This is a genomic window from Sphingobium sp. SCG-1, from assembly GCF_002953135.1.
Taxonomy (GTDB): Bacteria; Pseudomonadota; Alphaproteobacteria; order Sphingomonadales; family Sphingomonadaceae; genus Sphingobium.
In genome coordinates, this window is sequence record NZ_CP026372.1 from 4,107,644 (window position 1) to 4,222,126 (window position 114,483).

A 114,483-nucleotide genomic window follows, 5' to 3' on the forward strand; every position below is an offset into this window, starting at 1 on the left:
TCCGACATGCAGAGCGGCCTGTGATGCCCGCTGTCGAATCCGCAGGCTGAACATGAAGCTGTTCACAAACGATCAGACCGCGCCCGAAACGCGCATGTCCGCTCCGGTTCGGCGTGGCCCGATGCTGCTGGCATGGGTGATCCTTGTGATCTTCTGCCTGCTCGGCCCGTTCATGTCCTACAGCGGCCTGCCCGGCACCGGCGAAGGAAGTCCGGTACGGCAAGCGGGCTATCTCACCGTTTTCCTGCTCGCCCTCTACAGCAGCCGCCCCATAGCCGATCCCAAGGGTCTGCTGGTGGTGCCGGTGGCTATCGCCGTCGCACTTGGCTGGGTGTGGCTCAGCATTGCATGGGCGCTCGATCCGGGGATCGCGTTGCGCCGTGCGTTCCTGACGACCACGATCATCTGGAGCATCTTCGCTATCGTCCGCAGGATCGGCGTCGATCAACCGCTGATGATCGCGCGCGTGCTGCTGGTGGCGCTGCTGCTGATAAACATCGCGGTATCGATCCTGTTTCCCGACATCGGCGTCCATTCCGTCAATGAGCCAGCGGACAAGGGGCTTATCGGCGACTGGCGCGGGATCATGACCCACAAGAATTTCGCAGGCCCGACCGTGGCGCTGCTGATCCTGATGTTCGTGTTCGATGCGCGCCGGATACCGATGGCACTGCGAGTCATCGTCATCGCCGCTGCGAGCTACTTCCTCTATCGATCCGGCTCCAAGACATCGGCGGGCATGGTGGTGAGCGCGCTCGCGATCGGATCGCTGTTCCTGTACTACAAGGGCAAGGGCCGCAACTTCATCATCATCCTGACCTGCCTTGCCGGGATGGGCGCGGCCATCGCCGCCTATCTCTACAAAGACCCCCTGGCAGGCAACTTCACGGACGAGCGCTCCTTCACCGGGCGGCCGCTGATCTGGAAAGCGCTGACGAGTTACTGGAGCGATCATCCATGGCTCGGGTCCGGTTTCGGTTCCTTCTGGAACATCGGGCCGCAGGGGCCGATCTATCGCTATGCGACCGGTTGGGTGACCGAAGTCGCGACTGGGCATAACGGGTTTCTCGATTTGCTGGCGACGGTGGGCGTGCCGGGACTGATCCTGATCCTTGCCGCGACCGTCGTGATCCCGGTGTTCACATTGCTGTCCCGCGCGGACGTCAATGCGCAGCGCAATGCGCTGATGGCGTCTATCCTGTTCTTCTGCATCGGCCACAACGCGACCGAGAGCACATTGTTCGACCGAGATGCCATTCCCGAGGTGTTCCTGATGTTCGCTATCGCCGCGATCATGAACATGGAAAGCAGCCGCTTCACCCGATCGCGACGCGCCGCCGTTCCGCGCACGCCCTGATCGGCGGCAAGGGGGTGGAGCAGATCAGGCGATATGCGCTGGCGTCGGCAGGCCCGGTGGCCTCGGCAGGCGCGCAGTTCCTGCTCTCGCTGCTGCTGCTCCGGATGCTCGGGGCGAGAGACTTCGGCAGTTTTTCCTTCCTGCTGGTCACCGCGCAATTGATGCAAGGGATTTGGGGCGCGTTGTTTTGTGCGCCATTGCTTATCGTGATGACCCATGGAACGGGCGAGGTTGCCGCCCGGAAGGCCGCGATATTGGGGCTGAGCCTTGTACTCGCGGTTCTGGCGGCGGTGCCGCTGGCCGCCATCGGCTGGGTCATGAAACTGCCATCAGGCGTCAACTTCACCTTCAGTTTCTATACCGCCGCAACGCTGGTGCGGTGGGTCGGGCGCACGCACGCTTATGCTAGCGGGAAGCCCGTCAGAGCCATGGCGTCGGATATGATCTACGCGCTCGCGCTTGTCGCATCGCTGGGGATCGTGATGGGGACGGGCCAGGTGTCGATGACGATGAGCTTCGCGATCCTGCTGCTCGCCATCCTGATCGGCTTCCTGCCGCTGGGGCGTGATTTTCTCCACGCGCAGTTCTTCGGCTGGCGCTTGTCAGACCTGCGCCATTATGCCGGCACATGGCGGCAACACGCCTCCTGGTCCCTGCTTGGCGTCGTGACGACCGAAGTGACCGCGAACAGCCAAGTGTATCTGGTGACGGCGCTGTTCGGCCCCGCTGCCTTCGCGCCGATCGCGGCCACGGCGCTGCTCATCCGCCCGTGCAATGTCGCGGTGAACGCGCTGTCGGAATTTGAACGGGCGCAGATGGCGCGGTCCGTTGGCGCAGGTGACGTGGCCGCGGCGCGGCGCATGATCGGCGGGTTCCGAGGGATGCTGGCCTTCGTCTGGGCAGGCACCGGAATAGCGACGGCCGCGCTGCTGCTGTTCGCCCCGCGCCTGCTGTTCCCGGCCCATTATCCGCTGGAGTCACTGATAACGGGCGCATGTCTGTGGCTACTGGTCATCGCGGTGCGATTCGCCCGCGCGCCGGAAAGCAGCCTGTTGCAGGCGGGCGGTGCGTTCCGTCCACTGGCGTTCGCTTCGGTCATATCCTGTGCCTTCTCCCTGCTGGGCGTGCTGATCCTACTGCTGGCCTTTGGTCCTCTCTGGTCGATCATGGGCACCTTCATCGGCGAGGTCGTCTTTGCGGCGTGGACGTGGCGTGAGGCGCGGCGGTGGCAACCCGCAGGGGCGAAGCCCTGATGCGCGCGCAATCCGACGTAGCCGCAGCCATCCCCAAGCAAAGGCGCGAAGACATACAGGGACTGCGCGCCGTCGCGATCCTGCTGGTCCTCGTCCATCATGCGCGGCTCCCCGGATTTCCCGGCGGATTCCTGGGTGTCGACTTGTTCTTCGTGATTTCCGGCTTCCTGATGGCGGGCCTGATCGACGGACGCCTGACCGCCAGCAGCTTCACCCTGCGCGATTTCTACGCGCGCCGCATCCGGCGTCTGTTCCCTGCCGCTTACGCCACGCTGACCGCGACCGCGTTGGCTGCGCCATGGCTGCTCGACAGCGTGGAATATGGGGCGTTCGTCAAGCAACTCGCCGGAGCGTTCGGCTTTGTCGTCAATGTCGTGCTGTGGCGGCAGTCCGATTATTTCTCGACCGGCGCGGAATTGAAGCCGCTCCTCCACATGTGGTCGCTCGCCGTGGAAGAGCAATATTATCTGGGGCTGCCGCTGATGCTGCTGCTCACGCCGAAGCGACTGCGGCTAGTGGCTATGATCGGATTGACGGCGCTGAGCGGTGCCGCCTGCGTCTATCTGCTCCAGCGCGCGCCGTCCGCCACCTTCTACATGCTGCCGACCCGAGCATGGGAGCTGGGATTGGGCGGTATCGTCGCGATCCTCATCAATCGCCGGATCGTCACCGCCGCACCATTGACGGTTCTGCGCATCCTTGGCGTGGCCGCTATATTCGTGGTCGCGATGGTGTTTGACGAGAGCGGCCATCCCGGACTGCCCGCAGCCATTGTCTGCGTGGCGACCGGCTTGTTGATGATACCCGGCGCGCAATGGCAGGGGCGAGGGATCGGCCATGTCGCGTCACTGATCGGCGATCGTTCCTATTCGCTCTATCTGGTCCACTGGCCGCTGTTCGCCTTTGCCAATAATGTGTTCATCGGGCCGGTGCCCCTGCCCGTCCGGCTCGGTCTGCTGGCGCTGTGCTTCGTTCTGGCGGAATTGCAATATCGGATGGTGGAACAGCCGCTCCGCCACATGGCGATCAACCGGCGGAGCATCGCCTTAATGCTTGCGGTTCCGCTGATCGTGATCTCAGCCAGTGTCCTCTGGCACAGGGCCGCGCCTCAGGCCGGTGCGCAGGATCATGCGCCGAACTTCGGCCTGTCCGAACAATGCGTGTTTCGCGGCCCCTTCGATCCGACGCCCGCCTGCGTCAGTGCCGCCACGGCAGACACATTGGTATGGGGCGACTCCTTCGCCATGCACCTCGTCGATGGCGTGCGCGAAGCCGCGCCCGCGGGCGTGGTGCAGTCGACGATGAGTATGTGCGGGCCATTTCTCGGCCTCTCGCCTGTGGATAATGGCATCGCCCCGCCGCTATGGGCGAAAGGCTGCATTGGCTTCAATGACAGCGTGGCCGCCTATCTGAGAGGCAACCCCCAGGTTAAGACCGTGGTGCTGTCCTCCATTCTGATACCCTACCTCGCGCCCGAACCGGGCAAGAAATGGAGAATGCTGGAGCGACGCGGCGAACAATTTGCCGAACTGCCGCAAGGGCCGGGGCCAGTGCTGGCGGCGCTTGGGCGAACTGTGGAGATGATCCGCGGCCTCGGCCGGAAGGTCGTGCTCATCGCACCGCCACCGTCGATCGATGTCGACTTCAGCCGCTGCCAGTTGCGCCACATGCAGGGCAAGCCGGTAGTGGCCTCCAGCCGCGACTGCACCTTCTCGACTGCGAACTATGCGCGTCGTCGTGCCGAAGTGAACGGCTTTCTCCGGGCCGTGCAGGCACGTGGCATCGTGCCGGTCATCTCTCTCGACGGCACCCTTTGCCATGAGGGCATATGCGACACGCGGTGGGGGAATACGATCCTCTACGCCGACCATGGCCATCTCAGCCGAGGCGGCGTCGTGGCGATCGCCAAGCGTATGGACTGGCGCAACCTGATTGCCGAACGCACGCGTTAAGCGCCAACTGGTCCAGAACCATAGTTAGTGCCCGGTTAAGCCTGTTGCTTCACCGAATGATGGAAGCCGTCGTGCCATCACCTTCGCGGGAACGCGGAGTATTGCATGACGAGCACGTGTCGAATTGCCATAACCACATTCATCGCCTCCATGGCGTTCGCGCAGGCTGTGCCCGCCAGCGCCCGCGACGCCGCGCCTGCCTTTATCCCGGCCGGCGACGTGGCCGATGCGCCTTCAGGTTTTGTGGAAATGTGCGCGCGAGATGCGGCGCTTTGCCGTGGCGGATGGGATGAGCGCGCTTCGGGCCGCACACTCGCCGCAGCAGTTGTTGTGTCGGAGCCGAATGCCGAACTGACGCTCGTCAAAGCGATCAATTCGCAAGTCAATCGCGCCATCAGTCCAGTGGACGACTATCGCGCCAAAGGCACCAGTGAATTCTGGAGCCGGCCTGGTCGTGGGTCCGATCTCGTCGGCGATTGCGAGGATTATGCGATCGAGAAGCGGATGCGGCTGGTCGAGGCCGGGTTCGCGGCGGACAGGCTATTCTATGCCGCCGCCTACCTCAAAGGCTATGGGATGCATGTCGTGCTGGTGGCGCGCCTCTCTTCCGGAGACATGGTGCTCGACAGCATCTCACCGCATGTGCTGCCCTGGTCGAAGGTGCGTTATAACTGGCTGCGCGTGCAATCGACGCGAGACCCGCTGGTGTGGAACCGAGTCGGCGCGCCCTCATCGAACAGAATCGCCGCCGCAATCGGGGCTGACGTACAGTCGTAAGCGATCAGCGCAGGTTCAGTCCGCGCGTCGCAGCGCGCGCGCCACTAACCGTGAGATGCTGGCCATCCGAGTAAAACAGCTCCCGATCAGTAGCGAACCGGCATGTTGCACCCGTGCACAAGGCGCGGTGAGGATCCCAAAGCGTGACGCCCGTAGTGGCTAAACCGGCGATGACCGCACGGCTTGAGTCCGGATCGGGGGCGGCATTGCCATATTGGCTTACCTCTCCCGCCATCAGCTTCGTCAGCACGACTCGCACCGGCAAGTGGGAACCGATCGTCAGCGCATAGGGGTCGCTGCCGAAGCTGGGGACGTCCTGTAGCAGCACCACCTTTTTCCCCTTCGCCTGTAGATGGGCGACGGTCTGGTGAAGCGCCTTTTCCAATGTCGTTGTCTCGCCTCGCAAACCAGTCAGCGGCACGTTCTGCAACTGCTGCCAGTATCCGGCCAGCACCACCGTCCGGATATCGGCGCGGCGCGCCACGGTATCGAAAGCGCGTGCCTGGTAGGCGATGCATTCACGGTGATGTTCGGGTCGTCCGTCGATGCTGAAGGCATAGCCTAGTAGCGGAGCGCAGGAGGACTTGGTGAGGACGGCGGTTTTCTGGCCGAACCCAGCCGCTTGTTCCCTGATCCCCGCCGCGATCGCGTCTGCATGGCTGTCGCCGAGAACGGCGACCATCGTGCGCCCATCGGCCGAGGACATGCAGGTTTCGATATTGCGAAGCTCCGCCGATCCATAGCGCGCCAGGCAGACGCCTTCCTGCGCTGTTCGCGCGTCGAGCGCCATAGCGCCTGCAGGTTCGGGCAAGCGTCCGATCCAGCCGCCGCTGCTGTAGAGCAGCCATCCCGGCACAGCGACCGCGATCACGACACATGCGTAGCGCCAAAGAACGGTGGACTGCGGCAGGACGCGGCGGCGCAGGGGCGTCTCGACAAAGCGCCAAGAGAGTACCGCCATGACGAAAGTGACCGCGAGGAGAATCAGGCCATGCAGGCCCCCTTCCGGTCCGCCTACGATCCGGTTGAGATAGAAGACCGGCCAGTGCCAGAGATACCAGCTATAGGAAATCTTGCCGACGAACTGCATGGCCGGATGGCCGAGTATGCGCCGGTTGATGACCGTGCTTGGAGTGGCGATCAGGGCGGTCGTGGCAAGAGTAGGGAGCAGGACGTACCAGCCCGGAAAGGCGATCGAAGGCTGATAGGCCGCTATGGCCAAAACCAGCACAGCCAAGCACGCAACGGCCAGCCCAGCACCCACACGGCCCGCCACATCGACTGCCTGCCCGCGCGCAATTCCCGCAATCGCCAGTACCGCGCCGATGCCGAGTTCCCACGCGCGCGTCGGCAAGAGATAGAAGGCGGCAGTCGGCTTAACCTCCATCAGCACCAGCGATCCGGCGAACGACAGTACCGACAGGATCACGATGGCGCGCAGCGGCGAAAGCCATCGCTGTTTCAGCAGAAGCAGCAATATGATGGGAAAGAGGATGTAGAACTGCTCCTCCACCCCAAGCGACCATGTCATCAGCAGCGGGTTGCGGTCGGCGTCCGGCGCGAAATAGCCGCCGCCGAGGTAGAACAGGACATTCGATGCCGCGAAGATCGACGCAAGCGATTCCTTCCCAAGCTCCTTCAGTTCCAGCGGCGTGAGCGCGAGCAAGCCGACGACGTAGAATATCGCGATCAGCGTAAGGAACGCTGGCAGGATGCGCCGGGCACGACGCGCATAGAAAGAGGCGTAGCTGAACGCGCCCGCCATGCCTTCGCGATAGATCTGGCCGCCGATCAGGAAGCCGGAGATGACGAAGAATATGTCGACGCCGACGAATCCGCCGGGCATCCCGGGAAGCGCTGCATGATAGAATACGACGGCCGCCACCGCGATGGCCCGCAATCCGTCGATGTCCGGCCGGTACGTCATGCCATGGCCTGCCGCGGCACCTCCGCCAGGCGTCATAGTGATCGATACACGTCGGCGAAGCGGCGGGCGCAGGCGGCGACGGAGAAATCGCGAGCGAAACGGGCCTGCCCCGCAGACCCCATGCTTTGGCGTTCGTCCGGTGACACGATCAGACGTTCGAGAGCATCCGCAAGCGGTGCGACTTTGCCCGGATCGACCAGCAAGCCGCTTATCCCATCGTCTATCTGTTCGGGAATCGCGCCTACACGCGTGGCAATGACGGGCACGCCCCGCGCCATGGCTTCCAGGATCGACACCGGCTGATTCTCCGCCCGCGAGGGCAGCACGAAGATGTCCGCGCCATTCAACACGGCATCGGCTTCCGATTCGCCGATCCAGCCGGGGAAGTCGAGGCGATCAGCTATGCCCAAAGCTTTCGCCTGCGCCACTGCTTCCTCCACTGCGCCATTGCCCGCGATGATAGCGCGGAACGAAATCCCGCGCTGAGCAAGCATCGCCAGTGCCTCGATCAAGACGTCCGTACCTTTGCGCTGGCCGATCAGGCCAAGGAAGGCGATGACGGGCGCTTCTCCTGCCTTCAGAGTACGGGGATTGACCGGGTTGGGCACGCCATTGGGAATCTCGACGATCTTGCTTGGCGCGATGCCCATCTGCTCGGTCAGGAAGCGCGTCCAATAGGGGCTGAGCGCCACCACGCGGTCTGCCGAGGCAAAGAAGTTGCGGATTCGATCCTGCTTGGCGCTATCCTGCGCAGCGTAGAACTCGTCATAGCCACTGCCGTGCAGATGGAGGACGACGCGCTGCCCAAGCAAGCGGGCGAGCCGCGCGAACAGCCGCTTGCGCCACGTCGATCCACGCGGAGCGACGTTGATGTGCGCTATCTCCACGCGACCGAGCACGGCGCGAGTAGCGAAAAGCGCGAGTGCAAAGGGAACTGTGGCATGTTTGAGGACAGGCCGGTCAGTCAGGCGCGCCGGATGGACGGTCAGGGCGATGTCCGGCACATGGGCATCGATCTCCCGTTTGAGGTACGTCATGACGCGGCCGATGCCGCCCTGAACGGATAGCCCGTCGGACAGGACAATAGCCACGCGCCGCCTCGGACGATCTGGTGATGTGGCTGTCATGTCGCTGCGGCTGGAGAGTTGCCAAGAACGATGGATTGCGGTGCTGAAATATCATGACACGCAAACGATGGAATGGGGCGGCTATCCGCAAGAATTGCCACGTCCCCGCCTTGCATGTCCGTCAGAACCCCTCCGATTTGTGCCCTAGTGCATACTGCATTGCGGCAAGTCAAACTGCTATCGTTAACGCTGAAGCGGAAACAAAAGGGCGTGCATCAGGCGTTCTTCAGCAGAAATCCACATCACGCCGATCAGCGATGCTCGCCGGACCCAGCAAGCCCCGGCCTATGATGCGACGACTCGCGCTTTTTACTCTTGCCGCCAATGAAGGAGGAAATTTTGTCGAGCAACTGCACCTTGCCGTAATCAGTGGAACTCGGCAACGGCGGCACCAAAGTCTGCCCGAGGAGGCGCACCACATCCTCCGCCGTCCACGCAACATAGATGCCCTGCCGCGTTTCGAGCGCCTTGACGGTCGCGAGCTGATGTTCGTTGCGATGCTCGCCCAAGGAAGCGCGCCGCGGGAAAACGATGATCGGCTTCTGATGCTTCTGCGCCATCAGCAAAGTACCGATTCCGGCATGTGCGACGATCAGGCTGACGCGAGCGAGAATATCGGAGAACTCGACCGGGTCGATCATCTGCCGCCATTCGATATTGCGCGGCACATATTGGCCACGGCCCGTCTGCGCGAGAATCGGCTGCCCGATACCCGGCGCCGCCTCGTCGACGATCTCGATCAGCCTGTCGAACGGTAGCTGGGTTCCGACCGTGACGAGGATCAAAACAGCCCGCCATAATAATGCGGACCTTTGGGACGGGCGAGGTTTTCCCACTGCGTCAGCCACAGCGTTGAGAAGTAACGCGCGAACTGGCCGCTCATAGAGGGCTTTTCAAAGTTGGCGAGGCTGTCGATCCAGACCGTTCGGGCGCCATTCACCCGTCCGATGACCAGACAGAACAGGCCCGGCAGAGCGCCGGTCGTGATGACGACGTTCGGCCTGGTCTTACGCACCAGACGCCAGCATTCGATAAGGCACTTTATCGCCTGGTTGATCGAACTGCGGTTGCAATCGGGAAGGTACACAACGTCGCCAAGGCCATCACGCTCGGCGAGTCCCACGGTGGTGGTGCCGTAGATGACGTCGAATTTGTCTAGTGCGGAGCGAAGAAGCATAAGTTGCTCCCAATGGCCGCCGCCCGAAGCAACGGCCAACACCTTCACGCTCTGGTCAAGTAAACCGTCCATTGATCCAGTCAATTCAACATCTTCCGGGTCGCGGCAGATCGATAATCGAAAACGCCGTCTGGTCCTGAGGCTTCGATAAGGATTGCATTTGAGCCAGTGAAAACTCTTATTAGGCTTGGGGGATACATGAGACGCTGACGTGCGGCAAGAGCACGCGAACCTATGCCACGCACTATTATCGTTTCGTCGACTTCAGAGATTATCATGACCGTTTTACTATGCGAAAGAAATGAAAATACAGTATCTTTCCAGCGGCATCGCTAAAAACACATCACAATATCGAAGCGCCCCCACTGGCTAAGAACTCCTGCTTTCACGTTGCCACGATCCGGGAAAGCCACTATCCAGCCTCCGACTATCACAGGTTCCGGCCGGTCCTGACCGGTGTGGCGCCGAAGAGTCGGGCAATCGCGAATGAGGGTCTGAATGTATCAGCTGACTTATTATGTTGTAGTTGCTGGTACGACCCTGCTTTTCCTGTTCAACGCACCGCTGCTCAACCTCATCGGATGGCCCTACACGACCGGGGGCGGGTCGATCGTCACCAAGATCCATCCTTCCTTCTACCTGTTCCTGATCGGCGCAGGGGTTTCGTTGTTCTTCGGTCAGAGGCGCTCCTGGAGCGTCGTCCGGACACCGCGGTTCCTGATCTTTCTGCTGGCGACATTCATACTGCTTGGCAGAGCCATATTCATTACCATGGCGGGCAAGAACGAAGGCGAGCTGTCCGCCATTCTGGACACGTTCCTGACGCCAGCGCTGTTGATCGTCTGCTTCTCCGTCATCAGCGCGCCTGATCTTGGGAAGATCGGACTGGCGCTTCGGGTTTTCTTTGTCTTCAACTCGCTAATGGGCCTCGTCGAGCGCGTCGTCGGCTTCCGCTTTATCCCAAGCTTCCTCGACAAATTCACAAGTCAGGATCGCGCCGCAGCCATGCTGGGCCACCCGCTCAATGCGGCGCTGCTTACGGGAACGCTCATCGTCTATCTCGCCACCGGTACGCAGACGAAAACGCGGCCGGGCATTCGCGTAGCCGAGATACTTCTGCATGCCCTTGCCATGTTCGCCTATGGTGGCCGCTCGGCATTGGTGTTCACAGCGGCCGTGGTCCTGCTCAGCAGCGTCATCACTCGCCAGAGCGCAGGCGGACCGAGGATCGGAATGGCGCAACGCCTGATGCCTCTCCTCATCATAGCGGCCGGCGTGTTCCTGGTCTTCCTGCCAATACCATTCATCGACGCGACCCTTGACCGGTTCACGAATGACAAGGGCAGTTCGCAAACACGCGACGGCGCGATGCAGGTGCTCAGCATGTTGGATATGGACCAGCTTCTGACCGGCATCAACGTGACGCAGCGAACGACATTCCTGACCTTCGTCAATTCTCCGGCAGGCTTCGAAGTGTCGTGGATCGCGCTAACCGTGACATACGGACTGCTGGCAACGATCCCGATGATGCTCGCGCTTCCGACCCTGCTGTTCGGAACCGCGCGCAATCTCGACCGCTCTGCCTTCTATATAGCCGTGCTTTTCATGATCGTGACGGTCGGGTCCCTTTCTCTAGGATCCAAGTCGCTGCTCCTCAGCCAAGCGCTGGTGATGATGTTCGCCTTGACGCAGCGCGGGGATACCCTCGAGAGACGAACAGCTTTCAGGCGAGGTCCGGAAGTGCGTGAACCCATGCTACCGCCTTCAACTTCCTGATGTGAATTATATAGTTAACGCGTATTGTTGCGTCATAGCGTGCGGTATCTGCGTTTTGCCGCCACCCTAACTTAAGTTGTGTCTTGTGCGATGCACAATATGAAGGCAACGTCTCCGCACGGATTAGCGTTGCGCGGCGGAAATCGCCCGCAAGGACAAGATGCCAACAGCACGGAACGGGTAGGCCTACTACATGAATTCAGCGATCATGGACCGTGATACGTTCGACAAGTCGCGTGCCGATCAACTCAACGTCGCGCTCATTCATCCTTTCGATCCTCGTGGCGGCAAGGTGGGCGGCATTGAGACTTTCGTGAGGGATTACATCACCTATCATCCCGACGACATGAACCTGCTGCTGATCGGGGTCGACGGCTTCGGCGATCTGGAACTTGGCAAGGTCACGCAAATTTCATTCCGTGGGCGGACCATCTCCTTCTTCCCGGTGATGAAACTGCCTGAAACGGAGACGAACGTTTACGCCCGAAAGCTGTCGGACGCCGTGACGATGCGGTTCACCCTGGCGTGCCTACGCAATTATTTCGCACTCCGCAGCATTCTGCGCAAAGGGGGCTATTCCATTGACCTGCGTCGGATCGAGCTTGCGCCGCTTGGTGCGGCCTTCGGCGTTCCGAGCGTACAGATGCTCCACGACGGTATGGTCAAGGGCAAGCAGATGAGTTCGCTCCTCAAGCGTTTTTGGTGGATCAAGGATTTGTCGGAGCGTTTCTCGCTGTCGCGCGCCTACAGCTTCTATTGCGTGAATGACGATCTGTCGGCGCGATTGAAGACGACCTATCCCCAACATGCCGAGAAGATCGGGACGTTGCCGACCTGGGCCAATCCACAGATATTCAAGACCACGCCGATACCGCCGCTGATCGATGATGCGCTGCATGTCGGCTACACTGGCCGGATGGATGACTTCAAGCGTCCCGACATCATGTTTCAGGTGATCGCGCAGGCGCGCCGGATGTGCCCTGGCCTTGTCTTTCATTATGTAGGTGACGGCGATGTCGAGCGGTTTTCGGAGTTCGATGCAATCCGCGACTGCACCGTTTTGCATGGGCGGCAGGACACGGAAGGTTTGGCGGCGATCCTCGCAAAGTTGCACGTCGGGTTGTTGACATCGGATTTCGAGGGGATGCCGCGATCGGTGATGGAGTTCCTCGCTTCCGGACGCCCGGTGGTGGCGCTACATCTTCCGCAACTCGAAGCGGTCATTCATGACGAGCGTAGCGGCTATCTGGTGCCGCGCGGCCCCGATCAGATCGTCCGGATGGCGGAACGGCTGTGCGACATGCGCGAACGTATCGCACAAGGCGCGGTGACGACCGAGCAGGTTGCGGATGCGGTAGCCGATTACAGTCCGGCGCGATTGCTTGGACGGCTCTACAGCGACCATCGCAAATTGCAGGCGGCGCGCAGGCAACTCGCCCGCGCCTGATCCGCCGGATTGCAGAACGTTGCGGCTCGCAACACATCAGGGTAGGATCCGAGTTGCCTGCGAAGCGGTGGATGTCACCCCGAATCAGTCCTGGCCATCCCATCGATAGCCGCCACGGCCATCTCGCACTGGATGCTCGGCAAGATTGAACGTCACTTGATAGAACCGCGTGTTGCTATGGCTGACATATCATGTCAGGCACCCGTATCGACAGGTGTCCCGGTAGCCCATGGGCGGTATGTCGGTCTAGTTGCCCGCAAGCTGATCCCGCAGCGCACGCGCGCGGGAAGATGCTGCCAAGAACAGCAACACGCAGGCGGGATAAGGTCATCCCGCGTTACACAGGGTGCGTTATCGTCCCTGCCAACGCGATAGCGGGGCGAGCATCCGCCGCCCCGCCCGCTTGTCTTACACCGCTCCGTGCGCCAATGCCGCAAGCAACAGCAGCGCGACGATGTTGGTGATCTTTATCATCGGATTGACAGCCGGACCCGCCGTATCCTTATACGGATCGCCCACCGTATCGCCCGTCACTGCGGCCTTGTGCGCTTCGCTACCCTTGCCACCGTGATTGCCATCCTCGATGAACTTCTTGGCATTGTCCCACGCGCCGCCGCCGCTCGTCATCGAAATCGCGACGAACAGCCCCGACACGATCACGCCTAACAACAACGCGCCCAACGCCGCAAAGCCATTGGAGACGCCCGCCACCGTCGCAATCACGAAATAGACGACGATCGGCGCCAGCACGGGCAGCAGGCTTGGCACGATCATCTCTTTGATCGCGGCCTTGGTCACCAGATCTACCGTGCGGGCATAGTCGGGCTTACTTGTGCCCTCCATAATGCCCTTGTTCTCGGCAAATTGCGCGCGGACGTCCTTCACCACGTCGCCCGCGGCACGGCCCACCGCCGTCATCCCCATTGCCCCGAAGAGATAGGGCAACAACGCGCCGAGCAACAGCCCGACAATGACATACGGATTGGAGAGGCTGAAATCGACGGCATCGGTCAGCCCAAGCGCCGAGTTGTAGAACTTCAAGTCCTCCGTATAGGCGCCGAACAGCACCAACGCCGCCAGCCCCGCCGACCCGATGGCATAGCCCTTCGTCACTGCTTTGGTCGTGTTGCCCACGGCGTCCAGCGCGTCGGTGCGTTGGCGCACGTCATGCTCCATGCCCGCCATTTCAGCGATACCGCCCGCATTGTCCGTCACCGGACCATAGGCATCGAGTGCCACGACCATGCCCGCCAGCGCCAGCATCGCCGTCGCCGCAAAGGCAATGCCCATCAGGCCCGCCAGTTGATGCGAGATGATGATGCCGACAACGATCACCAGCGTCGGCAGCGCGGTCGATTCAAGGCTGATCGCCAGCCCCTGAATGACGTTGGTGCCATGGCCCGTCTCCGAAGCCTTGGCGATGGAGCGTACCGGACGATAGTTGGTGCCGGTGTAATATTCGGTGATCACCACCAGCAATCCGGTCACGCCCAGACCGACCATCATCGACCAGAACAGCGCCATGCCGGTGTAGCCGCCCGTCCCGTCGAGGTCCGCGCCGAACACTGCATTCAGGTCACCCAGCACCTGACGACACACATAATAGATCGCGCCGATCGACAGGATCGCCGTGCACCAGAAGCCCTTGTAGAGCGCGCCCATGATCGACTGGCTGGACCCCAGCCGCACGAAATAGGTGCCGATGATCGACGTGATGATGCAGATGCCACCCACTGCCAGCGGCAGCGACATCAATTGCATCAGTTGCGCATTGTCGACGCCGGTAATCAGCAGCGCGATCAACACCATCGTCGCGCCGACCGTCACCACATAAGTCTCGAACAAGTCCGCCGCCATGCCCGCACAATCGCCGACATTGTCGCCCACATTGTCTGCGATCACGGCGGGGTTGCGTGGATCATCCTCCGGGATTCCCGCCTCCACTTTACCGACCAGATCCGCACCCACGTCCGCCGCCTTGGTAAAAATACCGCCGCCCAGTCGCGCAAAGATCGAAATCAGGGACGCACCGAAGGCCAATGCGACAAGGCTGTCGATGACGAGCCGGTCATCAGGCGCATGGCCTGCAGGTCCGGTCAGATACCAGAAGAAGACCGAGATCGCGAGCAGCGCCAGCCCCGCGACCAGCATCCCTGTGATCGCGCCCGCGCGGAACGCCACCGTGAGGCCGCTCTGCAACGAATTACGCGCGGCTTCCGCCGTTCGCACATTCGCGCGCACCGAAATGTTCATGCCGATATAGCCGGCGAGACCAGACAGGACCGCCCCGATCAGAAAGCCGATGGCCGACGTAACGCCCAGAAATGCGAAGACCAGCACCGCGACGACCACGCCCACAATCGCGATCGTCGTATATTGCCGCGCCAGATAGGCCTGCGCCCCTTCCTGAATCGCGGCGGCGATTTCCTGCATCTTGGCGTTGCCCGGCGAGGCGCTTAGCACCTGCCTGGCAGTGATGATGCCGTACAGCACGGCCAGCAGGCCGCACCCTATGGCGATGTAAACTATTGTCATTATTGATCCTCTCCCTTGTCTATTTTCCGATCATGCACGCTCCGCAGGGAAATGGGCGACATGACTGGGGGAGCAGGCCGGGGATGGACGCATCCGGTCGCTGGGTCAGGGCTGGCAATCGGCGGCGCAACGGCATGGCGCTAATCCTGATCGGCAACATGTATTCTGGGGGCGAGACTATCGCGGAAGCGCGCGAGGTCAAGCGTGCTGAAGTGGCGTTAACCTACCTATGATGTTGATAGCCGATCCGATCGGGCAACGGCACCGTCCGGCCATCGAGGATAAGGCACAATCCTTGCCCCTGCGAAAGCCGCCCTACTGCGATAGCGGGGGCAGGCAGAACCGCATCCTCTGGCGCGGCGAACAGCAGTTCGTAATCATCGCCGCTCGTCGCCGCATCGATCTGCGCAGTGCGCCCGTGAAGCGCAAGGAAAGCATGGGACAATGGAATGGCCTCGATCGTAACGGCCAAGCCACTCGCCGCCGCCAGCCGCGACGCATCGATCAGCAGCCCGTCCGAGATATCCATCATGGCGGTGACGTGCGCCGCCAGGGCCTGCCCCTCTGCGACGCGCGGTTGCGGGCGTCGATAGGCTTCGATCAGGAACGCAGGCTGCTCTTCGCGCGCCTGCAGCAGCTTCAACCCCGCACCGCTGTCACCCACCGGGCCGGTGACATACAGAATGTCGCCTGCCTTTGCGCCAACACGCGATGGCACCACCGTAGTCGTCGCCTCGCCAATTGCGGTCAGCGTGAAACTACGCGGCGCACCGTCCGGCATCGCCACCGTATCGCCCCCGATGAGCGGCATCCCGAACCGCTCCAGCGCCGCGCCCAACCCTTCAAGAAACGCCGCATCCCATCGGGCATCCCCCGACAGCGCATAGTTCATCAGGCAACCCACCGGCCGCGCGCCTTTCGACGCAAGGTCGGACAGGTTCACCGCCGCAAGTTTCCACCCGACGCTGTCCGCAGGATCGCTGCTCAGGAAATGCACGCCCTCGACCAGCGTATCGCTCGTCAGCACCAGCCGCGTACCGCCAATCGCCAGCACTGCCGCATCGTCCTGCAATCCCCGCGCCGCCGGATCGGTCGCCAGCGCCCTCAGCAAATCGATGAACGCCGCCTCGCCGCTCACATCAAGGGCGCGCCACCTTGGCGACGGCATCCAGCAGGCCGTTCACAAAGCCCGATTCGCGTTTGTCGTAAAACGCATGTGCCACATCGACATATTCGCTGATGACGGTACCGGTGCCGACATCGATCCGCGCCAGCAGTTCGTACGTGCCCGCGCGCAATATCTGCCGCATCGGCTTGTCCAACCGATCAAGGCTCCACCCGGACGACAACTTACCCGCAATCAGCCCGTCGATCTCATCGCGCCGCGCATCGACGCCCGTCACGATATCGTCGAAGAACGTCTGCTCGGCGGCGGCATATTCCACCTCTTCGATGGTCTTGCCCAGCCGGTGCTCATGAAATTCATGCAGCAGCAGCGGCAACGGCTTGGGTTCCATCTCAAGCTGATACAGCGCCTGCACAGCGGCAAGCCGCGCAGCGGACCGGGATTGCGCGCGCTCGTTCATGCCGCCGGCTTCAATCGCAGAGCGCCGATGAAATCGCGTTTGCCGATGGCCATGCCCTTGCTCCGCAAAATGTCATAGGCGGTCGTCGCGTGAAAATAGAAATTAGGTTGCGAGAAGGACAGGAGGAAGTTCTCCGCGGTAAATTCCAGGCGACGCTCCCCCAATGCGAACACCATGTCGCGCCCGACCACGGCGTCAATATCCGCAGGCGCAATCGCCTGCAACGCCGCTAGTGTTGCCTCCAACTGCGCCTTCAATCCTTCGAAGCTGCTTGGCGGCGGCGTCATATCGGGGCCGAAGCTGCCAGTGTAGACCGCATTGATCGCGTTGATCGAATGCACCGTCACTGACTTCACCTGATAGGCGAAAGGCAGCATGTCTTCCGCAAGGCATGCATTCAGAATATCGTCGGCAGGCAGGCCCTTTTCCGCACAAAATTCCTCCGCTTTGCCGACTAGACGCAGCATCGAACCCACGATCTGAATGTAGGACGGAACCGTCGCCTGATAGAGAGAAAGGGGCATGGTCGTGTTCCTTCAAATATGCCGGGATGTGTTAAGCCGGAGCGCCACGGATGCGGCATGGGCAGGCAGACCCTCCGCATTCGCCAGCGCGACCGCCGCCGGACCGATGGCGCCGATCGCCGCATGATCCAGCGCAATGAAGCTGGTTCGCTTCATGAAATCGAGTACCGACAGCCCAGATGAGAACCGCGCGCGGCGTCCGGTTGGAAGCACATGGTTCGGCCCGGCGACATAATCACCCACCGCTTCGGGCGTCATGCGGCCAAGGAACACCGACCCGGCATGGTGCACCTGCGCGAACAGGGCATCGGGATCATCGACCGCCAATTCCAGATGCTCGGCTGCCAGCGCATTTACGAGCGGGATCGACGCGGCAAGGTCGGGCAGCAGGATGATCGCGCCATTGGCGTCCCAACTCGCCCGCGCCACGGCGGAGGTGGCGAGCGCCGGTATCTGCCGCTCCACAGCCGCCGCGACGGCATCGGCAAACGCCGCATCGTCAGTCAGCAGGATCGACTGGCTGGTCGGATCATGCTCCGATTGGCTGAGCAGATCGGCGGCGATCCATTCCGGATCGTTCTTGCCATCAGCGACCACCAAAATCTCCGATGGCCCCGCCACCATATCGATGCCGACGACGCCATACAGCTGCCGCTTGGCCTCTGCGACCCAGGCATTGCCGGGGCCGACGATCACATCCACCGGCGCGATCCGCTCCGTGCCATAGGCGAGCGCCGCAACCGCCTGCGCCCCGCCGACGCGCCATATCTCGCCGATCCCGGCAATCTCCGCCGCCGCTAGCACCATCGGGTTGATGATCCCGTCAGGCGTCGGCGTCACCATCGCGATCCGCTCTACGCCCGCGACTTTGGCAGGGATCACGTTCATCAGCAGCGAACTGGGATAGGCCGCACGCCCACCGGGCACATATAGCCCCGCCGCATCCACAGGCCGCCACCGCGCGCCCAGACGCACGCCCGCCGCGTCCACGCCATCGCTATCCTGCGGCTTCTGCGTGGCGTGATAAGTCGCAATCCGGTCCGCCGCGAGTTCCAGCGCGTCGCGCAACTCGCTCGAAATTCCCGCCAGCGCCGCTTTCCGCTCCGCCGCCGTCACGGCCCAGCCGCTCGCCTCCAGGTCGTGCCGGTCGAACCGCTGCGTGTAGTCCGCCAGCGCGACATCACCCTCGCCCCGAACGCGCTTCAGGATCGCGGAGACATCGCGCGACACATCCTCGTCGGCCTCCCGGCGCGCATTCACCAGCGCCTTGAAAGCCTCCGCGAAACCAGGCGCGCGGCTGTCCAGTCTAAGCGGCATCGCGCACGCCCACGGCACGGCGGAACGCTTCCACCAGCGGCACCAGTTCGCTCGAGCGCATCTTGAACGCCGCGCGATTGACGATCAGCCGCGCGGAAATCTGCATGATGATGCTGGTCTCGACCAGTCCATTGGCCCGCAATGTGTCACCCGACGACACGAGATCGACGATCCGTCGCGACAGCCCAAGCGACGGTGCCAATTCCATCGCGCCGTTCAGCTTCACGCACTCCGCCTGAATACCCTGCGCCTCATAATGTTTGCGCGTCAGGTGCGGATATTTGGTCGCGACGCGGACATGGCTCAGCGCCGCCTCATTCTCCGCCGCCAGTCCTGCAGGCTCCGCTACCGACAAACGGCAATGTCCGATATCCAGGTCTACCGGCGCATAGAGTTCGGAATAGTTGAATTCCTCGACCACGTCGGACCCCACGATCCCGATCTGCGCCGCACCATGCGCCACGAAGGTCGCTACGTCGAACGCGCGCACCCGGATAATCGAGACATTCGCCTGATTGGTCGCGAACCGCAGCGCGCGGCTCTTGCCATTATGGAAGTCCGCCTCCGGCTCGATCCCCACGCGCGCCAGCAACGGCAGCGCCTCTTCGAGGATGCGGCCCTTGGGAATAGCGATGATCAGCGGCTGGCTCATGCGGCGGGCTTTACTTGCGGGCGCGGCAATGGGCAAGCGGGGCGGGAAACTTCCACCCCGAAGGTCCGTTCGCCCTGAGCTTGTCGAAGGGCTCTGCTGAACGAAGTGAAGCAAGCTTCGCCTGCGGCTCAGCATGACCCTTCGACTTCGCTCAGGGCGAACGGCTACTAAGGATAGCTCACCGTCTTCGGCCGCCCCTGCGGAATGGGGATGAACTCCTCGTCATCGCCGGGGATCAGCGGAAAGCGCATTGCCTCCCAGTCGTCGCGCGCCTGCATCAGCCGGTCCTTGGTGGAGGACACGAAATTCCACCACACATGGCGCGGCGTCTTGAAGGCTTCTCCGCCGCACAGCATCACGCGCCCGCCATCGACGCTGTAGAGCGTCGCGCGCGTGCCGGGCCGCAGCACATACAGCGCTTGCGGCTTCAGCGGCACGCCATCAAGCGCCGCGTCTCCGCCCGATACATAGATCGCGCGCTCGTCGGCCTCCGGCTCGATGGGGATGGCCCCGCCCGGACGCAGCATGATGTCGGCGTAGATCGTCTGCGCGTAGGTCGTGACCGGCGCCCGCTGCCCCCAAAGCGATCCCATGATGACGCGCGCCCGCGCGCCACCATAGTCAATCACCGGCAGGCTGTCCTCCGGCACATGCTCGAACGCCGGATCGATTTCCTCGCGCCCGTCCGGCAACGCGATCCACGTCTGAATCGCTGACAGCTTCGAGGCGCGATGCCGCTCCTCCTCGGGAGAGCGCTCCGAATGGACGATGCCCGTGCCTGCCGTCATCAGATTCACTGCGCCCGGCTCAATCAACTGATTGGACCCCAGCGAATCGCGATGCTGGAACGCGCCTTCGTACATATAGGTGACGGTCGCGAGATTGATGTGCGGATGCGGGCGCACGTCGATCCCCTCGCCAGGGCCGAACTTCGCCGGCCCCGCCTGATCGAAGAAGATGAACGGCCCCACCATCGTCCGCTCCTTGGCGGGCAGGCTGCGATAGACCTTGAAGTCGCCAAGGTCATGGGTCGTAGGTTCGATGGTCTGGATGATGATGTCGTCGTTCATGCGGCGTCCAGTTCGGGATAATGACGGAATATGCCGTCCTGATTGAAGGGTATGCGCCGGTCGCTATTCAGATAATCCTGCAACTCCGGCAAAGCCGCCACGCGCGCATGCAACCCCATGACCTTCGGATAATCGTCCTTCACCTGCGCCATCCGAAGAGGAAAGGCGTAGGACAAGCCCGCTACAAGTTGAAACAGAGACAAATCGGCATAGCTCCACCGTGCGCCTGCCAGCCACTCGCCGGACTGCGCCGCTAACGCCTTTTCGAACCAACCGAGATATTTGGGAATGCGCTCTTCCCGAAACTGCTTGGCGGCCCGCGCCGCCTCCGCCTTCTGGTCCTCATAATAGAGCATCACGGCAACCGGATGGTGAACGTCATGCGCCTCCGCCACGACATCCATGATGGTGAGTTGCACTTGATTGAGCCAGTAGCGGGACTTGATAGATGACGGCCCAAGATCATGCCGTTCAGACAGGAACGACAGGATATTGGCGGTCTGCGACACCGCCTGCCCGTCTATCGAGATATAAGGCGGCGCAAAGGCAGGCCCAATGTCATGATCGGCCATGTCCTCCATCAAAGCCTGCGCCCCATCTGTTCGCGCGCGATCGCGGTAAGGGATACCCGCGGCCTCCAGCGTCAACCGGACGAACTCACCGCGCCCCTGAATGCCCGGCCAGTACCAGAAATCATAGGCGCCCGCGTCACTCATAAGGATTCGCCCGGTGCCTTCGCCTTGATCGCCAGCGCATGTACCTTCTCGCGCAGCAGGTCCGCGAGCGCCCGATTCACCAGCCTTTGCCGCGCGACCCGGTTTTGCCCTGCAAAGGCTCCAGATACGATCTCCACCGTGAAATGGCTCTCGCCCGTGCCGTCGTCGCCTGTATGTCCGCGATGCTTGGCGCTGTCGTTGAGTACGGCAAGCTGTTGCGGTTGCAGGGCGGCGCGCAGTCGCGCCTCTATTTCAGTGGCCACAGGGCCTTTCGAATCTTGGGTCATGGTCCCTATATAGTCCGATCACATCTGTTTGCATCTGGACTGATCTTGGCTTCCGATCCTTTTTCCACCCGCCGCTTCAACCGTTTTCACGGGAGAGTGGAAGGCGACGGACGTCCCTGCGCCGTGGACGGCTGCGCAGAGGCGGGCGAATTCCGCGCGCCCCCACCCGAAGGACCGGCTTCCCATGCCGAGGGGCCACGCTGGCGCTGGCTGTGCCTCGATCATGTGCGTGAGTTCAATTCAGGCTACAATTTCTTCACCGGCATGTCCCCCGACGAGATCGAAGCGGCGCAGCGTCCCTTTGCCGGCTGGGAACGCGAAACGCGGGCCTTCGCGGCGAACGGCACGACCCCGCCGCCCAAGTGGCAGGATTTCAGCGATCCCATCGACGCCATCGGCGCGCGCTTCAAGGAACGGATGCGCGAGGCACAGGCCCGCGCCGACGCCAAGCCGCTTTCGACCGACGATCGCAAGGCGCTAAAGACGCTCGGCCTTACCATCGACGCGGACCGAAAAGCGCTCCGGCAGCGTTATACCGAACTCGCGCGCCGCTATCACCCTGATCATAATGGTGGGGATCGCACGCACGAGAAAGCGTTGCAGGAGGTGATTTCCGCCTATACGCACTTGCGAAAGGCTCCGGCCTTTGCATGATTCCGGCGCATCCGCGCGCAACCCGACCGGCCTTCGGGCCATGATCCGATCGACAGGCAGAGCATGACCGACATACCCAATACCCAGCCCGACAGCCGCAGCGAAACCGTGATGGAGCGCCCCGACAGCGAGATCAGCGCGCGTGACGTGTTCGGCGTCGACGTCGACATGATGGTCCCGGCCTTCTCCGAAGCCGACGAGCGCGTGCCCGACACGGACCCCGCCTATGTGTTCGATCCGGACACGACTCTCGCGATCCTGGCGGGCTTTGCGCACAACCGCCGCGTGATGGTTCAGGGCTATCACGGCACCGGCAAGTCGACGCACATCGAACAGGTCGCGGCGCGCCTCAATTGGCCGTGCATCCGCATCAACCTCGACGCGCATATCAGCCGCATCGATCTCGTCGGTCGCGACGCCATCGTCCTGAAAGAGGGACAGCAAGTCACCGAATTCAAGGAAGGCCTGCTCCCCTGGGCCTTGCAGCGCCCCGTCGCGCTCGTATTCGACGAATATGACGCGGGCCGCCCGGACGTGATGTTCGTGATTCAGCGCGTCTTGGAAACCGACGGCAAGATGACGCTGCTCGACCAGAATCGCGTGATCCGTCCCTCGCCCTATTTCCGCCTGTTCGCGACGTCGAACACGGTGGGCCTTGGCGACACGACCGGTCTCTATCACGGCACGCAGCAGATTAACCAGGGCCAGATGGATCGCTGGAACATCGTCGTTACCTTGAACTACCTGCCTGCCGCGACCGAAGCGCAGATCGTCCTCGCCAAGTCCGGCGAGTACGATCACGAAGGCGGTCGCAAGGAAGTCGAGAATATGATCAAGGTCGCGGACCTCACACGCCAGGGCTTCGTCAACGGCGACATCTCCACCGTCATGTCGCCACGCACTGTGATTAGCTGGGCGCAGAACGCGCTCATCTTCAAGAATGTCGGCTTCGCCTTCCGCCTGTCCTTCCTCAACAAATGCGACGAAGCGGAACGCAGCCTGGTCGCCGAATATTACCAGCGCGTGTTCGGCAAGGACTTGCCCGAAAGCGTGGTGGGCAAGGCAAACTGATCCGATGATAGTTGTCGAGCGGATTGCGCCGGATGGCACTGCGCACCGCGTCAGCATCGGCGTGCATGAAGTCGTCGCGGACATGACGCCGCCCGCTGGCGAGAACGCCGGGCCGGACCCGCACGACCTGTACGATTCCGCCCTCGGCGCCTGCAAGGCGCTGACGATGCTCTGGTATGCGCAGCACAACGGCATTCCGCTGGATGATATCCACGTAGGCGTGACCCGGGACGCCAGCGCCGAACGCGCAGGCACTTACAAGCTGACGACCCGGATCGCCATCAGCGGCAATCTCACCGATGCGCAGCGGGAAAAGCTTCACGATGTCGCCCGCAAATGCCCGATCCACAAATTGATGACGGAGGTAACGACGCAAATCGATACCATCTTCATCGACGAACGAACCGGCCGCAGCGAACCATGACCGAACGCTCCCCCCTCGATGCTTTCAAAGCAGTGCTGTCCGGCACGGCGCGCGCAATGGCGCGCGATCCGGAGCTGGAAGTGTCCTTCACAGCCGATGCCCCGCATGTCGCAGGCAAGCAGATCAAGGTTCCCTCACCCAGCCGCGCGCTTCCTGCGGATCAGGTCGCGCTCGCCCGCGGCTTTGCGGACGGCAACGCGTTGCGCGCACGCCATCACGACATCAAGGTGCATGCCGTCTCCGCCCCGGCCGAAGCCGTCGCCCGCGCCGTCTACGATGCCGTCGAGCAAGCCCGGATCGAAGCGATCGGATCGCGCCAGATGGCGGGCGTCCGCGCCAACCTGACGGACGCGCTCGCCATGCGCCTCAAGTCCGATCCCATCGCCCGCGCCAAGGGCCGCGACGAAGTGCCATTAAGCACCGCCGTCGCCCTGATGGTCCGCGAGCGCCTCACCGGACAGGCGGCCCCGCGCAGCGCCGTCGCGGGCCTCGATTTCGTCCGCGAATGGATCGAGGACAAGGCGGGTTCGGATCTCGACGCTCTCGGCCTCGCACTGGACGATCAGCGCGCGTTCCAGAAGCTCACTACTTCGCTGCTCGAACATCTCGAACTGATCGAAAGCGACGCCCCACCCGACGCCAGCGATGACGACGCCGACGATGAAGGCGAAGATCAGGAGCAGGAACAGGACGAGGGCGACGAAGGCGAGGAAAACGCCGGGGACAGCGACGCCCAGACCGAAGCCCGCTCCGAAGAGAAGGGCGGCGAGAGCGAAGACGGCGACCCCGATTACAGCGACGAATTCGACAGCGACAGCGAAAGCGGCGCGGACGACATGGGCGAGGAAGGCATGATGCCCGTCCGCCCCAATCGCCCGATGTCCGACCTGCCGCCCGGCTTCGACTATAAGGTCTACAGCACGCGCCATGACGAAACGACCGGCGCGGAAGATCTGTGCGATGAGGATGAACTCATTCGCCTGCGCGGCTTCCTCGACCAGCAACTGACGTCGCTGCAGGGGGCCGTGACCAAGCTTGCCAATCGCCTGCAACGTCGCCTTATGGCGCAGCAGTCGCGCAGTTGGGACTTCGATCAGGAGGAAGGCATGCTCGACGCCGCCCGCCTCGCCCGCATCGTTATCGATCCCACGCATTCGCTCTCCTACAAGGTCGAGCGCGACACGGAGTTTCGCGACACCGTCGTCACTCTCCTGATCGACAATAGCGGCTCGATGCGCGGCCGCCCGATCAGCATCGCCGCGATCAGCGCCGATATCATGGCGCGCACGCTCGAACGTTGCGGCGTCAAGACCGAGATACTGGGCTTCACCACCCGCGCCTGGAAGGGGGGACAGAGCCGCGAGGAGTGGCTCGCCGCCGGACGCCCGCCGCTCCCCGGTCGCCTCAACGACTTGCGCCACATCGTCTACAAGCGCGCCGACGATCCGTGGCGCCGCGCCCGCAAGAATCTTGGCTTGATGATGCGCGAGGGGTTGCTGAAAGAAAATATCGACGGCGAGGCGTTGCTCTGGGCGCACAGCCGCCTGCTCGCCCGGCACGAGGAACGCCGCATCCTGATGGTGATCTCCGATGGCGCGCCGGTCGACGATTCGACGCTCTCCGTCAACAGCGGCACCTATCTCGAACGGCATCTGCGGCAAGTGATCGACTGGATCGAAAACCGCTCGCCCGTACAACTCGTCGCCATCGGCATCGGCCATGACGTTACCCGCTACTACAAACGCGCCGTGACGATCATGGACGCCGAGCAACTAGGCGGCACGATGGTCGAGCAATTGGCAGGCCTGTTCGATGAGGATTAGTACTTGCCCGGCCTTCAAAACCCCGTTCGCCCTGAGCCTGTCGAAGGGATCTGCTGAGCCTGCCGAAACACCTTCACTCCGTTCAGGCGAAGGCTTCACTCCCCGCGGCCTCGCCATGATCGAAGCGCGCCTGCGAGAGGTCGAAGCCACCCTCGCCGCCACGACCGATGCCGACGCCCGCAAGAAAGTTCTGCGCGAAGCCCGCTACTGGCGCACTCGCCAGGCCACCGCCCAACTCGCGCCCATGCCGCCGCAGGACAGCGTAGCCTTCGGCTCCCGCGTCCGCTTCCGCCTGAACGGCCAGGACCGCACCCTCGACCTGGTAGGCGACGACGAAGCCAACCCCGCTGAAAACCGCATAGCCTTCTCCGCCCCCCTGGCCCGCGCCATGATGGAGGCAGGCGTCGGCGAACTGCTAGACTTCGGCGGCAAGACGGAAGCTGTCGAGGTACTGGAGATCGAGGTGTCGGCGTCGATGTTGGGTGAGTCTTAAAGCGACCAGTTGCGGAAGTGATTGGCCATCGGCATCATACCCCAATGCGGACGTTGCAGTCAGTCTGGGGTATGTTGCTCATTGCACTTACCGTTTTGGCCCCAACAATATGGGGGCTGTCTGCTAATGTCATCTCGCGGGAGATGGGGTTGCCACTGGCTTTTGGGGGCTTATTCCTCCTCTTTGATTGGCAATTCGGCATTTGGATGCTCCCGAGGTTGCTGTCTCTAACGCAAATCGGGAATGAGGAACGGTATGCGGAGCGCATCATGTATTCGTTCCGTTTCTCCGCACCACGCTATGGCGCGGTTCTATTCCTCATGGTCGCGATGTGGGTCGGTTTCGCGGTCTTCGGGGATGGAGACTGGCAGATTTGGCCGTTGATAATCGGCTTCATAGTTTATGGCATTGGGATGTTCGTGCAGTCATTTCGCGCCGTTGAAATGGCTGTCGAACAGTCATTGGCGGACTTCCGCTAAGGCAGATTGATACTCTAGTAGCCGACAGTCCGCAATCCACCCACCCCACACATTCCCCTGTCCTACATCCCCACCCATCCGCTACACCCGCCCGTGCCTCAAGCCTCACGCCCTGCACGCAGTCCATGCCGCACCCCTCCAGCCCGAGCCGCTTGCATGCGGCAGGGCCGGACAGCCGGCGGCAGATCGATTGCACACTGCATTGGCAACCAAAGCGGTGGGCACGACGGCAGGCAGCGCCATGAAGCTGCGCGCGATACTTCAGGCGGGGTGCTTCGGCTGGCCTGAACTTTGTGGTGAACAAGAGGGTGGATCATGCTCAGAGTGTTACATCTCCCGCTCTCCGGTTCAGACCGGGACTCTACCTGCCTCCCAGAATTAGATTCCAAACCTGCGGGGCAACGGCAGAATACGGCTGGCATGACTCGCGCCGCCAAACCGGAAAACCCCTCCACTGGGGGGTGACGTAGCGTGACTTTCGTGACTTTCCGATCCTGCAAAGCCCCTCGACCACCCCCATCGGCGCACCCTGCAACGCCCAAAGGTTGACCTCTCCCGCCAACCGCATCATGCACGCCGCATGACCGATGCCGCCCCGCCGTCCGCCCCGCTGCGCCTGTTCAACAGCCTCACTCGCGCCGCTGAGAACTTCGCGCCGATCACACCCGGCATCGTGCGCGTCTATAGCTGTGGCCCGACCGTCTATAACTACGCCCACCTCGGCAACCTGCGCGCCTATGTCTTCACCGACACCTTGACGCGCGTGTTGCGGTGGAAAGGCTACGACGTCACTCACGTCATCAACATCACAGATGTCGGCCACCTCACCAGTGACGCGGACGCGGGCGATGACAAGATGGAAGCCGCCGCCCGCGCGCAGGCCAAGAGCATCTGGGACATAGCGGCCCATTATACCGAGGCGTTCAAGAGCAACATCGCCGCGCTTAACATCGTCGAGCCCAGCCGCTGGTCGGTCGCCACCGACCACATTGCCGAGATGATCGCCTTTGCGACACGGATCGCGCCGGAGCATTGCTACGAACTCGACACCGGCCTCTATTTCGACAGCACGACCGTCCCAGACTATGGCGCTTTGGCGGGCGGGCATGACGATGCCGCGCACGCTCGCATCGACCCGGTTGCAGGCAAACGCCACGCGTCCGACTTCGCAATCTGGCGCAAGTCCCCGCCCGGTGAGCAGCGCCAGATGGAATGGGACTCCCCTTGGGGCAAAGGCGCGCCGGGCTGGCACCTGGAATGCTCGGTGATGAGCCTCAAGTACCTTGGCGGAACCGAGCATCAGTTCGACATCCACACCGGCGGCATCGACCATCGCGAGATCCACCACCCCAACGAAATCGCCCAGAACCAGGCATTCAACTGCACATCCCACACCGGCGCGAACTGGTGGATGCACAACAACTTCTTGGTAGATCGCGGCGGCAAAATGTCGAAGAGCAAGGGCGGCTTCACCACGCTCTTCTCGCTGATCGACCGCGGCGTGCACCCCCTCGCCTATCGCCTGCTGTGCCTCAGCGCGCACTACCGCAGCGAGTTGGAATTCAGCGGCGAGACATTGGGCGCAGCACTGACGCGGCTCAAGCGGCTGGTGATGGCAATGGAAGGTCTGAAGGCACGCGCCGAAGACGTGACTTGGCAATCGCCAGACCGCGATTTCCTGCTCTCCAACCTCCACCCGAAGCTCCAGCCCATCGCCGACGCCTTCGATGCGGCGCTCTCCGACGACCTAATGGTCCCCCGCGCCATCCCGCTGCTGGAAGAAGCCGCCAGCATCAAGAAGGTGCCGGTGGACGAAAAGCTGTGCCTGATCGCGGGCATGGACATGGCACTCGGCCTCGACCTGCTGAACCTCACGCGCGCAGACCTCCGCCTGACGCCCAAGGACGCAACACTCACGCCGAGCGAAATCGAAGCCGAACTCGACCGCCGCAAAGCCGCCCGTGCCGACAAGGACTTTGCAACGTCCGACGCGATCCGCGACGCCCTCGCCGCGCAGGGTGTAGAGGTGATGGACGGCGATCCGCTGGGCTGGGAATGGAGGCTGAACCTTGACTGACATATCACCTCTTAAAGTCGTCGCTCCTGCGCGAGTACGGGCAATTGTGGAGCCACGCCTGCCCGATGGCGTCGATGTTCAATGGTTCTCGGACTCGGCGCAAGCGATCGCCATGGCTCGCGACGCTGAAGTCGCATGGCTCGATCAATTCTCTCTCTCCGATCGCGTCGAAGCTATTCTTGCGGCGGAGAAACTCAAATGGCTGAGCACGATCATTGCCGGACTCGACGCATTACCTTTGGAGGCGCTGGCTGAGCGTAAGGTACGCCTCACCAATGGCTCCGGCCTCAATAGCGAGACTGTTGCAGATTATGCGGTAATGGGCGCCCTCACCCTTGCAAAAGGCTTCCCCGACGTCGTTCGCGCGCAGGACCGTCGCGAATGGCTTGAAGTCGCGCCGGGTCGGTTGGAAATGGACGGTACGAGGGCGCTTATCATCGGGTTCGGCACGATCGGTCGTATGATCGCTGCACGCCTGACCCCATTTGGTGTGGAGGTGACCGGAGTGCGCCGTACGGCCGATCCGACTTCGGGCATTCTTGGTCCGGACGACTGGCGGCCGCGTCTGGCGGATTATGACTGGATCGTCCTCGCTGCGCCCGCTACCGGAGATACCCGAGCCGTTCTGAGCGAAGCGGAATTCGCCGCGATGAAACCGGGTGCGCGTGTCATCAACATCGCGCGCGGGGATTTGATCGATCAACCTGCATTGATCCGCGCTCTGAACGGTAACCGCATTGCAGGCGCGTTCCTTGACGTCACCACACCCGAGCCGCTGCATATCAACGATCCTCTCTGGACCGCTCCTAACTGCATCATCACCATGCATCTTGCAGGCCGCAGCCAGACGACAATGCTCACCAAGGGAGCCGCCCGTTTCGTTGACAACCTTCATCGCTATACGAAAGAAGAGCCGCTTCTGCACGAAGTCGATCCTGCCAAGGGGTACTGACGCAGTATAATTACGTTACGTCTAGCCGTTACGAAAGCAACCGATGCTGTCGCTCCCCCGCCCTTGCCTTTGGCCGCTACCACGCGCATAGGGCGACGCTGGTTTTATCGTCTTTGGACAGGAGAATTACAGTGGCTGCGCAGTGGACGCCCGATAGCTGGCGGACCCGGAAGGGGCTCCAGATGCCCCATTACAACGATGTGGCCGCCTTGGCTGCAGCGGAGTCGCAGCTCAGCACCTATCCTCCTCTCGTTTTTGCAGGTGAAGCACGCCATCTGAAGGCGGATCTCGCCAAGGTGAGTACGGGCGAAGCATTCCTGCTCCAGGGGGGAGATTGCGCCGAGAGCTTTGCCGAGTTCCACCCAAACAACATCCGCGACACCTTCCGCGTGTTGCTCCAGATGGCAGTGGTGATGACCTTTGCATCCAAGCTGCCAGTGGTGAAGGTCGGCCGCATGGCGGGCCAGTTCGCAAAACCGCGTTCTGCCGATACTGAGACGATCGGCGGAATAGAACTGCCGAGCTATCGCGGCGACAATATCAATGACATCGCCTTCACCGCGGAAGGTCGCGAGCCTGATCCGCAGCGGATGGTGCGCGCCTATAATCAGTCTGCGGCAACGCTGAACCTTCTACGCGCTTTCTCGACCGGCGGTTATGCCAGCCTGGATCGCGTGCACGGCTGGATGCTCGACTTCATGGGCCGCAGCCCTTGGGCGAAGAAGTTCAGCGAAATGGCCGACCGCATCGGCGAAGCGCTGGACTTCATGAAGGCGTGCGGACTCAGCCCGGACACCGTGCCGCAACTTGGCGGCACGAGCTTCTACACGAGTCATGAGGCGTTGTTGCTGCCCTATGAGCAGGCGTTGACGCGGCAGGACTCGCTGACGGGTGACTGGTACGATACCAGCGCACACATGCTCTGGATCGGCGACCGCACACGCTTTGAAGGCAGCGCGCATGTCGAATATTTGCGCGGGATCGGCAATCCGATCGGCATGAAATGCGGCCCGAGTCTTGAGCCGGATGCGCTGCTGCGCCTTCTGGACGTACTGAACCCAGGCCGCGAAGCCGGACGGATCACGCTTATTACCCGTTATGGTCACGACAAGATTGAGACGGGTCTGCCCAAGCTGGTGCGCGCGGTTCTGCGCGAGGGGCATCCCGTCATCTGGTCCTGCGACCCGATGCACGGGAACGTCGTGAAAGCGGCTAATGGCTACAAGACGCGACCTTTCGAGCGCATATTGGCCGAGGTCCGTGGCTTCTTCGCGGTGCATCGCGCCGAGGGTAGCTTCGGCGGCGGCATACATGCCGAAATGACGGGGCAAAATGTAACGGAGTGCACTGGCGGCGCAATCGCGATCACTGATGAGGGTCTTGCCGACCGCTATCACACGCACTGCGATCCGCGCCTGAATGCAGCACAAAGTCTGGAACTGGCATTTCTGCTCGCTGAAATGCTTAACGATGAGTTGGCAGAGCGTCGCCGAGTCGCAGCCTGAGGGTTAATGAGGTGACGCAATATTTGCGTTACCTCGTCATGAAATACCCTGGCCAGTTTTAGTGTTCTAAGTAGGCCGATGAGATATCGGCATTAGCTAAATACGACTTATTCTTTTGATCGCGTATAATAGAAAAGCCCCGAAATTCGGGGCTTTTCCTCGATTTGTCTATATCAGACTAATTAGGCGTAGTTACCGCCCAAGATCCAGCCCCAGAAACCACGAGTTGGCTGCTGACGACGGTCGCGTACATTGTTCTTCATATTGATCCCCATCAAAGAAGACAGCGCACAGCGCTGCCTTCACGGGGCAATATAGTAAATGCAGATCGTTTACAACTAATTAACCATGCGCAATGACCCTGGCTGTGGATGGATCATCGCGAGAACGGTTTGCCAATCAGTAGGTCGGCAAATGTGATAACCCTGTCCAATCTCACATCCCATTTGCGTAAGAAGATATTGCGTTTCCGCAGTTTCGATCCCCTCCGCGACCACTTTCATGCCTAGCGCATGCGCGAGTTCGATAGTCGATTGCATGACGGCTTGATCCTCGACACTGCTGTTGAGAGCCTGCGAAAACTGTTTATCGATCTTTAGTTCGGTAGCTGGGATGCTGCGAAGATACTCCAATGTCGACATCCCGGTGCCGTAATCGTCGATGGAAATCTGAACGCCCATATCGCGCAGTTCTTCCAGTAGCGCGATTGCCACCCGTCCTTCGGCCATCGCAGCCGTTTCCGTGACTTCCAACACAAGATTGATGGCTGGAAAATTGTTCGCCGACAGAGCTTGGCGCACCATGTCGATAATGTTGCGCGATGCTAGCAGAATCGAGGATATGTTAACGGAAACGCTAAAGCTCGGATCGATCTTGATGGCTTGCGCCCCCACAGAGGTCGCGTCGTTAAGCACAAAGGCGGTAAGTTTCTCAATTCGGCCATGCCGCTCGGCAACAGTGATGAATTCATCCGGTCCGATAGGTCCCCGTGTGGCATGGGTCCAGCGAACCAGCGCTTCCGCTCCTATTATCCCCCGAGTCGCAAGTTCCATCTTGGGCTGGTAAGCTACCCAGATATGGCCATTATCCAGCGCTTGATCCAATTCACCCAAAAGCGATAGCGCCCACTGCTGCGCGCCAGCAGCTGCAGGATCATGAATTTTCCAGCATGTGCCCTGATCGGCTGCGGATTTGGCCGCCGCAAGCGCGCTGGAGAGGCGATGGGACAATGGGCGGCTAACCTCTTGGTCTACGCCGAACGCCACATCTACCGTGAAACTCTTCTGCGCGACCATGATCGGATTGCGGAATATCAGTTGCAGCGCCTTGAACTGGTCGACGGCGGAGCCAAGCTGCTCTGGCGGCATCAGCCAGAAAAAATTACCGTCATCGCCGTGTAGCAGTTGCAGCCGTCCGACGCCCAGTGAGAGGCGAGAGACGACCTGCTCAAGCAAATCGCGCTCATTGTCGGGTGGCAGCGTGCTTACAATTTCTGTGAAGCGGCTTACGCGTGCGGCAACCAAGATATTTAGGTCGCTCTGATCGCGCTGCAGGATCGCATTGACCGTGGGTAAGCCCGACACCGGATTCATGGCACCCTGACTCTGTTTGCGCGCACCAAAGCGTTGCCAAACAAAAGAAACGCCGGACGCCACAATCAGGATCAATGACGGAGCAACTTCAACGAAGACCCCGATGCTCTGGAGAATGAATGCGGCGACAATTATCAGGAAAACACCAGATGCGCTTACTACCACAGCAAACCGGGGCCACTTTCCCAACAGACAAAATGCTGCCACGGCGAAAGCTAACAGCCAAGTAGGTATCCACCCCGCAGATCGCGTCCCGCCATGCATTAGTGTTTCAGCGCCGATAGCGGTTACGAACATTTCCGCAGATTGGCCTTGGGACAAAACAGGCATGACGCTGCCAACAACATTCGAGCTGTTGCCTACAATGATGGTTTTGCCTTTGATATTAGGCAAAGCTCCTTTGTGCCCGACAAAGTCAGCGATACTGTGGTAGGGAATGGAAGAAATCTGAAAAGAGTAATCTACCGGGAATGTTCCGTCCTGGCTATGTTCAACGTTAGCAATCGACGCCCACATCGTTGCGTACTGCTTTCCGTCAATTGTTTGCCGGAACGACATGCGGGAAACGCCGTCCAGATAGTTGACCCACTTCGTATTACTCACGATCCCTGCATGCTTGGCGAGCATGGCCATTGGAAGAACAGCATCGGCCGACTTCTGGCCCGGTCGAAAATTCCTATTGGCAGCTAGAAATATGCGTCCGGGATAGCGGGATAACGCTTCTGCGAATGCCCTATCTCCCTTGGCCTCCAAGGGTTGAAACGGAACATTGTAAAATATGCGGCTTGCGCCTGCCGCCATCAGACGATCCGTGAGTTCAGCAAATCGGTCCCGTTTCCAAGGCCATGGGCCTAGCGCGGCAAGCGCTTTGTCATCGATTCCAACAGTTATGATCTTCCCACTTACCGGCCGTGCGCGGACGGTAAACTGAGCAGCGCGTAGAGCGACATCCAGCGGCTCGCCCAGTTCGGCGACGCCGATTAGCAGCGTGAGGCAAACCAGCCACGCGAGAAGCTTGCGCTTGCCGCGGGGTGCTGCGGCACCGTGCTGGACCTTTTGATTCGGCATTAAGCTGACCCTTCTCGCCACCGGGGTAGCGAAAAGTGGTTACGGAAATGCAAACTAGCTTAACTTGGGATAGGCACCTGACTTAGCACCTGGTCACGCTCTTGGCGAACCGAAGCGGACCATAAGGAACCGGGTCGATGTCCGAAACGCTGTCATGAGCGGCAGCGTTCATCAAGAGGCTTGCGCCGAGACGCGCCGCGGCAGGCGCCGTCTGAATGCCGAATCCGCCTTGACCGGCGAACCAGAAGAATGGTGCCTTTCCACCATCATATCCATATACCGGCAGGCGATCTGGCGAAAAGCTCCGCAGCCCTGCCCACTTCCGTTCTACCGCTCGGACACGCCAGTCCACGGCCTGATGAAGCCGGTCTATGGCTGTCGCGATGGCCATCTCATCGGGCGCTGCATCGCACGGTGCACTTGGCTCTTCATCATGCGGGGAGAGCCAGATCCTGCCAGCGCCTGCGGGTTTGAAATAAAATTTCCCGGCGAGATCCAGCACCAGAGGTAAGTCTGGTTCTGCTTCCGGATCAATTCGCAGTTGGACCACCGTACGTCGTAAAGGACGAATACCAATAGGCGCGATGCCGCACAGCCGCGCGATGTCATCAGCCCATGCCCCTGCGGCGTTGACGAGGATGTTGCAGCTAAAAGTGCCGTGCGATGTATCGATCTGCCATCTGCCCGCTTCATGGCTCGCTGCCATCAGCCGGCTACCGGTGTGAAGCGTACCGCCACGTCGGTTGAACTGGCGCAAACAGGCCGAATGTAGCGCCGCGACATCGATATCGGCGGTGCTGGGTTCCGATATCCCGACGGTCCACTCCGCTCGCAAGCCCGGTATGCGCTGGGCCAGAGCTACGGCGTCCAACCTGTCCAGCGCAACATCCGTGCCCTCGAACCTGAGCATGAAGTTGTCGGTTAAATCCGCATCTTTGGACCGGCCGATGTGGATTGCGCCTCGGGGGGCAAGGAAGCTCGTGTTGGAAAATTCGGTGTCCGGATTCTCCAACAACGGTCCCGACGCCGAGGTCAAAGGCTGCACCCCCGGTCCGCCATAGCTCTCGGTCCAGAATGCCACGGACCGGCCTGTCGCGTGATAACCCGCGACATCTTCCATTTCGAGGATCAGGACGCGCGCGTCGGCGGCTACTTCCGCGCCGAGACTGGCCCCGGCCATGCCTCCGCCGATGATGATGATGTCATAGTCGGTCATGCTGCTGGCGCATGCGCATTCCAGAAAGCATCGATGCGGGCAAGAGCGTCCAACCGCACGGGATCGGATTCCCGCAGGATTTCATGCGCTGCCTCCGCCCCATACATATGCAGCGTTGCATTCGGTAGCCGCGCTGCGACCTCACGGATTGCTTGTGAAGACACGAGCTGGTCCGCCGATGTCGCCAGAATGAGTGTAGGAATTCTCAGTTCTGCCAGCGCACCGCTCCGGGCCAATGCCGCAGTACTGCGATACGCCTGCCGGAGCCAGCCCCAGCTTGGCGGACCCAGGTCGATAGCTGGCGTAGAGCGCCTCCAGTATAGTTCATCCTCATAGCGGGAGACACAGTGCGTGAGCCGCCGCTGGCGCGCATGCAATGCTGCCTCCGATGCTTCATTCTGGGTCCACGCGGCCGCGCCGGGTCCAGCGAGGCGCACCATCACCGCCACGACAATGCGCGCGAGCCAATTGGGAATTGCGCCGCTGTTCAGCCCCAGCATGGGAGCAGTCAGTACGGCGGCATCCGGACGCAGCACATTCTCCACCAGGGCGCGCAACGCCAGAAAGCCGCCCATGCTGTGCGCAAGAACGACATGCGGCCCCGAACCACCCGACTGCCAGTGTTCCGCAAAGGCACGCAAATCCTCGATCCATATCGAAAAGTCCGCGACATGGCCGATCAGATCGTCCGAGCCGAGCCGCCCCGATCCTCCCTGTCCGCGCCAGTCGAACGCCGTGACGGCCCAGCCCTGCGCGGCGTAGTAGGCTATCACCTCAAGATATTTCTCGATCATGTCGGCCCGCCCGGCCAGCATCAGCATGTGACCCCGGCTGCCATCTCCCATGCGATAGATTCGATGCGGCCAGCCGTCTGGGGCGGACCATTGGTCCAGCGTCCCGCCTTTGGGCCAGCTACGGAATGTCGGAGGCTGCTGCTGCATCAGCGCATGGTTACGGTTTGGTAAGGCATACGGTCTACATATCTTTTACTATGACCGGGGAATTTGTGAAATTCGCGCTTTTGGGCGTGTTGGCCTGCCTGCTCGTCGTGGCTGCAGTGACCGACCTGCGCTCGCGCATCATATCGAACTGGCTCAACCTTGCGATAGCCCTGTTGGCTCCGCTGTACTGGTCGGCATCCGGCATCGAACTGTGGCCGAACGTCGCACTGCAACTGGCGCTCGGCCTGGGTGTCTTCGCGGTGTTCGCGGGGCTGTTCGTCATTGGCATGATGGGCGGCGGCGACGTCAAGATGCTGGCCGCATTGGCCCTATGGTTCCCGTGGCAGGCGTTGATCGTGCTACTTACGATTATGGCGCTTGCGGGCGGCGTAGTCACGCTCATCACGATAGTTCATCACAAGCTGGCGCGCCGCGAAGGGCCGCCGGAGATACCCTATGGGGTCGCCATTTCCATCGCCGCGCTTTGGCTGGTTGGCGAACGATATATTAACCAATTTGCTTGAAGACGAAGGCTGGGACCGGTGGTTCCAGCTTCAGGGAGGCGCGTTTCGTCATGGATGCCAAGAAAATAGTGCTGCTGGTAGGCGCGCTTATCATTGCAGTAGCGGCGGCGCTGGTGGCGCGTAACATGCTGTCCCCTGCGGGTGCACCGCAGGCGAGCGCGTCGAGTATGCCCGTCGAGGTGGACGGAACGCAGGTGCTGGTCGCGACCAAGGCTCTGCCGGTTGGCACCATAGTGGATGCAGAGAGCTTCCGCTTCCAGCCCTGGCCCAAGGATCTGATCGAACAAGCGTACTTCGTGAAAGGGCAGATGGAGCCGACGCAGCTCGCAGGTAGCGTCGTGCGCAATGCGATCACGGCCGGGCAGCCGCTGACGCAGGGCGCAGTCATCAAGCCGGGTGATCGCGGCTTCCTCGCGGCCGCTCTTGGCCCCGGCATGCGCGCCGTCACGGTGCCAGTGCAGATGGTCAATTCCGTTGCGGGCTTCGTGTTTCCCGGAGACCGCGTCGACATGATGCTTACGCAATCGGTAGCGGGTGGCGGCGATGGTGAGCCATTGAAAGTCTCCGAAACGATCCTGCGTAACCTCCGCGTGCTGGCCACCGATCAGCGTACCGATGCTCTAGGCCCTGATGGCAAGCCGGTCGTGCAGCCTTATTCGAACGTGACTCTGGAGGTTACGCCCCGGATTGCCGAGAAGATCGCGGTATCGCAGACGCTCGGCTCACTCTCGCTATCGTTGCGGTCCATCGCCGACAATACGTCGGAACTTGATGCGGCGATCGCAGCAGGCGACGTGGACCTGCCCGATGGCAGCGATCCGAAGGCGGAAAAGCGCGTGCTCGCAAAAATTGCGGCCAGCCCGGTCGACAAGGGTTCGACCTTCGCCACGGGTGCCGACGTGTCGCGTTTTCAACGCCGCAGCGTGCCACCCAAGCCAAGCACCGTCGGTCCTCAAGGCACGCTCGTCGCCGCCGGAGGCGTTCCTGTCGGCCCAACAGTCCGCGTCGCACGTGGAACAGATGTGACCGTAGTGCCGGTCGGGGGAAGTAAGATGACTTTGACCAAGTTCCTCGCGCGGAAAAGTGCGGCCTCCGCCCTGGCCCTTGGGCTGGCGCTGAGTGCGGGCATGGCGCCGACCACCGCGTTGAACGCGGCGTCCGCTGGCAGCAGCACGGACGGCGCAATGACGCTCTCCGTCGGCGCAAGCCGCGTCATCAATCTGTCCAGCAAGATTTCAGACGTGATCGTCGTCAATCCGGCCGTGGCCGACGTCTACGTCCGTTCGGGTACGCAGATTTATATCCTTGCGAAGAACCCCGGCGAGACAACCATCTCCGCTGTCAGCAAAAGCGGGCAGACGCTGTTCTCGACCATCGTGCGCGTGGGCAACAATCTGACCAGCGTGGATGACATGCTCAAGCTGGCCATGCCCGATGCCGATATCAGAGTGTCGACAATGAATGGCATGATCCTGCTCACCGGCACCATCAAGGCTCCCGAAGACGCCGCCGAGGCCGAGCGCCTGACGCAGGCGTTCGTTGGCAAGGAAGTGACAGTCGTCAGCCGCTTGCGCACCGCCACGCCAATCCAGGTGAATTTGCAGGTGCGCATCGCTGAGGTGAGTCGGAATCTGCTTCATCAGGTCGGAACCAATGTCGCGGGATTGGGCACGGGATCGGGGAGCTTCAGTGGCTTCATAGGCAGGTCCAATCGCGGCTTTGGGACGTTGGGCAATTATGTGCCGGGCCAACCATCCGGCGATATCTCACGCCAGTTCACCTTCAATCAGCCAACGGCGGGGTCCGGAACCAGCATAGGTTTTCTGGCCAAAATATTTGGAATGGATGTTGCAGGAGCGCTCGATCTTGCGGAGACCTCCGGCCTCGCTACATCACTGGCTCAACCGAACCTTACCTCCCTTTCCGGCGAAACCGCTAGCTTCCTTGCAGGCGGCGAGTATCCTTATCAGGTCAGCAATGGCCTGCAGGGCAATAGCATTGAGTTCAAACAATATGGTGTGCAACTCGCCTTTACACCCACTGTTTTAGCAGATGGCCGAATCTCGTTGCGTGTGCGCCCGACAGTGTCGAGCTTAGATTTCTCCATCAACTCCAACGTGCCTGCGTTGAAGAGCCGTTCGGTTGAAACGACAGTCGAACTCGGCTCAGGTCAAGCCTTCATGATCGCGGGGTTGTTGAGTAATGACACCTCAAACAACGTCGACAAGGTTCCTGGTATTGGGGACATTCCGATTCTCGGTAGTTTGTTCAAGTCGCGTAAGTTCCAGCGTAACGAAACTGAACTGGTGGTCGTCATAACGCCGTATCTGGTGAAGCCCGTCAACGCGAGCGATATCCGGTTGCCGACCGACGGGTTCCGTAGCGCGACCGAAGCGCAAGGACTGTTCCTGCAACAGGGATCGGATGGCGTCAGCGGCGCGCAGCGTCCTCAGCCAACCGTTGCGCCAAATGGGACGCCCAATGCGGCACCGGTAGCCCGCGCCAATTCGACCAAGCAACCCACACCCGGCAAGTCGAGTGGCGGCGCTGCTCCCGGCTTCAGCTTCTGACACGAAGGACCGTAAACATGGCACGGAATTTCAAACAGCCTACGGTTTCCAGAGGCGCAATCGTTGCAGGTCTTTGCATTGCGCTTACAAGCGCCGCAGTGCTTCCCGGAAGCGCGATGGCACGGCCACGCAGCGCCTTCAACCGCGGCATGGAGTCAGTCCGTCAGCCCGTGGTGAGCTACACGAGCTTTACTTATGACGTTCAGGTCGGCGGCGGCGCAGCGCTTTCGCCTGCCGAAAAGGGCCGACTGGAAGGCTGGCTCGCGTCTATCAATGTCGGCTACGGCGATCGCCTATTCCTCGGCTCGGGCAACTATTATGGCGACGCCGTGATGGACATCGCCAACGTCGTTGCCCGCCACGGCCTGCTTATCGAACAGGAAGCCGGGCTAGCCGCGGACACTGCGCCGGAAGGGTCACTTCGCCTCGTCGTCCGCCGCGCTACTGCGCGGGTTCCCGGTTGCCCCGATTGGAGCGACACGCAGGAAACCAACGGCATGGGCAACATCTCGCGCAACTTCGGTTGCGGCGTAAACGGCAGTCTGGCCGCGATGATCGCCAATCCCGAGGATTTGGTGCGTGGACAGACCGGCACGAGCGATCTGCAAGGTGCGACCTCCAACCGCGCCATCCAGGTGTATCGCGACAAGACACCGACCGGATCGGGCGATCTGAAAACCATGACCGCAGGGGGCAACTGACCATGAACGCACCGTGGAAAGGCGCAGGCGCCGCCGCGCGCGATCCGTTCCAGGCATTCGTCTGCGACGACCACAGCTTCGATGTGATCCGCAGCGTCGCCATCGAATTGGGCTGGCCACCGGAGAAGGTCAACAAGGGTGGTCTGCGCAATGCAGTCCAGGCGCTGTCGATCAGCGCAAGCCCGCAGATACTGTTCGTCGACTTGTCCGAGAGCGGCGATCCGCTGAACGACATCAATGGCCTTGCCGAAGTGTGTGAGCCGGGGACGGTCGTCATCGCTGCCGGGCAGGTCAACGACGTCCGGTTGTATCGCGATCTCGTCGCCAGCGGCATACAGGATTATCTGCTCAAGCCGCTCAATGCCGATCATCTGCGTGATACGATCGCGCAGGCGCAGGCCGTGTTCATGGCCCCGCGCACGGATGCTTCGACTGAGCGCCCGCACCTTTCGGCCGCGATCGTCGGCACACGCGGCGGCGCTGGGGCTTCGACCGTGGCAACCTCGCTTGCGTGGCTGCTGAGCGAAAAGAGCAAGCGCACGACGGCGCTGCTTGATCTCGATGTGCATTTCGGCACCGGGGCGCTTGCGATGGACCTCGAACCGGGCCGCGGACTCACCGATGCCATAGAGAATCCCGGCCGTATCGATGGGCTGTTTATTGAGCGTGCGATGGTGCGTGCGAGCGACCGGCTGGCGATCCTGTCCGCCGAAGCGCCGATCAGCCAGCCGATGATAACGGATGGTGGCGCATTTTATCAGCTTCTGGACGAATTCCGGACGGCGTTCGAATGCAGCGTAATCGATTTGCCGCGCTCCATGCTGATCGCGCATCCGCATCTCATCAACGATGCCAACGTCACCGTCGTCGTTACCGAAATGACGCTGGCGGCTGCACGTGACTCGATCCGCATTCTGTCGTGGCTGAAGAGCAATGCGCCCCAGACGCGCGTGATCGTGGCCGCCAATCGCGTGCACCCCAGTGCGCTGGAAATCAGCCGCAAGGATTTCGAGCAATCGATCGAGCGCAAGGTCGACGTCATCGTACCCTTCGACGCGCGGCTCGCGGCGCAGGCCGCCAAGCTTGGGAAGACACTCGCCGAAGTGGCGAAGGGCAGCAAGACCGGCAACGGCCTCATGCAATTGATGGATGAAGCACTCGGCGTACTGGATGGCGCAGCAGGCGACGGCAAGTCAAAGGCGAAAGCCAAGGGCGGCTCCCTGATGGGCAAGTTCACCGAGTTCAAGTCGATCATGCCGAGTAAGAAAGACAAGAAAGTCGCGCTGAACGGCTGATTGTCGAAGGATCGGTTTGGCTGCGACATGGCAGGCGCAGGCGATGGGCCAAGCAAGGACGGACGAACGTAGATGGATAGCCAACTGATCCTGTTGATCGTACTGGCGCTGAGCGTTGTGGGACTTGTCGCCTTTGCGTTCGCCGGTCCTTCCGCCGCTAAGGCGCAACAGCGCCGCATGGCCCTGATCCGCGGCCGCCATAGCGATTCCGCCGATGCGATGATGGAAGCGCGGATGCGCAAGGCGATCTCCAATCGCACGACCGAAGACATGAAACTGCTCGTGTCGCTGATCCCGAACCCTGAGAACCTTAGCAAACGCATTCGCCGCACAGGCAAGAAATGGACGCTCGGCCAGTATATGACCGGCTGCGCGGGCATATTTCTGGTGATGGCCGCCGTAATGGTATTGCGCGGCTACCCGCCGCTGATGGCGCTGTTCGTCAGCCTAGCTGCGGGCCTCGGCCTGCCGCACTGGTATATCGGGCGGCTGATCGGCAAGAGGATCGACAAGTTTACCAAGCATTTCCCTGACGCGCTGGATTTACTGGTGCGCGGCTTGCGCTCCGGTCTGCCCATTAGTGAGACGCTTGGCATCGTCGCGAGTGAAATTCCGGGGCCGACGGGCGAAGAATTCAAGCTTATCAGCGAGCGCATGAAGATCGGTCAAACGATGGAGCAGGCGTTGCAGGAAACCGCCGATCGTCTGGGTACGGCCGAATTCCAGTTCTTCGTCATTACTCTCGCCATTCAGCGCGAGACGGGCGGCAACCTTGCCGAAACGCTCTCCAACTTGTCGACTGTGCTGCGTCAACGCGCGCAGATGAAGTTGAAGATCAGGGCGATGTCTTCAGAATCGAAGGCTTCGGCCTACATCATTGGATCGTTGCCGTTCCTTGTATTCGCCATGATTTCCTACATCAACTTCCAGTATATGTCGCCGTTCTTCAATGGCGACCCTGAGGGGATGATGGGGCTGAGCCTGATGCAGATGATCGGCATTGGCGGCATGGGATGGATGGGCATCGGCGTGTTCATCATGGCCCAGATGATAAACTTCGAAATCTAAGGGAGGCACAAGCACATGCAACCTGCAACGCCGCCCGGAGCCACCATGCTGGGTATGACCGCCACCGACCTTGGCACGTTGTTCGCCGCGCTGGCGACCATGGCCGTCCTATTCGCGCTGTACACGGTGATGACCGTACGCGATCCGATGAGCAAGCGCGTCAAGGCGCTGAACGAGCGCCGCGAACAATTGAAAGCAGGCATCACGGCCTCGACCGCAAAGCGCCGTGCGAAACTAGTCCAGAAGAACCAGACTACCGACCGCATGCGATCGCTGCTGTCGAACCTGAAGGTTCTACAGGACGATCAGTTGAAGGACGCGCAAGTGAAACTGGCGCAAGCGGGTATCCGGTCCAAGGACTGGGCCGTTGCCGTCATCTTCGGACGCATGATTATGCCGATCGTCATCGGCGTTATAGTCGCGCTGTGGTTGTATGTCCTTGGCGGCCAGCCCGAGTGGGGTCCTATGAAGCGCTTCGGCTGCTTCGCCGTGCTGCTGCTCCTGGCCTATAAATCGCCCGATCTCTACATTGATAACAAGATCAACAAGCGCTCTACGGAAATCCGCAAGGGGCTGCCCGATGCGCTCGATCTGCTGGTGATTTGCGCGGAGGCCGGGCTCACCGTCGACGCGGCATTCAACCGTGTCTCAAAGGAACTTGGCAAGGCTTATCCCGAACTGGGTGACGAGTTTCAGCTTACGGCCATTGAACTGAGCTTCCTGACTGAGCGCCGCATGGCGTTCGAGAACCTGGCCAACCGCGTGAAACTGGATGCGGTCAAGGGCGTGGTTACGACCATGATCCAGACCGAGAAATACGGTACGCCGCTGGCGTCCGCCCTACGAGTATTGTCGGCCGAATTCCGCAACGAGCGCATGATGCGCGCAGAGGAGAAGGCGGCGCGCTTACCCGCGATCATGACTGTGCCGCTGATCCTTTTCATCCTGCCGACGCTGTTCGTCGTGATCCTGGGTCCGGCGGCGTGCTCAATATCGAAGGCATTCTGACTTAGGCCGCGCAAAACAGTGACGCGTCGGCATCTGCGTATCGAATGAACGCCTTCACGCTCGGTCCGCTCCGCAACGCAAACCGGACAATATGTGCAGAGAGTAACTGAGTACCGGAGGAAGGAACAACTGGCAGCTCAAGGCATTAGCGATCCAGAAATGGATGATGGTCCAGGTGTGTGAAGAAAGGGACGGCATTCCAACCGATTGCGGCCCGCTCGGCGCTGACCGGAAGGACGCTGAATAGCGTCGCCTTCACCGGGGCTATCCCATCAGCACGAAATCACCTCAGCAAGAAGGAGCATCTCGTGAAAGTTCAAAAATTCGCGATCTCTGACGCAGCGCTCGAACGCTCACCCGGGCAGGACGGCGACGTGTTTGTGGGCAATCTTGTAGACCAACGCCATGGCGCTCCGATCACCATAGGTTATGGGCGATATGGACCCGATCAGAGTCTGGAGGAGATCATGGCCGTCGATGACGTGATGGTCGTCCTTGAAGGACAAATCTCCGTATCTAGCGAAGCGGGAACTGTCACCGCAGGACCAGGCGAGATCATACATATGCCGAAGGACCAGAGGGTGACGATCCGTTCCCATGAGCACGGGGCACTCACTGCCTACGTGACGTATCCTCATTGGCAAGAAGCACGAAAGTAAGATCCTTAGGGTGGCGCCCGGCTACTCGTCGGCGTCACCGCTTTTACCTTAGGCCGTCGGCTACAATGCCGTTGATGCAACCTGTGTGTGGGTCAACCCTCGACTCGATTTCAATTAGCATGGCCAGGCAATCGAAGGTTGCGCAACAACAACGATTGAAATATGCGAATAATTCGCATTATCGAATCATTGTTAGGGGGTTGTTTTGCGTATTGGTCGTTTGGCGTTTCTTGTGGCCGTTTCTTTTCATTCATCGATGGCATTGGCGCAGGGTGCATCCGAAGCTGCGGATGCTGCGATGTCCGACAGCGATCAGATAATCGTCACCGGGCGAGCACAACGTCTCTATCGCACCGAAACCACGACCGTCGGCAAAACCTCCGAAGATCCACTCAACATCCCGCAGGCCGTGCAGGTCATCAATTCGGATTTGTTTGCCGATCAAGGCGCACGCGACGCAACCGACATCTACCGCAACATCTCCGGCGTCAGCTTCTTCAGCTATGCCGGTGTCACCTTTCGCGGCTTCCGTCAGGACCAATCCTTTTACGATGGCATGCGTGGAAACCCGTTCATCGGTTTCTCCGTACCGCAACTTTTTAATATCGATCGCGTCGAGGTGCTGAAAGGCCCAGCGGGCTTGTTCTTCGGCCCCGGTTCACCGGGCGGTATCATCAACTATGTGTCTAAAACGCCGGAAGAAGAAGGCTCCCTCCGTACGGTTCTCACGGCGGGCAACTACGACCGAATTGGCATTTCATCCGAAGCGAGCGGCCCGATCGACGAGGATGGCATCGTCACATATCGCGTCGGCGGCTTCTATGAGTCCATGGACCCCTATCGGGTCAATACGCAAAATAAGTCGCTGATCGGGGACGGCGCGATAGCCATCAAGACGAACGAAGGTGGCAAGCTGACGCTGCAAGCGACTATTTACGACAACCGGCTGGCGGCCAATCGCTTGCGCGGCGTGCTGACCGACAACGCTGGCAATTTCCGGACGGACATTCGCTGGAATGCCAATGAGCCGACCGATTTCCTCAACTTGAAGTCGAAAGCCTATCAAGCGCGTTACGCCACCGCGATCGGCGATGCGGTCACGTTCGATTTAGGCGTGCGCTACTTCAAAGCGACAGAGACGCAGCAATATCACGAACCCCGCGGTTTCGAGGCGGGGAGTACCGATCTCGTCGCCCGCGAGTTTCGCGACCAGATCCGTGACGTCGATGGGCTGTCGTTCTCCACCAACCTTACTGCACGTGTAGCCCTGTTGGGCATGGACCATAAATTTCAGGCAGGCGCGGACTGGTATGACGAAACCAGCGTCCTCAGCTCCCGCATCTTGCGGGCGGGTGTGACATCGCTCAGCCTCAGCAACCCCGTCTACACAACGTCGGCGCGTGACGTGGCGCGCGCGGCGCTGCTCCCCTTCATCGTCACTGATACGCGCACCAAAAGACAGGGCGCGTATCTCCAGGACCAGATCAGTGTGACCGACGCCTTTCTTCTGGTTGGCGGCCTACGCTACGACAAGTTCACGGATCGAGTGGTGAATAGCGCATCCTATAAGGACAACGACATCACTTTCCGCACCGGCGCAATTTACAAGCCGCGCAGGGACGTTTCCCTTTATCTAAGCTGGTCGCAGAGCTTCGAACCACAGACTGCCGCCAGCCAGAACGGCGATGCGGGTGGCCCATTCGCGCCTGTGACCGGCGATCAGTTCGAGGGCGGCGTTAAGACCGACCTGTTCGACGGACGCATTCAGGCCAATGTTGCGGCCTATCGCATAGTACGCAAGAACATCCTGCAGGCCGATGCCAACCTGCCGCCAGTAAACGGGCAAGATCAGTTACGCCCCATCGGCGAAGTCACGTCAAAAGGGTTCGAAATCGACCTGTCGACGGACCTTACGCCCAACTGGGTGCTGCTCGTCAACTATGGCTATAATGACACCAAGATCACCGGCACTATCGCGGGTCAGGCGATCACCAATGCCGTGGGCGACCGCTTCGCCAATGCGCCCAAGCACAAGCTGGGCTTTTGGACCCGATACCAGGTCGCTCCGATCGATGCGGCCTTTGCCTTTGGCGGCGAATATGTCTCGAAGCGTATCAGCCTGTCAGGACAGGATGTGAAGCCCTACACGATCTTCGATGCCTCGATCACCAAGGGGCTGGGCTTTGCCGAGTTGCTCCTGAGAGCCGACAACATCTTCGACAAGGTCTACGCCGCCTCCGGCTTTTCCGCCCAGAGCGGCCATTTCCCCGGCGAACCTCGGACATTCCTTGCCGAACTCCGGTTCAAATTCTGACCATGGCCTCCGTGCGTTCGGCCAAGTCGGGGGCGAAGAAACGCCGGTCGCTCTGGTGGGTGGTGCATAGCTGGATTGGCCTTAAGCTGTCGATCTTCCTCACCTTCATCCTGGCGACCGGAACCTTCGCGGTGTTCGCGCACGAGATCGACTGGATGGTGACGCCTGCCATGCGGGTGTCACCACAAGCTGCGCCACCGGCATCGTGGGGTTCGCTTGCTGCGGCCGCCGCCCGCGCCGAACCGTCCGGTCGATTGCAGACGATCTATGCACCGATCGACCCGTGGTTCGCGGTAGAGGCGTGGATAGACCTCGGCAAAGGTGCGCCGCGCCGGGTATATATCAACCCATGGACGGCGCAAGTTACCGGCACCCATGGTTGGGCAAATGTCCACCGCTTCCTGCGGCAGGTGCATCGCCATTTGATGCTACCGACGAAGATCGGCATCCCGATCGTCTGTTCTCTCGCACTCCTTCTCATGATCTCCCTGATCTCGGGTATCGTTACCTACAAGAAGTGGTGGCGCGGCTTCTTCCGTCGACCGCGCAGTGGGGATGGACGACGGCTGACAGGCGACCTTCACCGACTGGCGGGCCTATGGAGCCTGTGGTTCGTAGCGTTGATAGCATTGACGGGCATATGGTATCTGGTCGAGACATTGGGAGGTCATGCACCTGTGCCAAAGCTTCCCAAGGTGGACGCCCGCAGCGCGCTGCCGACCGGCGCAGCACTCGACAAGTTGGTGGCTGTGGCAAAGCAGGCTGACGCAAACCTCGAAATTCGCGAAATCCGTTTCACCGAAGACAGCGGCGTCATATTCCTCGGCCAATCGCGGGCCTGGCTGGTGCGTGACAGGGCCAATGCTGTTGTCCTTGATCCGGCGGACGGTCGGGTTGTGGCGCAACTGGATGGCCGGATGCTTGGCACTCACCAGCGTATTTCGGAAATGGCGGACCCACTGCATTTCGGCACATTCGGAGGATTGACCACGAAAATCATCTGGTTCCTGTTCGGCCTCGCCCTGACCGCGATGGCCATTACAGGCACCATGATCTACAGCTTGCGTCTGGCAAAAGCTCACGAGACGAACGATGGCGCGATGCGCTTGGCTTGGCGCGGCATGGGGGTTTGGGCCTATGTCGGAATGGCGCTGATACTACTGGCGCTCGCACTTACGCCCGGTGCGATCAGTGGGGCAAGTTGACTTTCCTCTGCCCTGAATCCCGCATCGTAAAAAGCGAGGACAACGAAGCTTTGAGAGGGACTCATGCGCGTCGGATCAACAGCCGCTAGGCGCACGGCTCGGATTCCTAAAAGGGAATTTCCTCCCCTTGGAAGTCGAAGAACTTCCCGCTGTCCGGCACCTTCAATCCTTCCACTACATCAAGCAGCTGAAGTGCGGCGCGCTCCGGATCAAACAGCCGTCCGGCCTGAACATTGCCCTGGAATGGGCGAGAGAGTGTCGTGTCGACTGTGCCGGGGTGCAGGGTCACCACGATGGTGCGATCGTTGCGACGGCGTTCCTCGATGGCGAGGTTTCGAACCAGCATGTTGAGCGCCGCCTTCGACGCACGATAGCCATGCCACCCGCCTAATCGATTGTCATTGATCGATCCCACCCGCGCCGACAGCGCTGCGAAGACCGTGCGTCCCGTTTTGGGCATGATCGGCAGGAAATGCTTCGCCACAAGCGCAGGCCCGATGGCATTTACGGCATAGAGCCGCGCCAACCACTCCGGCTCCAAATCGCGCAACGCCTTTTCGGGGCCGCGTTCTCCCGAATGGAGCAGGCCGGTCGCGATGATGATGCAGGTTGGTGCCGGACCTCTCGCGACATGTGCGGCGGCGGCGGCGATGCTCGCCTCATCGAGCAAGTCGAGATGCTGCGATCCGGGCCGCGATCGCGCGAAGCCATGAACGACATCGAACGCGCCCTCCTCGATCAGGGCCGCTTCCAATGCGCGCCCGATCCCACCAGAAGCGCCGACGACGACGGCAGAAGCGCTGCCTGCACCGCTCATACGCGGGTGAAACGCCAGCGATCGCCGTCGCTCTCTTGTCCGTCGAACCGGTATCCGTCGTAATCGAAACCGCGCATCGCCTCTACATCAGTAATGCGATGCTCACATAGCCAGCGTGCCATCATGCCCCGCGCTCGCTTGGCATTGAAGCTCACGAAACGTGGGCCATTCGGGCCGGGTTCACGGAACTCGACCTCGATCACACGCACGCCCGCCAGCCTGCCTTTGACGGCAGCAAAATACTCCTGGCTGGCGAGGTTGAGGATGACGCCCGATCCCTCTTCTGCGAGTTGCTCCAGTAGCAGTTGCGCAATACGATTGCCCCACCAGTCAGTCAGGGATGTGCGGCGCGGTGCCCAGCGCGTGCCCATCTCAAGCCGATAGGGACGAATTGCGTCCAGCGGCCGCAGCAGGCCGTAAAGGCCCGAAAGCATTCGCACGTGATCCTGTGCAAAGCTGACGGCGACCTCATCCAGCGTGTCCACCTCGAAGCCTGTATAAACGTCACCGGCAAAAGCGAACAGCGCTGGTCGTTCAGGCAGATTGTCGAAGTCGCGAAAACGATCGGCATTTAGCTTGGCGAGGCGCGGGGAGATATGCATCAATTCGGACAGCCGCTTCTGCGTGAGATTCGCAGCCGATCGCGCAAGGCTGTGCGCTTCCGCGGAGAAATATGGCTTTGACACTTGGAGCGGCGGTAACGGACGCTCAAAGTCGAGCGTTTTCGCAGGGGACAGTAGTGCAATCATCAAGGCGGCGGTAGCGTCCGCAGGCACATGCGTCAAACTACTGCCTTGGCTCGTAACCCATACGAGCTAGTGACCACAATCGCGGTAGGTTGCCTTCATTTGGCTATACTTACTCGCAACCCCGAAAGCATCCCGCTACATTTACCTTTGGCTTGCCAGCTCCCGGTTGATGCTTAACGCACCGAGCGTGCCTACGGCGCCGGAAAGAAGGTAGCCGCCCGCCGCCAAAAGGCCCCATTCACTCGCCAGCCATAAGGCTGCAAGTGGCGCAAAGCCCGCACCCACAAGCCATGCAAGGTCCGACGTAATCGCAGCGCCCGTATAGCGTTGAGCCGCGGGGAAATTGCCGTTCAATGCGCCTGACGACTGTCCGAACGCGACGCCCAGCAGGGCAAAGCCAAGAACCATGAAGATGACTTCGCCAAGGTCGCCACCGTCGAGCAGTTGTGGAGCGAAGCCGCTGAACGCTGCGATGGCTGCCGCTGATACGCCCAGAACATATCTCCGCCCAAACCGGTCGGCCAGCGAGCCGGACGCGAGCACCGCGAGAACACCGACTAACCCACCGATGATCTCGATCACCAAGAACCGCGCCGGATTTTCGCGCGTGAACAGGAACACCCAGCTTAGCGGAAACACCGTGACCATGTGGAACAGCGCAAAACTGGCGAGGGGCGCGAACGCACCAATCACCATGTTGCGCCAATGCGACCGCACCGTCTGGATCACCGGTGAAGGCTGCAACTCGCGCGTTTCGAACAGATCGCCATATTGCGGCGTCGATACGATACGCAGCCGCGCGAAGAGCGCCACCACGTTGATCGCGAACGCGACGAAAAAAGGATAGCGCCAGCCCCATTCGAGAAAATCGGTAGCCGAGAGGCTGGCGACTAGAAACGCGAACAGCGCACTGGCGACGATCATGCCGAGCGGCGCGCCAAGCTGCGGGATCATCGCGTAGAAGCCGCGCTTGTTCTGGGGTGCGTTGAGGGCAAGCAGCGAAGCGAGGCCGTCCCACGCACCACCCAGCGCAATGCCCTGTCCGATACGGAAGGCGGCAAGAAGCAGCGGGGACGCGATGCCAAGATCGGCATAGGCAGGCAGGAACGCCACCGCTGCGGTCGATCCGCCGAGCAGGAACAGAGCAATGGTAAGCCGCATGCCGCGCCCCAGCGCCTTGTCAATCTCCATGAAGATCAGCGTACCGAACGGCCGCGCCACGAACGCGAGCGCAAAGACGGCAAAGCTGTAGATCGTGCCCGTCAGCGGATCGACCCACGGAAAGATCAGCTTGGGGAAAACCAGCACGGATGCGATCGCGTACACGAAGAAGTCGAAGAATTCCGACGTTCGCCCGATCACCACGCCGATCGCGATTTCCGCCGGCGCTATGTCGCCATGGTCCTTCCCCTCGCTACGCGCGTGCAGGGCGCGTGCGTCCCGCTCTGCCGTTTCGGAATTGGATAGCGTATCGCTGGTCATTGGTAGTGATCTTCCTCGATCATGGCCGGGGCCACGGCCTGTCGCATAGGTTCAAGGTCTGCCTTATGCACGAGCGGCGCTGGATCCGGCATTGGACAAAATGTCCAATGTTGCACTGCACGATATCGGGCTACTTCCGCGCCATGCAGTTCCTTCCGTCCCGCCAGACGCTTCGGCGTGCACTCTCCATCGCACCAGTCGCCATGCTGCTGAGCGGCTGCAACATGGTGGTGATGCATCCGTCCGGTGACGTGGCTATGCAGCAGCGCGATCTGGTCCTCATAGCGACGGCTTTGATGCTGCTCATCATCGTGCCTGTCGTCGCGCTGATCGTGCTGTTCGCCTGGCGCTATCGGCACGCGAACAAGGATGCGCGGTACGAGCCGGACTGGGACCATTCGACACAACTGGAACTCATTATCTGGGCAGCGCCGTTGCTCATCATCATCTGCCTTGGCGCCGTCACCTGGGTGGGCACGCATCTGCTTGACCCCTACCGGCCGTTGGACCGGGTCGCAGCGGGAAAGCCGATTGCGGCGGACGTCGCACCGCTGGAAGTTCAGGTGGTGGCGCTCGACTGGAAATGGCTGTTCATCTACCCCGAGCAGGGCATCGCGACCGTCAATGAACTCGCCGCGCCCGTAAACCGGCCGATCCATTTCAAGATCATCGCCTCGTCCGTGATGAACAGCTTCTATATTCCCGCGCTCGCCGGACAGATTTACGCGATGCCGGGCATGGAAACCAAACTTAACGCGGTCATCAACAAGCCCGGCAATTACGCTGGCTTTTCGGCGAATTACAGCGGCGCGGGCTTTTCAGGTATGCGCTTCCGCTTTCATGGCATGAGCAACGATGACTTTGCGGGCTGGGTGGCCAATGCGAAGAAGGGCGGCGGCATGCTGGATCGCGCCGTGTATCTAAAGCTTGCGGAGCCGAGCGAGAAGGAGCCGGTACGCCGCTTCGCCAGCATCGATCCCGCGCTCTACAACGCCGCGCTTAACCAATGCGTCGTGCCCGGTACGCCGTGCATGGCGGATGTGATGAAGGCCGACGCAGCGCGTGACGGAGAAGCGGGCCACGGATCTCATGGCGCGCCCACGCCCTCCGATGTCACGCCCCAGCAAGGACCGCACATGGATCATGGCAACATGACCATGAACATGACGCCGAAAACTGGCCCAACCGGTCGCGGCGAGGGTCTCGTCGGCGCCGGCCTGACGCCGCCATCCAGTCCTTTCCGCAAGCCCGAGGCTGTCGCGCTCGACGCGCCTGCCCATCAGCACTCGCTTTAAGAAGCATCGCCATGACACAGGATTTCGTACCCATCAGCCCGATCTTCGGCCGCTTCACGCTGGAGTCGCTGCCGCTGCACGAACCGATCGTCGTGGTGACGTTCGGCGCAGTGGCGCTGGGCGGGATCGCGCTGATCGGCGCGCTGAGCTACTTCAAGGTGTGGGGCTATCTCTGGAAGGAGTGGTTCACGAGCGTCGATCACAAGAAGATCGGCATCATGTACATGATCCTGGGTCTCATCATGCTGCTGCGCGGCTTTGCCGACGCGATCATGATGCGGCTGCAGCAGGCAATGGCGTTCAATGGTTCGGAAGGCTATCTGAACGCCCATCATTACGACCAGATCTTCACCGCGCATGGCGTGATCATGATCTTCTTCGTGGCGATGCCGCTCGTCACGGGCCTGATGAACTATGTCGTGCCGCTACAGATCGGCGCGCGCGACGTGTCCTTCCCATTCCTCAACAATTTCAGCTTCTGGATGACGGCGGCCGGTGCCATCGTCGTCATGATGTCGCTGTTCGTGGGCGAGTTCGCACAGACTGGCTGGCTCGCCTATCCGCCGCTGTCGGGAAAAGCCTATAGTCCGGGCGTCGGCGTCGATTACTACATATGGGCGTTGCAGGTGGCGGGTGTCGGCACGACACTGTCGGGCATCAACCTTATCGCGACCATCGTGAAGATGCGCGCACCTGGCATGGGCATGATGAAGATGCCGGTGTTCACCTGGACCTCGCTCTGCACCAACATCCTGATCGTCGCGGCGTTTCCGGTGCTGACGGCGGTGCTCTCGCTGCTGACGCTGGATCGCTATGTCGGCACGCACTTCTTCACGAACGACTTCGGCGGCAATCCGATGATGTACGTGAACCTCATCTGGATCTGGGGCCATCCGGAAGTCTACATCCTGATCCTGCCGCTGTTCGGCGTGTTCTCCGAAGTCACCTCCACATTCTCGGGCAAGCGCCTCTTCGGCTATACGTCGATGGTGTACGCGACGCTGGTCATCACGATCCTGTCGTACCTCGTCTGGCTGCATCACTTCTTCACGATGGGATCGGGCGCGAGCGTCAACAGCTTCTTCGGCATTACGACGATGGTGATCTCAATCCCTACGGGGGCTAAGCTCTTCAACTGGCTGTTCACCATGTATCGTGGACGCATCCGGTTCGAATTGCCGATGATGTGGACCATCGCCTTCATGATTACCTTCGTGTTCGGCGGTATGACCGGCGTGCTGCTGGCAGTGCCGCCTGCCGACTTCGTGCTGCACAACTCGCTGTTCCTGGTCGCGCATTTCCATAATGTCATCATCGGCGGCGTGCTGTTTGGTCTGTTCGCGGCGATCAACTACTGGGCGCCAAAGGCTTTGGGCGTCAGGCTCGATCCGTTCTGGGGGAAAGTCAGTTTCTGGTTCTGGGTCGTGGGCTTCTGGGTCGCGTTCATGCCGCTCTATGTGCTGGGCCTCATGGGCGTGACGCGCCGCCTGCGTCAGTTCGACGACCCGTCGCTGCAGATATGGTTTCAGGTCGCGGCGTTCGGCGCGGTTCTCATCGCCATCGGCATCGGCGCGATGCTGATCCAGTTCTATGTGACCTGGCGCAACCGGGAAGCGCTGCGCGACCATAGCGGCGATCCGTGGGACGGACGCACGCTGGAGTGGTCGACCTCCTCGCCGCCGCCCGACTACAACTTCGCCTTCACACCGATCATCCACGACAATGACGCATGGTCCGACATGAAGCAGCGCGGCCACAGCCGCCCGCTGGAAGGGTTCAAGGATATCCATATGCCCCGCAACACTGGCACAGGCGTCATCCTGGCGGGTCTCAGCACGGCGTTCGCCGTCGGCATGATCTGGTACGTGTGGTGGCTGGCGGGCCTCAGCTTCATAGGCATCCTCGCCGTCGCGATCGGTCACACGTTCAACTACAAGCGCGACTTCCATATCCCGGCCAAGGATGTGATCCGCACCGAAGACGCGCGCACCACGCTGCTCGCAGCGGGAGCCTGAGCCATGAGCGCACAAGCCCTCAACGCCGACGCAGGCTTCTACCAACTGGACGAGCACGATCACCCGGAGGGTGGCAGCACGCTGCTGGGTTTCTGGCTCTACCTGATGAGCGATTGCCTAATCTTCGCCATGCTCTTCGCGACCTATGGCGTGCTCGGCCATAGCTATGCCGGGGGACCGGGGCCGAAGGATCTGTTCGACCTGCCGCTGGTCGCGCTCAACACCGCGATGCTGCTGTTCTCCTCGATCACCTACGGTTTTGCGATGATCGCGATGGACCGGGGCCGCGTGGGGCAGACACAGGCGTGGCTGGCGGCCACGCTGTTGTTCGGACTGACGTTCCTCGGCATCGAACTGTACGAATTCGCCCATCTGATCCACGAAGGCGCAGGCCCGCAGCGAAGCGCATTCCTCTCCTCTTTCTTCACGCTTGTAGGCACGCACGGGCTGCACGTCACCTTCGGCAGCATCTGGCTGGTGACGCTGATGGTGCAGGTCGCAAGGAAGGGCCTGATCCCTGCCAATCAGCGCCGCCTGCTGTGCCTCAGCCTCTTCTGGCACTTCCTCGACGTCATCTGGATCGGCGTCTTTACCTTCGTCTACCTGATCGGAATGGTGTGATGAGCGCAGAAACACATGGAGCTACGGCAGGGCATGGGTCGAGCAAGGGCTATCTGACCGGGTTTTTCCTCTCGATCGTCCTGACCGCAATTCCCTTCTGGCTGGTGATGAGCGGCGTCCTGCCGCCGCAAGCCACAACACTGACGATCATGGCGTTCGCGCTGGTGCAGATCGTGGTGCACATGATCTTCTTCCTGCACATGAACACCAAGTCGGAGGGCGGGTGGAACATGATGGCGCTGATCTTCACGGTCGTCATTGTGGTGATCGCGCTCAGCGGCTCGCTGTGGGTCATGTATCATATGAACGCCAACATGATGCCGATGACGGCGCAGGACATGAGCCAGATGCCCTGACTGTGCAGCCATGGCACTTGAAAGCCGGACAGGCTAAGCTTCGATGATGAATGCGGCCCGCGCCTATCTGCCGACTGCCGATGCGGCGGGGCACAAGAACATGGTGCAACTCGTGCAGTTGCGCTGGCTTGCCGTGGCGGGGCAGTTGGTGACGATCCTGTTCGTGCATCTGGTGATGCATGTGCGCTTACCGATCGTGCCGATGCTGGCAGTGATCGCGGCGCTGATGATCCTCAACATCTTCAGCGTCAGTGCGCTGAACCGGCGGCGGGGGATTGCGAACGCCGAATTGTTTTTTGCGCTGCTGATGGATGTCGCCGCGCTGACGGCGCTGCTGTACCTGAGTGGAGGCGCGACCAATCCGTTCGTATCGCTGTTTCTGTTGCAGGTGGTGCTCGGTTCCGTCCTCCTCGAGCGGTGGTCGAGTTGGCTTGTCGTCATCGCAACCAGCCTGTGCTTCGCGCTGCTGATCGTCGCTCACCGGCCACTCCAACTGCCGCCGCAATTCGGGGTTTCGCTGTTCGATTTGTATATCGCCGGCGCGTGGATCTGCTTCGCCCTGATCGCGGTGTTACTGGTCCTGTTCGTCACCCGGATCAGCGAGAACCTTAGAGCGCGCGATGCTCACTTGGCGGATATGCGGCAGCAGGCGGCTGAGCAGGACCATATCATGCGTATGGGGCTATTGGCGTCGGGAGCTGCGCACGAACTCGGCACGCCGCTGGGATCGTTGGCCGTCATCATTGGCGATTGGCGACGTATGCCGCAGCTTAGCAGTGACCCGGGCATGGCGCAGGACATGGCCGAGATGCAGGCGGAGGTCGAACGCTGCAAGGCGATCGTGACACGCATCCTGCTGTCGGCGGGCGAAGCGCGTGGTGAGGCTCCAGCAGTGACAAGCGTCCACCAGTTCTTCGATGAGCTGGTGGAGGATTGGCGCGCGACGCGCGGCTCGGACGCACTCGTATATCACAACCGGTTCGGCGAGGACGTACAGATCGTCTCCGATGCCGCGCTACAGCAGGTGATCGGAACAGTTCTGGACAATGCCGCCGAAGTCTCTCCGGCTTGGGTCGGCATGTATGTGGAACGGCAAGATAATACTGTCCTGCTGTCCATTCGCGATGCCGGACCCGGCTTCGCGCCTGAGATGCTTGCCAATCTCGGTAAGCCCTATCAGTCGACCAAGCAGCGACCGGGAGGCGGACTCGGGTTGTTTTTGGTCGTCAACGTCATGCGAAAATTGGGCGGCGAAGTACGGGCGCGCAATCTGGAAGGCGGGGTCGGAGCGGAAGTTGTTTTGGTCCTACCGCTGTCCGCAGTCGCGCTGACGGTGTACGGAGCCTCGCATGATCGATGAGCCACGGCTGCTGATCGTCGAGGATGACGAGACCTTTGCCCGCACGCTGCGGCGATCCTTCGAACGGCGCGGTTATCTCGTTGAAACAGCCGCCGAAATCGAAGCGGTGGAACGGCTAATACGCGCCGCGCCATTCGATTATGCGGTGGTCGATCTGAAGCTGGGACAACAATCCGGTCTTGCCTGCGTGCGGACGTTGCACGCGCATGATCCTTTCATGGTCATCGTAGTGCTGACCGGTTACGCCAGCATTGCGACGGCGGTGGAAGCAATCAAATTGGGTGCCGCGCAATATCTCGCCAAACCATCAAATACGGATGATATCGAAGCCGCTTTTCACAAGGCTGAGGGGAATGCCGATGCTCCTATCGATGCGCGACCCACATCGATCAAGACGCTGGAGTGGGAACATATTCATGCGGTCCTGGCGCAAAGCGACTTCAATATTTCGGAGGCGGCCCGAAGGCTGGGAATGCATCGTCGTACGCTCGCCCGGAAGCTGGAGAAGCGGCAAATCCGTTGAAAGCTAATCTGCCTACATGTTCCAAACCGTTCCGGAGGCTATTGCGAAGAGTTCTTATTAGCATTGACTCTGATAACGAGTCGCAATAACAGCACCTCGAACCAAATGGGGGGTCTGTTCAATGTCCAAAGCTACAACTGTTCCAAACTTCCTGGCGCTGAGCTGCGTCGGCGCCATCGCCTTTGCTACCGCTGCTCACGCACAGGACGCGGCCCAAAGTCCCAAGCTCGGGGGGATGACCGTTACCGATACGGCGATCGATGAATCTGAGGTCAAGGTGGACCGGGCGGAGTCGCCGAAATATACGCGCCCGCTTCTTGATACGCCCCAGACCATCACGGTCATCGGCAAGGAAACGATCCAGCAGCAGAACCTCCTTACATTACGCGACGTCCTTTCAACGGTTCCCGGCATCACCTTCGGCGCAGGCGAAGGTGGCTTCGGCTATGGTGATCGTATCATCCTGCGCGGTCAGGACGCCAAGAACGATGTGACGGTCGACGGCGTGCGGTCCGGCGCGTTCCTCAACCGCAACGAGGTTTACAACATCGAGCAGGTCGAAGTCACGAACGGCGCCAATTCCGTGATGAACGGCGGCGGCTCTGTGGCAGGCACGATCAACCTCGTCACCAAGCGCCCGCTGGCCGATGACAAGACCATCTTGAGCGCGGGTGTCGGGACCGACAACTACTACCGCGCGACCGTGGATGCCAATAAACGGATCAATGATTTAGTCGCCATCCGGTTGAATGCCGTTTATCATGAAAATGACGTACCAGGCCGCGACGTGGAGGATTACAAGCGTTGGGGTATCGCTCCGGCAGTCACCATTGGCATTGATGGGCCGACAAGTCTTACCATTCAGGGAGAGTATCTGGATGATAAGGCCATGCCGCAATATGGCATCCGCTACTTTCCGTCACTTGGCGGCATAATCGACGGGTTTGACCGTTCGGGCTATTACGGCTTCGCTAATCTCGACAAGCAGAACAGCAAAACCAAGTCGCTTCAGACCATCTTCAACCATGCCTTCAGCGACACCGTGAAGGTGCGCAACCTCACGCGCTATGAGAAGATCAATCAGGATACTGTAACGAGCCAGCCCAACGGCGTGTTCTGCCTCGATAATGGCACAGCGGGCGGCTTCAATCCGGATACTGGCGGCGCGTGTACGCAGCGCATCGGCACGACGGCTGCGGGCCAAACCCTCACCATTCCAGTCGGCTATTACCTTCCAACCGGCGGGCGCGGCAACCAGCGCTATATTTCCAATGAAACGGCTTACACGCAGTTCGATCTTAGCGCCGACTTCGATACGGGTGGCATCGGCCACACGCTTGTCGTCGGCGGTTCTGCTCTGTGGGAAAGATATGTTCAGCGGCAGGGCAGCTTGGGACGGACAGCTAATGGCTTTGATCCTTATGCGGCGGCTTTCTCTGCACCCACGACGGGCAGTAGCACGGCGAACGTACTGTATGATGCCGGCAGCAGCCTCGGGTCCTATCTTCCGCTCGTGAACATCGCGAACCCCGGCGCCCTCATTGCTGGTCCGCCCGCGACATCCGGTTTGGCACGTGTGTACGGCAACAATAACTACGTCGGCCCCGTCAATTTCATATTGGGCACGCGAAACGTCGGAGAGCAGACGAGCTATGCCGCTTACCTGTTTGACACGATAAAGTTCACCGACTGGTTCGAGATCAATGGCGGCATCCGCTATGAGAAGGTGAAGGGCTTCAACCGCACCTTCAGTTATCAAACCAGCGGTCCGGCCATCGGCCAATTGTCGGTCCCGACCGCACCCGCCACTAATCCCGCCTACTTCGATTTGGAGGACGATCTGTTCTCCTATCGCATCGGGGCCGTGGTGAAGCCTACGCCCGACACTAGTCTCTATGTAGCCTATGGCAATTCGAAGCTACCGTCCAAATCGTCAGTCGACGGAGCCTGTTCTGCGCTGACCTGCAACGTCAAACCTGAGACGACCGAAACCTACGAGATCGGCGCCAAAGCGGATCTGTTCGACAAGAAGTTGCTGTTGACCGCCGCGCTGTTTCGCAACGACCGTAACCAGATCAAGGTTATTTCCGGTGATCCAACTCTGCCCGACCAGGCTACTGACGGCTTTCAACGCGTAGAGGGCTTCTCGTTCGGCGCGTCGGGCAACATCACGAGCAACTGGACGATCTCAGCCAACTACATGTACCTAAAGAGTGATATCAAGCAGGGGGTGTCGGACTTCTGTCTTGCGAATCCCGGCGCTACGGATGCGACCGCCGGCACGTGCGCCAACAACGCGACCTTCCTCGATCCCACGCGTGGCTACTCGCTCACCAACACGCCCAAGCATTCCGGCAGCCTGTTCACAACCTATCGCTTCGGCTTTGGTCTGGAATTGGGTTATGGTCTCACCTACCAGGGCAAGTTCCTGCTCAATCAGCCCACGCTCGCACAGTTGGTCGCCAACAACTATGTAGGCTATCATGTGCCGAGCTACACCATACACCGCTTCATGGCGTCTTACCCGATCACGCCCGCGCTGAAGGCGCAGGTCAACATGCAGAACTTCACAAACGAAAAGTATGTGACCACTGTGCGTAACTCGATCGGCAACAGCTGGGCACAGCCTGCGCCGACCCGCTCCGCTATGTTCAGCCTGAACTATAGCTTCTGAGTTTTCTCCCGGCGCACGTCAGCGCTGGCGGATGGACGGACAGTCGCACTCCCTTCTTCGCTACTGTCCGTCCAACATATTAAGCGTTAATCTGCAATTGATTTGCATAGGGATAGCGATATGCCCTTCAGGTGGATGGAAGCGGGAGTGCGTGATGCTGCTCACAGCAGATAGAGAGATCATGTCGGGTGACGCCGCTTCGGGAATTATGTCTCCACTTCACTCTACACTTTCAAACAATCTACCTACATCGTCCACTACCCGCTGGACTACCAGTCGTTATGGTGCGCGACGATCTTCCCGCCTGCCGGTGATTACTTCTGTGGTGCTAATCCATGCCTTCCTGATCGGTGCGCTGATGCAGATGCGCCATAACTACATTAGGCATCAGGAAGCGCGGATGGAGGTGGTAAACCTGATGCCGCCCGCCGCCCCTCCTCCCGCAGAGAAGATCCCGCCACCACCCTCGCCTCCGCAAGTCGTCGCGCCGCCGCCTGTCGTGCAAACACCAGCGCCCCTCGTGCAGGTGATGACTACGCCGGACGCTGTGCCTGTACCAAGCGTTATCGCGGCAGCACCGACGCCTGCCTTCTCTTCATCGCCGCCGGTCGTCTCTCCAGGGCCTAGCGCTGTTCAGCTTGGCGATTTGGCGACACGGATGCTGTCGGGTAAGCCGCCGCGATATCCGGTTGAAAGCCGCAAGCTACGGGAGCAGGGTACTGTAGTACTTGCGCTGACATTGGACGTGGACGGCTGCGTTGCGAAGGTAGCTATTGCACAGAGCAGCGGCTTCAGTCGGCTCGACAACGCGGCACGCGACGCGGTAAAGCGGTGGCGATGGGAGCCGACGATCCGCGGCGGTCAACCTGTATCGGTGAAAGGGATCGTAGAAATTCCCTTCGTGCTGAAAGCCTGAGCGTACTCTCATCATGCTGATTGCCATTCCCGATCTGCTCGACGCTACGCGTGTCGAGAATATTCGCTCATTGATGGATTCCGCCGCCTGGATAGATGGCAACGCTACGTCCGGGCATCAGTCGGCTTTGGCGAAACGCAACCTGCAACTGCCGGAGACTGCGCCCGAAGCGAAGGCTGCGGGCGACATCATTCTCGACGCCCTCGCGCAGTGCCCTCTGTTCATCGCGGCGGCACTGCCGCTCAAGATATTCCCTCCGCTGTTCAACAGCTACGCTGGAGGGCAAGCATTTGGCACGCACGTGGATAATGGCGTGCGCGTCCAATCGGGCACTGGCTTTCGCGTCCGTGCCGACCTGTCGATCACTGTTTTTCTGGAGCCACCGGAAGAGTATGACGGCGGTGAACTGACAATCGAGACCGCATTTGGCGTGCAACAGGTGAAGCTGCCCGCAGGCCACGCAGTGCTGTACCCATCCTCTTCGCTACACCGGGTAGAGCCAGTGACGCAAGGACGCCGGGTAGCGAGCTTCTTCTGGATGCAGTCGATGATCCGCGAAGATGCCGAGCGGCAGATCCTGTTCGACCTCGACAGCAGCATTCAAGCGCTGGCGGCAAACGCAGGGCATGGCGATCCGCAAGTCATTCGCCTGACGGGCGTATACCACAATCTTCTGCGACGATGGGCGGACGCCTAGCTCGAGGTCATTAGAGCAAATGATTTAGTAGAGGTGCGGGCGCGAAGAATCCTGCCTGTGAAGTAGCATTGGCCGAAGAGCGATCAGCCGGTCAGTCATGACTCGATCTTCTAAATGCAATCAACATCGAACGAGTATGCCTCACGCGAACTGGTTCAAGGGAGGAGCGCAGAAAAGCTGCATGCAGAGGCCTACCGTCGAAGCTCAGTACTTAAACGAGGCGCTTTGCGACGATAAAGTAAGGTCAATGCCTATAGAACGGGTCAAGTGTCTCCACGGCGCGCTCGCTCTATCATTGCAACGTCGATTTTGCGCATCGTCATCATTGCGTCGAATACTCGCTTGGCGACCGCCGGGTCCGGATCGTTGACCCCTTCGTTAAGAATGCGAGGCGTAATCTGCCACGAGAAACCCCATCGATCCTTGCACCAGCCGCAAGCGCTCTCGGAACCTCCGTTCTCTACGATGGCGTTCCAATACCGATCGGTTTCGGCCTGATCCTCCGTCTCTACCATGAAGGATACAGCTTCGTTGGGCTTGAAGTCAGGACCACCAGCCAACCCCATGAAAGGTGAACCCAGGACCGAGAACTCAACGGTAAGCTCATCGCCTTTCTCGCCCGAGGGATAGTCTCCGGGCGCCTCCATGACTGCTCCGACGTAACTGTCGGGAAAGACACTTGCATAGAATTCCGCCGCTTTTCGCGCCTCACCGTGGTCGAACCACAAGACGTTCCTGATTTTGCCTGTCACAATTCGTCTCCCTTCATGCCGGCGTTGGCGAGCGGCTTCCTAGTAACAGGCTGCCGGTTTTCCGATCTCCAATCAAGCTGGTATATCGTGAGTTCCATTGCCGCCGCAGTAAGGTCGGTTCGCAAGTTCAAGGCCACTTCTGACCACTCCATCAGCGACGTGGAAAGCATTGATGCTTCAACGATCAGCGCGACCGCTGTGCTCCAACTTGCGCCATTCGGCCCGAGCGCCGGTGGTTTGAGCGAGTGCCAAGCCGACCCCTCGTAACCATTCAGCCGACGGTTCTCGCTTCTCAAGTGAGGTCAGGCGGCTTTCCAATCTTCGGGGCTGCATCAGGTTGCGTGCTGAACGTCCGGTCTGGAGTCGCAAGAAAGCCTGCGTTACCGCAGGACATGCGTATCTGACAGCCAGGGCGTAGGGCGCTGGAATTAGCGGACGTCTCAATCGCAGCCATGATCGGGCACAAATGCGTGGAATGGCTCTTTGCAGGCAGCCACCGCTTCCGTTCAAATTTCCTGCATGTTTCAAAGCGCAAATACTGCCCGGAGACGACCATCCTCCTTGTGCTTGAACATGTGGTCCAGTCGGCTTCTCGAAACTGTCAACGCCGACGAAGTTGCGCAGTTTGAACATAGGATCATCCCGCCAGCGGACGGGGCCATCCGTTCGCTGGGCGATACAAGCTTCCCCATAAGCGACGAGCATGGCGCGGCTGTCCAAATCGGCGGGATCACCGAGGATATAATGCAGGACGATACGCGCTAGGCCCATGTTGTGTGCAGCAGGGCCGCTGACGCGCCGGCTATGCGGCATCGTCAGAACATGGGGTGTAGTGCGCGGGCCTTTGCAAGTGGCTCCGCTTTTCTCAATGTAGCCCCGGTTCTCGCGCCGAGCTGCGTTCTCGTCGACCTGCGCAAAGCGCGGGAGGAGGAACTTTCCGCCGCGCGGGTTTAGATAGCAGCAAAATTCAGGCGCCAGCCAGCGGTATGTCTCAACGCCCGCGCGAACGTCCAATACTAGTCCAATTATGAGGCCTCAAGCTTGGTATCTCAATTCCGAGTACGGCTTCAAGTCAGGCGATAGCCATACCCGGTTCGTTGCGGATCAGCGTGGGTCGTGACGGGTCTTGCTCGATCTTGAGCCGCAGCGATCGCACGGCGACACGAAGATATTCGACGTCGTTGCGACGGCCTTTCCCCAGACGCGTTCGAGTAGCGCGACGTGGGTCAATATACGTCCGTCGGCCTCTACAAGAGCCTGCAACACGTCATATTCTTTCGGCGTCAACCCGATAGAGCGCCCGGTGACTTCGACGGCGTGATGGAGTGGTGGTGGTGGAAAAAGTGAAGCCTTTCGTTTTAATTACCACGAGGTAGGTCAGTGCTACACGATCACCTAGTGCAGGTCTTCCGCGGCCACCACTGTATGGATCCGATCAGGAATGCGCATGGGGGTTGGGAAGTCGAGCGGCTGGCCACTGTTTTCCACCTGCGCCAGCGCTTGCCGCGCGGACCTTCTATCTGTCATACCCGCCAGGCGAAGATCGCCTGTACTGGTCGCCAACGGCAGAAATGTGCAAAACAAGCCAGTCGGCTACCCTCCCCGCGTCCGCTGCATCAGGATCAGGGGCGTTTCGCCATCCACGAGCTGCGCCGTTTCGTGGAAGCCGCAGTTCAGCGCGACCTTGATCGACGGGATGTTGCCGGGATCAATGATGCAGCGCGTGGCGGGGGCGTCCAGATGCGCATCGGCCCAGGCGAGCGTAGCGTGGACGCCTTCGGTGGCAAGGCCCTGCCCCGCCCGGTCTGAACGGATGGCCCAACCGACTTCCGGCACGCCCTCCAACTCGGCTATGCCCCGCTTGGCTTCCAGAAGCCCGCCACTGCCGACATATTCGCCGGTCTGCCGATCGGCGAATACCCACGAGCCATAGCCCGCCAGCGCCCAGAGACCCGCGTGGCGCAGAATGCGGAACCATGCCGCCTGTGCATCCTGCGGCTTGCCTCCAGCGATGAACCGAACGGTCACGGGATCGGACCACAGCGCGTAAACATCGTCAAAGTCCGACAGGAGATGCGGGCGCAGGGTAAGGCGGTCTGTGTGGAGCGTAGGAGGCGTCGTCATCCGGGAGAACATGGGCTGATGGCGGCGCCAGCGTCAATCGAAACTAGGCAAGAGCCGTTTCCGGCAGCGCCGCGTCCGCATAATCGCTGGACGCAAGGGCGATCAGCGCGCGATCGTCATGGTTCCACGGATGGAAACCGGGCAGGAAATAACCGACCCACGCGCCGACGATCTTGCGCACCATGCCCGGATTGCCGAACGCGAACCACGCCATGCGCGCCCAGGTGCCGGGGCCGGTAAGCCCGTCCTGCCGCAACAGTTCCAGAACCCCGCGCGTGCGGTGATGGAAGAAGCGCTTGGTGACGAGCAGCATCACCACCGACTTCACTTTCCAGCGCTTGAAGCGCGTCCAGTGGCGTGTCGCATATGTCCAGGTGTCGTAGGCGACCCCCTTATGCTCAATTTCTTCTATGGCGTGCCAGCGCCACAATTCCCGCGACTCCGCGTCGGCCTGTTCCAGATGACTCGGGTTCGCCAGCAACTGATGCGCCAGAATGGCGGTAAAATGTTCGAGCGCCATGGTGGCGGCAAGGTCCGCAATCCTGGGCCGGCCTTTGATCTCCTCCAGTGAATCGATCACGTCCTGCTCAAGGAACGACACGTCATAGCCTGCATCGGTCACGCGGCGATTGAATGCCACATGCTCCCGGCTGTGAATGACTTCCTGTTTGATGAAGGCATTGATTTCCTTCTGCAAACGCGGCGGCATGTCCTCTCGGAAAGCGCGGACGCTATCGACGAAGAATGCCTCCCCACGCGGAAATGTCACAGACAACGCATTGTAGAATGCCGTCGCCACAGGATCGCCGCCCAGCCACCAGCGCTTCTGGACGCCCTCCCCCGTCTGACCACGACCAAAGCGGCGATCACGCGGCGCGATGGACAAGTCCGCCGGTGTGCGCGAAGAGATAGGCGAGGACATTCAAACTCCACTTCCCATATAACTGACATCACTGTTAATAAGGCTACTTACATTAATGTCAATAGTGCGCCGACGCCTCAACCCCATGGAGAGCCGCGCCGCCGCGCTGGAGGCGGCTCGTGCGCTGCTCCTCGAAGCGGGACCGCAGGCGGTGACGCTGAAAGCGGTTGCGGCGCGCATTGGCCGCACGCACGCCAATCTGTTGCATCATTTCGGATCGGCGTCAGGATTGCAGAAGGCACTGGCGGGCTATTTGGCGGACGTGATTACCGCGACCATTGGCGAGGCGGTGAAGAAGGCAAGGCGCGGCGAAGTCGAACCGCGCGCCATCGTCGACCTGACGTTCGACGCATTCGACAAGGAAGGCGCGGGCGCGCTGGCATCTTGGATGATGGCGTCGGGCAATGAGGATGCGCTGGACCCTGTGGTGGAGGCTATTCACCGCCTGGTGGACGAATTGTCGGCGAACGAACCCGATCGCCCGCAGATTGCGGAACATACGCTGGCCCTGGTGCTGAGCGCGCTGGGCGATTCGATGATGGGCGCGCCGATGGCCAAAGCGCTGGGCCTCCCCCGCACGATGGCGCGCGATCTGGCGACGCGGACGCTGTTCACGTCGATGGCGCTCGCCGAATCACCGGAGGTCGACGCGGCGCTGACCCACTGGATGAAAGCCAACACGCTTGGGACTGAGACAAGCTGAGTCCCGCCCCTAGCGCAAAGGTTTAATTTGCGGCGGAATGCCGCTAAGGGCCGGCCATGCATTTTCTAGACCAGGCAAAAATCTATCTCCGCTCCGGCAGCGGCGGCCCCGGCGCCGTCAGCTTTCGCCGAGAGATGTATGTGGAATATGGCGGCCCCGACGGTGGCAACGGCGGCAAGGGCGGCGACATCATCTTCGAGGCAGTCGAAGGGCTGAACACCCTGATCGATTTCCGCTACACGCAACACTTCAAGGCCCAGCGCGGTACGCCCGGCATGGGCAAGAACCGCTACGGCGCAGGTGGCGACGATCTGATTATCAAGGTGCCGATCGGCACGCAGGTGATCGCCGACGACGGCGAAGGCACCGTGCTGGCCGATTTCACCGTGGCGGGCGAGCGAGTCGTGTTCCTGCGCGGCGGCGATGGCGGGCGCGGCAACATGTCGTACAAGACCAGCACAAATCGCGCGCCGCGCCAGCACGGCACCGGATGGCCGGGCGAGGAAATGTGGGTGTGGCTGCGGCTGAAGCTGCTCGCCGACGTCGGACTGGTCGGCCTGCCCAATGCGGGCAAGTCCACCTTCATCAATCAGGTGAGCAACGCCAAGGCGAAGGTCGGCGACTATCCCTTCACTACCACTAAGCCGCAACTGGGTGTCGTGAGCCACAAGGGGCGTGAGTTCGTGCTGGCCGACATTCCCGGCCTGATCGAAGGCGCGGCGGAAGGCGCGGGGATAGGGGACCGCTTCCTTGGGCATATCGAGAGATGCCGCGTGCTGCTGCATCTGGTCGATGCGACGCAGGACGATCCGGTACAGGCGTGGAACATCGTGCAGGACGAACTGGCGGCCTATGGCGCGGGACTGGACGAGAAGCCGCAGTTGCTGGCGCTGAACAAGGGCGACTTGCTCGGACCGGAATTGATGGAGGACATTGCGAGCCAGATGCGGGAGGCCGGCGCGGAGGAAATCTTCATCATTTCGGGCGGCACTGGCGCTGGCGTATCCGAACTGCTGGACAGGGTGATCCCGGAACTGGGACCGGAGCAGCGCAACGCCAGCACGTATCGCATGGACATCGATCCCGAGGAGGAACAGGGGGAACCGGAACCGTGGTCGCCGCTGTAACGTCTTTACCTGTTCAGTGCCCACATCCGTTCGGGCTGAGCCTGTCGAAGCCTTCTGCTGAGTGTGAGCGAAGCGTGCTTCGCCTGCGGCTCAGCTTGCCCCTTCGACAAGCTCAGGGCGAACGGATTTCAGAGCCCAAATGACGCTCGCCGGGTTCCCCCCTGCCCTCTGCCGCAGGATCGTCATCAAGATCGGCTCGGCTCTCTTGGTCGATCCGCAGGGAAACCCGCGCGAGGTTTGGCTCCGCACGCTCGTCGGCGAAGTCGCGGCACGGCGGGATGCAGGGCAGCAGGTCATCATCGTGTCGTCCGGCGCCATAGCGCTTGGCGCACGGCGGCTTGGCCTTGCCAAAGGTGGACGCGGCAGCCTGGAGGATGCACAAGCCGCCGCCGCCGTGGGCCAGATCGCGCTGTCACAGGCGTGGGCGATGCTGCTCGGCGAACGCGGCATCACCGCCGCACAGATGTTGGTGACGCTGGACGACCTTGAAAACCGGCGGCGTTATCTCAATGCCTCCGCCACGCTGGAGCGGCTGCTGTCGCTGGGTGCGGTGCCGGTAGTGAACGAGAATGACAGCGTGGCGACGGCGGAAATCCGCTTCGGCGACAATGACCGGCTGGCGGCACGGATCGGGCAGGCCGCTCGGGCTGACGCGGTTGTGCTGCTGTCTGACGTGGACGGGCTTTACACGGCCAATCCGCACGTCGATGCGAGCGCGATGCTGGTGGAAAATGTGGACAGAATTGACGCGAGTGTCATGGCGATGGCCGATGGTGAATCTGGGTCCGGCATGGGATCGGGCGGTATGCGCTCCAAGATCGAGGCCGCGAAAATCGCGACCGGCGCGGGCGCGCATCTGGCCATCATATCCGGCCACGTCGATGCGCCGCTGGGCTGCTGGACTGATGGTGGACGCGGCACCATCTTCCATGCGGCGGAGAGCCGCCGGGCCCGCAAAACCTGGTTGGCCGGGCGATTGACGACGCGCGGGCACATCACGGTCGACGCCGGCGCAGAGCGCGCACTGGCCAACGGCAACAGTCTGCTCCCTATAGGCGTGCGCAAAGTGACAGGCACGTTCGCACGCGGCGATGTGGTCGATATCGTCACGGAAGATGGCCGTGTGCTGGCGCGCGGGCTGTCCGAATATGACAGCAGCGACGCTGTGCAGATCGCGGGCAAGCGCAGCGAGGATATCGCCGCGATATTGAGCGACGTTCCCCGCTCGGTCCTCATCCACCGCGATCACATGGTGCTGCTGGCCCAATGACGCCGTTTCGATTGGCCGTGACCGGCGCGACGGGCTTCGTCGGCGCCGCTACTCTCGACCTTGCGATCGGCGTAGGGATCAAGATCAACGCCCTGACGCGCAAGCCGCAATTTCCGCGCCGGGGCGTCACATGGACGCCGGGCGAACTGGGCGACCGCGCAAGCCTTGAGCGGCTGATGGAAGATGCCGACGCCGTGTTGCACATAGCCGGAGTGGTGAACGCGGCGGACCGCAAGGGCTTTGCCGCAGGCAATGTCACCGGCACGATCAATGTCGTTGACGCCGCCCGGCGCAGCGGTGTGCGACGCATCGTCCATGTCTCCTCTCTGGCGGCGCGAGAACCGCAGCTTTCGGACTATGGCTGGTCGAAGGAACTGGCCGAGCGGCATGTGATGGCGAGTGCGCTCGACTGGACCATCGTGCGGCCACCCGCCATCTATGGTCCGGGCGACCGGGAGATGCTCGACCTGTTCAGGATGGCGACCAAGGGCTTCGTGATGCTGCCACCCGGCGGGCGTCTATCGGTCATTGAAGTCGGCGATCTGGCGCGGCTGTTGCTGGCGCTGACCGAGGATCGGGGCGAGAGCATCGCGCAGATCTACGAAGTGGACGACGGCACGCGCGGCGGACTCAGCCATGCCGACTTTGGGCGCGCCATCGGCAAGGCGCTGCATCGCGAGGTGCGACCCGTCGCCACGCCACGCTGGTTGCTGAACGTCGCCGCCGTCACCGACCGCATGCTGCGCGGACGCAAGGCAAAGCTGACGCAGGACCGTGTCGCCTATTTCTGTCATCCCGACTGGGTGTCACGCGCGGAGATGGCGCCGCCCGCCGCGATCTGGAGGCCAAAGGTGACGCTCGAAGCAGGATTGAAGGCGACCGTGGCGGGGTATCGCGCGAAGAACTGGATCAAGTAGCGCCTCAGACGAGACGACCCGACACGGCCTCGATCGCGAAGGCAATGAAGCTCAGCACGAGCCCGGTCAGGAAGATGCGGTAGGCATAACCCAGATATTTATACTTCTTGTGCTGGAGCACCTGCCCGTTCTGGTAGATGTCGCGCAGCATCACGCGATACAGCGCTTCGTCATCGTCCAGACTGGCGATGATGCGGTCCGCCCATTCCTGTTCCGACAGGCTGGTGAAGATGCCGAAAAACAGGATGTTGGCCTCCGCGCCCACTGGCCCTTCGATCTGCGTGACTTTGGGCAGCACAGACAGAATCGCGAACGTCGCCGCCAGGAACGCCCCGGTCGCAAGGATGGCGATCGGCACGATCATCCAGCCAGTCCGCAACTGCCCGACCGCCAGCGTGAACACGACGAATGCCGCGCCCATCAGCATATTGGCCTTTTGATCGGCCATCTGGCTCAATTGCAGGTTCGCCGCCAGCGAGGTACGCACCAAGTGGATCGCATTGGGCACCAGCGGGCGTTTCTGTGCAGCAAACGGCGTTTCAGGCATCCACTTTCCCCTCAATTTCACGCACCCATCGCACTGCACGCACATTGCGGCAAGGCTACGCCCGATTACCGCCTTATTCCCTTGCCAAAGAGGCGCGATACGGCGCAGAAACCGCGCCTTGCCCACCTGAAGACAGTCCAGAAAGACGAACAGCATGACGGATCGCCAGACCATTTTCGCGCAGGTCGCGGAACAGATCGCCCCTTTCAACAAGAAAGAAGTCGCGCTCAGCGAAGCGACCACGTTCGCGGGGGATCTGGAATGGGACAGCCTGACCGTCATGGATTTCGTCGCGGCGGTGGAGGATGAATTCGACATACTCATCACGATGAACATGCAGGCGGAAATAGAAACGGTCGGCCAACTGGTCGATGCCGTCGCGAAGTTGAAGGGCTGAGCGCGATGACTCTTTCCGCACAAACTGCCAACGACGCGCAGACCCCCGACGAGACAGCGGGCGCGCGCGACCTTTTCTCCAAATTCGATCCGCTGATCGCCGAACGTGAGGCCCTGATGGCGACCGGCGTGCGCGATCCGTTCGCGATCGTTATGGACGAAGTGAAGTCGCCGACGCTGGCGATCATCAAGGGCAAGGAGACGATCCTGCTCGGCACCTACAACTACATGGGCATGACCTTCGACCCCGATGTCGTCGCGGCGGGCAAGCAGGCGCTGGACGAATTCGGCGCGGGCACGACGGGCAGCCGCGTCCTGAACGGCACCTATCAGGGGCATAAGGACGTCGAGACAGCGCTGCGCGAGTTCTACGGCATGGATCATGCCATGGTATTCTCGACTGGCTATCAGGCGAACCTCGGCATCATCTCGACGCTCGCCGGTAAGGGCGATTATGTCATCCTGGACGCCGACAGCCATGCCTCGATCTACGACGGATGCTTCCTCGGCAATGCGGAGATCGTGCGCTTCCGCCACAACAGTGTCGAGGATCTCGACAAGCGCCTGGGCCGCCTGCCTGCCGACGCGCAGAAGCTGGTGGTGCTGGAAGGCGTCTATTCGATGCTCGGCGACATCGCGCCCCTGCCGGAGATGGTGGCGGCGGTGCGCAAGCATCAGAACTGCATGATCCTGGTCGACGAAGCACACGGCATGGGGTTCTTTGGTGCCAACGGCCGCGGTGTTTACGAGGAACAGGGCGTCGAGCAGGACATCGATTTCGTCGTCGGCACCTTCTCCAAATCGGTCGGCACCGTCGGTGGCTTCTGCGTGTCGAACCATCCCAAGTTCGATGTGATGCGCCTCGTCTGCCGCCCGTATGTGTTCACCGCATCCCTGCCGCCCAGCGTCGTCGCCACTGCCGCGACGTCGATCCGCAAGCTGATGCACGCACAAGACAAGCGCGCGCATCTATGGGAGAACAGCCGCCGCCTGCATGGCGGGCTGAAGGCATTGGGCTTCAAGCTTGGCACCGATACGCCACAGTCGGCAATCATCGCCGTCATCCTGAACGATCAGGCACAGGCCGTCGCGATCTGGCAGGCGCTGCTGGAACTGGGGCTGTACGTCAACATGGCGCGTCCGCCCGCAACGCCGGCCGGGACCTTCCTGCTCCGTTGTTCGCTGTGCGCGGAACATAGTAGCGAGCAAGTCACGCAAATCCTTGGAATGTTCGAAGCGGCGGGAAAAGCGACCGGCGCACTTACCTAAGTGATCCCTACGGTCCACCCCGGTTCCAACTCCCCTTTCCCCGATTCGCGATCTGCCGTATGACTGGCGTTCATGGGGACGGCGGGCACAATGAACGAGGCTGACGAGGACGTGCCAAGGGGACGGCGCGTAGTGCGTCGCGTACTGGCCGTGCTCATCGGGCTACCGCTGATTATCGCGTTGTGTGCGTTGCTCTATTTCGCCAGCATGGCGAGCCGCGATCGCGATATGGCGCTGAACGAACAGCGGCATAGCTTTGAAGTCATCACTCTCGCCAATCAGCTCGATGCGTCCATCGCCAAAGCGGAAACGACACTCGCCCGCTATGTCATCAGCACCGATCCCGATATCGGTCGTCTGTTTCAGTCGCAATGGCGAGAGGCTGGTGCGGAACTCGATGCGCTGACGCGCGCGACACGGAGAAGCCCCTGGCAAAGGGCCGCAGTTGTCGACTTGCGCGAAGCTTATACCGATCGCGGCAAGACGCTGAGCGATATCGGCCTGCGCACGACCTACGATCAGAAAATGGGGGCGCTCTCGCAATTCCACAAAGCGGGCAAGGCGGAGAACCTCAAGCATATCAACGAACGCCTTACATCGATCATCAGAGCGGAGAATGCCCGGCTTGCCGAACGCAGCACTGCGGTCAATCTCGCCGGGGACCGCAGCGCGCGCGCTAACCAAACCTATCAGTTGGTCGGTCTGGTCATTCTGGTGGGATCGCTGTGCGCGGCCTGGGCGGCGATGGCGGCTTGGGCGGACCGGCGGAATGTGCGGCGGCTTGCGGACGCCGAAATGATCCGCGCCGACATGCTGGAAGCCGCCGTCACCAAGCGCACCGCGCAATTGCAGGACGCCAATATCCGGCTGAAGCAGGAAGCGGCAGACCGCGCGGCGGCGGAAGAAAGCCTGCGCCAGATGCAGAAGATGGAGGCGGTCGGCCAGCTTACCGGCGGCATCGCGCATGACTTCAACAATATGCTCGCCGTCGTGTCGGGCGGGTTGGAATTGGCGCGGCGCAAGCTGCACGAAAACCCGACAACGGCGCAGCGACACCTGGACAATGCGATGGAAGGCGCCAACCGCGCCTCCGCGCTTACGCGGCGGCTACTGGCGTTCGCGCGGGCCGAGCCGTTGCTGCCCGCCGCGGTAGACCCGGACGCGCTCATCCGCGACATGGTCGAACTGATCGACCGCACCATAGGCGACCAGATCGTCGTCTCGCTGGAGCCTTCGGCCTCCGGCTGGGCGATATTCGTTGATCGGCATCAGCTTGAGAATGCGATCCTGAACCTTTGCGTCAATGCGCGCGACGCAATGGAGGGCAAGGGCGTCCTCACCATCGCAACGGCGCAGGCGACGCTAGCCCCCGGCGAAGTCGGCGAATGCAGGGGCGGCGAGTATATCCGTCTGTCGGTCAAGGACAGCGGATGCGGCATGGAACCCGATGTATTGCAACGGGTATTCGAGCCGTTTTTTACGACGAAACCTGCCGGCCAAGGCACTGGCCTAGGCCTCAGCCAGATCTTCGGCTTCGTGCGCCAGTGCGAAGGCGAAATCCGCATCCTGTCCGAACCCGGCGCGGGCACGCAGGTTGAGCTTTATCTGCCGCGCAGGGCGATGACGGCGGCGCAGATCGCGGAGATGGGCAGCGCGCCCGCCGAACCGGATATGACTGACCTGCCGCCCACGCGCATCCTTGTGGTGGAAGACGATCCACGCGTGCTGTCGCAATCGATGGACGCCATTGCCGAGCTTGGCCATCTGCCGGTCGCGTGCCCGCAGCCGAGCGAAGCAACGACGATGCTGGAGCGCTATGACGATGTCGGCTTGATCGTGACTGACGTCCTTATGCCGGGCATGTCGGGGCCAGAAATGATCGCCAGCCTGCCCGAAAGGTTCCGCTCAATCCCGGTCCTGTTCGTCACCGGCTATGCAGGCGATATCGAGAACGCCGATATGTTCGAAGGGCATCAGGTGCTGCGCAAACCTTATACGCTGGCCGTTCTGTCGCGTTCGATTTCCGACGCGATCGGGAAAGGCGCACCGGGCGCTAACGGATCGCACCGCTCCGAAACAGCCGAGGCAGCAGAGTAACCGCACCGAGCAGCGGAAAGCGCCGATGCCAGGGCTTTATTTGAATATTTGCGCCGGCGTGCCGATTGATCTTCCACGCGAGATAATCGATTCCGCCTGCGAAAGTGAAACTCGCCTTGGCCAATCGCGCGACGGTCAGCCGCTTGCCGTGACGCTGAAGCTTGCGCCATTTACGCGCGTTGGCGGCGATCTCCGCCTCCGTATAAGGCGTCGCTCGCAGCTTATGCGCAGCCGCGAAGCGACCGTAACGCTCCGGATCGCTGTCCAAGATCGAGCCGGAACGGTTGCTGCGCTCCGCCCGCAATTCCGCCTTATAGGTCAGGGCAAAGCCGGTTCGCCACAGATCCAGCGGTTCGCTCTGCTCCGCCGCCTGCGCTGCGGGGGCGGCCATATCAAGCAACGTCGTCGTGGCGCGCGAAACGGCGATGACGGCGCGGGCCGACGCCACATCATCGGCGACCCACAACAATCGCGCGGGTTGAGCGAAGCGCGCCCATACCGAGACATTGTCCGCCTCCGGGCCACAGAGCCGGTGGAAGTCCGCCTCGCTCAGCACGGCATATTTGGCGATCAGGCCGTCATGCTCAAACGGAAAGACGTTCGGCGGGATCAGGCGGTTGGCACGGGCGAGCCAGCTTTTGCCATAGGCCGCCCGGTAGTCCGACACGATCAGGTAGAAGTCGAGCATCAGCCCGTCGAGATTGTCCTCGCGCAGGCAAGAGCCATAAAAGAGCACTGCCCGCGCCGCGCCTGGGTATACTGTGGCGAGCGCAGCCGCCATGGCCATCGCGCGCGGATCGGCGGGCTGAAGCAACTCGTCCTTGACGAGCGCGGACAGGGAAGCGGTCACGACTTGGCTTGAGACACGCGCACAGCGTGCGCTACGCGGCGAGCCGCAGGAAGGGCACTGGCGCGGTCGACCGTAAGGTGATCGCGTGACCCTCATTGGCTTCGAAGATTTCGCCGTCCAGAATGACGCTGCTGCGATCGCCCTCGATACGGATGGTATCACCCTGCTCGAGGTAGATGCCCTGCATCTTCTGCCTGCCGAACCGCCCGATCAGCGCCGCGCCCAACATGCGCAGCACGGCAGGACCGTTCTGGTCCACCGCCATCAGCTTGAGCGAGCCGATCTTGGAGTCGGACGTCTTCGCCCCAAGCAACAGCCGCTCCAGCGTCGTCACGATCAGCACGGCAAATTTGCCAGCAAGCTGCCCGTCGCGGATGAGCGAAATCGACACCGGACGCGCGGTGGGCGGCATGAACTTGCCACGCATCCCGAATATTACGGAAAACAGCACCGCAAGCGCCGTCAGCGCGTGGCTAATGCCATTGGGCAGGCCCAGCGGATAGATTTTGTTCCGGCAATAGAGGATATAGTCGGCCAAACCCGCACCGCCCAGGAACATGCCGAGCACGGGTCGATCGTCATTCTTCCCGTCGGACAGCGCGATCAACTCGCGCACCACGACATGATCGGACAGCCCCGTCTTGGCGATATGGACGATGCGCTCCAGCGCCTTGACCGGATCGCCATGGATACCAAGGTCCAGCGCGATGAGGTTGGTCTTCCCATTGGGTAGGACTGCCACGGGCGGGGCGCCATCCCGGAAATGCTCGCCCTGATACAGTTCGGTCAGCGCCGCCTGCACCGTCCCGTCACCGCCGTTGATGACGATCACTGACGGATTCACACGCGCGATGGTCTGCAATGCACGGCCGATCTGATCGACCTGCTCGACTTCATAATGGAAGATGTCGGGGTTGCCTGCGCAATAGGTGCGCACGCGCGGAAGCGTCTGCCGATTCCCCGTGGATTGGGGGTTGGACAGAAGCGCGACGCAGACCATTGCGGCCGGAACCTTTCGTCAGGCGCCCAGAGGCTTGAAGCTCAAGCCCTGGACATAGTTGAGGGTAACGCGAATTTCGCGCGTGGCATTGCCGACGGAAAATTGCGTCTGCGTAAGGGCAGGCTTCCGCTTGAACACGAGATCGCCAAGGCTGAGATGCGGATTGCCGGAGAAGCCGCCGCCGTCCGAACGATCGCTCTTGCCCGATCCATTCGCGTCGTGGCGCACATAGAGCGCGTAGTTGCCGGGCTTTGGCACGGCGACGCAGACGTTCAGCGGGCCGGAACGCGGCACGGCCAGTTCGACCCGCTCGACATATTGCCTCTTTTCGAGGAAGGTCCGTGGATTCGCTTCGTATAATTGCACCCGCAACGTGCCGGTTCGCGCTCTGATCCCTTCGACATGAACCAGCACGGAAGACGTGTTGCGATCGCAGGCAGCGGCCTGTGGCCCAATCGCCTGCGCTGTGGCCGGAGCGGCCGCGAATCCGAGCGCGATCAGCAGCGCCGTCAGCGGCGCACCCACTTTTCGATACTCTTTCCGAGGCAACACTTTCAACATGACCAACACGCTCCTGGAAGCTATAGCGCCTGTCTGGCTTGCACCTGACCTGCACAGACCCTGTTCGCCCCAGGCATGATATGGGATCGGTTTGCGGCCAAAACATGGTGATGGGACGACCACATATTGAAAATATTGAGCGCCACTGATCGCTACATCGCCAAGCTGATCGCCGTCCCTCTGCTCAGCACGCTCGTCATCGCGGCGATGCTGCTCGTGCTGGACAAGATGTTGCGCCTGTTCGACTTCGTGGCAGCGGAGGGCGGGCCGGTCAGCGTTGTGTGGCGGATGCTGGCGAACATGATCCCGGAATATCTCTCGCTCGGTATTCCGATCGGGCTGATGCTCGGCATATTGCTGGCGTTCCGCCAACTGGCGCTGTCGTCCGAACTTGACGTGTTCCGAGCGATCGGCATGAGTTACGGTCGCTTGCTGCGCGTTCCATACATGTATGCCATTGCACTGGCGCTCCTCAATCTTGGCATCGTCGGCTTTTTGCAGCCCTACGCACGCTACGCCTATGAGGGCCTCCGGTTCGAATTGCGGTCTGGCGCGCTTGGCGCATCGATCAAGGTCGGCGAATTTACCACGCTGGGCAAACGGATGACGCTGCGGATTGAGGAAAGCCGACAGAAAGGCACTGATCTACACGGCATTTTCGTGCGTATTCTCGGCAAGGACGGGCAGACGTTGGCTGTGACAGCGGCAAGCGGCACCTTCCTCGCGACCGACGATCCGGACGTCATCATCTTCCGCCTGCGCAATGGCGTGCTGGTCAATAATTCGCCGAAGTACACGGCCCCGCGCATCCTCAGCTTCTCCAGTCATGACCTTCCCATCGATTTGCCGCAGATCGAGCGGTTTCGCGGACGCGGCGATGCCGATCAGGAACTGACGTTGCCGGAACTGGTCCGTGTCGGGAAGCAGACGAAGGAAAGTGATTTGCGCAACGAAGTCCGCGCCAATTTCCATTTCCGAATCGTGGAGGTCGCGATGATGCTGCTCCTCCCACTCGCTGCTCTTGCCTTCGCGATTCCGCCCAAGCGGTCCACGTCCGCCCTCGGCGTCTTCCTCGCGATCGTGTTCATCGTCACCTATCATAAGGTCAACGAATATGGCGAAGGCGTCGGGTCTTTGGGCAGGATCGATCCGCTGATCGCGCTATGGGTGCCGTTCCTGGGCTTCGCGGCGCTGATCCTATGGATGTATCACGTGGTGGCGCATCGCCCTGGGGGGCAACCGATCAGTGCGCTGGAATATGCGTTCAGCAAGTTCGGCAAGTGGATCGTCCGCACCCTGCGCTTGGGCAGACGCCGCAAGAGCGAGGGCGCCCCCGCATGATGCTGCAATTCTTCCCGTCGAAGCGCGTCGCTCTATACATGGGCCGCCTGTTTCTGGTGCGCACCATAGCAGTGCTGGCGCTGCTGGTCGTCGTTCTTCAGACGCTGGACCTACTGGGTGAATCCAGCGACGTGCTAGCCTATCCCGGCAATGGCGACGCGCAATTGTGGCATTATGTGATGCTGCGCGCGCCGCAGATCATCGCGCGCTTCCTGCCTTTTTCCGTGTTGCTCGGCACGCTCATCACGCTGGCGACGCTGAACCAGAACAGTGAAATCATCTCGATGAAGGCGGCGGGGCTATCGGCGCATCAGATCCTTGCGCCACTGATCGTTGTGGCCTTCGGCATTTCAGTGTTCAGCTTCGTCTTCAACGAACGCATCGTGGCACGCGCTTCAGCGTCCCTCGATGCATGGCAGGCTGTCGAGTACGGTCCCGCTCCACCGAGCAGCAGCGTCAAAACCAACATCTGGGTTCGCGACGGTAACGATCTGGTCACAGCCGCGATTGTCGCCGGGCGCAGCAGCAGCACGCAACTGCGCCGGGTGGAGATATTCAATCGCGTCAATAACAGCCTCGTCCACATCATCCAGGCGCCGCGCGGTCATTATGATGCGAAGGGCGGCGGATGGGTACTGCAAGGCGCGCGTGACTTCGATGTGGTTCGAGGAACGACGCGGTCGCTGGGCACGGTCCGCTTCGGCCACAACATCCGTCCCGATCAATTCACCCTGGCCAAGGTCGACGCCAATGGCCTCGCTATCGGGGCGCTCGGCAGCGCAATTGCCGACCTGAAAGATGCGGGCCGCCCCACCGCGGCGCTGGAGGGCAGCCTTTGGCACAAGATATCCGGGCCGCTGTCCGCGCTGCTGATGCCCTTGCTAGGATCGGTCGCCGCGTTCGGGCTTGCACGCTCGGGCAGGCTCTTCATCCGCGCGGTAATTGGCATGTCGCTCGGTTTCGCCTATTTCGTCGCCGATAATTTCGCGTTGGCCATGGGCAATCTCGGCGCGTATCCGCCGATCATGGCTGCATGGGCACCATTTCTGCTGTTCCTGCTGGTTGGCGAGACGGTGCTGGTCCGCACCGAGGAATAACGCCCCCTCAGCGCATCGTGCTGCGTGCAATCTTGGCGACCAGCGGCATCATACCGCGATAGTTGGCCCGGCTGTAAACCGGTTGTATCTCCAGCGCCGCGACCATCCGCTGATGCGCCTTACCCAGCGCGTGATAGGGCACGCTCGGCAACAGATGGTGCAGTGCGTGATAGCGCAGGCCCACGGGCGCCCAGATTGGCGCCAGATAAGAAGGCGGCGGCACGTTCACCGAGTCCAGATACTGCGCCGTCACGGTCATCGCCTCGCCCTCATTCTCCCAGAGATGCGCAACCAAAGTGCGTAGCTGATTAATGACGGTCATCGCCGAATGCACGGCCATGTAGGTCAGCAATGGCCTCCATCCAAAGACAAAAACGCTACCCACTAGCGCCATCGCGAACAGGCAAGCCCCCGCTTCCTGCGCATACCACTGCCGCTTGAATTCACCTTCCGGCGGACGGCGACGGAAGGCGGGATTAATCGATAGTGCGGAATATTGCGCCTCCACCACACGGCGGAATGGCGGGATCAGCACGCTCAGCGGCGTCATTAGCCCAAAGCGCAGGATCAGACCCACTGGCGCCAACATCGCCACCACTACGAACAGCGGCAGCGACCACGGCTTCATCAGCGCCAACGGCAAATATTCGGGATCGTTGGCCGTGCCGTACCGCGTGCGCGCATGATGCAGCGTATGCACGCCCTCATACATGAACGATGGGATCATCAGTGGCACGCCGACCAACGCGTTCCACGCAACGCGAAAACCAGGGAGCGCGCCTTTGCGGATATGCGTCAATTCATGAATGAAGCTCGCCGCCCGATACAACGCCAGCATCGCGACAAGCCCGGACGCAACCGCGAGCGCGGCATTATCCAGCAGGATCGCGCCAGTCAGGCCAGCATAGCCGAGCAAGGTTGATGCAAGGAAATCGGTCCAGTACAAACTTGGACTGGCGACAGAAAACTCCCGGTTCAACTCGGCCGCAATCCGCAACAGCGTCGCGTCGTCGGCAATGCGCGGCGCAACCCGTTCCACTTTCGACGTGCCTTGTGGCATCGCGCCCGCAGGTATGGCTATGGTATCGAACTTCGTCATGCAAAACTTCCTAGCGGCCAAATGCGCACAGTTCGTGGCAGCAACATGGCACAATCGACGTTGCGCCCCACGGTGCAACTTGGCAAAGCGCGATAGGCCATATCGGCGTAACGACCTGTAAGCAAAGACGGCTCCATGGCACAGAACGACGTAGTGATCTCCCCGGTCAGCGGCAAGGCGGGCCTGAAGGCTTTTGTCGATCTTCCCTGGGCGATCTACGCCAACGATCCCAACTGGGTGCCGCCATTAAAGGCCGAAATCTACGGCCTGCTGACGCCGGGCAAGAACCCGTTCTTCGAACATGCCGAGGCGCAATATTTTCTTGCCCGGCGCGGCGGCACGGTCACGGGCCGCGTCTCTGCGCACATCGATCACCTCGCGCTCAAGATGTCGCCGGAGCAGGGCATGGGTCCAGGCACCGGCAATTTCGGCATGTTCGAGGCGATGGACGAGGCCACCGCCCACGCCCTCATCGCGACGGCTGAGGATTGGCTCCGCGCCAAGGGCATGACCCGCGTGTTGGGGCCGATCTCGCTCTCCATCTGGGAGGAACCCGGCCTGCTGATCCACGGCCACGATCATCCGCCCACCGTGATGATGGGCCACAACAGTCCCGCTTATGAAGCCTGGATCGAAAGCGCCGGCTATGCTCACGCCAAGCGCCTCAATTGCTACGAGATCAACATCCAGAAGGGCTTCTCTCCCCTTATCAAGCGCATCGTCGAATCGGGTGAGAAGAACCCCCGGATCGTCGTGCGCAAGGTCGACAAGAAGAAGTTCGATGAAGAAGCCGCGATCATCCTCCACATCCTGAACGATGCCTGGGGCCGCAACTGGGGCTTCGTGCCGATCACCGACAGCGAAATCGCGTTCACGGGCAAGAAACTGAGACCCATCGTCTATGAAGACCTGATCCGCATCGCCGAAGTGGACGGTGAACCGGTCGCCTTCATGATGACCCTGCCCGACCTCAACGAAGCGCTAAAGCCGCTCAATGGATCGCTGTTTCCCTTCGGCTGGGTGAAGCTGCTCTGGTGGCTCCGCAAGCCCAAGCTACGCTCGGTCCGCGTGCCACTGATGGGCGTCGTGCAGAAACTCCAGTCCTCTCGTATGGCAAGCCAGCTGGCCTTCATGATGATCGAGCATACCCGCCGCGATGCCATCGCTAATTATGGCGCGTCGCGCGGCGAGATGGGCTGGATATTGGAGGACAATCAGGGGATGGTGGCCATCACCAAGGCCATCGATGCCTTCACGAACAAAAGCTACATGATCTACGAAAAGCGATTGTGAAAGAGGGGTGAGAACGGCCTGATCTGTCCTTCACCGCATCAATGATTGGTTAGATGGTGGCCTAGGCCGCATCGCAGTGGCAGACAGATCACTGGCATCGTCCCCCACCGAATGTAGATCAACGTCCAAAAAGATGTTCCGCTTGCCCGATTCAGCGGCTCGAGAGAGGGCGCATCATTAGACGTCAGGACAATACGCCAAGGAATAGCCACGCACTCGTCGCCATTACTGCACGCCACCAGGCCAGCGCTCCGGATCGAGGCGCAACCATCTCTGGAAAGCGCCTCGTCCGTCAAACTTGTCAGTATTTAATGCGCGCCTCCAGACCGAAGGTGCGTGGGTTCAGCACTGTCTGCCGATAGTAGCGAACGGCGACACCATCGTTCACGCCGATGCGCGAGCGGTCCTGACCGACCGAGACCACCGCATATTTGTCGAAGATGTTGTTCGCAAACAGGCTAAGGCTGTACCGGTCAGTCTCATAGGACAGTGATGCGCGGTTCAGCACATAGCTCGGGATCTTGTCGCCATACCCACGATCCCAGCCGAGACGTGAGACAACGTTACCACGATAGGTTGCTGTCCAGTTGGCGACGAGGTTTCCGTCCATCATCGGCATAGTGTACGTCGCACCTAGGCTACCGGAATTCTTCGCCGATCCTGGCAGGCGATCGCCATCCAATGCGTCGAGCTGCGTGAACTTGGGCCGCGAGTCATAGTCATTCGGGGTGGTGCGAATGGTTATGACGCCAGGTATATTCTCGGTCAGCTTGGCGTCCGTATAGGAATAGCTGCCCTGGATCGACAATTGCGGTATCGGCCTGAACTGGAAAGACGTCTCAAACCCCTGCGATTTCGCGGCCCCGCCGTTCACGGTGATCCCGGCGATGCCGTTCAACGTAGCGGAGTCGACCTGAATGCCCTGCCACTTGATGTGGAAGACGTCGAAGTTGAACGTCAGTTTCCGATCGAAAAGCTGCGTGCGAATGCCGATTTCAGCGTTCTTGGTCTTGTCAGGGCCATATTGAACCTCGTTTGGCAGGGCACAGGCATTCTGCTGATCCGCCGGTATGGGATCGGGACAGGGTGCAACGCCGTTAGGGCCGCCAATACGATAACCCTTGCTGTAGGTCGCATACACCATGAAGTCGGGTGTGACGTTATAGGACGTATTGACCTTCCATACCCAGCCATCCTGCTTCGCTTTGCCGCCCGCAGCCAGTATGTCATAGGGGCTGAGCGGATTCTCGATTACGTCCGTGTCAGGGTCATCCCCAATCAGCGGCAGCGTGAGCGCCCCTCTGACGTTCGAACTATATTTGAAATAGCGCGCGCCCCCGGTAACCTGCCACTGTGGCGTTATCTTGAACGTGCCCTCGCCGAAGATCGCTTTCTCGGTCACTTTGGACTTGGTATAGCTCACATATTCGAGATCTTCGGGGTTGTCGGGTATTCCATAGAAGTCCGACAGGCCCGGAACATGCTCGGCATAATCATTGTGATATTTCTGCTGATTGTAGAAGCCGCCTAACACCCAGCTAAATGGGCCACCATGAGCGGAAACGAGGCGAATTTCCTGATTGAACTGTTTGCGGCGATTGTCGGACTCGTTCCAGCTCGAAAAGGCCGGGAACAGCTCGTAATCATAGTCGAGATCGAGCAGCAGGTCGGTATTATCCAATTGCGACCGATTCCGGACGTTGGTGTACGCACTCGTCGACACCAGATCGACGATGTCCGCGATATTCGCGTTAACTTCCATGCTTACAAGATGCGCCCGGCGGTTCACCGGCTCGATATAACGGCTGGCATTCTGATATCTGCCCGTTCCCAACACGCCGGTGCTATTGGCTTGGCGACCGTCGGTCTTGGTCCGCTGGAATGCATAGGTGAAGTTCACCTTCAGGTCTTCGCTGGTCTGGAACAGCAATTGGTTTCGCGTGGTGAAAGTCTTTTCGAAGTTCAGATCCTTGCGGCCCGTCAGGTTCGCCGCATAATCCGCATCGGACACGCCATCGGTCCCGCCCGGCTGCGGCAGCGACACGCCGGGTTGCCGGAGCAACAAGGGGGAGTCGATGAAGCCAGGATCGTAATAATAGCCGGTGGCCGTGCGGAAGGCGATGTGATCCTGCACGATCGGAATGTTGATGACGCCGTCCGCCTGATAACCGAGCTTGCCACTGTGGCTTTTGCCATAAAAGCGGCCATGTGCTTCGCCTTCGATAGTGTTCACGTCTGGACGGTTAGGGATGTACCGTATCGCGCCCGCCAGCGTCCCGAGGCCATAGAGCGTGCCTTGCGGCCCGAGGAGCGTTTCCACGCGTGCGATATCGAGCAGCTTGAAGTCGTAATAGAGCGGAACCTCGCCCAGATAGACGCCGAGCGAATCGTCGTAGGACGCGCCATCGGAAGCGACGTCCGAAGCATTCAGTCCGCGAAGCACGACCGATCCGGTCGAACCGGGGCCAGTGTCCGAGATCGTCATGCCGGGCGTAAAGTCGGCAAGGTCGCGAATATCGTCGATCCGCTGCCGCGCCAGCTCCTCCGAACTTACGGCCGAGATGTTGATCGGCGTGTCCATCAATGTCGTGCTGCGGCGTGTGCCGGTGACGATGATGGCGTTCCCCTCATCAGCGGCAGCTTCCTGCGCGGCCTGTGCAAGCGCTGGCATGGCGAGCGCGGTGCTCGTGAATATGGTCGCGGACAAAAGCCCCAACCTCAACTTCGCGCGATATGACATACATGTCCCCTTTTGGTTACAGTCTCCCATGCCCTGGCAACGCTCTGCCAGAACCGGATTTGGCCTTTATTTTCGAGGCCCCTCGTTATGCGCCGCCACCGCTTTTCGGGTTTATGGGCTGACGCATTTGCTGTTGTGCTTCTTGAAACTCGTCGGCGCGTTCGATCTGGTATTGCTCCGCCGGTCCCTCCCTGGATCAGTTCGTTGCGACTTCCGTCGTACTCCGCCTCTCTTGTATCCTTTCGATCAGAGGGCGCGCCGGGAACATGAATTGTTCGAGGATAGACAATCGCTTGCGTTCGTCCTGACCCACGACCGCCGACTCGCCCTCACGATACGTCCCGAATATTCGGTCGAGGAGGATCAGCGAATTGCCATAGTTGCAGCGGGTGTCTTCGTAGCTCAGCGCTGTATGGTGAAGGCTGTGGTTCCGAATGGTCGTGAAGAAGAAGGAATAGAACTTGGGGGGGTCTGATCGCACATTGGCATGGTTGAATGTGGAGACGGCGCCCAGGACGTTGAATGCACAGAATTTCGCGGCCTCGGGCAAGTCAAAGAGCGCTACGATACTCAGGCTAATCAGGAACAATTCAATGGGATTGCCCACAGATCCCTTCATCGCGTTCAACTGGGTGATGTGGTGATGCGGCGCATGCGTCGACCATAAAAAGGAATTGTTGTGCATCAGCCGATGCATCCAATATTGGCCGAACTCGACCAGGACGATCACCAGCATCACCTGCGCCAGAAACGGCAGATGCATCGCCCATTCAGTGGTGATTCCCAGCGATTGCTTGGCTGCCTTCAACGGGTCTTCGGCCAGTGTCGACGACGCCCAGCCAATCGCGGTGTAGCCCAACGTCAAATAGAAGAGGTCCGTGAAAAATTCGCGTCTGTTGATACGCCAGCCGGGGTGCCGCTCGCGGACAAATTCGAGGCCCTGCACGAACGCGGTCGTAAGGAGACCCGCTATGACGATGGACCACGGGTTCTTCGTCCATGTCTCAGGACCAAATGCCCAGAAAGACATGATGACCGCGAGGGTCGCGGGCGGCAACAGGTCGAACGCCAGTTTCTTCAGGGCGCTCTCCCCTTCTACAGTCGCGCCATCGACACCATAGGCATAATCTCGGAGATCAGGGTTTCCACCGTCATGAGCGCTGTCCGCCATCAACGGCGTAGTGCTATCGAAAGCGGCATTAAAGGCAGGCTTTTGCTCCATAGAAAATCCCCAAAAGAGAAATCTCCTGCATCACGCCGGTGAACGGCCTGATGTTACTGATCCTCCCTTAGCGATGTCGTTCTATGACGCGACTTGTCACACGGTATTGATATTACGTATTGCGTCAAGAGTATTATTTGCGTGTTTAATCCGTATGATTAGAAAAGATCATCCGTGCCGGAAAACTGCCTTTTTTGGGGAGAAAAGCGTCATGGCATGAACCATGCGCCCATCAGCTAAGTGACGAGCCTCCGTCATGATCGCGAACAAGCCTAGGGTCGAGTCGCCATTCGTAGGTCACATCGTGAAAGAGCGCTCGACTGTCACGGCGTTTCGCTCCACCAGGACAAAGTCTGCAAATCATGCGCGGTGGTCCAGATGCCTGATGGCGTGTACCGCAACGCTCCGCTGCCGGAAGGTTTACCGGCGCGCGCCAGTATCTCCATCGATTTGGGATCGATGGTCACGAACGTCTGATCGTCAGTCGTGCGAAGCCAGACCTTGCCGCCTCCCACGTCGATGTCGCCATATAGCAGTGTCTTCCCAACCTTCACGCGATTCGACACCTTCACCGAAGCCGGATCGATTTGCGCAACAGTGCCGTCACCCTGCTCCTGCACCCAAACCGCGCCTTCACCAGCGGCAAGAAATCCAGGCTGTTTGCCGAGCTTGACCTTCTTCACCACTAAATTGGTTTGCGGATCGATCCGCTGGAGCGACTGCTCCGCACTGCTCACGGCCCATAACGCGTCAAAGCCGAACGCCAGGTAGAAGGTGCCAGGATCGACGTCGACGAGTGCCGTCACCTTGTTCGCTGCCGGATCTATTCGGGCGATCTTGCCTTTCCCATCACTGGGAACCCATATAGACCCGGCGCCGGCGACGACATTCAATTCGCCTTGAGGATTAGCAACGCCGGTAGCGATGACAGTTTGGACCTGCGCGGTCCGCACATCGATCCGATAAAGGTTGCCATCCTGGCAATTGGCGACCCAGAGTGATCCGAAAGCAAGCGCCATCGCGCCGCACGGCTTTGGCACGGCAACGGAGGCCCGCTTGCCTGTGGTTGACCATTGTTCGACGCGTCCCGCATTGGTAGCCCAAACCGTATTTTCGTCCACCGCGAGGAAGTCGGCAAAACCCGGTACTTTGAATGTCTCTTCAGTCAGGGACGCTTGAGCTGGCGCTGCGGCTGCGCTGAGTATGACCAGTAACAGCGCCAAGCCGATCGGTTGTTTCATGTACTCGCTCCCACTTTTGCGCCCTGCTGCGACACAAGCATGGTATCGATATTACTAAATCTCGCAATAGTAATAATGACGCATGGACAAAGGCTTTTTTTGCGGCAATGTTGCAGTGCGAAAGGGGTCGAATCATGTTCAACGGAATTCTTGGCGCGGGGAGAATCGCAGTGATGGCGTGTGCGCTGGTGGCAGCATCCTGCTCGCCTTCATCGGACAAAGCGCTTCAGCCGCGCACGGAATTTAGCATTGGGTGGTCGATCTATGCAGGCTGGATGCCCTGGCCGTACGCGCAGCAGGCTGGCATCGTTAAAAAGTGGGCCGACAAATACGGTCTCAAGATCAACGTTGTGCAGGTCAACGACTATGTGGAGTCCGTCAATCAGTACACAGCGGGCAAACTGGACGGCGTAACCGTCGCGAACATGGACGCTCTTACTATACCCGCGGCCGGGGGCAAGGACACCAGCGCGATCATCGTGGGCGACTATTCGAACGGCAATGATGGCATCATGCTTAAGGGGGCAGACAAGCTCAGCGCGATCAAGGGCCGACAAGTCTATCTCGCTGAGTTGTCCGTCTCCCATTATCTCCTTGCACGTGGCCTCAGTTCGGTCGGCATGTCATTGACCGACATCAAGACAGTGAACACGTCGGACGCAGACATTGTTGGCGCGTTCACCACGCCGGAAGCGAGGGCCGCCGTCGCCTGGAACCCGCAACTTTCCGTCATGAAAGCGACGCCTGGCGCAAAAGAAGTCTTCAGTTCAGCCGACATCCCCGGTGAGATACTCGACCTGCTCGTCGTCGACACGGCGACACTGAAGACCAACCCCAATCTGGGCAAGGCATTGGCCGGCATCTGGTACGAGACGACCGCGCTGATGCAGCGACAGGATGCGCAGGGAAAGGCCGCGCGTGCGGCCATGGCTAAGCTGGCAGGCACCAAGCCGGAAATGTTCGACAGCCAGCTTTCCACCACTTATCTTTACAGCGATCCAAAGGCGGCGGTAGCGGCCACATCGGCCCCCGCGCTCATCACCACCATGACGCGTGTGCGGGACTTCAGCTATTCCAAGGGGCTCTTTGGCCAAGGCGCAAAGTCCGCCGATGCAGTGGGTATGGCTTTCCCAGGCAACAAGACGCTTGGCGACGCCAGCCATGTGACTCTGCGCTTCGACGCAAGCTATATGCAAATGGCGGCCGATGGTAAGCTCTGAGCGGGTGCGGCATAGCAGGGAAAGGATGTCATGCGCTGGGTGAACCGACGCGTCCGGAGGGGTAACAGCATCCTATTGGGCGCAATACCTATCCTCCTGCTGGTGCTGCTTTATCTTCTGGTTGCAGCCAGCCGTCATGCTGCCAATCCCAACGATAAGATCTTGCCCTTGCCCAGCAGCATGATGGAGGCGATGTCGGCGCTGCTGTTCCAGCCAGACCAGCTTTCCGGGCAACTTATCTTCTGGGCGGACACAATCGCGAGCCTTCAGCGACTGGGGCTGGGTCTGGGTATATCCACATTATCGGCCCTATTGGTAGGGTTACTCCTGGGCGTACTACCGCCGGTACGCGCTACTTTTGGTCCGCTGGTGACGGGAATTGCCGTGATACCGCCGATCGCGCTGCTGCCGATCTTGTTCATCGCCTTCGGTCTTGGCGAGACGGCGAAAGTGGCGTTGATCGTCATCGGTATCGCGCCATTTATGATCCGTGACGTCGCAGCCCATATTGCGGCCCTCCCAAGGGAACAGATCGTCAAGGCACAGACGTTGGGTGCAAGCAGTTGGCAATTAATGATTCGCGTCGCGCTACCACAGGCCATGCCGCGCCTGATCCAGGCAGTACGGCTATCGCTCGGCCCCGCCTGGGTATTCCTGATTTCGGCGGAGGCGATCGCTTCTGATGTCGGCCTTGGCTATCGCATCTTCCTCGTCCGCCGCTATCTTTCGATGGATATCATTCTCCCTTACGTCGCATGGATCGCGCTCCTCGCCATTGCAATGGACGTTCTCCTGACATGGTCGAGCCGCCGCCTGTACCCTTGGGTGCATGGAGCGGACCATTGAGCGCGCTGCTGAGCCTTCGCAATATCTGGGTCGAGTATGGCGACAAGGTCGTGCTGGAGCGAGTCAATCTCGACATCGAGGCAGGCTCCTTCGTCTCCATCATCGGGCCATCGGGTGCCGGCAAGAGCAGCCTGTTGCGCATCATTTTGGGTCAGGAAATCCCGACTCGAGGTTCGATCATGCTGGATGGCACGCCGCTTCCGCCAGAGTGCGGACCGGATCGCGGCGTGGTGTTCCAGCGCTATTCCGTGTTTCCGCACATGTCCGTCCTGCGCAACACGGTCTTTGGACTTGAGTGCGCGCAGGCGCCGCTGGCGGCCCGGCTCTTCGGTGCGCGCCGCCGCGCCGCCGTAGCCGAGGCAGAGGAAATGCTGCACGCCGTCGGCTTGGGCGACAGCCTGCATCTCTATCCTGCGCAGATGTCGGGCGGGATGCAGCAACGCCTTGCCATCGCGCAAGCGCTTATCAAGCGGCCACGCATCCTGCTCCTCGACGAACCTTTCGGCGCGCTTGACCCCGGCATCAGGGCGGACATGCACGCCCTGATAACGCGGCTGTGGAGCGACTATTCGCTGACTGTCATCATGGTCACGCACGATATCAGAGAAGCCTTCTCTCTTGGCACGCGCGTTCTGACACTGGACAAGCGCCGCCGCGATCCACACGCACCTCATCGCTTCGGCGCAACTGCGGTCTATGACCTTCCGCTTGCCAGAAGAGTCCGCGTCGCAGCACCGGCACGGGATGGCGTCAAAGAAAGTATTACACTTGACGAGAATAGTAATAATTGAAAAGAGCGTAGGATGAGCACCGAACCCACTAATCTTGCCCGGCTCAGCATGAGCCTTCCCGCAGAACTGTTCCGCCAACTCGACGTGATGGTCGAAGAGCGCGGTCTTCCTTCCCGGTCGCAACTGATTGCAGAACTCATACGGCATGCGCTTGCCGAACATGAGGCGCTGACACGCCCGGAAGACATGCTCGCCGGCACGATCACGCTTGTGTACCGAGGCGATCGCGGCCGCGTGCGGCAGCAGCTTTCCCAAACGCAAGCCGACTATCTGAAGGAGGTCATCTCATCCCAGCATGTCTTTCTGGAAGGTGACCAGTCGCTCGAAGTGCTGCTGGTGCAGGGACCAGCCACACGACTGAAGGAACTGTGCGACGCCTTGCGCGGCGTTCGGGGTGTGCATCAATTGCAGCTTGTCACCACCACCGCCCTGCTACCGCAATTGCATGAGCAGGAGGGCATGGAGAAAGACGACAGCGCAGCCCCAAGCAGGCACTGGGCGAACAAGGGGGCCGCTGCATGACGGCAATGCTTGCCGATCCTATGGCTGCCCGGGATCACGCCCGAGCCATGGCCGGAACGGTGGCGGAAGCGATGCCGCGCGTGCCGCCAGTCGCCGAGGACTTGCCTGAGAATGTGACCGCCGCCGACCTGTTGTGGGAAGAAACGATTGCGGCGGGCGGTTATGCGACCCGGAAACTCTCACGCGGTTCCCGCCTCCGCCTGATCGATTTGCGAGGCGACGCTTGCGCTTCAATGCTAATCTACAATGCCGAGATGCCGACCGAGCGGCTCAACGTTGCGGACACGGTGAAGATACAGTGGAATGCCTATCTGGGCGGAGGCAAGCTGCTTCTGTCCGATATGGGTCGCGTCCTGATGAGCATAATGGAGGATGGCGCAGGCACCCATGATGCCTTCTGCGGCACCTCCAATGCCGCGACCAATCTCGCTAGATATGGCGAAGGTCGCAACAGCGGCGCTTTTCCCAATGGGCGCGACCGCCTGTTGCTCGGGTCGGCCAAGCATGGGCTGCAACGGCGGGACGTCCATCCCTGCGTGAACCTGTTCAAGGGCACACGGATCGAGGCCGACGGGACCATCACTCCCGTCATCGGCCCATTTGACGCCGGACGTGCCATGATCTTGCGCGCAGAGATGGATGTGATCGTCGTCATCGCTAATTGCCCGCATGTGCTGGACCCGCGCTCTGAATGGACTGTGACGCCCCTGCGGGCGACGGCCTGGCGCGGCGCGGTTACGCCTGCCGATGATCCTGTTCGTATGGCTACGCCGGAAGGATTACGCGCTTTCCTGAATGTCGAAGACTATTTCCGTCGCTAAACACGGAAGAGAGGCCAAAATGACCATCGATCCGCATATGACAGGCCTTCCCGGCAATGTCGTTCATGACGAGATTGTAGCCGCCCGCGCACCCTGGTTGTATCATGTCGCTGCTGGGCAAACCCTTCGGATCGTCGATCTGGAGGGCAACCAGGCCGTCGATTTCCTTCTCTATTCCGCAGCCGATGATGCGGAGCGTTACAGCGCGCAGGATACGGTCTCAGCACAGCAAAACCTGTTCCTTCGTTCCGGCACCGTGCTGCGGTCAAACGAAGGGCGGGCGATGATGACGATCGTCGACACTTCGGTCGAATATCACGACACGATCGGCGGCGCCTGCTCTTGTGAGTCCAACACACTACGCTACGGCCACCATACCAAATCCCAACATGCCTGCGTCGAGAACTTCCTGGAGGCCAATCTGACTGAAGGCCGCGGCAAGCGCGATATCGTCTCCAATATCAATTTCTTCATGAACGTCCCGGTGGAGGACGACGGCGCACTGGGCATCGTCGATGGCATTTCGGCACCCGGCCTGACAGTCGATCTGCGGGCGGAGATGGACGTGGTCGTCGTCGTGTCCAACTGCCCGCAGATCAACAATCCCTGCAATGCCTTCAATCCGACACCCGTAAGGATGATCGTCACCGCATGAGCTTCGACACCGTTCTGGTCGCGAACCGGGGGGCAATCGCCACCCGGATCATTCGCACGCTGCGCCATATGGGTTTGCGGTCCGTCGCCGTCTATTCGGAAGCCGACGTCGGGTCGCTGCACGTTTCGCAGGCGGACGAGGCGATCTGTATCGGTCCAGCACCCGCGACCGAAAGCTACTTGAACATCGCTGCGATCCTGAAGGCTGCAAAGGATAGCGGTGCTGGCGCGGTCCATCCTGGCTACGGCTTTCTCGCGGAAAATGCCGAGTTTGCCGAAGCGTGCGCTGCTGCGGGAATCGTCTTCATCGGGCCGACGCCGGAGAATATCCGCACCTTCGGCCTGAAGCACAGCGCGCGCGCGTTGGCCGCCGGACATGGTGTACCGCTGGCGCCCGGAACCGGTCTGCTGACGGACGAGGAGGAAGCAGCCAAGGCCGCGCAGGAGATCGGCTATCCCGTCATACTCAAGGCGACGGCGGGCGGTGGCGGCATCGGCATGCGCATCTGCGAGGATGAGGCGGCGGTGCGAGAGGGCTTTGCGGGGGTGGCACGCCTGGGCGAAGGCAATTTCGGCGATGCGGGCGTATTCCTTGAACGCTATATCGGGCGTGCTCGCCATATCGAGGTGCAGATCTTCGGTGATGGAGCCGGGCGCATCATGCCGCTGGGCGAGCGAGATTGCTCGCTCCAGCGCCGCAATCAGAAGGTAGTCGAAGAAGCGCCAGCGCCGCTCCTTTCCGCAGCCATACGCAGCGAACTCATCGCTGCCGCTGTCCGCCTGGGGGAAGCCGCACGTTATCGCTCCGCCGGCACCGTCGAATTCCTGTTCGATGCCGAGCGGCAGCAATTCTTCTTCCTTGAGATGAACACCCGGCTTCAGGTCGAGCATGGCGTCACCGAGGAAGTGATGGGCATCGATCTGGTCGAGTGGATGATCCGGGGTGCTGCGGGAGATTTCGCTTTCCTCGATGCCGAGCCGCCTGCGCCTCGCGGCCATGCCGTGCAGGTGCGCCTCTATGCCGAGGATCCCGCTCTCGATTATCGTCCAACATCCGGCACGCTGACCGCTGTTAGCTTCCCACCGAACATTCGTACCGAGACGTGGTGCATGGCGGGCAGTACGGTCAGCGCCTGGTATGATCCAATGCTGGCCAAGCTGATCGTGCACGCCCCCGCGCGGGAAGCGGCAGTCCGGGCCATGCAGGATGCCCTGGACGAAAGTCGGATCGACGGCATCGAAACCAATCTGCGCTGGCTGCGAGAGGTCGTCCGGACCGAACCGTTCGTTAACGGAGAAGTGTCGACGCGCCTCCTCGACACGATTGCCTACACCCCGCAAAGCATCCGCGTAGTGAGCGGCGGCACCGCGACCACTGTTCAGGACTGGCCCGGCCGCCAAGGTTTGTGGGCGATCGGCGTGCCGCCATCCGGCCCGATGGATGATCGCTCCTTTCGCATCGGGAACCGGCTGCTCGGCAATCCAGAAGGCATGGCGGGCCTGGAAGTCACCGTCAGCGGACCTACGCTGTTCTTCAATGCACCCGCGCGGTTGTGTCTGATGGGCGCCGATTTCGGCGCAACTCTGGACGATATACCAGTCGAACGCGGCTCGGCCGTTGACGTACAGGCGGGTCAAACGCTCGCGCTTGGCCGAGTCTGCGGCGGCGGCATTCGGGGGTATATTCTCTTCGCGGGTGGCCTCGACATTGCGCCTTATCTCGACAGCCGCAGCACATTTGAATTGGGTCAATTCGGCGGACATGCCGCGCGGCGGCTGCTGGCGGGCGACACGCTACATTTACAGAGAACAGAGGCTGGAACGCTGCCGATACCCATTCCAGCGTCCGAATTCACGGAAACATGGACGTTGCGCGTCCTTTACGGTCCACATGGCGCGCCCGACTTCTTTACCAACGAGGATATTACCACGATCGTCGCTGCCGATTGGCAGGTGCACTACAACAGCAACCGCACTGGCGTGCGCCTGATCGGTCCAAAGCCGCAGTGGGCGCGGACCGATGGTGGAGAGGCGGGCCTGCACCCTTCGAATATCCACGACAACCCCTATGCGATCGGTGCGGTGGACTTCACTGGCGACATGCCGATCATTCTTGGACCCGATGGTCCCTCGCTCGGCGGTTTCGTCTGCCCTTTCGTGATAATCACGGCAGATCGGTGGAAGATAGGGCAACTCGCCCCCGGCGACCGTATCCAATTTGTGCCCGTCACCATTGATGAGGCTGAAGCTGCGGACAATGCTTCCCTGACGCTCGTCACGGACATAGCGGAACAACCGTCCTGCGCCATCGCCGATCTTTCCCCTGTTCTTGCAGACATCCCGGCCACGGCGGCAAGACCGCGCACGGTTTACCGACAACAGGGCGATCGCAACATATTGGTCGAATACGGCCCGATCGTGCTCGACATCGAATTGCGCATTCGCGTTCACGCGCTGATGTGCGAACTCGAAAAGCAGGCACTGCCCGGCGTCATCGATATCGTGCCAGGCATCCGGTCGCTTCAGCTTCATTTCGACGGACGACGGTTGGATCAGCAGAGCGCGCTGGCAGCCCTGATTGCGGCCGAGGAGCGGCTGGGCGATCTGGAGGATTTCTCAATCCCCTCTCGTATCGTCCATCTACCGCTAAGCTGGCGCGATCCCGCCACGATCGAGACGATCGAAAAATATATGAGCGCCGTTCGCGACGACGCACCGTGGTGTCCGGACAATATCGAATTCATCCGGCGCATCAACGCTCTGCCGGACGCGGACGCTGTCGAGAACCTCATATTCGACGCCAGCTATCTCGTGTTGGGGCTGGGCGACGTGTATCTCGGTGCGCCGGTGGCAACGCCGGTCGATCCCCGTCATCGGCTGGTCACGACCAAGTACAACCCTGCTCGCACATGGACTCCGCCCAATGTCGTGGGCATCGGCGGCGCATATATGTGCATCTACGGAATGGAGGGGCCAGGCGGTTATCAGCTCTTCGGCCGCACCATTCAGGTATGGAACACGCATCGGCAGACCGACGCCTTCGTCGATGGCAAGCCGTGGCTACTGCGTTTCTTCGACCAGATTCGCTTCTTCAAGGTAAGCGCGGAAGAGTTGACGGACTGGCGTCGCGACTTCCCGAGCGGCCGCCGCTCCATTCATGTCGAGCAATCCGAATTCCGGCTGGCCGACTATCGCGCCTTTCTTGCGGACAACGCAGACTCCATCGCGAACTTTGAAGCGCAACGTCTGGCCGCCTTCAATGAAGAGCGCGCCGAATGGCAGCGGAGCGGGGAATTCGATCGCCTCACCGATCTGGCCGGAAATTCCGAAACGGATGGGACGGCCGCCGCATCCATAGATGTGCCGGAAGGCGCGGACCTTATCGAAGCGCCGTTTGGCGGCAGCGTCTGGAAGCTGCTGGTGGCTCCTGGCGACCAAGTGAAGGCGGGGGACGTAATCGCCGTTATCGAGGCGATGAAAATGGAGTGTCCGCTGGAAAGTCCAGGTAGCGGCACGATCGCCGCTCTTTACATGCAGGAACGGCAATCGTTGCAACCCGGTACGCCTTTACTGGCGCTGAGGCGGCATCCATGACCGTTCTGGACCGGCGTAACGTCGCCGCTATCGCCGCAGCGGTCAACAATGGCACGTCAAGCGCCGTTACCGTTGCGGAAGAGACGCTTGCCCGTCTCTCCGCCTATGACGCCGTTCAGCCGCAAATATGGATAAGCCGTATCGCGCCCAACGACCTGCTCGCCGCGGCCCGCGCCATCGATGCTCGGATCGCAGCCGGAGAACGGCTGCCTCTGGCAGGCGTCCCGTTCGCCGTGAAGGACAATATCGATGTCGCAGGTTTCGAGACCACGGCCGCCTGTCCCGATTTCGCTTATCGGCCCGAGGTGTCAGCAAGCGTCGTCGAGCGGCTGACCGCGGCGGGGGCGATCTGCATCGGCAAGACCAACCTAGATCAGTTTGCGACCGGGCTTGTAGGCACACGCAGTCCTTACGGCATTCCCCACAACGCCTATAATCTGGCCTATGTCAGTGGCGGTTCGAGCTCCGGCTCGTCCATTGCGGTTGCGGCTGGAATTGTGGGCTTCGCACTGGGTACGGACACCGCAGGTTCAGGGCGCGTGCCTGCCGCCTTCAACCATCTCATAGGATTGAAGCCCAGCAAAGGCCGCTGGAGCACACGCGGTCTTATTCCTGCCTGCCGCACGCTCGACTGTATTACGGTGTTTACAGACACCATAGCGGATGCGCGCCTTGTGGATGAAGTCGTAGCGGGCTTCGATCCTGCCCACTCTTACTCGAAACCGTTGGCCAACCGCTCACTATCGGCGCAACGCTTAGGTGTTCCGCGCAGGGACCAACGCGTCTGGTTTGGCGACAGCGAATCGGAATATCTTTACGATCGCGCGCTCGAAAGGCTGGCCGCGACGGCGCAAATCATCGAGATCGACCTGGCTCCGCTCCAGGAGGCGGCGCGTCTTTTATATGGCGGCCCCTGGGTTGCGGAGCGCGCCGCTGCGCTCGCCGACCTCCTGGCCACCAATCCCAATGCAATAGACGAGACGGTCCGCGCAGTCGTGGAACCCGGAAGCGCCATCAGCGCCGTAGAGTTGTTCAACGGCATCTACCGCCTTGCGGAATTGAAGCGCCATACGGACGAACTGTGGGACGCAGTCGACTTGCTTGCTTTTCCTACCACCGGAACGACGTATCGCGTCGCGGAACTGGCGGCGGCGCCCATCGCGCTGAACAGCAATCTTGGCTTCTACACCAACTTCGTGAACCTGCTCGACATGGCGGCAGTGGCGGTGCCCGCTGGCGCTCGATCGAACGGTACGGGTTTCGGCATCACGTTGATCGGTCCTGCCGACAGCGATCATGGCCTGCTTGACACGGCCGACAGCTATCTCGCAATGGCAGACCTGCCAGCGTCACCACCACTTGATCTGGAGGGAAGAATGCAAACCGTGAAATTGGCCGTCGTGGGCGCTCATCTTAAGGACATGCCTCTGCATTGGCAGCTTACGTCACGAAACGCGACTTTCGTGGGCGCATTCGAGACCGCGCCGACGTATCGTCTTTACGCCATGGCCGACAGCGTCCCACCAAAGCCAGCGCTGGTGCACAGTGAGGATGGCGCAGCCATCGCCCTGGAGGTTTACGAACTGGACGTCGCCGCCTTCGGCAGCTTCGTCGTGGAAGTCCCGGCGCCGCTCGCCATAGGCACGGTGACTTTGGCGGACGGCACCAGCGTTAAAGGCTTCGTTGCCGAGCCACGCGCGTTGGATGGTGCGGAGGATATCACTCACCTCGGCGGCTGGCGCGCCTTTATCGCAAGGGGCTGATGACCGGGCCGGCGAGCATCCTCTTGCACATCCGCGCTCTGGACCAAGGTTCGGCGTTCACATGATGGCAGAAAAGCGTGGAGCGGGTAGCGGGGATCGAACCCGCATCACAAGCTTGGAAGGCTAGTGCTCTACCATTGAGCTATACCCGCTTACGGTTCGCCGAACCGATGATGGTTGCCATTGCCATCAGCGTGGGGTTGTCGTCAACCGGGTTCCTGCAGGAAATGTAAGGCGGATCGCGCATTGCCCACTGACGGAGAAGGTTGCCCCGTCATCCTCCAATTAATCCTTTATGAGGCTGGACGTGCCGCGCATTTCTCCGTTACGGGCGGTGCTCCGCGCTCACGAACAATAGGCTGAAGATGACACGTAAATTGATATCCTCTGGCTCTCCCTTTGAGACGCAGGTCGGCTATTCACGCGCCGTAGTTCAAGGCGATTGGTGCTTCGTCGCGGGCACGACTGGCTATGATCCGGAGACGCGAGTGATGCCTGATGCCGTGGCGGAGCAGGCCGGCAATGCGCTTGGTGTCATCGGTAAGGCGCTGGAAGAGGGCGGCTTCAGCTTCGCCGATGTCGTCCGCGCCACATATTATATCAGTGATGCGGCCTATTGGGATGAGATCGGTTCTGCGCTGGGGGCAGTGTTTGGTGATATCCGTCCTGCGGCGACCTGCATCGTGTGCGGCCTCGTAAAACCCGAAATGAAGATTGAAATCGAAGTCACGGCGCTGCGGCAGGTCGCCTGATGATGGAGAATCGGCGGATCGTCTCCCTGCTGCCGAGCGCAACTGAGATCGCTGTGGCGCTGGGATTTGGCGAGCAACTGGTGGGGCGCAGTCATGAATGCGATTGGCCTAGCGCTGTCGAGTCGCTGCCGCCCATCACGAAGTCGAAGCTGGCGAAGGGGTTAAAATCCGGCGAAATCGAACTGCGCGTGCAGGAGATCGTCGCTTCGGGTCTTTCAGTCTACGAAGTCGACGGCGAGAAGCTGCGCGCATTGCAGCCGGACGTGATCCTCACCCAAACCCAATGCGCGGTGTGCGCGGTGACGCCGGCCGATCTGGAGGATGCCATAGCGCAGTGGACTGGACAGGAGCCGACGCTCGTCAGCCTGGCACCCGACGATATGGCCGATGTGTGGGGGGATTTCCTGCGCGTCGGAGCGGCGCTCGATGCGGAGGATCGCGCACGGGAAGTGGTTGCGCAACTGCAAGCACGGATGGCGGCAATTAATATAGCGGTTGCCGGCAAGCCAAAGCCGCGCGTTGCCGCGATCGAGTGGCTCGATCCGCTGATGGTCGCGGGCAATTGGGTGCCCGAACTTATCGAGGTAGCGGGCGGCACCAGCGTGCTCGCGACACCGGGGCAGCATTCACCGTGGATCGAGTGGGAACAACTTGCCGCCGCCGATCCTGATGTGCTGGTCCTGATGCCCTGCGGCTTCCGGATTGCGCAGGCACTGGACGAATATCCGTCTCTCAGTGCCGATCCGCGCTGGCGGGCTTTGCGCGCGGTGCAGGAGGGGCGCGTGTATGCGACGGATGGTCAGTATTTCTTCAACCGGCCCGGACCCCGGCTGGTGGAGTCGGCAGAGATTTTGGCGGAAATCTGCCATCCCGATATTGCTCCGTTCGGGCATGAAGGCGCGGCTTGGGTGCGCATAGCGGAATAGATCGACGCAGCGAAAGGGACAGCGCGTGACCATCACGATGTACGGCATCAAGAACTGCGACACGATCAAGAAGGCGCGAACGTGGCTGGAAGGGCGTGAGGTGGCCTATGCATTTCACGACTACAAGCAGTCCGGGATCGACTCGGACACCCTGCGTCGATGGATCGATGAGCATGGTTGGGAAGTGATTCTCAATCGAGCGGGAACGACATTCCGGGGCCTTCCCGAAGCGGACAAACAGAATATCGATACTGAGAAGGCCGTCGCGCTGATGGTTGCCAACCCCTCGATGGTTAAGCGGCCGGTGCTCGACCTTGGCGACCGGAGGCTGGTCGGGTTCAAGCCGGACGCTTATGCGCAGGCATTTGCATGAGCGTCACATACATGTCTTACGAGCGCATTACCGCAGGATTATGCTGAAAACCCTGTTTGCAGCGGCGCTGCTCGCCGTTATCCCTTCGCTCGCCATGGCCGAACCTATCATCATTGCGCATCGCGGCGCGAGCGGAGAGCGGCCCGAGCATACGCTGGCCGGATATGAACGCGCGATCGACCAGGGTGCGGACTATATCGAACCGGACCTTGTGCTCACGAAGGATGGCGTGCTGGTCGTACGGCATGAGAACGAGATTGGTGGCACGACGGACGTAGCGGCGCATCCTGAATTTGCGGACCGCAAGACGACGAAGACCATCGACGGCACGCAAATCACGGGATGGTTCACTGAGGACTTCACGCTTGCTGAGCTACGCACTTTGCGCGCGCGGGAGCGACTGCCTGAGGTTCGTACCGCCAATCGCCGCTTCGATGGCCTGTATCAGGTGCCGACATTCGAGGAAGTGCTGAAGCTGATCGAGGCGAAGAACGCCGAAACCCGGCGGCGTATCGGCGTATATCCCGAAACCAAGCATCCCAGTTATTTCGCCTCAATCGGCCTTCCGCATGAAGCGCCGTTGCTCGCGATGCTGGAGCGTTTTGGTTATGTCAGTGCGGACGATCCGGTATTCATCCAGTCGTTCGAAGTCGACAATCTGAAAGCGCTGCGCACCAAGACCCGGCTGCGGCTGGTGCAGCTTGTCGCTTCGGCGGAAGGCCCCGCCGATCAGAAGAGCTTGCAATATGCCGATATGCTGACGCTTGAGGGCATGAAGCAGATCGCTGCCTATGCCGACGCGATCGGCGCGGAAGGCACGTTAATCGTCAATTCGGATGGCAGTGACACCGGCTTTGTCGCGCGTGCGCATGAAGCAGGCTTGCAGGTCCATATGTGGACCTTGCGCGCGGAGAACATGTTCCTGCCTCCAAGCATGAAACGAGGTGACGATCCGGCGGCGCATGGTGACTTTGCAGGAGCGGTGCGGGCAATTGTGGCAACGGGTGTCGATGGGATCTTCAGTGACTTTCCGGGGCTGGCGCGTGCCGCTCTGAAACCCTGATGCACTTCGGCGACTATCTCTTCCACAAAGCTTGAATTTGCGGAGCGATGGGTCGATTGAAGGGTCATGCTGTCCCAGAAAACTCGTTATGCCATTCGCGCGCTTCAGCATCTGGCGGATAACTACGGCCAGGGTCCGGTGCCGCTGACCGACATTGCCGAGACGCAGAACATTCCTTCCAAGTTCCTGACTGTGATCTTGTCGGAACTTTCCCGGGAGGGTTTGGTCGATACGCAACGCGGCAGGGACGGCGGATACTGGCTGGCGCTGTCCCCGATTGACATAAGCTACGGCGATATTGTGCGTCTGACGCGGGGCTCATTGGCGCTCACGCCGTGCGCCAGTCGATTTGCTCATGAGACTTGCACGAACTGCCTGCCAGAGTCGGAATGCAGGCTGCATCGCCTGATGCTGCTGGTGAGGGACGAGACCGCGCGGGTGCTAGATGGGATCAGTTTGGGGCAGCCGATACCGGTCGCAATGGACACGCCGTAGCAGCAGATTATTTCCCGGCAAAATAGTGCATTTCGGATCGCCTAAGTTTCGCCACATTCGGGCGCTCACCTATTGTCTACTTTTGCAATAGAATTATGTTGATCCTGCCTCAATGTGGAGCAGGACGATGGACCGATTCGGACAAACAGGGTGCGCGCAACAGCCAGTCGTGTTGACTGTGCCGGGGTTGAACAACAGCGGTCCGGACCATTGGCAGACCATCTGGGAAAGGACACGTGGCGACTGTCATAGAGTGGATCTGGGAAGCTGGGCGAGTCCCAGCCGCAATATCTGGGTCAATAGACTGGACGCGGCGATCCGTGAGACGGCTCATGCCCATGGCGCGCCGATTATCCTGGCGGCGCATAGCCTTGGTTGTCTCGCCGTGGCGTGGTGGGGGGCTTTGCAGAACCAGCCTTACGGGTGGCCCGTCGCGGGAGCGTTGCTGGTAGCGCCGCCCGATTGCGATCGGATGGAGACGCCCGAGACGATCGGCGGTTTCGGTCCCGTGCCGCGCGGCACATTGCCTTTTCCTTCCATTCTCGTTGCCAGTCGAGATGATCCTTACATCTTCTTTGAACGCGCCCACAGCATTGGCAAGGACTGGGGAAGCACCATCATCGATGCTGGACATAGCGGCCATATCAACGCCGCCAGCGGATTGGGTGACTGGCGGTTTGGTCAATCGCTGCTGGATCGGCTCATCGCCGCATCGGAGGATCAAATCCCGGGGCGGTCACACCCATCGCCTTTATCGGCTCTGGCGCCTCGGGGTGAGCGGACATCGATCATAGCGCAATAGCCGCATAGTTTATCTTGTCGTCACCCGAGCATTGCTTTTTTGTCTATCTCATGAGTTGAGATATTAGGAGGCAAGAGGAAGAGATGAGCAACAACGAACCTGAACGCTTTGCTACGGCACCAGCCAGCCCCCAGCCCGCGCGGATCGATATCGAACGAAGCGTGGCGCAGGTTCGGACTGCGCTGGAAGCGTTGCGCTTCGGCTCGATCACCTTGACCGTCCACGATGCGCGGGTCGTGCAAGTGGATGTGACGGAGAAAACTCGATTCAACGCTTAATCGAATTCAAGACGAAGATTACCGCGCACTGCCGGAGCCATGGAGTGTGCTGACTACTGAATCCGACAACGGAATATAGACATAGGGGGTTTTATGACGGTGCGTTTCCTGTTGCTCGCCACTGTGGCGAGCACATCTCTCGCGGTGCCTGTCGCCTATGCGCAGGAGCAGACCGCGCCTGTGGCTGACGAGGCGGTGGAGGCCGCACCGACTACCACCAACGCGATCATCGTAACGGCTCGCCGCCGCGCCGAGCGTGCGCAGGATGTGCCTCTCGCCATCGCCGTGCTGGATTCGAAGACGCTGGAATCTTCCGGCACATTCAACGTCGGACGCCTGACGCAACTCCAGCCCTCGGTGCAGTTCTATTCCAGCAATCCGCGCAACTCCGCCGCCAATATCCGTGGCCTGGGCGCACCGTTCGGTCTGACGAACGACGGCATTGAGCAGGGCGTGGGCATCTATGTCGATCAGGTCTATTATGCGCGTAGCGCCTCTTCGACCTTTGACTTCCTGGATGTCGACCAGATTGAAATCCTGCGCGGTCCGCAGGGTACTTTGTACGGCAAGAACACGACGGCCGGGGCCATCAACATCACCAGCCGCAAACCGAGTTTTACGCCGGAGGGTCGCGCCGAACTGACGGTGGGCAATCTGGGGCTGGTGCAAGGAAAGGCATCTATTTCCGGGCCGCTGATTGAGGACAAGCTGGCGGTTCGCCTCGGCACGTCGGTGACGAAGCGTAAGGGATCGATCTACAACGTCACTTCGCGGCAGGATATCAACGATCAAGACAATGTCGGCTTCAAGGCGCAGTTCCTTCTGCGCGCCACCGATAGTCTCAACCTGACGCTTTCCGGCGACTACAGCCGTCAGCGGCCCAATGGTTATGGCCAATATTATGCGCGTGTGGGAACAACGCAGCGCGCGCTGAACCGTCAGTATGAGCAACTCGCGGCGGCGTCGGGCAACTATAGTCCGCCCAGCTTCGATCCGTTCGATCGCGTGACCGACCTGGATGCCGGCATCGAAGCAAAGCAGGACTTTGGCGGCGTGTCGCTACTGGCGGAATGGGATCTTGGTCCTGGCACGCTGACGTCCGTTTCCGCATGGCGTAAGTGGAAGTGGGGGCCGCAGAACGACCGCGACTATATCGGCCTGCCAATCACCACCGTTTCGCAGAACCCTTCGCAGCAGGAGCAGTGGAGCCAGGAACTGCGCTACGCGTCGTCTGGCAAGAACAAGATCGATTATGTCGTAGGCCTCTATGCTTTCCACCAGACCGTCGACACGGAGGGCTTGCAGGTGCAGGGGCCGCTGGCGAGCCGCTGGTTGCTGAGCGGTGCGAACGCGAACCGGCCGGAGATACTGAACGGCCTGCGGTCGGAGAACGACATCGGCCTCAAGAACACCAGCCTTGCCGCTTTCGGTCAGCTTACGTGGCGCATTACCGACGCCCTGCGTGTTCAGCCGGGTATCCGGCTGAACTATGACAAGAAGAACGGCAAATATATCTCCACTGTATTCGACGGCGCGGGGCGACCGGTTCCTGCAACGGGTGGCACGACGGAAAACGGCCTTCAGCGCGGCGTATTGTCCCCTTTGAACTACAGCCCGAAATTCAGCGACTGGAACCTGTCCTACGACTTCACGGCGTCCTATGACGTGGCGCGCGATGTTCTGGCCTATGCGACCTATGCGCGCAGCTTCAAATCGGGAGGTATTAACCTGTCCGGCATCCCGCTTGATACGGCTGGCAATCCCATCACGGCGGTGGAAACGGTCAAGCCGGAAAAGGTCAATCACTTCGAACTCGGCCTGAAGACCCAGTTCCTGGATCGCCGCGCGACGTTCAACCTCGCGGCCTTCTGGACCGAAGTTAAGGATTATCAGGCGACCGTAACCAACAGCCAGGTGGGCGTGATCCGCGGCTATCTTGCCAATGCCGACAAGATCCGGGTGCGCGGCGTAGAAGCGGATTTCAATTTCCGGCCCAGTGATCGCCTGACCCTCTATGTCAACGGCGCCTTCACCGATCATGAATATGTGAAGTTCCCAGATGCCCCCTGCCCGCCCGAACGTTCCGGCGGAGCGACAACCCTGCCGGTAGACGCGAATGGCAACATCATCGGTACGCCGACCGCGCCCGGAGTCCCCAGCACCGCCGCCAATCCATCGGTCAGCGCGCCGTTCTGCGATGTTTCCGGTCAATGGCTGCCGGGCATCTCGAAATGGGCATTCGCTTACGGCGCGGAGTATAACATCCCGACCAAGCTGCTGGGTGAGCAGGGCGAAGCATATCTGGCATTCGACGGCAGCTATCGCTCGAAATTCTCGTCCAATCCTTCGCGATCGATCTACAATGACATTAGCGGTTACTCGTTGGCTAATTTCCGGCTCGGCTTCCGGACCGACGGCAAATGGGATGTCTCGGCCTGGGTCCGCAACGCGTTCGATGAGAAGTATTTCGAACTGCTGCAAAATCAGTCGGGCAGCACCGGCCTTGTCGTGGGTCAGCCCGCCGATCCGCGCACCTATGGCGTGACGCTCCGCGCCAGCTTCTAGGTTGCTGAGTTAAGGGGCGACGACGACGTCGCCCCCTGCCCTCACTCGATTTGCGCGTGCACCGTGGGTGGAGTACAGCGCTGCCATGTCTACGACCTTCACCATTGATACGTCGGCCAGCCGCGCCACCCCCACCCCCGCGCCAATGAAGCGGCTTACCGTGCCCGGCATCCGTGCGCGCAAGGCGCAAGGCTTCACAGCTGAGCCGATTGTAATGCTAACGGCCTATACGGCGCGCATGGCGCAATTGCTCGATCCGCATTGCGACGTTCTGCTGGTGGGCGATTCGTTGGGGCAGGTCATCTACGGACTGCCCTCCACGGTTCCGGTCAGCCTCGACATGATCTGCGCGCATGGGGCCGCGGTGGTGCGGGGAAGCTATCATTCGGTCGTGATCGTCGACATGCCTTTCGGCAGCTACGAAGTCTCGCCCGCGCAGGCGTTCGAAAGTGCGGCACGCATCCTGAAGGAAACGGGCGCGGCGGGCGTGAAGCTGGAGGGCGGAGAGGCCATGGCGGAGACCGTGGCGTTCCTTTCCGCACGGGGTATTCCGGTTTGCGGGCACGTCGGCCTTACGCCGCAAGCTGTCAATGCGCTTGGCGGCTATGGCGCACGCGGCCGCAGTGAAGCCGAAGCCGCCAAAATATTACGCGATGCCAAGGCTGTAGCTGACGCAGGCGCATTCGCGATCGTCGTCGAGGGCGTGCTGGAGGAAATTGCGGATACGATCACCGCCGCAGTCCCTTGCCCAACAATCGGCATCGGCGCATCGGCCCGTTGCGACGGGCAGGTGCTTGTGACCGAAGACTTGCTGGGCATGTTCGAGCGTGTGCCGCGCTTCGTGAAGCGCTATGAAGCGGTGGGCGAGATTATTTCCGGCGCGGCGGCCCGCTACGCCAGCGAAGTGCGCGACCGCAGCTTCCCTACGGATGAGCAGGTGTACCGCCCGAAAAAGTAAGTTGCGCAAGGGCAGCGGATCGCTAAGGTCCGCGGCCAAATCCACCTGTATTGCTGTAGTTCCGGAGACGCCTGTTGGCCCTTACGCCACAATCCAATGAAGCCTTTTTACGCGAAGTCGATGATGCTGTCCGCCAAGACCGCCTGCTGAATTTCTGGCAGCGTTATGGTCGTTGGCTGATCGGCGTGATCGTCGTGGGGCTGCTTGCCTTTGCGGGATGGCTATATTGGGAACATCACAGCACGCGTAAGTCCGGCGAAACCGCCGAGGAAATGGCGAAGGTGCTGGACGTTGTCGCTGGCGGCGGAACGCCCGACGCCGCAAAGCTGGAAGCTCTGACCAAGGCTGGTCAGCCCGGATACCGCGCGGCGGCACAACTTGCCAAGGCCGCGGTGGCCGTGGGCAAAGGCGATCAGGCCGGGGCGCTCGCGATCTACAAGAATATGGTCGCCGACAGCAGCCTCGATAAACCCTACCGCGATCTGGCGCTCGTGCGTCAGACGACGATCGAATTCGACAAGATGAAGCCCGCCGATATCGTTGCGCGGCTGAAACCGCTGGCGGTAGCGGGCGATCCATGGTTCGGTAGTGCAGGCGAGATGACGGCGATTGCGTATATGAAGATGGGCAAGCCCGATCTTGCCGGACCGATTTTTGCCGCCATGGCGAAAGACAAGGCAGTGCCGCAGACCATCCGTTCACGCGCGCGACAGATGGCAGGCTTATTGGGGATCGACGCGGTTGACGCGACGGAAAATGAGGAAAGCGGCAATAATGCGCAATAAGTTGATGCGGAGCGGCGCTCTGCTGGCGGGGATCGCGCTTCTGGGCGGCTGCGGCATCATCGGCGGCAAGAAGGGCGGCCCCAAGACACCGGTCGTAGGCAAGCGGACCTCGATCCTGACCACTGAGCAGGGAGTGGAAGTCGATCCCACACTGGCTGAAGTGGCGGTGACGCTGCCCGAGCCTGCCCCCAATGACGAGTGGAGCCAACCGGGCGGCAATCAGTCCAAGGCGATGGGCAATGTCGCATTGGGCGCATCGCCTTCACAGGCGTGGAGCGCGAACATCGCCGGCAGCACGCCGCGCGCGCGGCTGGCGTCCTCGCCCGTCATCTCGGGGGGCAAGCTGTTCGTTATCGACGCCGACGCCCGCATTATTGCCATGGATGCGCAGACCGGTGCGCGCCTGTGGCAGACCGCCATGCCAGCGGAAGGCAATGGGCGATCGCTGTTCGGCGGCGGCGTCAGTGTTGTCGGCGATCGTGTGTTCGCCTCGACCGGTGTCGGCGATGTTGCCGCCTTGAACGTGGCTGATGGCGCGATTGTTTGGAAAAAGCGTCCGGGCGGCCCGCTCCGTGGTGCACCGACGCTGGCGAACGGCCATGTCTATGTCATGAGCCAGGACAACCAGATTTTTGCGCTGAACCAGACCGATGGCGAGACGCAGTGGACCGAGTCCGCGACGTTGCAGGTAACGGCAGTGTTCGGCGTGGCGGCTCCGGCGGCGGCGCAGGGCACCGTGATCGCGGGATATAGCTCGGGCGAACTCAACGCTTATCGCTACGAAAACGGTCGGACCCTTTGGGGCGATGCGCTTTCCCGCACCAGCATTTCGACGGCAGTGGCGACATTGACGGACATCGATGCCGATCCTGTGATCGATCGCGGCCGTGTGTTTGCCATCGGTCAGGGTGGCCGCATGGCGTCCTATGAGTTGGTCAGCGGCCAGCGCTTGTGGGAAATCAACATCGCGGGAATCTCTACCCCCTCCGTCGCGGGCGAGTGGGTTTTCGTCGTGACGGACGATGCAAAGCTGCTGTGCGTTGCGCGCGCGACAGGTAAGATTCGCTGGATCAGCCAACTCAACCGCTGGCGTAAGGCCAAGAAGAAGACTGGAGCGATCCGCTGGACCGGTCCAGTGCTGGCAGGCAATCGCCTGATCCTCGTGTCGACTCAGGGTGACCTTCTTTACGTCGATCCGGCAACGGGTACGGTGCAGACCGCGACAGATCTTGATCGCGCAATGTCACTGTCCCCGGTTGTCGCAAACAACACGCTCTACATCCTTGCGGATGATGGCAAGCTGACAGCATTGCGGTAAGCCCCGCACACACTCTATATTGATCGCCGTCCGGTCCGCGCTTTCGAGGAAATTCTTCCAGCGCAGACCGGGCGGCATTTGCTTTTAAGGAACCATAGCGGCCATGTTGCCCACAGTAGCCATCGTCGGGCGGCCCAATGTGGGCAAGTCCACCTTGTTCAATCGTCTGGTCGGGAAGCGATTGGCGCTGGTCGACGATCGCCCAGGCGTCACGCGTGATCGCCGTGAGGGCGACGCGACGCTGGTGGGCATGGATTTCCGGATCGTCGATACTGCGGGCTATGAGGATGAAGATCCCAACACCCTGCCCGGCCGCATGCGCCAGCAGACGGAGGCCGCTGTTGCGGGCGCCGATGTTGCGCTCTTCATGTTCGACGCGCGAGAAGGCGTGAACCCGCTGGACGAAGAGATTGGACGCTGGCTCCGCAATGGCAGTACGCCCGTCGTGCTGGTGGCCAATAAGGCAGAGGGCAAAGCGGGCGATGTGGGTGTGCTCGAATCCTATGCGCTAGGATTTGGCGCGCCGGTCGAGCTTTCGGCGGAGCATGGCCAAGGCCTTGTGGAACTGTTCGAGGCGTTGCAGCCGCTTCTGGAAAAAGACGACAAGGATACGCCCGACGATCCGCCTGCCTTTTATGAAGACGACGAGAGCGCCCCACTGAAGCTTGCCATCGTGGGGCGACCCAATGCGGGGAAATCGACACTCATCAACCAAATCCTTGGCGAAGACCGGCTTATCACCGGGCCTGAGGCAGGTATTACGCGCGATAGTATTGCGGTGGATTGGACCTGGACTTCGCCCGAGGGGGAGGAGCGGATTGTCCGGCTGATCGATACGGCGGGCATGCGTAAACGTGCGAAGGTGCAGGACAAGCTGGAGAAGCTGGCGGTTGCTGACGGGCTGAATGCCGTCAACTTCGCCGAAGTCGTGGTGCTGCTGCTCGACGCCACGCTTGGGCTGGAAGCGCAGGACTTGCGCATCGCCGACCGAGTGCTGGAAGAAGGCCGCGCGCTCGTCATCGCGATCAACAAATGGGACGTCGCGGAGCATGGCTCCTCGCTTTACCAAGGCATTAAGAAGGCGCTGGACGATGGCCTGGCGCAGGTGCGGGGCGTGCCGATCATGACGGTCTCGGCTGTGACAGGAAAGGGCATCGACGATCTTATCAAGGTCGCTTTCGAGACGCGCACCGCCTGGTCTCAGCGCGTATCCACCGGGCAGCTCAACCGCTGGTTTGAGACTGCTCTGGAGGCCAATCCGCCGCCCGCACCCGGCGGCAAGCGGATCAAGTTGCGTTATATTACGCAGGCCAAGACGCGACCGCCCGGATTCGTGCTGTTCGGTACGCGTCTGGAACTGCTGCCTGAGAGTTATCGCCGCTATCTCGTAAACGGGATCAGGAGGGAACTGGGCTTCGGTGCAGTCCCGGTCCGTCTGACGCTACGTAGTGCGAAAAATCCGTTCGATAGTTGAACGAGTCGCGATGAATACCGTTCATGTGGTCGACGCGCGGGGTATGCGGTGCCCTTGGCCTGCATTGCGTGCGGCTAAGGCTATGCGTGCGCATAATGAGGTCTTGATCCTTGCGGATGATCCTATCGCGCCGGGTGAATTGGAGGCGCTGGCAAGCCGACGGGGGTGGCAGTATATGACCGTGGATGACAGCCGCGGGCCGGCCTTTATGCTCGTCTCAGGGCAAATACCTCAATAGGCACGATTTTCCTTCGATTTAACCGTCCATTTACTGGTTATGCCTTACAGTTTGTCCAAGTGGTGCCAATGTGAGCACCGCAGGGAGCATGAATGTGTCGCACCTTGACGCCCAGCTAATCGATCAGACGGACTATGCGCATGCCCGCAGTGAGCTTGGTGCAGGGTTCATGCGAATATTGGGCTATTTCCGTGAAGACGGCACCAAATCGGTGTTCGCGATTGAGGAAGCAATGCGCGCCAAGAACGCTGCGGCGATGGTCATTCCTGCTCATACACTGAAAGGCGAATCGCGGCAGTTCGGGGCAGAGCGCCTAGGCGACATGGCCGAGGAAATTGAAATGGTCGCGCGCCGCTGCGTCGAGCATCATGAAAGCCCCGAGGAACTGATCGAGATCGTCGTCGCCCTACGCGCTTGCTTTGCGGAGACGATTGCAGCTTTGGACAAGGACAGCAATCCGCTGGTCGCCCGCCGCCCTGGAGGCTTTGGCCGCAAGATCGAGCCTGCACACGGTCTTACGCGGCTGTAAGCTGCGCAAAAAACAGCAGCAGCTTACAGCGCCGTGCGGCTTATTCCTCCGCTGGCCGCGATTGTAGCTGAATATAGTTCTGAATTCCCATCCGCTCGATCATCTCGAACTGCGTTTCCAGCGTATCGATATGTTCTTCTTCGCTCTTGAGGATGTAATCAAACAAGTCGCGCGTCACATAGTCCCGGATCGACTCACAATATGCAATGCCATCCTTCAGCGGAGGCAGCGCTTCATATTCCAGTTCCAGATCGGATTTTAACACTTCTTCGACCGTTTCGCCGATCTTCAGGCGACCGAGGAGTTGAAAGTTGGGTAGGCCGTCGAGGAACAAGATACGCTCGGCCAGCCGATCGGCGTGCTTCATCTCGTCGATCGATTCCTCATATTCGAACTTGGCGAGCCGCTTCACGCCCCAGTGGTCGAGCATACGGTAGTGCAGGAAATACTGGTTGATCGCTGTCAACTCGTTCTTGAGCACTTCGTTGAGGTAGTCGATGACCTTGGGGTCGCCCTTCATGGGACATGCTCCGAACGTGAAAACTACGCCGGATTATACGCGTAATCTGCCGATAGACCAGTAGAAAAACGGCAGAAATCAGCCATTTCTGGCTATGCAACTCTTACGCAGTAGCACGCTCGGCAGCGATAATGGTTCGCGCAAACGGCACGCATTGACCACATTTGGGTCGACGTCCGAAGCGCGCATAAGCACTACATGGGGTCTCGCAGCCGTCACGCGCCGCCTCCCGCAGGTCTTTCTCTCGAATCGCATTGCAGATACAGACGACCATGACGCTCTCCTGAAAACAGAGATAGCGTTGATGCTAATAGGTCGCAATAGTGAATATCAACCTAATTGCGAATTCGTCGCACCGGCTGCGACTGACCGCGTGCCAGGGAGCGCCACACCCACTCCAAAGGCCCATAATGAAAATGGTCGAGCCATGGCTTCGAGCACAGGAGCATGATTGCCCAAGCACCGATAACGAATGTGTAGAGCGGAAATCGGTCTATTTGCCCGAATAGCCCCCCGCCCCAGCCATAGAAGATAGCCGTCATTAGAAGACTGGTCCCGAGATAATTGCTCAGGGCCATTCGTCCCGCTGCGGCCACGCGCCGGATCAGGAAATGATCGGGGCTGTGGAGCACCCACGTCAGAAATAGCGCAGCGTAACCTACCGTGAGCGGAACCCGGAAGGGAAAGGACCATGCGAAGAAGCTGCCGAAAGCGACGACGGGGTCATAGCCGGACGCAATCACCCATATTGCCAATGCGAGACTAGGGGGAAGGCCGATCATGAAGCAATGCCGTGCCGTGCGACGATATTGCTCGATGGGCCACTGCCCGTTGAGGAAACCGCCCTTCAGCATCGCCATGCCCAGCAGCATGAAGCCCAGCGTGTCGAATGCGAAGTAGAAGAAAGACACCGCATGACCAGGCAGACTGGTAAGAGCGTCAACGAAGATCGTGCCGAAACCGGATCGATGGAGGGCGACATCCGCCTTTATAGACGGTGCGCCAGGGCTGCCGAAGCTTTCGATCATCGCCGCGTAGCCTCGTACGAGTGAGGTGGGGGCGTCGGGAGCCGCCGCAGCGTGGCCGTAGGCATAGGCGCTGATGATGAAGGTGGCGACGATCACGAAGTGGATGAGGAATGCGCCGAATGCCCACTTCACGAGGCTGATCGGTGGGCGCCCGATGAAGAGGACCGCAACCAGGCTCACAATCGCGTAGACCATCAGGATATCACCCCACCACAGCAGCAGGAAGTGAGCGAGGCCAAAGGCGAAGAGCCATGCCGACCGGACGAAATGCACCCGCCTGCCGTCGCGCCCGTCCATCTCCGCCTTTTCGATGATGAGCAACATGGACGCACCGAAAAGCAGTGAGAATAGTCCGCGCATCTTCCCGTCGAACAGGACGAAGGTGATTGCCCAAGTCGCTATGTCGGGTGCGCTTGTGCCGCCCCAGGCCGCCGGATTCATATAAGCCGCTTCCGGCATCGCGAAGCCGACGATGTTGAGGAGCAATATCCCCATCACGGCAAAACCACGCAGGGCATCAAGCGGCAAGAGCCGGGTATCGGTAGCGATCATCAGGTCTTCATATCGGTTTTATGCAGCCGGTCTACTGTCGGGCATCCCGGATCGGCGGCTGCGGTTACTACCGGTGGAAATCCGCGGCGGCTTCTGCGACAGGTGCGCCAATGACAAGCGAGCGCAAAGAGCGGATTGCATCGGCCTTCGGGGCGGCCGCGGCGGGATACGAGGACCATGCCGACGTTCAGCGCATCGCGGCCCTGACGGTGGCCGATCTCGCAGCCTTGCTGCCCTTGGAGAACAATGCCCGGATATTGGAGATTGGCTGCGGCACCGGACTGCTCACGCGGGAAATCGGCAAGCATTGGCCAGCGGCAACTTTGGTCGCGACGGATCTGTCGGAGGGAATGGTCAGGCGCGCGGCGGATGGGGCTATGCTGGCGGGCATGTTCATGCCGATGGACGGTGAGAGACCCTGGTTCGAAGGACCGCATTTCGATCTGATCCTGTCCAGCCTCGCTTTCCAATGGTTCGATGATCTGGAAACCGCGCTGGCACGGCTTCATGGGCTGCTGAGGCCTGGAGGAAGTCTTATTTTCTCCACCATGGGGGCGGACAGTTTCTCAAGCTGGCGTGCGGCGCATTTGGCATGCGACGCGGTGGCGGGTGTGCCGAAGTATCCCGCCCTGGCTGGCTTGTCCGAAATTTTAGCCGCCTATGGCGATGCGTTTGCTTTTGACGAAACATATCCTGTGAATTGGGGAACGGCGCGGAACCTGATTGGCCACCTGAAGGGAATCGGCGCAGTTGTACCCGTTTCTAATCACATACCGCTGTCTGCCGGCAAGCTGAAGCACGTTATGGCGGCCTTTGAAGCGGCAGGCGCATGGGACAGCTATCATGTGCTGTTCGGCCGCATCACGAAGTTGAAATAACGCGCGGCGTCAGGCGTCCATCAGCGCCGGGAAGAAGCCTTCATGTGCTGTGCGGAGGTCCGCCAACGCAATGGCCTTGCCATGTAACACCAGCGCGTCGCCGCCTGTCGTGCCTATCCGCGTCATCGGAATGCCTGCCGCCTGAATTGTGTCGGCCACCGCGGACGTGACGATGTAGCGAGCCTGATCCTCGCCGAATGCGGTGAAATGGTCACCGATCTCTTCGAGAGTCGCTCCGATACCGCCCGCCAGCGCCATCTCCGCGATTGCGACGAGCAGGCCGCCATCGGACACGTCATGCACCGCCGTCACCTTGCCCTGCGTAACGAGGTCACGGACGAACGCCGCGTGCGCCTTCTCCTGCGCCAAATCGACGGGCGGCGGCGGACCTTCTTCGCGCCCATGCAATTCGCGCAACCAGAGCGACTGGCCCAAATGGCCATTGTTCTTGCCGATGACGAAGATCGCTTCGCCGCTCGCCTTGAACGCGACCGTCGCCATATTGTCGATATCGTCTAGCACACCGACGCCGCCGATTGCGGGGGTGGGCAGGATCGCGCTGCCGCCGCCGGTTGCCTTGCTCTCATTATAGAGCGAGACATTGCCACTGACGATCGGGAAGTCCAGCGCACGACAGGCGTCGCCCATACCATCGAGGCAGCCGACGATCTGTCCCATGATTTCGGGGCGCTGTGGATTCGCGAAGTTGAGGCAGTTGGTGATGGCGAGCGGTCTCGCCCCAACCGCACTGATGTTGCGATAGCATTCGGCGACCGCCTGCTTGCCGCCCTCATAGGGGTCTGCATAGCAATATCGCGGGGCGCAATCGGTGCTGATCGCCAGCGCGCGATTGGTGCCGTGGATCCGCACCACCGCCGCATCGCCCCCGGGACGCTGCAATGTGTCCGCGCCGACCATGTGATCATATTGCTCCCAGATCCAGCGTCGCGAAGCGATGTCGGGCGACCCCATCAGCTTGAGCAGGTCCGCACCCAAGTCCGTGCTTGTGGGGATATCCGTAACTGGCTCCCGCTTGGGCGTAGGCACATGCGGACGGTCATAGAGCGGCGCGTCGTCGGCCAACGGAGCAAGCGGAATATCGCACACCGTTTCGCCATGATGCGTCAGCACCATGCGGCCAGTGTCGGTGACTTCGCCGATGACCGCGAAATCCAGTTCCCACTTATGGAAGATCGCCTCCGCCTCGGCTTCGCGGCCGGGCTTCAGGACCATCAGCATGCGCTCCTGCGATTCGGACAGCATCATTTCATAGGCAGTCATGCCCGTTTCCCGCTGCGGCACTTTGTCCATGTCGAGCAGCAGCCCGACGCCGCCCTTCGAAGCCATCTCAACCGAAGACGAGGTAAGTCCTGCCGCGCCCATGTCCTGGATGGCGACAATCGCGTCCGAAGCCATCAGTTCGAGGCATGCCTCGATCAGCAGCTTTTCGGTGAAGGGATCGCCGACTTGCACCGTGGGGCGCTTTGCATCGGAGTCTTCGCCGAAGTCCGCCGATGCCATCGTTGCGCCATGGATGCCGTCACGCCCGGTCTTGGAACCGACATAGACGATGGGATTGCCCGCGCCCGATGCCGCCGAATAGAAGATCTTGTCCTGTTCGGCGATACCCACCGTCATCGCATTGACGAGGATGTTGCCATCATAGGCGGGGTGGAAATTCACTTCGCCACCGACAGTCGGCACGCCCACGCAGTTGCCATAACCGCCGATGCCGCGCACGACGCCGCTGATCAGGTGGCGCATCCGGGGATGATCAGGCCGGCCAAAGCGCAGCGCATTCATGTTCGCTACCGGCCGTGCACCCATGGTAAACACATCGCGCAGAATTCCGCCAACGCCTGTCGCTGCGCCCTGATAAGGCTCGATGTAGGAAGGGTGGTTATGGCTCTCCATCTTGAAGATCGCGGCGAGCTTGGTGCCGTTCGGACCTTCGCCGATATCGATGACGCCTGCATTCTCACCGGGGCCGCAAATGACCCAAGGCGCTTCGGTAGGCAGTTTCTTGAGGTGAATGCGGCTTGACTTATAGCTGCAATGTTCCGACCACATCACGGAGAAGATGCCGAGTTCGGTAATGTTCGGCTCCCGCCCCAGCGCTTTCAGGACGCGAGCATATTCCTCCTCGTTCAGGCCATGTTCGGCGACGATCTGAGGGGTGATGGCAGTGCTGGATTTCGACATGAGCCGGCGTTTAGCCGGGTGGGGGCTGAAGGGCAACGGGGAACCCCTTTTCAACCGCCTTTAAGCCCACCTGCGCTTTGCCCAAAAGAAAACGGGCCGGACATTTTCATGCCCAGCCCGCGAATCGCTCGTGGATATTGTGGTTCTTTAGCCCTTGCAGCTCTGCGCGCTTTTGCCGGGAACAGTGATGGTGACTGGGCTGCCGCTGCCGCTGACTTCATAGCCGCCTTCGGCCTTGAGAGCGCCACCGGCTTCGGCAGCGACCAGCTTGGTCGGCGCGCCGTTCTTTTCGAGGCGCAGGTTGGCCGTCTTGTCGTCGGACAGGAAGTCGACGAAAATCAAGCTGTTGTCCTTGCAGCGATACTGCTTGCTGGCCTTGACGGAAGGAGGAAGTTCGACCGGGCCGGCATTGGCGACTTGCTCGGCCATCGGGTCGGCAGGGCCGCCCACGACTTCGGGTTCAGACTTGCTGCAAGCGGAAAGAGAAACCAGTGCAGCGGCGGCGAGGAGGGGGATATGATGTTTCATGACGGAACCTCCTTGTGCAGATGCAACATGGAGCGTCAACGGAAAAATAAGAATAATTCGCATGTGCCTGTTGCGGAATGGAACGCTCGATTCGTTACAGTCTGCAGGCCTATTTTGCGGTGAAGGATGGCGAGGTCTTGGCGACATCCCCAAGGGAGTAGCTGTCGGACTTGACCATGCCCCCTCCCCTCGTCATTGCTGCCATGATGGAGCCTGATACTACAGATACCGATCGCTTGGCCGCGCTGTCGTTCGAAGACGCCTTGCGAGAGCTTGAGGCCATCGTCCGGAAACTGGAAAGCGGCGACGCGCCGCTCGAGGAGTCGATTACTCTATATACGCGGGGCGAGGCTCTCCGCGCGCAATGCACGCGCAGGCTCGCCGATGCCGAAGCAAAGATCCAGAAGCTCACCTTGAATCAGGCGGGCGACGTGAGCGGGGCGCAGCCCTTCGACGCCGGTTGAACCACGACGTGCAGGGGGCGGTGGTGGACACGAACGGCGATAGCGGAGACATTCTGGCCGCGGCGGTACGTGAGACCAGTCATGCGATCGATGCAGCGTTCGATCAACTATTGCCCGTCCCCGACGATGCGCGCGCGCGACTGTATGACGCAATGCGACATGCGGCGATCGGTGGGGGCAAGCGGATGCGTCCGCTGCTCGTCAGAGCGACTGGGGCGTTGTTCAACGTTTCGATGGAATCGCTGGTTCGCGTCGGCCTCGCAGTAGAATGCATTCACGTCTACTCTTTAGTGCATGACGACCTGCCTGCGATGGACGATGACGATCTCCGCCGGGGCAAGCCGACTGTGCA

At 60.7% G+C, this 114,483-nt stretch carries 107 protein-coding genes, 1 tRNA gene and 1 pseudogene (2 of these 109 only partly in view); 72 read left to right on the forward strand and 37 right to left on the reverse strand.

Annotated elements, in window-relative coordinates; genetic code table 11:
• The 5 genes from C1T17_RS18930 to C1T17_RS18950 form a co-directional block, all read left to right on the forward strand.
• A protein-coding gene (locus C1T17_RS18930) for a glycosyltransferase family 4 protein (RefSeq protein WP_189338429.1) crosses the window boundary here: on the forward strand, positions 1 to 50 show its final stretch. Its footprint begins 1,108 nt before the window's first position; only the last 50 of its 1,158 coding nucleotides appear in the window; the start codon falls outside the window, past its left edge; its stop codon occupies positions 48 to 50.
• Positions 51 to 52: 2 nt separating this feature from the next.
• On the forward strand, positions 53 to 1,357 hold the full coding sequence (locus C1T17_RS18935; RefSeq protein ID WP_104954769.1) for an O-antigen ligase family protein: 1,305 nt from the start codon (positions 53 to 55) through the stop codon (positions 1,355 to 1,357).
• 14 nt (positions 1,358 to 1,371) lie between these two features.
• Positions 1,372 to 2,610, forward strand: a complete 1,239-nt coding sequence (locus tag C1T17_RS18940) for a hypothetical protein (protein ID WP_104954770.1) — start codon at positions 1,372 to 1,374, stop codon at positions 2,608 to 2,610.
• Positions 2,583 to 4,562: an acyltransferase family protein gene (locus C1T17_RS18945; RefSeq protein WP_145959036.1), complete on the forward strand. Its 1,980-nt coding sequence runs from the start codon at positions 2,583 to 2,585 to the stop codon at positions 4,560 to 4,562. Before C1T17_RS18940 ends, C1T17_RS18945 begins: the two co-directional genes overlap by 28 nt.
• 150 nt (positions 4,563 to 4,712) lie before the next feature.
• Positions 4,713 to 5,339: a transglutaminase-like cysteine peptidase gene (locus tag C1T17_RS18950; RefSeq protein WP_189338430.1), complete on the forward strand. Its 627-nt coding sequence runs from the start codon at positions 4,713 to 4,715 to the stop codon at positions 5,337 to 5,339.
• Between the two features lie 4 nt (positions 5,340 to 5,343).
• Here the strand turns inward: C1T17_RS18950 and C1T17_RS18955 are convergent, their stop codons facing one another.
• From C1T17_RS18955 to C1T17_RS18970, 4 genes are all read right to left on the reverse strand, one after another.
• Positions 5,344 to 7,266 carry an acyltransferase family protein gene (locus C1T17_RS18955; RefSeq protein ID WP_189338431.1) on the reverse strand — a complete coding sequence of 641 codons (1,923 nt, stop codon included), beginning with the start codon at positions 7,264 to 7,266 and terminating at the stop codon, positions 5,344 to 5,346.
• A gap of 32 nt (positions 7,267 to 7,298) precedes the next feature.
• On the reverse strand, positions 7,299 to 8,357 hold the full coding sequence (locus tag C1T17_RS18960) for a glycosyltransferase family 4 protein (RefSeq protein ID WP_189338432.1): 1,059 nt from the start codon (positions 8,355 to 8,357) through the stop codon (positions 7,299 to 7,301).
• A gap of 287 nt (positions 8,358 to 8,644) precedes the next feature.
• Positions 8,645 to 9,178, reverse strand: coding sequence for a glycosyltransferase (locus C1T17_RS18965; protein WP_189338433.1), 534 nt, complete (start codon positions 9,176 to 9,178; stop codon positions 8,645 to 8,647).
• The gene (locus tag C1T17_RS18970) at positions 9,175 to 9,642 is read right to left on the reverse strand and encodes a glucuronosyltransferase (RefSeq protein WP_104954776.1); all 468 of its coding nucleotides are present in this window, start codon (positions 9,640 to 9,642) and stop codon (positions 9,175 to 9,177) included. Before C1T17_RS18970 ends, C1T17_RS18965 begins: the two co-directional genes overlap by 4 nt.
• A gap of 426 nt (positions 9,643 to 10,068) precedes the next feature.
• Between C1T17_RS18970 and C1T17_RS18975 the strand changes: the two genes are divergently transcribed.
• Positions 10,069 to 11,346: a VpsF family polysaccharide biosynthesis protein gene (locus C1T17_RS18975; protein WP_104954777.1), complete on the forward strand. Its 1,278-nt coding sequence runs from the start codon at positions 10,069 to 10,071 to the stop codon at positions 11,344 to 11,346.
• Between the two features lie 193 nt (positions 11,347 to 11,539).
• Positions 11,540 to 12,793 carry a glycosyltransferase family 4 protein gene (locus tag C1T17_RS18980; RefSeq protein WP_104954778.1) on the forward strand — a complete coding sequence of 418 codons (1,254 nt, stop codon included), beginning with the start codon at positions 11,540 to 11,542 and terminating at the stop codon, positions 12,791 to 12,793.
• 408 nt (positions 12,794 to 13,201) lie between these two features.
• Here the strand turns inward: C1T17_RS18980 and C1T17_RS18985 are convergent, their stop codons facing one another.
• The gene (locus tag C1T17_RS18985) at positions 13,202 to 15,328 is read right to left on the reverse strand and encodes a sodium-translocating pyrophosphatase (RefSeq protein ID WP_104954779.1); all 2,127 of its coding nucleotides are present in this window, start codon (positions 15,326 to 15,328) and stop codon (positions 13,202 to 13,204) included.
• Positions 15,329 to 15,411: 83 nt separating this feature from the next.
• On the opposite strand from C1T17_RS18985, the gene C1T17_RS21440 reads away from it, so the two are divergent.
• Positions 15,412 to 15,561 carry a hypothetical protein gene (locus tag C1T17_RS21440; protein WP_189338434.1) on the forward strand — a complete coding sequence of 50 codons (150 nt, stop codon included), beginning with the start codon at positions 15,412 to 15,414 and terminating at the stop codon, positions 15,559 to 15,561.
• Here the strand turns inward: C1T17_RS21440 and thiL are convergent.
• The 8 genes from thiL to C1T17_RS19025 all read right to left on the reverse strand — a co-directional run bounded on the left by thiL (position 15,552) and on the right by C1T17_RS19025 (position 21,480).
• On the reverse strand, positions 15,552 to 16,466 hold the full coding sequence (thiL, locus tag C1T17_RS18990; RefSeq protein ID WP_104954780.1) for a thiamine-phosphate kinase: 915 nt from the start codon (positions 16,464 to 16,466) through the stop codon (positions 15,552 to 15,554). The genes C1T17_RS21440 and thiL overlap by 10 nt on opposite strands.
• A 1-nt stretch (position 16,467) precedes the next feature.
• A complete protein-coding gene (gene nusB / locus C1T17_RS18995) occupies positions 16,468 to 16,914 on the reverse strand; it encodes a transcription antitermination factor NusB (protein WP_104954781.1) in 447 nt (148 codons plus the stop codon).
• On the reverse strand, positions 16,911 to 17,438 hold the full coding sequence (locus tag C1T17_RS19000) for a DUF1993 family protein (protein WP_104954782.1): 528 nt from the start codon (positions 17,436 to 17,438) through the stop codon (positions 16,911 to 16,913). Before C1T17_RS19000 ends, nusB begins: the two co-directional genes overlap by 4 nt.
• Positions 17,439 to 17,450: 12 nt before the next feature.
• On the reverse strand, positions 17,451 to 18,755 hold the full coding sequence (hisD, locus tag C1T17_RS19005; protein ID WP_104954783.1) for a histidinol dehydrogenase: 1,305 nt from the start codon (positions 18,753 to 18,755) through the stop codon (positions 17,451 to 17,453).
• Positions 18,745 to 19,407, reverse strand: a complete 663-nt coding sequence (gene hisG, locus C1T17_RS19010; RefSeq protein WP_104954784.1) for an ATP phosphoribosyltransferase — start codon at positions 19,405 to 19,407, stop codon at positions 18,745 to 18,747. The genes hisD and hisG overlap by 11 nt, the downstream gene beginning before the upstream one ends.
• A gap of 167 nt (positions 19,408 to 19,574) precedes the next feature.
• Complete coding sequence (locus tag C1T17_RS19015) at positions 19,575 to 20,477, reverse strand: pirin family protein (RefSeq protein ID WP_104954785.1); 903 nt, start codon at positions 20,475 to 20,477, stop codon at positions 19,575 to 19,577.
• Positions 20,474 to 21,193: a glutathione S-transferase gene (locus tag C1T17_RS19020; RefSeq protein ID WP_104954786.1), complete on the reverse strand. Its 720-nt coding sequence runs from the start codon at positions 21,191 to 21,193 to the stop codon at positions 20,474 to 20,476. Before C1T17_RS19020 ends, C1T17_RS19015 begins: the two co-directional genes overlap by 4 nt.
• Entirely contained in the window at positions 21,190 to 21,480 is a 291-nt protein-coding gene (locus tag C1T17_RS19025; RefSeq protein WP_104954787.1) for a BolA family protein, read from the reverse strand. The genes C1T17_RS19020 and C1T17_RS19025 overlap by 4 nt, the downstream gene beginning before the upstream one ends.
• 45 nt (positions 21,481 to 21,525) lie before the next feature.
• Between C1T17_RS19025 and C1T17_RS19030 the strand changes: the two genes are divergently transcribed.
• The 9 genes from C1T17_RS19030 (at position 21,526) to C1T17_RS19070 (ending at position 30,958) form a co-directional block, all read left to right on the forward strand.
• A complete protein-coding gene (locus C1T17_RS19030) occupies positions 21,526 to 22,134 on the forward strand; it encodes a J domain-containing protein (protein ID WP_104954788.1) in 609 nt (202 codons plus the stop codon).
• A 63-nt stretch (positions 22,135 to 22,197) separates the two neighbouring features.
• Complete coding sequence (gene cobS / locus C1T17_RS19035; protein ID WP_104954789.1) at positions 22,198 to 23,205, forward strand: cobaltochelatase subunit CobS; 1,008 nt, start codon at positions 22,198 to 22,200, stop codon at positions 23,203 to 23,205.
• A gap of 4 nt (positions 23,206 to 23,209) precedes the next feature.
• Positions 23,210 to 23,629: an OsmC family protein gene (locus C1T17_RS19040; protein WP_104954790.1), complete on the forward strand. Its 420-nt coding sequence runs from the start codon at positions 23,210 to 23,212 to the stop codon at positions 23,627 to 23,629.
• A complete protein-coding gene (cobT, locus tag C1T17_RS19045) occupies positions 23,626 to 25,452 on the forward strand; it encodes a cobaltochelatase subunit CobT (protein WP_104954791.1) in 1,827 nt (608 codons plus the stop codon). Before C1T17_RS19040 ends, cobT begins: the two co-directional genes overlap by 4 nt.
• Positions 25,442 to 25,945, forward strand: coding sequence for a GreA/GreB family elongation factor (locus C1T17_RS19050; RefSeq protein WP_104954792.1), 504 nt, complete (start codon positions 25,442 to 25,444; stop codon positions 25,943 to 25,945). Before cobT ends, C1T17_RS19050 begins: the two co-directional genes overlap by 11 nt.
• Positions 25,946 to 26,214: 269 nt before the next feature.
• A complete protein-coding gene (locus tag C1T17_RS21080; RefSeq protein ID WP_145959037.1) occupies positions 26,215 to 26,424 on the forward strand; it encodes a hypothetical protein in 210 nt (69 codons plus the stop codon).
• Between the two features lie 580 nt (positions 26,425 to 27,004).
• Positions 27,005 to 28,501, forward strand: a complete 1,497-nt coding sequence (gene cysS, locus C1T17_RS19060) for a cysteine--tRNA ligase (protein WP_104954794.1) — start codon at positions 27,005 to 27,007, stop codon at positions 28,499 to 28,501.
• The gene (locus tag C1T17_RS19065) at positions 28,494 to 29,453 is read left to right on the forward strand and encodes a D-2-hydroxyacid dehydrogenase (protein ID WP_223262704.1); all 960 of its coding nucleotides are present in this window, start codon (positions 28,494 to 28,496) and stop codon (positions 29,451 to 29,453) included. The genes cysS and C1T17_RS19065 overlap by 8 nt, the downstream gene beginning before the upstream one ends.
• Before the next feature lie 131 nt (positions 29,454 to 29,584).
• Positions 29,585 to 30,958, forward strand: coding sequence for a class II 3-deoxy-7-phosphoheptulonate synthase (locus tag C1T17_RS19070; RefSeq protein ID WP_104954795.1), 1,374 nt, complete (start codon positions 29,585 to 29,587; stop codon positions 30,956 to 30,958).
• Positions 30,959 to 31,296: 338 nt separating this feature from the next.
• On the opposite strand, the gene C1T17_RS19075 is transcribed toward C1T17_RS19070, so the two are convergent.
• The 3 genes from C1T17_RS19075 to C1T17_RS19085 all read right to left on the reverse strand — a co-directional run bounded on the left by C1T17_RS19075 (position 31,297) and on the right by C1T17_RS19085 (position 35,775).
• Complete coding sequence (locus tag C1T17_RS19075; protein ID WP_104954796.1) at positions 31,297 to 33,618, reverse strand: EAL domain-containing protein; 2,322 nt, start codon at positions 33,616 to 33,618, stop codon at positions 31,297 to 31,299.
• An 82-nt stretch (positions 33,619 to 33,700) separates the two neighbouring features.
• On the reverse strand, positions 33,701 to 34,834 hold the full coding sequence (locus C1T17_RS19080; RefSeq protein WP_104954797.1) for an NAD(P)/FAD-dependent oxidoreductase: 1,134 nt from the start codon (positions 34,832 to 34,834) through the stop codon (positions 33,701 to 33,703).
• Positions 34,831 to 35,775 (reverse strand): alpha/beta fold hydrolase, encoded by a 945-nt coding sequence (locus C1T17_RS19085; RefSeq protein WP_104954798.1) that lies wholly within the window; start codon positions 35,773 to 35,775, stop codon positions 34,831 to 34,833. The genes C1T17_RS19080 and C1T17_RS19085 overlap by 4 nt, the downstream gene beginning before the upstream one ends.
• A 50-nt stretch (positions 35,776 to 35,825) precedes the next feature.
• Here C1T17_RS19085 and C1T17_RS19090 point away from each other — a divergent pair, with 50 nt between their 5' ends.
• The 10 genes and pseudogenes from C1T17_RS19090 (at position 35,826) to C1T17_RS19135 (ending at position 47,119) form a co-directional block, all read left to right on the forward strand.
• Positions 35,826 to 36,299 (forward strand): prepilin peptidase, encoded by a 474-nt coding sequence (locus C1T17_RS19090; RefSeq protein WP_104954799.1) that lies wholly within the window; start codon positions 35,826 to 35,828, stop codon positions 36,297 to 36,299.
• A 50-nt stretch (positions 36,300 to 36,349) separates the two neighbouring features.
• Positions 36,350 to 37,345, forward strand: a pseudogene (cpaB, locus tag C1T17_RS22165) (Flp pilus assembly protein CpaB); the annotation flags it as partial.
• 6 nt (positions 37,346 to 37,351) lie between these two features.
• Positions 37,352 to 38,869: a type II and III secretion system protein family protein gene (locus C1T17_RS22170; RefSeq protein ID WP_104955363.1), complete on the forward strand. Its 1,518-nt coding sequence runs from the start codon at positions 37,352 to 37,354 to the stop codon at positions 38,867 to 38,869.
• 17 nt (positions 38,870 to 38,886) lie between these two features.
• Positions 38,887 to 39,570 (forward strand): CpaD family pilus assembly protein, encoded by a 684-nt coding sequence (locus C1T17_RS19105; protein WP_104954800.1) that lies wholly within the window; start codon positions 38,887 to 38,889, stop codon positions 39,568 to 39,570.
• Positions 39,571 to 39,572: 2 nt separating this feature from the next.
• Positions 39,573 to 40,865: a CpaE family protein gene (locus tag C1T17_RS19110; protein ID WP_104954801.1), complete on the forward strand. Its 1,293-nt coding sequence runs from the start codon at positions 39,573 to 39,575 to the stop codon at positions 40,863 to 40,865.
• Positions 40,866 to 40,937: 72 nt separating this feature from the next.
• Complete coding sequence (locus C1T17_RS19115) at positions 40,938 to 41,933, forward strand: type II secretion system F family protein (protein ID WP_104954802.1); 996 nt, start codon at positions 40,938 to 40,940, stop codon at positions 41,931 to 41,933.
• Between the two features lie 15 nt (positions 41,934 to 41,948).
• A complete protein-coding gene (locus tag C1T17_RS19120) occupies positions 41,949 to 42,941 on the forward strand; it encodes a type II secretion system F family protein (protein WP_104954803.1) in 993 nt (330 codons plus the stop codon).
• 179 nt (positions 42,942 to 43,120) lie between these two features.
• Positions 43,121 to 43,600: a hypothetical protein gene (locus C1T17_RS19125; protein ID WP_223262705.1), complete on the forward strand. Its 480-nt coding sequence runs from the start codon at positions 43,121 to 43,123 to the stop codon at positions 43,598 to 43,600.
• A gap of 256 nt (positions 43,601 to 43,856) precedes the next feature.
• A complete protein-coding gene (locus C1T17_RS19130) occupies positions 43,857 to 45,914 on the forward strand; it encodes a TonB-dependent siderophore receptor (protein WP_104954804.1) in 2,058 nt (685 codons plus the stop codon).
• Between the two features lie 2 nt (positions 45,915 to 45,916).
• The gene (locus C1T17_RS19135; protein ID WP_104954805.1) at positions 45,917 to 47,119 is read left to right on the forward strand and encodes a PepSY-associated TM helix domain-containing protein; all 1,203 of its coding nucleotides are present in this window, start codon (positions 45,917 to 45,919) and stop codon (positions 47,117 to 47,119) included.
• Positions 47,120 to 47,225: 106 nt separating this feature from the next.
• On the opposite strand, the gene C1T17_RS19140 is transcribed toward C1T17_RS19135, so the two are convergent.
• The 3 genes from C1T17_RS19140 to C1T17_RS19150 all read right to left on the reverse strand — a co-directional run bounded on the left by C1T17_RS19140 (position 47,226) and on the right by C1T17_RS19150 (position 50,167).
• The gene (locus C1T17_RS19140; RefSeq protein WP_104954806.1) at positions 47,226 to 47,936 is read right to left on the reverse strand and encodes an SDR family NAD(P)-dependent oxidoreductase; all 711 of its coding nucleotides are present in this window, start codon (positions 47,934 to 47,936) and stop codon (positions 47,226 to 47,228) included.
• Positions 47,933 to 48,685, reverse strand: a complete 753-nt coding sequence (yaaA, locus tag C1T17_RS19145) for a peroxide stress protein YaaA (protein ID WP_104955365.1) — start codon at positions 48,683 to 48,685, stop codon at positions 47,933 to 47,935. The genes C1T17_RS19140 and yaaA overlap by 4 nt, the downstream gene beginning before the upstream one ends.
• A 141-nt stretch (positions 48,686 to 48,826) precedes the next feature.
• Positions 48,827 to 50,167: an MFS transporter gene (locus C1T17_RS19150; RefSeq protein WP_104954807.1), complete on the reverse strand. Its 1,341-nt coding sequence runs from the start codon at positions 50,165 to 50,167 to the stop codon at positions 48,827 to 48,829.
• A 143-nt stretch (positions 50,168 to 50,310) separates the two neighbouring features.
• On the opposite strand from C1T17_RS19150, the gene cyoA reads away from it, so the two are divergent.
• The 9 genes from cyoA (at position 50,311) to C1T17_RS19195 (ending at position 60,624) form a co-directional block, all read left to right on the forward strand.
• Positions 50,311 to 51,462 (forward strand): ubiquinol oxidase subunit II, encoded by a 1,152-nt coding sequence (cyoA, locus tag C1T17_RS19155; RefSeq protein ID WP_104955366.1) that lies wholly within the window; start codon positions 50,311 to 50,313, stop codon positions 51,460 to 51,462.
• An 11-nt stretch (positions 51,463 to 51,473) separates the two neighbouring features.
• Positions 51,474 to 53,477, forward strand: coding sequence for a cytochrome o ubiquinol oxidase subunit I (cyoB, locus tag C1T17_RS19160; protein ID WP_104954808.1), 2,004 nt, complete (start codon positions 51,474 to 51,476; stop codon positions 53,475 to 53,477).
• A gap of 3 nt (positions 53,478 to 53,480) precedes the next feature.
• Complete coding sequence (cyoC, locus tag C1T17_RS19165; protein WP_104954809.1) at positions 53,481 to 54,098, forward strand: cytochrome o ubiquinol oxidase subunit III; 618 nt, start codon at positions 53,481 to 53,483, stop codon at positions 54,096 to 54,098.
• Positions 54,098 to 54,454, forward strand: a complete 357-nt coding sequence (gene cyoD / locus C1T17_RS19170; RefSeq protein WP_104954810.1) for a cytochrome o ubiquinol oxidase subunit IV — start codon at positions 54,098 to 54,100, stop codon at positions 54,452 to 54,454. Before cyoC ends, cyoD begins: the two co-directional genes overlap by 1 nt.
• Positions 54,455 to 54,500: 46 nt before the next feature.
• On the forward strand, positions 54,501 to 55,814 hold the full coding sequence (locus C1T17_RS19175; RefSeq protein ID WP_411269249.1) for an ATP-binding protein: 1,314 nt from the start codon (positions 54,501 to 54,503) through the stop codon (positions 55,812 to 55,814).
• Complete coding sequence (locus C1T17_RS19180) at positions 55,804 to 56,337, forward strand: response regulator transcription factor (protein WP_104954811.1); 534 nt, start codon at positions 55,804 to 55,806, stop codon at positions 56,335 to 56,337. Before C1T17_RS19175 ends, C1T17_RS19180 begins: the two co-directional genes overlap by 11 nt.
• Before the next feature lie 121 nt (positions 56,338 to 56,458).
• Positions 56,459 to 59,011: a TonB-dependent receptor gene (locus C1T17_RS19185; protein WP_104954812.1), complete on the forward strand. Its 2,553-nt coding sequence runs from the start codon at positions 56,459 to 56,461 to the stop codon at positions 59,009 to 59,011.
• Between the two features lie 154 nt (positions 59,012 to 59,165).
• Positions 59,166 to 59,927: an energy transducer TonB gene (locus tag C1T17_RS19190; protein ID WP_223262707.1), complete on the forward strand. Its 762-nt coding sequence runs from the start codon at positions 59,166 to 59,168 to the stop codon at positions 59,925 to 59,927.
• 13 nt (positions 59,928 to 59,940) lie between these two features.
• The gene (locus C1T17_RS19195) at positions 59,941 to 60,624 is read left to right on the forward strand and encodes a Fe2+-dependent dioxygenase (RefSeq protein ID WP_104954813.1); all 684 of its coding nucleotides are present in this window, start codon (positions 59,941 to 59,943) and stop codon (positions 60,622 to 60,624) included.
• A gap of 263 nt (positions 60,625 to 60,887) precedes the next feature.
• Here C1T17_RS19195 and C1T17_RS19200 read toward each other — a convergent pair whose 3' ends face one another.
• On the reverse strand, positions 60,888 to 61,376 hold the full coding sequence (locus C1T17_RS19200) for a VOC family protein (RefSeq protein WP_104954814.1): 489 nt from the start codon (positions 61,374 to 61,376) through the stop codon (positions 60,888 to 60,890).
• Between the two features lie 573 nt (positions 61,377 to 61,949).
• On the opposite strand from C1T17_RS19200, the gene C1T17_RS21445 reads away from it, so the two are divergent.
• The gene (locus tag C1T17_RS21445) at positions 61,950 to 62,141 is read left to right on the forward strand and encodes a hypothetical protein (protein WP_104954815.1); all 192 of its coding nucleotides are present in this window, start codon (positions 61,950 to 61,952) and stop codon (positions 62,139 to 62,141) included.
• Between the two features lie 339 nt (positions 62,142 to 62,480).
• On the opposite strand, the gene C1T17_RS19210 is transcribed toward C1T17_RS21445, so the two are convergent.
• The 3 genes from C1T17_RS19210 to C1T17_RS19220 form a co-directional block, all read right to left on the reverse strand.
• A complete protein-coding gene (locus C1T17_RS19210) occupies positions 62,481 to 62,642 on the reverse strand; it encodes a hypothetical protein (protein WP_262982755.1) in 162 nt (53 codons plus the stop codon).
• A gap of 327 nt (positions 62,643 to 62,969) precedes the next feature.
• Entirely contained in the window at positions 62,970 to 63,500 is a 531-nt protein-coding gene (locus C1T17_RS19215) for a GNAT family N-acetyltransferase (protein ID WP_104955369.1), read from the reverse strand.
• 43 nt (positions 63,501 to 63,543) lie between these two features.
• Positions 63,544 to 64,422 (reverse strand): metal-dependent hydrolase, encoded by an 879-nt coding sequence (locus C1T17_RS19220; RefSeq protein ID WP_104954816.1) that lies wholly within the window; start codon positions 64,420 to 64,422, stop codon positions 63,544 to 63,546.
• Positions 64,423 to 64,477: 55 nt separating this feature from the next.
• Here C1T17_RS19220 and C1T17_RS19225 point away from each other — a divergent pair, with 55 nt between their 5' ends.
• The 4 genes from C1T17_RS19225 to C1T17_RS19240 all read left to right on the forward strand — a co-directional run bounded on the left by C1T17_RS19225 (position 64,478) and on the right by C1T17_RS19240 (position 68,439).
• Entirely contained in the window at positions 64,478 to 65,125 is a 648-nt protein-coding gene (locus C1T17_RS19225; RefSeq protein WP_104954817.1) for a TetR/AcrR family transcriptional regulator, read from the forward strand.
• A 56-nt stretch (positions 65,126 to 65,181) separates the two neighbouring features.
• Entirely contained in the window at positions 65,182 to 66,252 is a 1,071-nt protein-coding gene (gene obgE / locus C1T17_RS19230) for a GTPase ObgE (protein WP_104954818.1), read from the forward strand.
• A gap of 139 nt (positions 66,253 to 66,391) precedes the next feature.
• Positions 66,392 to 67,522 (forward strand): glutamate 5-kinase, encoded by a 1,131-nt coding sequence (gene proB / locus C1T17_RS19235; protein WP_104954819.1) that lies wholly within the window; start codon positions 66,392 to 66,394, stop codon positions 67,520 to 67,522.
• Positions 67,519 to 68,439 (forward strand): NAD-dependent epimerase/dehydratase family protein, encoded by a 921-nt coding sequence (locus tag C1T17_RS19240; RefSeq protein WP_104954820.1) that lies wholly within the window; start codon positions 67,519 to 67,521, stop codon positions 68,437 to 68,439. Before proB ends, C1T17_RS19240 begins: the two co-directional genes overlap by 4 nt.
• Positions 68,440 to 68,443: 4 nt before the next feature.
• Here the strand turns inward: C1T17_RS19240 and C1T17_RS19245 are convergent, their stop codons facing one another.
• Positions 68,444 to 69,142 carry a Pycsar system effector family protein gene (locus C1T17_RS19245; RefSeq protein WP_223262709.1) on the reverse strand — a complete coding sequence of 233 codons (699 nt, stop codon included), beginning with the start codon at positions 69,140 to 69,142 and terminating at the stop codon, positions 68,444 to 68,446.
• On the opposite strand from C1T17_RS19245, the gene C1T17_RS19250 reads away from it, so the two are divergent.
• The 3 genes from C1T17_RS19250 to C1T17_RS19260 all read left to right on the forward strand — a co-directional run bounded on the left by C1T17_RS19250 (position 69,141) and on the right by C1T17_RS19260 (position 72,748).
• Positions 69,141 to 69,383: an acyl carrier protein gene (locus C1T17_RS19250; RefSeq protein ID WP_104954821.1), complete on the forward strand. Its 243-nt coding sequence runs from the start codon at positions 69,141 to 69,143 to the stop codon at positions 69,381 to 69,383. The two genes, C1T17_RS19245 and C1T17_RS19250, sit on opposite strands and share 2 nt — an antisense overlap.
• A 5-nt stretch (positions 69,384 to 69,388) precedes the next feature.
• Positions 69,389 to 70,651, forward strand: coding sequence for a serine palmitoyltransferase (spt, locus tag C1T17_RS19255; RefSeq protein ID WP_104954822.1), 1,263 nt, complete (start codon positions 69,389 to 69,391; stop codon positions 70,649 to 70,651).
• A gap of 90 nt (positions 70,652 to 70,741) precedes the next feature.
• Entirely contained in the window at positions 70,742 to 72,748 is a 2,007-nt protein-coding gene (locus tag C1T17_RS19260; protein WP_104954823.1) for an ATP-binding protein, read from the forward strand.
• Here the strand turns inward: C1T17_RS19260 and C1T17_RS19265 are convergent.
• The 3 genes from C1T17_RS19265 to C1T17_RS19275 are packed head-to-tail and all read right to left on the reverse strand — an operon-like array spanning position 72,705 to position 75,159.
• On the reverse strand, positions 72,705 to 73,598 hold the full coding sequence (locus C1T17_RS19265) for a hypothetical protein (RefSeq protein ID WP_104954824.1): 894 nt from the start codon (positions 73,596 to 73,598) through the stop codon (positions 72,705 to 72,707). The genes C1T17_RS19260 and C1T17_RS19265 overlap by 44 nt on opposite strands.
• Positions 73,599 to 73,629: 31 nt before the next feature.
• Complete coding sequence (locus tag C1T17_RS19270; RefSeq protein WP_104954825.1) at positions 73,630 to 74,598, reverse strand: diacylglycerol/lipid kinase family protein; 969 nt, start codon at positions 74,596 to 74,598, stop codon at positions 73,630 to 73,632.
• 18 nt (positions 74,599 to 74,616) lie between these two features.
• Positions 74,617 to 75,159: a DUF2141 domain-containing protein gene (locus C1T17_RS19275; protein ID WP_104954826.1), complete on the reverse strand. Its 543-nt coding sequence runs from the start codon at positions 75,157 to 75,159 to the stop codon at positions 74,617 to 74,619.
• A gap of 132 nt (positions 75,160 to 75,291) precedes the next feature.
• Here C1T17_RS19275 and lptF point away from each other — a divergent pair, with 132 nt between their 5' ends.
• On the forward strand, positions 75,292 to 76,500 hold the full coding sequence (gene lptF, locus C1T17_RS19280; RefSeq protein ID WP_104955371.1) for an LPS export ABC transporter permease LptF: 1,209 nt from the start codon (positions 75,292 to 75,294) through the stop codon (positions 76,498 to 76,500).
• The gene (gene lptG / locus C1T17_RS19285) at positions 76,497 to 77,597 is read left to right on the forward strand and encodes an LPS export ABC transporter permease LptG (protein ID WP_104954827.1); all 1,101 of its coding nucleotides are present in this window, start codon (positions 76,497 to 76,499) and stop codon (positions 77,595 to 77,597) included. Before lptF ends, lptG begins: the two co-directional genes overlap by 4 nt.
• Before the next feature lie 7 nt (positions 77,598 to 77,604).
• On the opposite strand, the gene C1T17_RS19290 is transcribed toward lptG, so the two are convergent.
• The gene (locus C1T17_RS19290) at positions 77,605 to 78,657 is read right to left on the reverse strand and encodes a fatty acid desaturase family protein (RefSeq protein WP_104955372.1); all 1,053 of its coding nucleotides are present in this window, start codon (positions 78,655 to 78,657) and stop codon (positions 77,605 to 77,607) included.
• 174 nt (positions 78,658 to 78,831) lie between these two features.
• Here C1T17_RS19290 and C1T17_RS19295 point away from each other — a divergent pair, with 174 nt between their 5' ends.
• The gene (locus C1T17_RS19295) at positions 78,832 to 79,989 is read left to right on the forward strand and encodes an N-acetyltransferase (RefSeq protein ID WP_104954828.1); all 1,158 of its coding nucleotides are present in this window, start codon (positions 78,832 to 78,834) and stop codon (positions 79,987 to 79,989) included.
• A 301-nt stretch (positions 79,990 to 80,290) separates the two neighbouring features.
• On the opposite strand, the gene C1T17_RS19300 is transcribed toward C1T17_RS19295, so the two are convergent.
• From C1T17_RS19300 to C1T17_RS19310, 3 genes are all read right to left on the reverse strand, one after another.
• Entirely contained in the window at positions 80,291 to 82,729 is a 2,439-nt protein-coding gene (locus C1T17_RS19300; protein WP_104954829.1) for a TonB-dependent receptor, read from the reverse strand.
• Between the two features lie 196 nt (positions 82,730 to 82,925).
• Complete coding sequence (locus C1T17_RS19305) at positions 82,926 to 83,951, reverse strand: sterol desaturase family protein (RefSeq protein WP_104954830.1); 1,026 nt, start codon at positions 83,949 to 83,951, stop codon at positions 82,926 to 82,928.
• A gap of 323 nt (positions 83,952 to 84,274) precedes the next feature.
• Positions 84,275 to 85,192: a hypothetical protein gene (locus tag C1T17_RS19310; protein WP_104954831.1), complete on the reverse strand. Its 918-nt coding sequence runs from the start codon at positions 85,190 to 85,192 to the stop codon at positions 84,275 to 84,277.
• Positions 85,193 to 85,326: 134 nt separating this feature from the next.
• Between C1T17_RS19310 and C1T17_RS19315 the strand changes: the two genes are divergently transcribed.
• From C1T17_RS19315 to atzF, 8 genes are read left to right on the forward strand one after another with little or no spacing between them, the layout of a single operon-like run.
• A complete protein-coding gene (locus C1T17_RS19315) occupies positions 85,327 to 86,412 on the forward strand; it encodes a putative urea ABC transporter substrate-binding protein (RefSeq protein ID WP_104954832.1) in 1,086 nt (361 codons plus the stop codon).
• A 30-nt stretch (positions 86,413 to 86,442) separates the two neighbouring features.
• Complete coding sequence (locus tag C1T17_RS19320) at positions 86,443 to 87,258, forward strand: ABC transporter permease (protein ID WP_104954833.1); 816 nt, start codon at positions 86,443 to 86,445, stop codon at positions 87,256 to 87,258.
• Positions 87,255 to 88,049: an ATP-binding cassette domain-containing protein gene (locus tag C1T17_RS19325; protein WP_104954834.1), complete on the forward strand. Its 795-nt coding sequence runs from the start codon at positions 87,255 to 87,257 to the stop codon at positions 88,047 to 88,049. The genes C1T17_RS19320 and C1T17_RS19325 overlap by 4 nt, the downstream gene beginning before the upstream one ends.
• A 12-nt stretch (positions 88,050 to 88,061) precedes the next feature.
• Positions 88,062 to 88,571 carry a CopG family ribbon-helix-helix protein gene (locus C1T17_RS19330; protein WP_104954835.1) on the forward strand — a complete coding sequence of 170 codons (510 nt, stop codon included), beginning with the start codon at positions 88,062 to 88,064 and terminating at the stop codon, positions 88,569 to 88,571.
• The gene (locus C1T17_RS19335; protein ID WP_104954836.1) at positions 88,568 to 89,392 is read left to right on the forward strand and encodes an urea amidolyase associated protein UAAP1; all 825 of its coding nucleotides are present in this window, start codon (positions 88,568 to 88,570) and stop codon (positions 89,390 to 89,392) included. Before C1T17_RS19330 ends, C1T17_RS19335 begins: the two co-directional genes overlap by 4 nt.
• A gap of 19 nt (positions 89,393 to 89,411) precedes the next feature.
• Positions 89,412 to 90,047, forward strand: a complete 636-nt coding sequence (locus C1T17_RS19340) for an urea amidolyase associated protein UAAP2 (RefSeq protein WP_104954837.1) — start codon at positions 89,412 to 89,414, stop codon at positions 90,045 to 90,047.
• On the forward strand, positions 90,044 to 93,640 hold the full coding sequence (gene uca / locus C1T17_RS19345) for an urea carboxylase (RefSeq protein WP_104954838.1): 3,597 nt from the start codon (positions 90,044 to 90,046) through the stop codon (positions 93,638 to 93,640). The genes C1T17_RS19340 and uca overlap by 4 nt, the downstream gene beginning before the upstream one ends.
• Positions 93,637 to 95,403 (forward strand): allophanate hydrolase, encoded by a 1,767-nt coding sequence (atzF, locus tag C1T17_RS19350; RefSeq protein ID WP_104954839.1) that lies wholly within the window; start codon positions 93,637 to 93,639, stop codon positions 95,401 to 95,403. The genes uca and atzF overlap by 4 nt, the downstream gene beginning before the upstream one ends.
• Before the next feature lie 78 nt (positions 95,404 to 95,481).
• On the opposite strand, the gene C1T17_RS19355 is transcribed toward atzF, so the two are convergent.
• Positions 95,482 to 95,555, reverse strand: a tRNA-Gly gene (locus C1T17_RS19355).
• 213 nt (positions 95,556 to 95,768) lie between these two features.
• Between C1T17_RS19355 and C1T17_RS19360 the strand changes: the two genes are divergently transcribed.
• The 14 genes from C1T17_RS19360 (at position 95,769) to C1T17_RS19425 (ending at position 107,959) form a co-directional block, all read left to right on the forward strand.
• On the forward strand, positions 95,769 to 96,155 hold the full coding sequence (locus tag C1T17_RS19360) for a RidA family protein (protein ID WP_104954840.1): 387 nt from the start codon (positions 95,769 to 95,771) through the stop codon (positions 96,153 to 96,155).
• Positions 96,155 to 97,081, forward strand: coding sequence for a cobalamin-binding protein (locus tag C1T17_RS19365; RefSeq protein ID WP_223262710.1), 927 nt, complete (start codon positions 96,155 to 96,157; stop codon positions 97,079 to 97,081). Before C1T17_RS19360 ends, C1T17_RS19365 begins: the two co-directional genes overlap by 1 nt.
• 37 nt (positions 97,082 to 97,118) lie before the next feature.
• Positions 97,119 to 97,454, forward strand: coding sequence for an ArsC family reductase (locus C1T17_RS19370; RefSeq protein WP_104955373.1), 336 nt, complete (start codon positions 97,119 to 97,121; stop codon positions 97,452 to 97,454).
• Between the two features lie 40 nt (positions 97,455 to 97,494).
• A complete protein-coding gene (locus tag C1T17_RS19375; RefSeq protein ID WP_104954842.1) occupies positions 97,495 to 98,517 on the forward strand; it encodes a glycerophosphodiester phosphodiesterase in 1,023 nt (340 codons plus the stop codon).
• Positions 98,518 to 98,583: 66 nt separating this feature from the next.
• Positions 98,584 to 99,012 carry an RrF2 family transcriptional regulator gene (locus C1T17_RS19380; RefSeq protein ID WP_104954843.1) on the forward strand — a complete coding sequence of 143 codons (429 nt, stop codon included), beginning with the start codon at positions 98,584 to 98,586 and terminating at the stop codon, positions 99,010 to 99,012.
• Between the two features lie 127 nt (positions 99,013 to 99,139).
• Positions 99,140 to 99,814 carry an RBBP9/YdeN family alpha/beta hydrolase gene (locus C1T17_RS19385; RefSeq protein ID WP_104954844.1) on the forward strand — a complete coding sequence of 225 codons (675 nt, stop codon included), beginning with the start codon at positions 99,140 to 99,142 and terminating at the stop codon, positions 99,812 to 99,814.
• Between the two features lie 83 nt (positions 99,815 to 99,897).
• Complete coding sequence (locus C1T17_RS19390; protein WP_104954845.1) at positions 99,898 to 100,092, forward strand: YezD family protein; 195 nt, start codon at positions 99,898 to 99,900, stop codon at positions 100,090 to 100,092.
• Between the two features lie 93 nt (positions 100,093 to 100,185).
• Positions 100,186 to 102,657 (forward strand): TonB-dependent receptor, encoded by a 2,472-nt coding sequence (locus C1T17_RS19395; RefSeq protein WP_104954846.1) that lies wholly within the window; start codon positions 100,186 to 100,188, stop codon positions 102,655 to 102,657.
• 85 nt (positions 102,658 to 102,742) lie between these two features.
• Positions 102,743 to 103,615: a 3-methyl-2-oxobutanoate hydroxymethyltransferase gene (panB, locus tag C1T17_RS19400; protein ID WP_104954847.1), complete on the forward strand. Its 873-nt coding sequence runs from the start codon at positions 102,743 to 102,745 to the stop codon at positions 103,613 to 103,615.
• A gap of 74 nt (positions 103,616 to 103,689) precedes the next feature.
• Positions 103,690 to 104,400, forward strand: a complete 711-nt coding sequence (locus tag C1T17_RS19405) for a tetratricopeptide repeat protein (protein ID WP_104954848.1) — start codon at positions 103,690 to 103,692, stop codon at positions 104,398 to 104,400.
• Complete coding sequence (locus C1T17_RS19410; protein WP_223262711.1) at positions 104,390 to 105,718, forward strand: PQQ-binding-like beta-propeller repeat protein; 1,329 nt, start codon at positions 104,390 to 104,392, stop codon at positions 105,716 to 105,718. Before C1T17_RS19405 ends, C1T17_RS19410 begins: the two co-directional genes overlap by 11 nt.
• A gap of 103 nt (positions 105,719 to 105,821) precedes the next feature.
• Positions 105,822 to 107,192 carry a ribosome biogenesis GTPase Der gene (der, locus tag C1T17_RS19415; protein WP_104954850.1) on the forward strand — a complete coding sequence of 457 codons (1,371 nt, stop codon included), beginning with the start codon at positions 105,822 to 105,824 and terminating at the stop codon, positions 107,190 to 107,192.
• Between the two features lie 10 nt (positions 107,193 to 107,202).
• Positions 107,203 to 107,430 (forward strand): sulfurtransferase TusA family protein, encoded by a 228-nt coding sequence (locus C1T17_RS19420; RefSeq protein WP_104954851.1) that lies wholly within the window; start codon positions 107,203 to 107,205, stop codon positions 107,428 to 107,430.
• An 88-nt stretch (positions 107,431 to 107,518) separates the two neighbouring features.
• Positions 107,519 to 107,959, forward strand: a complete 441-nt coding sequence (locus C1T17_RS19425) for an Hpt domain-containing protein (protein WP_411269201.1) — start codon at positions 107,519 to 107,521, stop codon at positions 107,957 to 107,959.
• 40 nt (positions 107,960 to 107,999) lie between these two features.
• Here C1T17_RS19425 and bfr read toward each other — a convergent pair whose 3' ends face one another.
• The 3 genes from bfr to C1T17_RS19440 form a co-directional block, all read right to left on the reverse strand.
• Positions 108,000 to 108,479 carry a bacterioferritin gene (gene bfr / locus C1T17_RS19430; RefSeq protein WP_104954852.1) on the reverse strand — a complete coding sequence of 160 codons (480 nt, stop codon included), beginning with the start codon at positions 108,477 to 108,479 and terminating at the stop codon, positions 108,000 to 108,002.
• Between the two features lie 103 nt (positions 108,480 to 108,582).
• The gene (locus C1T17_RS19435) at positions 108,583 to 108,753 is read right to left on the reverse strand and encodes a bacterioferritin-associated ferredoxin (RefSeq protein ID WP_104954853.1); all 171 of its coding nucleotides are present in this window, start codon (positions 108,751 to 108,753) and stop codon (positions 108,583 to 108,585) included.
• 61 nt (positions 108,754 to 108,814) lie between these two features.
• Positions 108,815 to 110,059, reverse strand: coding sequence for a DUF418 domain-containing protein (locus C1T17_RS19440; protein ID WP_104954854.1), 1,245 nt, complete (start codon positions 110,057 to 110,059; stop codon positions 108,815 to 108,817).
• A gap of 110 nt (positions 110,060 to 110,169) precedes the next feature.
• Between C1T17_RS19440 and C1T17_RS19445 the strand changes: the two genes are divergently transcribed.
• Entirely contained in the window at positions 110,170 to 110,937 is a 768-nt protein-coding gene (locus C1T17_RS19445) for a methyltransferase domain-containing protein (protein WP_104954855.1), read from the forward strand.
• Between the two features lie 9 nt (positions 110,938 to 110,946).
• Here the strand turns inward: C1T17_RS19445 and purL are convergent, their stop codons facing one another.
• Complete coding sequence (gene purL / locus C1T17_RS19450) at positions 110,947 to 113,139, reverse strand: phosphoribosylformylglycinamidine synthase subunit PurL (protein ID WP_104954856.1); 2,193 nt, start codon at positions 113,137 to 113,139, stop codon at positions 110,947 to 110,949.
• Positions 113,140 to 113,286: 147 nt separating this feature from the next.
• Positions 113,287 to 113,667 carry a hypothetical protein gene (locus tag C1T17_RS19455; RefSeq protein WP_104954857.1) on the reverse strand — a complete coding sequence of 127 codons (381 nt, stop codon included), beginning with the start codon at positions 113,665 to 113,667 and terminating at the stop codon, positions 113,287 to 113,289.
• A gap of 206 nt (positions 113,668 to 113,873) precedes the next feature.
• On the opposite strand from C1T17_RS19455, the gene C1T17_RS19460 reads away from it, so the two are divergent.
• Together C1T17_RS19460 and C1T17_RS19465 are read left to right on the forward strand one after the other, a co-directional pair.
• Positions 113,874 to 114,131 (forward strand): exodeoxyribonuclease VII small subunit, encoded by a 258-nt coding sequence (locus C1T17_RS19460; protein ID WP_104955375.1) that lies wholly within the window; start codon positions 113,874 to 113,876, stop codon positions 114,129 to 114,131.
• 50 nt (positions 114,132 to 114,181) lie between these two features.
• Positions 114,182 to 114,483 carry the 5' end (the start) of a polyprenyl synthetase family protein gene (locus tag C1T17_RS19465; protein WP_104955376.1) on the forward strand. It continues 580 nt past the right edge of the window, so the window shows 302 of its 882 coding nt (coding positions 1-302); it begins with the start codon at positions 114,182 to 114,184; the stop codon falls past the right edge of the window.

Excerpts from the sequence above, each read along its gene's own strand:
- C1T17_RS19455 (WP_104954857.1), bottom strand. The coding sequence starts at position 113,667 with ATGAAACATCATATCCCCCTCCTCGCCGCCGCTGCACTGGTTTCTCTT.
- cyoA (WP_104955366.1), top strand. The coding sequence starts at position 50,311 with ATGCAGTTCCTTCCGTCCCGCCAGACGCTTCGGCGTGCACTCTCCATC.
- hisD (WP_104954783.1), bottom strand. The coding sequence starts at position 18,755 with ATGCCGCTTAGACTGGACAGCCGCGCGCCTGGTTTCGCGGAGGCTTTC.
- C1T17_RS19130 (WP_104954804.1), top strand. The coding sequence starts at position 43,857 with ATGGCATTGGCGCAGGGTGCATCCGAAGCTGCGGATGCTGCGATGTCC.
- C1T17_RS19025 (WP_104954787.1), bottom strand. The coding sequence starts at position 21,480 with ATGACCCAAGATTCGAAAGGCCCTGTGGCCACTGAAATAGAGGCGCGA.
- C1T17_RS19360 (WP_104954840.1), top strand. The coding sequence starts at position 95,769 with ATGACACGTAAATTGATATCCTCTGGCTCTCCCTTTGAGACGCAGGTC.
- C1T17_RS19245 (WP_223262709.1), bottom strand. The coding sequence starts at position 69,142 with ATGCTGTTCGTCTTTCTGGACTGTCTTCAGGTGGGCAAGGCGCGGTTT.
- C1T17_RS19075 (WP_104954796.1), bottom strand. The coding sequence starts at position 33,618 with ATGCCGAATCAAAAGGTCCAGCACGGTGCCGCAGCACCCCGCGGCAAG.
- yaaA (WP_104955365.1), bottom strand. The coding sequence starts at position 48,685 with ATGATTGCACTACTGTCCCCTGCGAAAACGCTCGACTTTGAGCGTCCG.
- C1T17_RS19295 (WP_104954828.1), top strand. The coding sequence starts at position 78,832 with ATGGCACAGAACGACGTAGTGATCTCCCCGGTCAGCGGCAAGGCGGGC.
- cobT (WP_104954791.1), top strand. The coding sequence starts at position 23,626 with ATGACCGAACGCTCCCCCCTCGATGCTTTCAAAGCAGTGCTGTCCGGC.
- obgE (WP_104954818.1), top strand. The coding sequence starts at position 65,182 with ATGCATTTTCTAGACCAGGCAAAAATCTATCTCCGCTCCGGCAGCGGC.
- proB (WP_104954819.1), top strand. The coding sequence starts at position 66,392 with ATGACGCTCGCCGGGTTCCCCCCTGCCCTCTGCCGCAGGATCGTCATC.
- cobS (WP_104954789.1), top strand. The coding sequence starts at position 22,198 with ATGACCGACATACCCAATACCCAGCCCGACAGCCGCAGCGAAACCGTG.
- C1T17_RS19310 (WP_104954831.1), bottom strand. The coding sequence starts at position 85,192 with ATGAAACAACCGATCGGCTTGGCGCTGTTACTGGTCATACTCAGCGCA.
- C1T17_RS19050 (WP_104954792.1), top strand. The coding sequence starts at position 25,442 with ATGAGGATTAGTACTTGCCCGGCCTTCAAAACCCCGTTCGCCCTGAGC.
- C1T17_RS19090 (WP_104954799.1), top strand. The coding sequence starts at position 35,826 with ATGACCGGGGAATTTGTGAAATTCGCGCTTTTGGGCGTGTTGGCCTGC.
- C1T17_RS18950 (WP_189338430.1), top strand. The coding sequence starts at position 4,713 with ATGGCGTTCGCGCAGGCTGTGCCCGCCAGCGCCCGCGACGCCGCGCCT.
- C1T17_RS21440 (WP_189338434.1), top strand. The coding sequence starts at position 15,412 with ATGGACGCATCCGGTCGCTGGGTCAGGGCTGGCAATCGGCGGCGCAAC.
- C1T17_RS19315 (WP_104954832.1), top strand. The coding sequence starts at position 85,327 with ATGTTCAACGGAATTCTTGGCGCGGGGAGAATCGCAGTGATGGCGTGT.
- C1T17_RS18985 (WP_104954779.1), bottom strand. The coding sequence starts at position 15,328 with ATGACAATAGTTTACATCGCCATAGGGTGCGGCCTGCTGGCCGTGCTG.
- C1T17_RS19460 (WP_104955375.1), top strand. The coding sequence starts at position 113,874 with ATGGAGCCTGATACTACAGATACCGATCGCTTGGCCGCGCTGTCGTTC.
- cyoB (WP_104954808.1), top strand. The coding sequence starts at position 51,474 with ATGACACAGGATTTCGTACCCATCAGCCCGATCTTCGGCCGCTTCACG.
- C1T17_RS19335 (WP_104954836.1), top strand. The coding sequence starts at position 88,568 with ATGACGGCAATGCTTGCCGATCCTATGGCTGCCCGGGATCACGCCCGA.
- C1T17_RS19305 (WP_104954830.1), bottom strand. The coding sequence starts at position 83,951 with ATGGAGCAAAAGCCTGCCTTTAATGCCGCTTTCGATAGCACTACGCCG.
- C1T17_RS22170 (WP_104955363.1), top strand. The coding sequence starts at position 37,352 with ATGACTTTGACCAAGTTCCTCGCGCGGAAAAGTGCGGCCTCCGCCCTG.
- C1T17_RS18970 (WP_104954776.1), bottom strand. The coding sequence starts at position 9,642 with ATGGACGGTTTACTTGACCAGAGCGTGAAGGTGTTGGCCGTTGCTTCG.
- purL (WP_104954856.1), bottom strand. The coding sequence starts at position 113,139 with ATGTCGAAATCCAGCACTGCCATCACCCCTCAGATCGTCGCCGAACAT.
- C1T17_RS19390 (WP_104954845.1), top strand. The coding sequence starts at position 99,898 with ATGAGCAACAACGAACCTGAACGCTTTGCTACGGCACCAGCCAGCCCC.
- C1T17_RS19190 (WP_223262707.1), top strand. The coding sequence starts at position 59,166 with ATGCTGCTCACAGCAGATAGAGAGATCATGTCGGGTGACGCCGCTTCG.
- C1T17_RS19340 (WP_104954837.1), top strand. The coding sequence starts at position 89,412 with ATGACCATCGATCCGCATATGACAGGCCTTCCCGGCAATGTCGTTCAT.
- C1T17_RS18975 (WP_104954777.1), top strand. The coding sequence starts at position 10,069 with ATGTATCAGCTGACTTATTATGTTGTAGTTGCTGGTACGACCCTGCTT.
- C1T17_RS19085 (WP_104954798.1), bottom strand. The coding sequence starts at position 35,775 with ATGCAGCAGCAGCCTCCGACATTCCGTAGCTGGCCCAAAGGCGGGACG.
- C1T17_RS18935 (WP_104954769.1), top strand. The coding sequence starts at position 53 with ATGAAGCTGTTCACAAACGATCAGACCGCGCCCGAAACGCGCATGTCC.
- atzF (WP_104954839.1), top strand. The coding sequence starts at position 93,637 with ATGACCGTTCTGGACCGGCGTAACGTCGCCGCTATCGCCGCAGCGGTC.
- C1T17_RS19395 (WP_104954846.1), top strand. The coding sequence starts at position 100,186 with ATGACGGTGCGTTTCCTGTTGCTCGCCACTGTGGCGAGCACATCTCTC.
- C1T17_RS19330 (WP_104954835.1), top strand. The coding sequence starts at position 88,062 with ATGAGCACCGAACCCACTAATCTTGCCCGGCTCAGCATGAGCCTTCCC.
- C1T17_RS19080 (WP_104954797.1), bottom strand. The coding sequence starts at position 34,834 with ATGACCGACTATGACATCATCATCATCGGCGGAGGCATGGCCGGGGCC.
- hisG (WP_104954784.1), bottom strand. The coding sequence starts at position 19,407 with ATGAGCCAGCCGCTGATCATCGCTATTCCCAAGGGCCGCATCCTCGAA.
- C1T17_RS19435 (WP_104954853.1), bottom strand. The coding sequence starts at position 108,753 with ATGGTCGTCTGTATCTGCAATGCGATTCGAGAGAAAGACCTGCGGGAG.
- C1T17_RS19220 (WP_104954816.1), bottom strand. The coding sequence starts at position 64,422 with ATGTCCTCGCCTATCTCTTCGCGCACACCGGCGGACTTGTCCATCGCG.
- spt (WP_104954822.1), top strand. The coding sequence starts at position 69,389 with ATGACTCTTTCCGCACAAACTGCCAACGACGCGCAGACCCCCGACGAG.
- C1T17_RS21080 (WP_145959037.1), top strand. The coding sequence starts at position 26,215 with ATGTATTCGTTCCGTTTCTCCGCACCACGCTATGGCGCGGTTCTATTC.
- C1T17_RS19175 (WP_411269249.1), top strand. The coding sequence starts at position 54,501 with ATGAATGCGGCCCGCGCCTATCTGCCGACTGCCGATGCGGCGGGGCAC.
- lptG (WP_104954827.1), top strand. The coding sequence starts at position 76,497 with ATGATGCTGCAATTCTTCCCGTCGAAGCGCGTCGCTCTATACATGGGC.
- C1T17_RS19365 (WP_223262710.1), top strand. The coding sequence starts at position 96,155 with ATGATGGAGAATCGGCGGATCGTCTCCCTGCTGCCGAGCGCAACTGAG.
- cyoD (WP_104954810.1), top strand. The coding sequence starts at position 54,098 with ATGAGCGCAGAAACACATGGAGCTACGGCAGGGCATGGGTCGAGCAAG.
- C1T17_RS19250 (WP_104954821.1), top strand. The coding sequence starts at position 69,141 with ATGACGGATCGCCAGACCATTTTCGCGCAGGTCGCGGAACAGATCGCC.
- der (WP_104954850.1), top strand. The coding sequence starts at position 105,822 with ATGTTGCCCACAGTAGCCATCGTCGGGCGGCCCAATGTGGGCAAGTCC.
- C1T17_RS19375 (WP_104954842.1), top strand. The coding sequence starts at position 97,495 with ATGCTGAAAACCCTGTTTGCAGCGGCGCTGCTCGCCGTTATCCCTTCG.
- C1T17_RS19020 (WP_104954786.1), bottom strand. The coding sequence starts at position 21,193 with ATGAGTGACGCGGGCGCCTATGATTTCTGGTACTGGCCGGGCATTCAG.
- C1T17_RS19000 (WP_104954782.1), bottom strand. The coding sequence starts at position 17,438 with ATGCCCCTTTCTCTCTATCAGGCGACGGTTCCGTCCTACATTCAGATC.
- C1T17_RS19420 (WP_104954851.1), top strand. The coding sequence starts at position 107,203 with ATGAATACCGTTCATGTGGTCGACGCGCGGGGTATGCGGTGCCCTTGG.
- nusB (WP_104954781.1), bottom strand. The coding sequence starts at position 16,914 with ATGAACGAGCGCGCGCAATCCCGGTCCGCTGCGCGGCTTGCCGCTGTG.
- bfr (WP_104954852.1), bottom strand. The coding sequence starts at position 108,479 with ATGAAGGGCGACCCCAAGGTCATCGACTACCTCAACGAAGTGCTCAAG.
- cysS (WP_104954794.1), top strand. The coding sequence starts at position 27,005 with ATGACCGATGCCGCCCCGCCGTCCGCCCCGCTGCGCCTGTTCAACAGC.
- C1T17_RS19105 (WP_104954800.1), top strand. The coding sequence starts at position 38,887 with ATGGCACGGAATTTCAAACAGCCTACGGTTTCCAGAGGCGCAATCGTT.
- C1T17_RS19440 (WP_104954854.1), bottom strand. The coding sequence starts at position 110,059 with ATGATCGCTACCGATACCCGGCTCTTGCCGCTTGATGCCCTGCGTGGT.
- C1T17_RS19135 (WP_104954805.1), top strand. The coding sequence starts at position 45,917 with ATGGCCTCCGTGCGTTCGGCCAAGTCGGGGGCGAAGAAACGCCGGTCG.
- C1T17_RS19425 (WP_411269201.1), top strand. The coding sequence starts at position 107,519 with ATGAATGTGTCGCACCTTGACGCCCAGCTAATCGATCAGACGGACTAT.
- cyoC (WP_104954809.1), top strand. The coding sequence starts at position 53,481 with ATGAGCGCACAAGCCCTCAACGCCGACGCAGGCTTCTACCAACTGGAC.
- C1T17_RS19300 (WP_104954829.1), bottom strand. The coding sequence starts at position 82,729 with ATGTCATATCGCGCGAAGTTGAGGTTGGGGCTTTTGTCCGCGACCATA.
- C1T17_RS19320 (WP_104954833.1), top strand. The coding sequence starts at position 86,443 with ATGCGCTGGGTGAACCGACGCGTCCGGAGGGGTAACAGCATCCTATTG.
- C1T17_RS19015 (WP_104954785.1), bottom strand. The coding sequence starts at position 20,477 with ATGAACGACGACATCATCATCCAGACCATCGAACCTACGACCCATGAC.
- C1T17_RS19040 (WP_104954790.1), top strand. The coding sequence starts at position 23,210 with ATGATAGTTGTCGAGCGGATTGCGCCGGATGGCACTGCGCACCGCGTC.
- C1T17_RS19215 (WP_104955369.1), bottom strand. The coding sequence starts at position 63,500 with ATGACGACGCCTCCTACGCTCCACACAGACCGCCTTACCCTGCGCCCG.
- C1T17_RS18980 (WP_104954778.1), top strand. The coding sequence starts at position 11,540 with ATGAATTCAGCGATCATGGACCGTGATACGTTCGACAAGTCGCGTGCC.
- C1T17_RS19140 (WP_104954806.1), bottom strand. The coding sequence starts at position 47,936 with ATGAGCGGTGCAGGCAGCGCTTCTGCCGTCGTCGTCGGCGCTTCTGGT.
- C1T17_RS19275 (WP_104954826.1), bottom strand. The coding sequence starts at position 75,159 with ATGTTGAAAGTGTTGCCTCGGAAAGAGTATCGAAAAGTGGGTGCGCCG.
- C1T17_RS19410 (WP_223262711.1), top strand. The coding sequence starts at position 104,390 with ATGCGCAATAAGTTGATGCGGAGCGGCGCTCTGCTGGCGGGGATCGCG.
- C1T17_RS19115 (WP_104954802.1), top strand. The coding sequence starts at position 40,938 with ATGGATAGCCAACTGATCCTGTTGATCGTACTGGCGCTGAGCGTTGTG.
- C1T17_RS19225 (WP_104954817.1), top strand. The coding sequence starts at position 64,478 with ATGTCAATAGTGCGCCGACGCCTCAACCCCATGGAGAGCCGCGCCGCC.
- C1T17_RS19180 (WP_104954811.1), top strand. The coding sequence starts at position 55,804 with ATGATCGATGAGCCACGGCTGCTGATCGTCGAGGATGACGAGACCTTT.
- C1T17_RS19385 (WP_104954844.1), top strand. The coding sequence starts at position 99,140 with ATGGACCGATTCGGACAAACAGGGTGCGCGCAACAGCCAGTCGTGTTG.
- C1T17_RS19260 (WP_104954823.1), top strand. The coding sequence starts at position 70,742 with ATGAACGAGGCTGACGAGGACGTGCCAAGGGGACGGCGCGTAGTGCGT.
- C1T17_RS18955 (WP_189338431.1), bottom strand. The coding sequence starts at position 7,266 with ATGACGTACCGGCCGGACATCGACGGATTGCGGGCCATCGCGGTGGCG.
- panB (WP_104954847.1), top strand. The coding sequence starts at position 102,743 with ATGTCTACGACCTTCACCATTGATACGTCGGCCAGCCGCGCCACCCCC.
- C1T17_RS19120 (WP_104954803.1), top strand. The coding sequence starts at position 41,949 with ATGCAACCTGCAACGCCGCCCGGAGCCACCATGCTGGGTATGACCGCC.
- uca (WP_104954838.1), top strand. The coding sequence starts at position 90,044 with ATGAGCTTCGACACCGTTCTGGTCGCGAACCGGGGGGCAATCGCCACC.
- C1T17_RS19445 (WP_104954855.1), top strand. The coding sequence starts at position 110,170 with ATGACAAGCGAGCGCAAAGAGCGGATTGCATCGGCCTTCGGGGCGGCC.
- C1T17_RS19290 (WP_104955372.1), bottom strand. The coding sequence starts at position 78,657 with ATGCCACAAGGCACGTCGAAAGTGGAACGGGTTGCGCCGCGCATTGCC.
- C1T17_RS19270 (WP_104954825.1), bottom strand. The coding sequence starts at position 74,598 with ATGGTCTGCGTCGCGCTTCTGTCCAACCCCCAATCCACGGGGAATCGG.
- C1T17_RS19185 (WP_104954812.1), top strand. The coding sequence starts at position 56,459 with ATGTCCAAAGCTACAACTGTTCCAAACTTCCTGGCGCTGAGCTGCGTC.
- C1T17_RS19195 (WP_104954813.1), top strand. The coding sequence starts at position 59,941 with ATGCTGATTGCCATTCCCGATCTGCTCGACGCTACGCGTGTCGAGAAT.
- C1T17_RS19370 (WP_104955373.1), top strand. The coding sequence starts at position 97,119 with ATGTACGGCATCAAGAACTGCGACACGATCAAGAAGGCGCGAACGTGG.
- C1T17_RS19150 (WP_104954807.1), bottom strand. The coding sequence starts at position 50,167 with ATGACCAGCGATACGCTATCCAATTCCGAAACGGCAGAGCGGGACGCA.
- C1T17_RS19110 (WP_104954801.1), top strand. The coding sequence starts at position 39,573 with ATGAACGCACCGTGGAAAGGCGCAGGCGCCGCCGCGCGCGATCCGTTC.
- C1T17_RS19240 (WP_104954820.1), top strand. The coding sequence starts at position 67,519 with ATGACGCCGTTTCGATTGGCCGTGACCGGCGCGACGGGCTTCGTCGGC.
- C1T17_RS21445 (WP_104954815.1), top strand. The coding sequence starts at position 61,950 with ATGTGGTCCAGTCGGCTTCTCGAAACTGTCAACGCCGACGAAGTTGCG.
- C1T17_RS19380 (WP_104954843.1), top strand. The coding sequence starts at position 98,584 with ATGCTGTCCCAGAAAACTCGTTATGCCATTCGCGCGCTTCAGCATCTG.